Genomic DNA, 115,343 nt, shown 5'->3' on the forward strand with positions numbered 1-115,343 from the left:
ATTGCTGTGCTTTTGTTTAATCTTTTTGCACGTTTTATTGGGAAGAAAATCCACAAAAAAATTACCTCTGCTTAGTGAAGGAGTCAGTGAATGAAAGAATATAATTTGTCAGACCGTCATTTGATTAGTCTTAAAGATAAAAAATTAGCACTTTCGACGGATGACTTGCATGTTTGGTATGGAACAAATGAAGCTATCAAAGGAGTCTCTCTAGACTTTGAACAAAATAAAATCACTTCGCTTATCGGTCCGTCAGGCTGCGGGAAGTCAACTTATCTGCGTTCCTTGAATCGGATGAATGACGAAATCGCCGGAACAAAAATCACGGGAGCAGTCACCTATGAAGGCGTCGATATTAATTCTCCTCAAGTAGATGTTTACGAAATGCGTAAACATATCGGGATGGTTTTTCAGAGACCCAACCCGTTTAGCAAGTCGATTTATGAAAACATTACGTTTGCATTGAAACAGCATGGAGAAAAAGATAAAAATGTTTTGGATAAAACCGTCGAGGAAAGTTTGACGCAAGCAGCCCTGTGGAACGAAGTGAAAGATAACCTCCACAAGAGTGCCTTGGCATTGTCCGGCGGGCAGCAGCAGCGTTTATGTATTGCACGGGCGATTGCGATGAAGCCGGATATTCTGCTTTTAGATGAGCCGGCAAGTGCTCTTGATCCAATCTCTACCGGAAAGGTGGAAGAAACCCTTTTAAATTTAAAAGAGCATTACACCATCGTTATTGTGACACACAATATGCAGCAAGCGGCTCGTATCAGTGATTATACGGCGTTCTTCTATGTGGGGCATGTGATTGAATTTGACCAGACTAGTAGAATCTTTACACGTCCGAAAATCAAAGCAACAGAAGATTATGTTTCTGGACATTTTGGCTAAGGAGGGATTTAAGTAGTGATAGAATCAAGAGATTTACATTTGTTCTATGGGAAAAAAGAAGCTTTGAAAGGCATCAATCTATCTATCGGCAAAGGTGAAATTACAGCTTTGATCGGTCCTTCCGGCTGCGGAAAATCAACTTTTCTAAGGACGTTGAATCGAATGAATGATTTGATTCCCAATGTGACCATTACCGGTAATGTTCTTTATAACAACGAAAATATTTACAATCCTCAAACTGATATTGTAGAATTAAGAAAGAAGATCGGCATGGTGTTTCAACAGCCTAATCCTTTTCCATTCTCTGTTTATGAAAATGTGGTTTATGGTTTAAAATTGGAAGGGAAAAAATCTAAAGCAGAGCTTGATGAAATTGTCGAAACGAGTTTAAAAGATGCAGCAGTTTGGAATGACGTTAAGGATAAATTAGACAAAAGCGCTTTGGCGTTGTCCGGGGGGCAGCAGCAGCGGGTGTGTATCGCAAGGGTCCTTGCTGTAAAACCTGAAGTTATTTTGCTGGATGAGCCTACCAGTGCACTGGACCCAGTCTCAAGCGGGAAAATAGAAAATATGTTATTCGAGTTAAAAAATCAATATACGATGATTATCGTGACCCATAACATGCAGCAGGCATCACGTATTTCTGATAAAACAGCCTTCTTTTTGGATGGGCATCTAATCGAATTTGATAAAACCAAGAAAATATTTTTAAATCCTTCAAAAAAGAAAACCGAAGAATATATCTCAGGGAAATTTGGCTAGTAAGAATATTTTTAATTTCTTGTGGGCACTATCAAAGGTCTTGTCAGGAAATCAGTCTAAATTTAAAAGCATGAATATCATAAAAAAATTTAAGGAGAGGGTGCCACAATGCTAAGAACACAGTTTGAAGAAGATTTAGCCAAACTCCATCACCAGTTTTATGAAATGGGGAGAATGGTAAGCACAGCCGTTGACAAATCAGTCAAGTCTTTTATCAGACACGATAAAGAAATTGCCCAAGGTGTCATTGATGATGATGTGAAAATCAATGAAATGGAGTTGCAGTTGGAGAAAAAAAGTTTAGAAATGATTGCTTTACAGCAACCGGTGACTAAAGATTTACGTGTGATTATCACAGTGATGAAGGCAGTATCTGATTTGGAAAGAATAGGAGACCATGCAGTCGCAATTGCTAAATCGACCATCCGTGTCAAAGGTGAAACCAGAATACTTGAAGTGGAAGAAAAAATTTCAGAGATGTCGGATTCTGTTAAGGCACTTTTAGAAGAAGTTATGGCTGCTTATATCGAAAACGATGATGAGAGAGCTCGATTAATCGCTGAAAAAGATAAAGAAGTGAATGTTTATTTTTCTGAAATATATAGCATGACGATTGAAGAAATGAAAAAAAATCCTGAGACAATTGTTGGGGGAACCGACTATCTCCAAGTTGCAGGTTTTCTTGAGAGAATAGGGGATTATGTGACCAATATTTGTGAGTGGATCGTCTATCTGCAAACAGGAAAAATTTTAGAGTTAAATACGAACAGAAACGAATAAAATTGTTTGGAAAACACTTAGAGACTATTTTAATGGGACTCTAGGTGTTTTTTTGTTTTCATATGAATGTAATAAAAATGTAAAATACCTAATACACAAAGTGTGGTATAGTTGAATAAGTTAAATGAAAAGTAAAAAGAGGGATTTAATTCATGAAAAAATATATCGCTTTATTGTCAGTTATCTCTATGACTGCTGTGGCGCCTTTGACTGTATATGCTGATTCAATCGATTCAAAAATTAATGAAGTAGATACAACGATTAATAATTTGAAAGAACAAAAAAAATCTGCTGAAAGTGAATTGGCGGCACTAGACAGCCAAATCTCTAGCTTAGAAGTCGAAGTAGAGAAAACTTTACAAGAAAAAGTGACTTTGGAACAAGAAATCACTGAGTTATTGAACGATATAGACAGCTTGACTAAAACTATCGAGATGAGAACAGAGAAGCTTTCAGAACAAGCTCGTGTGACACAAGTAAATCAATCATCAAACTCTTTCCTTCAGGTAGTGCTGGAATCAGATAGTATTTCTGATGCAGTCACTAAATCATTCGCTTACGGAAAAATAATGAAAGCAAATGATGAAATTGCTACGTGCCAAAAAGAGGATAAAGAAGAGTTAAGTCAAAAGAAAGCTGAAGTTGAGGAAAAACTCGTTTTAGTAGAAGAAAAAACTGCTAATCTAAAAGTTCAGCAAGATGATTTAAATGCTAAAAGATATGATCAGGCAATTCTTAAAAAAGAAGTAGAAGCAAGCTTGACTAAAGAATCTTCTAAAAAAGATTCTTTACTAAAAGAAAAAGCTGAAATTGAGGAACGTCAGCGCAAGGCTGAAGAAGCTGCAAAAGAAAAAGCTAGAATCGAAGCAGAATATGCAGAAACTTTAGCAGCAGAACAAGTACAACTTGAAGCTCAAGCACAAATTCCGATTTCAAATGGAGGCTCAACTGTAATCAGTGGTGGAAGTACTGCTCCACAAGCAACATCAGGTGGATTTAGTTCGCCTTTAAGCAGCTTGCAAGTTACCAGCCCATATGGTTATCGTCAAGACCCGACTGGATTTTCAGGAAACAGCCATGACGGCATAGATTTTGCTGGAGTCACAGGTCAAAACGTTTTTGCAAGTTTGGACGGGACAGTTGTTGCCAGCGGCTTTGACGGCAGTGCTGGAAATTATATTATCATCCAACATGGCAACGGAAAATATACTTACTATCTGCATTTAAGCCGCATCAGTGCAGGCGCAGGCTCTCAAGTAGCAACTGGTCAAGTGATCGGTGCAGTTGGTAATACAGGGAATTCTACTGGACCTCACCTCCACTTTGGAATTGCAACTACTCCAAACTGGTCAGGATTTATGAATCCAGCTCCATTCCTAGGATTATAATTTCAATCAAAATAACAACTAAAGTTTCTTCGCAAATGATGTGGATGGCTAGAATTTAGTTGACTTAAATAGCAAATTTAGACAACTTCGGGCTCTGTGTCAAATAGGACTGATGAGTAAAAATTAGTTTGGAACTAAGTAGAAGTGAACACTCCTGCTTGGTTCCTTTTTCCGTTATTTTATTTGTATTAAACCATTCATCATAAAAATTCTGATTCTCATGTTACGAAATGATTTAAAGCCGTAGGACACTCGCTTTAGTGTTTTAATATGGGTATTCTTGGCTTCCAATTTGCCATTGGAATACGGGTAAATAAGAGCATTAGTGATGCCTACTTCATACTTTAATAGATTTTGTACTTTCTGTTTAAACTCTTTATCAAGATGTTCCGGCAAGTCTTCCAAGTGTTTGAAAAATAAGGCGACATCTTTGCTCCTAAAGGCGTTCAACAGGTTGTGAAAACAGTGATAGGTATCGTGAAGCCTTTGCGAGTAAGAGAGCAGTCGGTCAATCACCATTCCCTCCGTGAGGAGAGGATATTTAGGAGATCTAAAGCTTCGCCAACTACGATAATTGGTCCAATCAATGTTTTGATAATCCTTTAATAGTAATTTCCAGTTAGTTTTGATTTTTTGGGCTTCATAGAGGTGCCCTTGTTTCCTTAATCGCTTGACTTCCTTCACTCTGAAGTCATTAAACGCAGTATTGATATGTTTAACAATATGAAAACGATCAATGACGATTTTAGCTTGTTTGAAACAGGTTTTCGTTAGCTTAAAATAAGCCGCATTCATGTCTGTGACGAGAAAGTCTACTTGATTTAATGCTTCTTGAGGATAACGGTTAAAGTGCTTTTCTAACTTGTTGTGTTGTCGACTCGGTAAAATATCCACAAGTTTCCCAGAGTCACCATCGGCACAAATAAACGTCATCTTATCTTCCCGCGTCGCATGAGACCGGAATTCATCAACCATTAGGACAGTGGGTAAAGCAGCTTTTACTTGGCTGTTAGGCACGTAGGCTTCTAGACTTCGAAGAAGTCTGATCACTGTCGTGATAGACACATGACAGAGTTTGGCAATGAGGGTATACGAGATTTTCTCCTTTAAAAGATCTAAAATTTTAAACTTGATGTGCTCTGAAATAAAACAATTTTCTTTAACAAAGTAAGGACTAGCGGTGGTGTATGAGTGACAATTGCGACAAAAATACTTCTGCTTTTTTAACTTCATCACGGTGGGCATATGATGATAGTCCTCCAACCGAATCATAGAAGATTTAGTCCCATTTTTAACGACCCTATACTTCCCCTCATGGTCCATAGGACTTGAACCGCATACTTGGCAAACTTTAGGAGCGGGTAAATAATCAGCTTCAATAATCAGTGTTTGCCTGTCTTGATAGGCTTCTTTAGAAACAGCTAAAATAGTTAGATCAGGGTCTATAATTCTTAGTAATTTTTTGATATCATGTGTCATAGCATATAGTTCTCCTTACTGTTTAGGTTAAACGCTTTAATAGTAACAGAAGAACTATATGTTTTTTTATTTAATACAAAAAAATGGGATTGATGAATCAATTTTTGATTCATCAGTCCCATAAATTATAGAGCCCAACTTCGCTTAGACAAGTGGAGTTGTCTTTTTGCTTTTTTTGTTTAAAACTGACAAACATGCGATGCTTAAAGTGCCACAAACTACGATAACCATAAGCAGTTCGTTTAATGACCTTGATTTTATTGACAAGTCCTTCCAGAGGACCATTAGAAAAAGGATAATTGAAGGTATTTTCAATTCTGTCCACACGTTTTTTTGAGTGTTTTGACTGCGGTTTTCATATAGAGGGATCATTGTTTGTAGACTTTGTTTGAATCCGCTACCTAACAATCTGTTTAAATGCATAGAAAAAAGAGCGGGTCTCTATATTACTTAAAAGTTTAACTTTTTTGGGGCACTACATTTGGCTGAGGTTTTCTTATCAGAAACATTTAAAAATATTGCAAAAAGAAGTATAATATAAGAGATGTAAGAAAATTGAAAAGGACTGAGTGAATTGAATGACAAGTTAATCCGTTCGCTAAAAGAAAACTATCATATTTCTTTTAAGGACAGTCGGCTCCTAGAACAAGCATTTACTCATTCATCTTATGTAAATGAGCATCGTCATTTGAAGCAGAGAGATAATGAAAGATTAGAATTTTTGGGGGACGCCGCATTGGAACTGGTGGTGTCGGAATTTCTTTATATGTGGTATTCTGATCTTCCGGAGGGAAAGCTGACGAAGATTCGTGCGACGATCGTACGGGAAGACAGCTTGGCTAAATTTGCCAAAGAATGCGGATTTGACCAGTTCGTCTTGCTGGGCAAAGGGGAAGAGATTTCCAACGGCCGCAATCGTCCGTCCCTGCTGTGCGATTTGTTCGAAGCTTTCTTAGGGTCGTTATATCTGGATCAAGGATTGAAAGCGGTCAGCCGCTTTTTATCGATTATTATCTTGCCGAAAATAAAAGCAGGTGTTTTTTTACATGAGATGGATCATAAGACAACCCTTCAGGAAATACTCCAAAGAAATGGAGACGTGGATATCCATTATGAGCTGATCAAGGAAGAAGGCCCCGCCCATAACCGGGAATTTTTTGTCACCGTTTCTGTGGGGGAGCATGTGATTGGGGAAGGCAGCGGCAAGTCAAAGAAAATGGCTGAACAAAAGGCTGCCCATCAGGCGATTCTTGCGTTGGAAAAGAAATAGTTTGAGAAAGACGATGGTCTTATTAGTTGAAAGGAGTCTTTGGCTCAATGTATTTAAAGAGAATAGAATTAGCAGGATTCAAATCTTTTGCTGAGCGGACCATTATTGAATTCGATCAGGGATTGACTGCAGTGGTCGGTCCTAACGGCAGCGGCAAAAGCAATATAACAGACGGGATTCGCTGGGTGCTCGGTGAGCAGTCAGCGAAAAATTTGCGTGGCGGCAAGATGCCCGACGTGATTTTTTCAGGGACAGCCAAACGAAAACCATTAAACATTGCGGAAGTTACTTTGGTATTGAATAATGAGTCCCATTACTTGCCGCTGGATTTCAGTGAAGTGAGCGTGACCCGACGTCTAAACCGCAACGGGGAAAGTGATTATTTTATTAATAAACAAAGCTGCCGGCTGAAAGATATCGTGGATTTGTTTACTGACTCCGGTTTGGGGAAAGAGTCGTTTTCAATTATTTCTCAAGGCAAAGTCGAGGCAATTTTCAACAGCAAGCCGGAAGAACGCCGGGGGATTTTTGAAGAAGCTGCAGGTGTTTTAAAATATAAACAGCGGAAGCAACAAGCGGAAAACAAGTTATTTGAAACTGAAGATAATTTGAACCGGGTTCAGGACATCATCTACGAATTGGAAGCTCAACTGGAACCGTTAAAGGAACAAAGTGAAACAGCTCAAGAGTATACCGAGCTGAAGAAAAGTCTAACCACGGTAGATATCGGCGTTACGGTAAGAGAAATTGAAGAATTCAAAATAGTCTGGGAGCAGCAGACAGAAAATCTACAGACCGTGGCGAAAGAATTGTCCCAGCTTGAATCACGAAAAAGTTATTTGGACGAGACACTGGAACAGCTAAGAACACAACGGACAGTGGTTTTGCAGCAGTTGGATGAGGAACAGCAAAACCTGTTGACGATTACTGAACAGTATGAAAAAACTGAAGGACAGAAAAATGTTTTTATCGAGCGGAGCAAAAATGATGAAAAAATCACTCAAGATTATCAGGATAAGTTGACCCAGCTGGCAGTTAAAGAAGAGCAAGTCCTTGGGGAGCAGGAAAAGCTGACACAGACTTTGAGTGAAACAAAAGAAAAAAGGAAAGTTCTATCCGACACATTCAGCCATACTAAAGAGCTGGTGCAATATTATAGCAAATCCACAAAGGAACAGTTGGAAGAGTTGCGCAGCGAATATGTGGATATCATGCAGAAGCAAGCGAATGTGACTAATGATTTAAAACATCTGGACAAGCAATATCAGCTGGAGTCATCCCGTAATGCGCAAATGATGACGAAGCATGAAGAGATAAACAACAAAATCGCTCAGCTAGAAATAAAGCAGCAAGAAATCATTTCTGATAACCAAAAACATGAAGAGCTTTTGCAAACCCTTCTTAAAGAGTATGAAGAAATTCAGGCAAAGCATGGACAGGCGAAGCAACAGCTGACAGAGCAAGAAAAAAACATGTATAACGCTATGGGCATATTGCAGCAGGCTAAAGCACGGCAGAAAAGTTTGCAGGAGCTGCAGGAAAATTACACTGGATTTTATCAGGGTGTGCGGGCTGTTTTGAAAAATAAAGAAGCTATTTCAGGCATTGTTGGCGCAGTCGCCGAGCTTTTGACTGTACCGGCAGACTTAGTGACGGCAATCGATACGGTTCTGGGGGCAGGTGCACAGAATATCGTTGTCAAAGATGAAGCCAGCGGCCGGGCAGGGATTCAATTTTTAAAAGAAAAAAAACTTGGCAGAGCAACATTCTTGCCTTTGACAACAATCAAACCGCGAAGGATTAATGCCCAACAACTAGAAAAGCTGACACAGGAGACAGGATTCGTTGGTGTAGCCAGTGGATTAGTAGCTTGTGCGGATGAAGTCAGACCTGTGATTGAAAATATGTTGGGGACGACGGTGGTTGCCAAAGATTTATCATCAGCCAATCGCTTGGCAAAGTTGACAGGTTATCAATTCCGAGTGGTCTCTTTAGAGGGAGATGTGATGAATCCCGGCGGTTCCATGACTGGGGGAGCAACCAAAGGCGGTAAAAAAGGCAACCTTTTATCCTTGTCAGGTGAACTAGAGGAATTATCGAAACAAATCCAGCAGATGAGCCAAACACTGAATGAACGGGAACAACAAGTTCAAAAATTAAAAGCTCTAGAAAATGAGCTGGCTCAAACTCTTGAAAAAAAACGTGCCCAAGGGGAACAGGCACGATTAAAAGAACAAACATTGGCAAGTCGTCTGCAACAAGTCCAGCAGGAATTGAAACAGATGGCACGAGAAAAAACTGCCTTTCAATATGAAACGAAAGATTTATCCGATTTCCTGACGCGTTACGACACTGATAAAGAAAATCTGACAGTGGAAGCAGAAAACTATAAGGAAAAGCTGGCAGAATTAGATGCTGCTATGACAAAAACCACTAATGAAGCGGAAAATTTAGAAGCCAAACGCGAGGAGTCTTTAGAAAAACTCCGGGAAGAACAAGGACAGCTGGCAGCCATAGACGAGAAACTCCGTCATTTGGAACAACAGCTCCATCAGCAACAGCAGCAGCTGGCAGAAATTAATTCCGAGCGGGAGAAACTCCATGAACAGCTGCACTTGCTGACCGACGACAGCAGCTCTCGTGAAGTCAGTCAGGAGTCTTTGACAGCATTGATGGAAGAGTTGCAACAGAAAAAAACGGCGACGCAAATATTGCTGGAAAAATTAAAAATCAGGCGGGAAGAAGTTCAGGAGAATATTTCCCAGCTGGATGAGCAGCTGGCAGAAGCTAATAAAAATCAGCAAACTTTATTACAAAAAAAGACTCAGTTCGAGGTGAAATTGTCTAGAGCAGAAAACGGATTGGATAGCGGATTGCTGCACTTGCAAGAAGAATACAGCATCACCTTTGAAGGGGCGAAGAAAAATTACCCATTTGACGGAAACTTGGAAGAAGCACGAAAAGAAACCAAGAAAATCAAACGCAGAATCGAAGCACTTGGGCCGGTCAATCTTTCTGCCATCGAACAGTATGACTCTGTCTCTGAACGTTATGAGTTTTTAATTACCCAAAGAGATGATTTGTTGGTAGCAAAAGAGTCCTTATTCCAGACCATGGATGAGATGGATAAAACGGTCAAAGCACGTTTCAACGAAGTGTTTGTTGCCATCCGTGAGAAATTTCAAGAAACTTTTCCCCAAATGTTCGGGGGAGGACATGCCGATCTGGTGTTGACCGATCCTGATGATCTGCTTACAACAGGAATAGAAATTGTCGCCCAACCACCAGGAAAACGACTGCAAAGTCTCAGCCTCTTGTCAGGCGGGGAGCGGGCATTAACAGCGATTGCCTTGCTGTTTTCTATTATTCAGGTCAGACCGGTGCCTTTCTGTGTGCTTGATGAGGTAGAAGCGGCTTTAGATGAAGCCAATGTGGCACGTTTCGGGAAATATCTGAGCAGATTTGAAAAAGCCACTCAATTTATTGTGATTACCCACCGGAAAGGAACGATGGAAGCCGCGGACGTACTGTACGGTGTCACAATGCAGGAGTCGGGGATTTCGAAAATCGTATCGGTAAGATTGGAAGAAGCCAGCGAGTTGAAGGCACTAGAGGCATGATAAAACAGAAAAAGGGAGATCAATGATAAAATTAGTAGCGATTGATTTAGACGGGACGTTGTTGAATAGCCAAAAACGGATTTCAAACGAAAATAAACGGGTAATCCAAGAGGCAAAGGACTCTGGAATAAAGATAGTCTTATGTACCGGCAGGCCTTTGATGGGGGTGGCTCCTCTTTTAGAAGAGCTGAACCTGATGGATGCGGGGGATTATTCTGTCACATTGAACGGGGGATTGATCCAAAAAAATGATACAGGAGAAATATTGTCCGAAACGATAATGACCGTCAACGACGTCAGAAGGATTTATGACTTGACGTACAGCTTGCAGCTGTCCTTGAATGTAGTGACCGCTAAAAAAGTTTTTCATGTCAAACCTGACGTGCCGGCATTTCCCTCCTACTATCAAGAATTGAACAGCTTACTGGTATTCGAAGACAAGCACTTGGAAACATTTGATGACAGGATGAAAATTAATAAAATGGTTTGTGCTAGTGAAAATGTGCAGCACTTGACCACACAATTACAAAGGATTCCTGAGATCTACCATGAAGAATACAACATCATCCGTTCAGGACAGTTTTTATTCGAGTTTGTTCACAAAGAAGTTTCCAAAGCTGCCGGTTTAAAACATTTAGGCGAGATTTTAAATATTCAGACGAAAGAAATGATGGCCATCGGGGATGAGGAGAATGATCTGCCGATGATCAGGTTGGCAGGGACTGGCGTGGCGATGGAAAATGCGACAGATGAAGTGAAAAGTGCCGCTGTTGTCACCACAAAAAGCAATGATGAAGACGGTGTAGCCTACGCAATAGAAAAATGGGTGTTGAATAAAAGATAAGGGGGCGTTTTTGTGAGCTTTTTTGATAAATTAAAAAATGTCTTTAAGGGAGAAGAAAAGGTAGAAGTCACCGAGTCTCTCGAAAAAATGGACAAAGGTCTTGAGAAGACACGAAAAAGTTTTGGTCAGATGATGAACGAACTGATGGCAAATTTTCGTACAGTCGATGAAGACTTCTTTGAAGATTTAGAAGAAACATTAATCACTGCCGATGTTGGTTTTCAAACAGCGATGAAAATCACTGATGAGCTTCGTCAAGAAGTTAAATTGAGGAATGCTAAAAAACCAGAAGATGTCCAAAATGCTATCGTAGAGAAGTTAGTGTCGATTTATGAAGCAGAAGGTGCAGAGGAAGAAAATCAGGTACAGTTGAAAGAAGACGGATTGACAGTTATTCTGTTCGTTGGAGTGAATGGTGTCGGTAAGACAACAAGTATCGGAAAACTGGCGAATCAGTACCGAGAAGAAGGCAAGAAAGTTCTGCTGGCGGCGGCCGATACATTTCGTGCCGGTGCGATTGATCAACTTGTGGTTTGGGGAGACCGGGCAGGAGTAAAAGTGGTTCGGGGAAAAGCGGGCAGTGATCCGGCTTCCGTGGTGTTTGATGCATTGGACCGAGCCAAAGCTGAAAATGCTGATATTTTATTGGTAGATACCGCGGGACGTTTGCAAAATAAACAGCATTTGATGAAAGAATTGGAAAAAATTAGTCGAATCATCCAAAGGGAAGTACCGGACGGGCCCCATGAAGTGCTGCTGGTCGTAGATGCTACCACGGGACAGAATGCCATGGTCCAAGCCAAACAGTTTAAAGAGGCAACGGATGTGACAGGTATCGTTTTAACTAAACTTGACGGCACGGCAAAGGGCGGCATGGTTTTAGCTATCCGCAATGAACTGAACTTGCCGGTGAAATTAGTCGGTCTGGGAGAAGGCATCAATGATTTGCAGCCTTTTGATCCTAATGAATTTATTTACGGTCTCTTTAAAGAATTGATTGTTTCCAATGGGAACAGTGCGAATTAATGAATTTTTTTCTAGTTTTTGATTTTTAGCAGATAAATCAAATAATCCAAAGTGATTCCCAATGGTTTTAAACTATTGGGGATTACTTTTTTCAATAATTTTAGGAAGTCGATAAGCATCCAATCTTTTAACTATGGCAAAATCAGCTGAGATTTTTGTAATATTTTTCAGAAGCAATCATCTGGAGAAATATTTTTATCACAATGGTTCATTTTCTGAAAAAGGAAATTGACTAAGACTAATCCTATTTTAGGATTAATTCTTTTGATAATGCTATAATGAACAGGAATTAATTGAATGATGAGGTGGTAATGTGAAAAGCATGCAGACATATTTACGTCAGGAAAATATACGGCCTTTGTTTAAAAAGGCTCGTTTTGGATTAGAAAAAGAAAGTCAGCGGGTAAGTTTGACCGGAGAGCTGGCTAAAACCGATCATCCCGATATTTTAGGAAATCGAAGTGCTCACTCAACGATTCAGACAGATTTCAGCGAAACGCAAATTGAGCTGATCACCCCTGCAGTAGAAACTGCTCAAGAGGTTTTGGATTACTTGGGTGCAATCCATGAAGTGGCGCTGCGTTCTATGAATAAAGATGAGATGTTGTGGCCTTTAAGCATGCCGCCAGAGCTGCCGGAGCTGGAAGAGGATATCGTCATCGCAAAACTGGACCGCTTTGAAGATGTGCTGTATCGACGCTATTTGGCACGTTCCTATGGCAAAAGAAAACAAATGGTCAGCGGTATCCACTATAACTTTGAATTTTCACCTAAATTAGTTGAAGCTTTGTTTGCAATGCAGACCGAGTTTACCTGCCTTGAAAAATTCAAAACAGAAATTTATTTAAAAGTTTCCCGCAATTATTTGCGTTACCGCTGGTTGATTACTTACTTGTATGGTGCTTCTCCGGTGTCCGAGCCGAGATACTTTACCGAAGAGGACCGTCCCCACGAGCCTGTACGAAGTATCCGCAACGGTCCTTACGGTTACACGAATCATGAAGAAGTGTTCGTTTCGTACCGGTCCATTGAAAAATATATTCAGGATATCGAAGATTTGGTGGAAAGGGGCATTTTGTCCGAGGAAAAAGAATTTTATTCCCCTGTTCGTCTGCGGGGTGGAAAACAGGTGGCTGATTTGAAAAAGGTTGGGGTCCAGTATGTGGAGATCCGCAACATTGATTTGGATCCCTTCGCCCCTTACGGCATTGCGATGGAAGGTATTGAGTTTTTCCAAGTATTTCTGATGTATATGCTTTGGCTAGAAGATAACGGCGATGATTTCGACCAGCTGCTCAAGGATGGGGAACGTTTAAACAATCAAGTCTCCTTGGAACATCCGCTAAGTGAAACGGCCATGAAGGCAGAAGGTGTACAGATTCTTGAGGGAATGAAGAAAATGTTGAGAGCACTGGAAAGCCCGTCTTCTTGGTCCAGTTTGATTGACAGTGCGTTGCAGATGCTGGCACATCCTGAAGAAACACTGTCCGGTAAAATGCAAGTGCTGTTTGACAAGGGACTGAGCAACAAAGAATTGGCAGTGAGACAAGGACGGGAGTATTCACGTGATGCTTGGGAAAAACCGTATCAGTTAGCCGGTTTTCGTGATATGGAACTATCTACCCAGCTTTTGATGTTTGACGCGTTGCAGCGTGGCATTGAAGTGGAAGTGCTGGACCGCCATGACCAGTTTTTAAAATTATCTTTTGCAGACAAGGTAGAGTATGTAAAAAATGGAAACATGACTAGTAAAGATACGTATGTGGTGCCTTTAATCATGGAAAACAAAACGGTCACGAAAAAGATTTTGAGCCGGGCCGGTTTTCGTGTCCCTAAAGGAGAAGAGTTTTCTTCGGAGGAAGAAGCACTCGCTGCATACGGTCAGTTTGAGTCCCAAGGGATAGTCATCAAACCGAAATCTACCAATTACGGCATAGGTATTAGTATTTTTAAAGACGGTGCCAGTTTTGAGACGTATCAAGAAGCTTTGAAGATTGCTTTTAAAGAAGATTCCGAAGTACTGGTGGAAGAGTTTATTTCAGGAACGGAATACCGTTTCTTCGTCATTGACGGACAAGCAAAGGCAATCATGCTGCGGGTACCTGCCAATGTGAAAGGGGACGGCATTTCCACAATTCAAGAATTGGTGGCAGAAAAAAATAAAGATCCTTTGCGGGGCACGCATCATCGTTCACCCCTGGAAATTATTCAGTTGGGAGAAATTGAACGACTGATGCTGAAAGAGCAAGGATATGAAGTTGAAGATGTGCTGCCAAAGGATGAAGTCGTATATTTGCGTGAAAATTCCAATGTCAGCACAGGGGGCGACAGTATTGATGTCACAAATGATTTTCGACAGGAATACAAAGAAATTGCCGTAGCAGCTGTGGATGCCCTTGGAGCAAAAGTATCCGGCATCGACTTGATTATCCCTGACAAAGAGGTCAACCCTTATGAAATAAAAAATAGTTACGGAATCATCGAGGCCAATTTCAATCCTGCGATGCACATGCATGCTTTTCCTTACCAAGGAGAAGGGGTCAGATTGACACAAGATGTTTTGGACTTGTTATTTCCGGAGTCGAAAACAAGTCGTTGACCGTTTTTACAAGCTGAACGTTTAGATTTAGAGGTCTGTATAACAAAAAAGAGTAGTTGCAGGGAGAGCTGATAGCTGTCTCTCTGCGGACTACTCTTTTAATAATAAACAACACCCGTCGCCAGATGGCGTACGGGTGTTAACAGCTATTACTGATTGGCAGATTGGGTGACTTCCAACAGTTTATTTTTTAATTCTTCTTCCATTTCGGCTAGCTCAAGTTCTGCCATGCGGCGTTTTTCTTTTCCTTCAGCTTGAATACGCATGGTTTCTTGAATAGTTTCGATTAAATCGTTTTGAGTTTGCTGTAGTGTTTCAATATCCACCACGCCCCTCTCATTTTCTTCTGCTGTTTCGATAGCAGAGATTTTGAGCATCTCTGAATTTTTCTTCAGCAGTTCGTTGGTGGTTTCAGAAACTTGTCGCTGAGCAGTGACAGCATCTTTTTGGCGCAGCAAAGTCAGAGAAATTGCTACTTGGTTTTTCCATAAAGGAATGGCTGTGTTGATAGATGCCTGTATTTTTTCAGCCAGTGCCTGATTAGTATTTTGAATCAAACGAATTTGCGGTGCTTGCTGAATGGTAATTTGGCGTGCCAACGTTAGATCGTAGGTCCGTTTGTCCAAACGGTCTAAAAACTGATTTAAGTCATTGACGATTTGCACATCCATCTGATCGCCGGTAGCTTCAGCTTTTTCCATTGCCTCAGGAATTAATTTAGTTTCCAGTTCTTCTTTTTTTAATTCTCCGGCAGCAATATAAATATTCAAGGCATCAAAGTAATCTTTGTTTTTATGATAGAGTTGTTCCAACATCACGTTGTCGCTGAGCAGACCATTTTTTTCTCTGTCTAATTTAACAGCGATTTTGTCGATTTGTGCACCGATTTTTTGGTATTTAGCGGTGATTTCATAAATAGATTCTTTTACTTTGCCGAACATCTTTTTGAAAATATTGCGTTCCTGAGCTTTTAAATCTTCAGGACTGGCTTCGTTCAAGCGGTACATCAATTCATTGAGGGAATCCCCCACAGGTCCCAAGTCCTGATTTTGAACGTGAGCCAACATTGAATGGGAAAATTCGCCCAGCTTTTTTTGAGCAGCAGAGCCGTAACTCATAACTGCTTGAGAGTCATTGATATCGATTTGAGATGCTAGTTGTCTGGCTTGTTCTTGTCTTTCAGGTTCTAATTTATCGATCAGCTTTGGTGCAGTTTTGTTTGTGTCCAGTCCCTGAATGTCCTTACTCTGGACCATCTTCATGGCTGCATCGTTGGGATCAGCGAAAGGATTGCTTAGCAAATCATCTAAGGCATTGTCCACGGGCGGAACATTAGTTGTTGGAAAATCTTTTATTTCTTCTGTCATTGGTTACTCTACTCCTTTTGGTCTGTGTCTTGTACGTCTGGTTTGTTATTTTGCTCATTTCGAGAAATATTTTGCTCGGCAATGGTCAACTCCACATCCAAATCTTCAATATCGTCGGACACAAATTTTTCATAATCTGCTAACAGCAATTGTGATACCTTATCAATCATTTTAGCACTTTTATCAAGGGCTTCAAAGGAATTCTTGGTCTTCACATCATGTTGATTGATTTCGATATATTTTGCAGTCAATTCGACTAAATTTGGCAAGTGGTTGTACAAAAAGCCATCTGCCAAATGCAGTTTGTTCGGTTCTTTCACCAGTTCTTTGAACATGGCCTTAGCCACTTTGATTGTATCGTTGCGTAAACTGATTGCCTTGAGTTTCGGCACGCTGTTCATGTTGCGTTCAAGTTCAACAATTTGTTTTTTCGTAGTATTCATGGTTTCTCTAAAAAAATTGATTTCCTGATCGCTCATACCAAGGTCATGGTAGTGCTGATGTTTTTCAGAAGACAAATTCGGCAAATCATCCTGTGTGTCGCCTGTTTTCTTTCTTCCCGAAAGCAGCTTGATAACTACGAAGACAATACCGAAGAAGATGGCAAGGGAAATGATTGTGTCTATATAGTAGAAATTACCAAAAACCGTCATCACTCCGATGGCTGCAAGTACGAGAATAAATATTCTAAAAAAATTATTTTTCATTTTTATGTCGCTCCAATCTGTTTTCAATCTGTTTCACTGTCCTTATTTTATCATAAACTTGTTTTTAATTTCCATCCGTCGTAAGGTTGATTTTTTATTCGGACACATCTTTTTATTGCATGTTCCATCAACCTTTGGAATAATAGGGATATTAGGCAAAGCGTGAGGTGGATTAAATGATGGAAGAAAAAGACTTCGTTGAAACAACCGTTTCTCGGGAAAATGTCTTTAATGGGAAAATTATTTCAGTTGCTGTGGATCAGGTCGTACTGGCCGACGGTACACAGGCAGAAAGAGAGTTGGTGTTTCATCCCGGCGGTGTTGGGATTATTGCTCTTACTGAAGATCAAAAGTTAATATTAGTCAGACAATTCCGTAAACCTTTTGAAAGGACGATACTGGAAATTCCTGCAGGAAAAATTGAAAAGGATGAAAAAGATCCTCAAAAAACTGCTATTCGCGAATTGGAGGAGGAGACAGGGCTAGGGTGTTCATCAATGGAAGAAATTTATGAATTTTCTCTATCTCCCGGTTTTGCAGATGAAATCCTTCATTTGTATCGAGCCAGAGGATTATATCCTGTCGACCGTCCTGCCGATCAGGATGAAGATGAACGGATTGAGCTGCATTATGTGACTTTGGCTGAAGCTAAGGAATTAATCAAATCCAAAGCGATTTTTGACAGTAAAACGATCATGGCGATACAATACTGGGAGTTGGAACAATTAAGAAACAGGTAGGGAGTGGAGCAACAATGGGAAAGAAAGAGCCATTGTTAACGCGGTCCAAAATTCGGGAACTGAAAGAAAAAGAAGGTCAAGAACCAAAAGCAACCGCAAAAGTGTTGAAAAAAGAATTTGAAAAAAAACAGGAAGAAATTTCCGAAAAATTTGCAAAGGAAAAGAAAAAGCAAAAAGAAGTGAAGGGCTCTCGTGCAGCTACCACGACTAAAGTTCAACAACGAAGCAGTTTTTTAATCAAAGCGATTGCTGTTGTGATATTGTTACTGTTGATTTTATTCTTTTTCGTTTTCTTTGTCTAATGTCAGAGGTGGAAGATTAATGAAAATCGGAATCATCGGCGCAATGGCGGAAGAAGTCATTGTATTAAAAAAATGTTTGCTGGAAATGAAGACGTGGGAAGAAGCAGGCAGTCAATTTTATCGAGGGAAAATTGGAAAACATGATGTTATCGTTGTCCAGTCAGGAATCGGCAAAGTAATGGCAGGAATGGTGGCCACACTATTGATCAGTCACTATCATGTGGATGTTTTACTGAATACGGGATCAGCCGGGGGCATCGGAGAGGGGCTTTCCGTAGGTGATTTGGTAGTGTCGGATAAATTGGCTTATAATGATGTGGATGTCACAGCTTTCGGCTACGCTAAAGGACAGATGGCTGGAATGCCGTTGTACTATGAAGCTGATAAAAAAGTTGTTGAAAAGATTATGACCGCCGCTCAAAGTGCCGGAATGAAAGTCAAAACGGGATTGATCACGACGGCGGACAGTTTTATTGCTGATGAAGGGAAAATTGCTGAAATCAAAGCTATTTTTCCAGAAGCTTTGGCAACTGAGATGGAAGGGGCCGCAATTGCCCAAGTTGCCGCACAGTATCAAGTGCCTTTTGCTGTCATTAGAGCTATCAGCGATGTGGCTGATAAGGAAGCCTCAGTCAGTTTTGACGATTTTATTATTGAAGCAGGGAAAAAATCCGCTGAAGTGGTCATTCGTTTTGTTGAAGCCTATTAAATAGTAAAGGAGCACAGAGATGAAAGCTTTATTAATAATTGATTATACTTGGGATTTTGTTGCAACTGACGGGAGATTGACAACTGGGGAACCGGGACAAGAAATCGAGGATGAAATTGTCAGACTGGCAGAGAAGTTTGCCGATTCGGAAGACTATATCGTGTTTCCGATTGACGGGCACGATGAAGAAGATGAATTCCATCCTGAAAATAAATTATTTCCGCCCCATAATCTGATAGGAACTAATGGTCGTGAGCTTTATGGTAACTTAGCCACATTTTATGAGGAGCATAAAGACCGCCGAAATGTTTATTGGATCGATAAACGGCACTATTCAGCATTTAGCGGGACCGATTTGGATATCCGTCTACGTGAACGTGGGATAAAAGAGCTTCATATTACAGGTGTCTGTACGGATATTTGTGTTTTGCATACGGCGATTGATGCTTACAATTTGGGGTATGACATCGTTATTCATGAAAAGGCTGTGGCGAGTTTTAATCAAGCCGGTCATGAGTGGGCGTTGGAACACTTCAAAGGAACATTGGGAGCGGAAGTGGTGTAGGTTAAAAATATAACTTATTGAGTACTTTTGAAGATAGAACAATATTATTGATTTGAGGATTAGATTGGTGGGGATGTATTTGAGAGTAAGAATGAAAGACATTGCCAAATTGGCAAATGTTTCAGAAACAACCGTCTCGCTTGTATTAAATAATAAAGAGTGCCGGGTCTCTAAAGAAAAGAAAAAAGAAATACTGGAAATTGCGAAAGAGATAAACTATCAACCAAATTTTTTAGCCAGAGGATTAGCTAAAAAAGAAACGCGTATCATAGGAATGATAGTTCCAGATATTGAAAATATGTTTTTCTCTTCTTTGGCAAAAGAATTGGAGCGTCAGCTTTATCAAGATAATTATTTTTCAATTTTAGTGAACTCCAATGATATTCAGTCGGTCGAGCTAAGTTTAATTGACGAGTTAATCAATCTTGGCGTTGATGGGTTACTCATTGCGCTATCTAATGAATCCTACATTGATAAAAAAAAGATACAAGACAAGCTAGATAAACTGAAAGTTCCATTTGTGCTGCTTGACAGGAATAATCCTGATAGCGATCATCCTCAAGTTTATTTTGATAATTTCTCTGGGGGATATTTAGCGACTAAACATTTAATTGACAAAGGACATCGTGAAATTGGTTTTGTGAAGGGCCCCGAATATATAGAAACCATTAATAACCGGTACTTGGGATACATTTCAGCTTTGGAAGAAGCAGGAATTGAAATTAAAGAGAGTTATACAGTTACAGGAGATCTTAAATACCTAAGCGGCTATTCAGTATCAGACTATCTTCTAACTAATAAAGAAATCACTGGAATAGTTGTAGCTAATGATTTAATGCTGATGGGATTATTAAAGAGAGCAGCGGAATTAAATATAAAAATTCCAGAGGATCTATCGATTGTGGGTTATGACAGAACTAAAGCTGTAAAAATGTATCCTCTCGAAATTACAACAATTGAGCAAAACATTAAAGATCTTTCTATCAAGGCTTGGAAGATGTTAAACTTAATAATGAAGGATCAATCAACTCGGAATAATACTGTCACACTTCAACCAATTTTAGTTGAGGGAGAGTCAGTTAGGAATCTAAATGAGAAAATTTGATTTATGAGCACTTAAATATAATCAATTTAAGAAATTGATACGAACACCTTACATATAAGATTGTAGGGTGTTTTTGTATAAAAAAATATTGACAAGGTTTTCATAAGGTGATATTATTGATCTTACAAATGGTAATGCGCTTTACCAAAAAGGAGGAAATCATGAATGGTATGCTAAAAAGAATAAATATTATTAATTACTTAATTATTCCAGTAGGGGTATCTATTAATGTCGTAGGCTATCAATTATCACAAATTTTACGATTTCCGATACTTTTGGATTCTATTGGGACCATTTTATCAGGAGTCTTAGGCGGACCAATTGTAGGCGTTTTAACTGGTATAATGTCAACTGGTGTCAACAGTTTAATTAATCCTATTTCCCTGGCATATATTTTAACTTCTTTAATGATAGGTTTATGTGCTGGAATATTTGGGCACTTTAGAATGATGAACAACATTATAGGACTATTTTTTTCAGGAATTATCTTATCAATAATCACGACGTTATTTTCGGGAGTTGTCACATTTTATTTGTTTCAAGGAGCTACTGGTGGGACCAGTTCATTGGCTACAGTATCACTGTATGCATTAGGAAATAGCCTGTTTAAAAGTGTGTTTTCAGTACAACTTGTTCAGGAGTTTGTTGATAAATTTTCTTCAATTGTGATTGTTTATTTAGTGCTGAGAGTTTTGCCAAATAGATTTACAATCAAGTTTGAAAATGGGGAGGCTCTCTTGCATGTTAAGAAAAATAAGTGACTTGTACCCTGGATGTAAGATACTGTTTGTCATCTCTTTAATATTTTCGGGACTCATCATCAACCAGGTCAATCATTATGTAGTACTCATTGGAGTATTTATACTATTTTCAATAATTTTAAGAATTTTTTTGAATTATTTACAATCAGTTTTAAAAGTTTTATTACTGCTCTCGGTGATTATGTTTTTTATGGTTGTCCTAACAACCGCGGGGAACACTCTGTTATTTGAAATTGGTTTTTTCCGTATTTATGAAGAAGGTTTGGGTAAAGCTCTATTGATGGTTTTGCGAATCGCATTGGTTTTCAGCGGTGTTATTTTGATTACTAAGTTAGTCACAGTTGAGGATATGACAATGGTTTTAGAAAAAATTGGTATTCCTTCCCTAGGAGTATTTGTCATTCAATCAACGATTACCATGATTCCTCAGCTGAAGTCAAAAATGTCAGTCATAATGGATGCTCAAGCGAGCAGAGGAATGCAGTTTTCTGGAAATTTGTTTACGAGAATTAAAAAAATGATCCCATTGCTATTTCCACTGATTCTATCATCTTTTTATGATACTGAAGAAAAAACATTAGTTTTAATTTCTCGAGGAATTGAAATAACTGGGAGGAAGTATCGGCTTTATGATAAAAAACCTGCAAATGTGGACTTCGTAATTATGGCATTTTCTTCTTTGATAATGATTGTATCAATTTTTTGGAGGTTGAGATAATATGAAAATTTTTGAACTTAAAAATATTAGCTACTCTTATCCTCTTGATAATTTAAATGTCATTGATAACTTGAGCGTTAGCCTCGAGGAAAATGAATTTATATCAATCATTGGTAATAATGGTGCTGGAAAGAGCACGTTATGTAATATTTTGCGACAATTTATTCCACATTTTTATAAAGGCAGTTTTTCTGGTGAGATAAATTTGTTTGGTAAATCTTTGGCCTCATATAATAATTTGGAGTTAGTCGAGAGTTTAGGATATATGTCTCAAAATCCTTTTGTACAAATTAGTGGTGCTCGTAAGACAGTGTTTGAAGAAATTGCTTTTGGGTTGGAAAATCTTGGATGGTCCGTCCATGAAATAAAAGACAGGGTAGAGGAAATACTAGAAATTTTTGGGATAACATCGTTAAGAGCGCTGAACCCGTTAATTTTATCAGGCGGGCAGAAACAAAAAGTAGCACTTGCTGCACTTGTAGCGATGGACACGAGAGCATTAATACTTGATGAACCGACTTCTCAACTAGATCCTGGTGGGACACTGGAAATTTTCCAATTGTTAAATGATTTAAAGGAAAAAGGGAAGACCATAATCATAGCTGAACACAAGATGGAGTTAGTAGCAGAGTATTCCGACACTATTATTTTTTTGAACCAGGGGCAACTCGAGAAACAAGGTTCTCCAACGGAAGTTTTTAATTGGATTTTAAATCAAAATTTGAACATGAAGGTTCCGGAATTCATGAGATTAACAAAGTGTGTTTTAGAGAAAAATGCTTTTGTAGGAATGAAAGATAATGATATTCCAGCGACTGCAGAAGAGGCAAGAGAACTTTTAAAGAAAGCAGGAATAACTTATGACTCTATTAAAAGTTGTTGACCTTTCAGTGTCATTTGGAGAAGTTGACGTTTTGAAAAATATATCTTTCGAGATTAAAAAAGGTGAGAGGCTTGCTGTTATCGGTCAAAACGGCGCTGGAAAAACAACCTTATCAAAATCTATAAACGGTTTGGTAGCTATTTCTGATGGTCAGATTTTATTTAATGGAATGGAAATTCATAATATTAATGTAGCAGAACGAAGTCGATTCATAAGCTATGCTTTCCAAAATCCTGATGATCAATTATTTAGAGATAGTGTTTATAAAGAATTGTCATTTGGGTTGGAAATTAGCGGTATAAAGAATAATGATAAAGAACAAAGAATTGATAAAGCTTTATTGACAACGGGTCTAGAAGGGGTTAAAGATGAACATCCCTATAATTTACCTTATGCTACACGAAAGTTGATTTCTTTAGCTTCAACGCTCGTAATGGGTTCAGAAATAATAATTCTTGATGAACCAACAGCCGGGCAAGATATTTTAGGTTTACAAGCCATTGAAAATGTTCTATCAAAGTATGCAGACAAAACGTTTATTATTATAACCCATGATATGGAATTTGTGAATCGTTCATTGGATAGGATTATTGTTTTAGGAAACGGCCAGATTTTATTGGATGGAGATAGGGATTTAGTTTTTAGTAATGAAAAAATACTTCAGAGTACTAATTTGGAAAAACCTTTTATTTATACGCTTTAAGTATGAATAAAAGTAAAAATATTATGAGGTGATAGTGTGAAAAGGAGAAATGTTATATTGGATTGCGACCCTGGCCATGATGACGCTTTTGCGATGTATTTGTTACTAGCAGCTGACAATATCAATCTATTGGCTGTCACAACGGTTTCGGGGAATCAGTCACAATATAAAACATATTCTAATGCTAAAAAGCTACTGTATTTGGCTGGGAGGGAGGACATTCCCGTTGCAAAAGGATATGAAAAACCTATTTTAAGGAAGCTGACAACAGCTGGAAGTATTCATGGAGAAACAGGGATAGATGGGGCCGTTCTTCCCGATATTGAGATAGAAGAATCTCGTGGTAAAGCGCTTGACCTGATGGCAGAAACTTTAAGGAATTCAGATGATAAAGTGACAATCGTAGCTACCGGTCCTTTGACTAACATTGCTATTTTCTTATTGGCATATCCTGAACTACATGAAAAAATCGAACTGATTTCTTTTATGGGCGGGGCTTGTTTTGGAGGAAATTGGAGTTCTAATGCTGAGTTTAATATTTATGTGGATCCGGATGCTGCTAAAATTGTTATGAATTCAGGAGTTCCATTAGCCATGTTTGGTTTGGATGTGACGATGAAAGCGCAATTTTTTGAAGAGGATATTTTGGAGGTCAAGAAAATTGACACTGATGTTGGTCGAAATTTTGCAGGAATGCTTGATTTTTCCAAGAAAAAAATTCTAAAACCGTTTTTAGCTCCTGAAGATCACGTTGAGGGTCAGCATCTTCATGATGCGTGTGCTGCTGCATATTTAATAGCACCAGAAATGTTTTTAATGAAGCATCTTCACGTTGATGTCAATAATGTGGATGGCCTTTGTTATGCTGAAACGGTTGTCGATTATTTGGAGAAAAATGGTAAAGAAAAAAATTGCTTTGTCGCTTTTGATATCGATCGACAAGCTTTTGTAAAACTTATTATTGATTCACTAAAGTCTTTTAAATAGAGAGGGGATTTATTATTATGAAGAAAAAATTCAGTTTACCAAATCCGTATATTTTGTTATTGATTTTTCTGGGAATTGCGTGTTTGATGACGTTTATCATACCAGCAGGTACATTCGAAAGAGAAGTTGTTGAAGGAATAAATAATCCAGTTGTTATCCCAGGCACTTATCAACAAATCGACCGAACTCCATTGACTATTGGAATGTTGCTTGGTTCAATTTCTCAAGGGATGGGAGATTCATCAGCTATCATCTTTCTAGTTTTCTTATCAGCAGGTTCCTTTGTTGTCTTTAATAAAACTGGAGCGCTTGAAAACGGTATTGGATTAATGATTAGAAAGATTCATCAAGCCAAAATATCGTCAACTGTTGTGATTTGGGCGTTAACTTTTCTATTTTCAATCCTTGGGTTTGTTAGTGGTCCAGACGCTCTAATACCATTCACAATGATTGCCGTATCAATAGCACTTGGTTTGGGTTATGATTTGATTTTAGGGCTTGCACTAGTGCTGGCAGGTAGTGGTATAGGTTTTGCAATGTCACCAATTAATGCAGCGGTCGTTGGAACTCCTCAGTCTATTATCGGATTACCTATTTTCTCTGGCATGGGATTTCGTGTTGCAATGTGGTTTGTCAACACCTGTGTAATTGCAATTATGTTTACATTTTATGGCAATAAAATCAAGAAAAACCCAGAACTTAGTTCGGTGAAAGATGTTGATATAAAAGGATTATCTCTATCAAAAAGTTTGGATGAATATTCTTTAAATGGACGACAAATTGGTGTACTGCTAACATTTGTATTAATGTTTGTTATGACAGTGGTTGGATCATTGAAGTTCGGTTGGTATTTGAATGAAATTGGAGGAATCTTCCTTGTTGGAGGGGTGGTTGCTGGTTTGATTTATCGCTTACCAAGCAAGGAAATAATTAGCGGATTCGTTGAAGGAGGAGCATCTGTAGCTGGAACAGCACTACTCATCGGATTAGCACGTGCGATTCAAATAGTTCTTACAAATGGTAATGTTTTGGATACAATAATTAATACTTTTTCAGGTCCGCTGTCTAAATTATCGCCTATTTTTGCAGCAATATTTATCTCAATTATTGTTGGTATCATTCACGTATTTATTACATCAGGAAGTGGGCTTTCTGTTGCAATGATACCTATTATTGCCCCCCTTGGTTTAATGGCCGGATTAAGTGCCCAAACTACCGTGTTAGCCTTTCAAATTGGAGGTTCCGTTTTAAACATGATCATTCCAACTCTTGGATCGACGATGGCTATGACTGGTATGGCAAGGGTATCTTATAATAAATGGGTAAAAGTTGGCTGGAAGATGGCTCTCCCAGTTGTAATAGTCTCTTGGATATTTCTTATCATCGCAGTACTGATTGGGTATTAAAACGATATAGATGGAAGTGAAAAAAAGTGCGAAAAGTAATTGTATTAGGAAGCATAAATGCCGACTTAGTGATTTCAGTAGACCGGCTTCCAAGAGTTGGTGAAACGATTTTAGGAAATCAAATTGACTATATGGTGGGAGGAAAAGGAAGTAATCAAGCCGTAGCCTGTTCAAGGATAGGTCGACCAGTTACGTTTCTTGGAAAAGTTGGGGTAGATACTTTTGGAGAAAAATTGTTAGAGCATCTTGCCGACGAGAATGTAAATACTGATAAAATAGTTCGGGAAGAAAATCTATTTTCCGGAATTGCCAGTATATTTAAATATCAGGAAAATAATTCTATAGTTGTTATTTCTGGAGCGAATGAAGTTGTGGATAAAGAATACTTATATAAAAACTTGGATATTTTCAATAAAAATGATATTCTCCTTTGCCAATTAGAAATACCAATCGATACTGTAAAAGAAGCTCTGATTGAAGCAAAGAAAAGAGGGCTGACGACTATCTTAAATCCAGCACCTTATAATTCGAGAATAAGTGAATTATTGCCATTCACAGATATTGTAACACCCAATGAAACAGAAGCTGCGGGACTCTTTAATACATCTTTTGATCCTGCGGATGATTCCGCTATCGAAACTTTGATTACAGATTTTTGCAAGAAACATTCTACTGAAATAATTATAACAAGAGGCGAAAATGGTGTTTCTTTTTCTAATTCAGGAAAAGTTTATCATCAAAAGTCGTTGACTGTTTCAGTAGTTGATACAACAGGGGCAGGAGACACTTTCAATGGTATTTTGGCAGGTAGTTTGCTTGATAATGAATTTGATTTAAAACAAGCAGTTACTTATGCAACTATTGGAGCTGCTTTATCAGTTCAAAAGCTGGGGGCTCAAACCGCAATGCCTACTTGGGGAGAAGTTATGGATGCTGTAAAAATGAATGAGAGTTCAAATAAGACATTGTAGCATATATTGAATGTAAAAAAAGCATCATTTTTTGATGGACAGTAAAATTCCGACTTGGCCAATAAAAATCAAATTTTAAGTGTCAAAAAGTATTAAGTTGATGAAAAATAGTACCAGATAAATTTTCAAATGAAAGTTTATCTGGTACTACTTTAATTCAGGGTTTTAGAAACCTGATTTATCAATTTTCTATAATTGGGATAGAGTTCTTTAAAGGATTAAATAATATTTACACAGGATGCTTTGTCTTTAGTTAAAAAAATAAAAAAGAATAAACTCATAATAAGACAAGAAGTTGTCATTCAATGCTTTAGCGTTATATGAAACTCTCGTATCGGTGAAACTTTGTTTTGACACATATTAAAGAAAAAATACAAGTCAAAATATTAACAGCAACAAAACCGTAAAAAAATTGATGTGGATTTGAAGGACTGGGTCTCCACCTGCAATCAACTTCTTTTTTGCATTTTCCCCCATTTACCTATATGATAAAAAAGTAAAATGTAAGTAAAAGTGAGATGATACAATTGAAGTCAATCTATTTAGACCATGCAGCAACCACACCACTGGCTCCGGAAGTTATCAAAGAGATGTGCCGGGTCATGGAAACTACTTTTGGCAATCCCTCCAGCCTTCACCGGTTTGGACAAGCAGCTCAGGGAGTCTTGGAAAATTCTAGGGAAATCATTGCGGAAAGTATCGGTGCTGCATCTAATGAAATAATATTCACCGGCAGCGGAAGTGAAAGTGATAATCTAGCCATCTTAAAAATAGCCGAAAATTATGCTCATCTGGGCAAACACTTGATTACCAGTCAGGTGGAACATTCCGCAGTTTTGAAAACATTTAAATATCTGGAAGAAAAAGGCTTCGATGTTACTTATCTTCCTGTATCCCCCACAGGTGGACTAAATGCTGCTGATGTGGCTAGTGTATTGCGTGAAGAGACGATCCTAGTTTCAATCATGCATACAAATAATGAAACAGGGAACATATTTCCTATCCCTGATATCGGAGAATTATTGAAAGACCACCAAGCTTTTTTCCATACAGATGCCGTGCAGGCGTACGGTCTGCAAGAAATTGATGTGAATGATTGGCAAGTTGATTTGTTGTCGGCAGCGGCCCACAAAATAAACGGTCCAAAGGGCGTTGGTTTTTTATATGTACGAAAAGGAATAAAAGTATCACCTTTGATTCACGGAGGAGATCAGGAAAACAAAAAAAGGGCAGGAACGGAAAACATTCCGGGGATTGCAGGATTTTCGGAAGCAGTCTCTTTATTGACTGCCGAGAAAAAGCAGGACGACTTTGAAAATTATCAGCTTTACAGACACAGGATTCTTGATACTTTATCAAAAAGTCATATTGACTTTCAAATCAATGGTCAAACAGACAAACAATCTCCCCACATTCTTAATTTGTCATTTCCGGGAGTTTCCAGTGAGAAGCTACTAACCAATCTTGATTTGCGAGGATTTGCTGTTTCGGCCGGATCGGCTTGTACTGCGGGAACATTGGACCCCTCTCATGTCTTGGTTGCAATGTATGGTGAAAAGAGCCCAATTATTGACAGCTCAATCAGAATCAGCTTCGGTATGGGATTAGCCGAGACAGACGTTACAGATTTTGCAGGCACACTTGTGGAGACCGTTTCCCGTCTTAGAAAATAATTTGATTTTCCAATAAAATATTTGTATTGCATTATAGAGAAAGAAAAAGTTGGTGTGAATTTTAGACCAAAATATCAAACGGAACATTTTAAAATTTATGGAGCATGTAATGAAGGAATCAAGTTCATTATGTGCTTTTTTGAATGGCAGAATTATTTGGGAAGGAATTTTCAAGAGAGGCAATGGTTTTAAAATCACGTCTTTTTTAAAATGTTCGAATAATAAAAAAACAAAGCAGTAAAAAGCTGCCCAGCTGGGCAGCTTTTTTACTATTAGAGCAGATATTCTAAAGGATGGATCAATATCCTCATATGAAACAGAGTTATCAGCCAATATAATTGTACAGCGTGTACTTTGAAATATTAAAGAAATTAGCAACCTTATCGCCAGATTTAGTAATAAGAAAAGCGCCTTTGTCATTTAAAAACTGGATGCTTTTGATTTTGTCTTCTTTATTCATCAAAGCTACGGGTTTTCCCACCAAGCGTACAGATTCTTGAATCAATTCGTCTAAAAGATCATTGACATTTTTCGGAATCAAGCTTGGTTCGTGTTTATTTTCCTCGCTCTCGACTTTGATTAAGGCGTTGATAGCTGATTCTGCTGCAATCAAAGATGATACGTCATAATTGATTGAGAAAATAGCTTCCAGTTGACCGGTCTCATCTTTTACATAAACGGTACTGGATTTTAAAATCCGCCCGTCGTGAGTACGAGTCAAATAATTTATTTGGTCGATCAGCTCTTCCGGCTCTTTTTGCAACGCTTCTAAAACGATCTCGGAAGGGCCGTCTCCTAAATGACGGGAAGACACGTGCCCGTTTTCTATTGATATGATGGAATGATTCAAATCATTTGAATCAATTTTATGGATAACAATTTCACAATCTTTTCCAAATTGTCCAGCAATTGCTTTGCCTATTTGACTTAAAAAGTTTAACTTGCTGTCTTGCAACATACAAACCCCTCATTTAATTGATTATTTTTAAGAATTTATTAAAGGTTAGCACTGTAATGATAACATGTAGTTATATTATTTACAAGAACATAAAAATTTTTTTTAGCTATACTAGATTTTTTTTAGGTATGGTGTTATAATGTGAATGAACAAAACACAAAGTGCATGGATAAGCCTTTTTATGTGAACAGGATTACAATCTTGCTATGAATTAATATAATTCATTTTTACGTAAGTGACAAAAGTTATTTGAATCTTGAAAAAATATTTTAATTATAGGAGGTTGAAGGATGTTATTAATAGGTAACGGAAACGTTATTACGCGTCAAAAGGAAAAGGGTTTCATAAAGAATGGCTGTGTCGCTATTGATGGTCAATTAGTCAAAGAGGTCGGCACTACGGAAGAATTGAGGAAAGCTTATCCAGAGGCAGATTTTATTGATGCAAAAGGCGGCGTGATTATGCCGGGATTCATCAACATGCATAACCACATTTATAGTACTTTTGCCAGAGGCTTGAGCATTGCAGGTTTCCATCCTAAAAATTTCACTGAAATTTTAGAAGGTCAATGGTTCAAACTGGACAACGAGTTGAAAAACACGACAACTTATTTAAGTGGAAAAGTGGCTTATCTTGACAGTATCAGAAATGGTGTGACCACAATGTTTGATCACCATGCAAGTTATGGCGAAACAGTTGGAAGCCTTTTCGAACTTTCAAAAGCGGCAGATGAACTTGGTGTCAGAACGTGTTTGTGTTACGAAGTATCCGATCGAAACGGCGAAGAAAAGATGAAAGAAGCGGTTGCTGAAAATGTGGCATTCATCAAAGAATCAGGCAAACGTTCAGACGATATGCAAAAGGCAATGATGGGACTTCATGCTTCCTTTACATTATCAGATAAGACATTGAATTATGTGAGAGAAAACACACCGGCTGATATCGGCTACCATATCCATGTGGCGGAAGGGACAGCAGATGTTTATGATTCTCTGACCAAATACAACAAACCAGTTGTAAACCGCTTATTTGATTTGGGAATTCTTGGTAAAAAATCAATGACAGCACATTGTATCCACATCGGGCCTGGCGAGATGCAGATGCTTAAAGATACGGACACCATGGTCGTGACAAATCCTCAATCTAACATGGGTAATGCAGTGGGCTGTTCTCCAGCACTTCGTTTCCTTAATGAATTTGGTATTTTGAGCGGTTTAGGGACAGACGGATTCACTAATGATTTAACTGAGTCCTTTAAATTTGCTAATTTGATCCATAAACATCATCTAGCAGATCCTAATGCAGCTTGGGTAGAAGTACCTCAAATGCTTTTTGAAAACAATGCACAAATGGCAAACCGCTACTTTGATACGAAACTTGGTGTCTTGGAAGCTGGTGCAGCTGCGGATGTGATCGTTCTTGATTACCACGCACCAACACCAATGGATGAAACAAATTGTAACAGCCATATTCTGTTTGGCATGAACGGCCGTTGCGTGACTGATACAGTGATTGCCGGGGAAGTGAAAATGCGTAACCGTGAAGTGCTAGGAGTTGACGAAGAAAAGCTGTATGCTGATTCAGCACAAGAAGCACAAAAATTATGGCAGCGAATTAACGGATAAGAGGTGTAAAAATGAGTGATATTATGCGTCCCATTTCAATAGATGCTTTGTTGAATTGGGTAATGGAAGAGTTTAGAACTAACGGGACTATTTTTGGTATTCGTAAATTTTATCAGGCGGATGGGAAGAAAAATCTATCTTTATTCGGCGAAAAAATGGAAACACCGATTGGACCAGCAGCAGGGCCCCATACACAGCTGGCACAAAACATCATCGCATCCTATTTGACCGGTTCCAGATTTTTCGAGTTGAAAACAGTTCAGATTCTTGACGGTGAAGATTTACCAGTTTCAAAACCTTGTATCTCGGCTCGGGACGAGGGGTATAACGTTGAGTGGTCAACTGAATTGAGAGTACCGGAAGCTTTTGAAGAATATGTCAAAGGCTGGTTTACACTGAAACTTCTCAGTCATGAATTTGGGTTAGGTTCTCCTGATGGTTTTATCTTTAACATGAGTGTAGGCTACGATTTGGAAGGGATTTTGACACCTAAAATCCAAAATTATATTGATGGGATGAACGATGCTTCAACATCAAAAATTTGGGAAGAGTGTCAGAAAGCAGCTTTCAAACATTTGGATAAATTTACCCGAGTGGATGAAAAATATATCAAAAACATCAGCCCGAGAGTGTCCAGTTCAATCACACTTTCGACTTTACACGGCACACCGCCGGATGAAATTGAAAAAATTGCCACACATTTATTGAATGATAAACATCTTCATACTTTTATTAAATGTAATCCTACATTGCTGGGTTATGACTATGCTAGAAAAACAATGGACGAATTAGGATTCGACTACATGACTTTTGACGACAAACATTTCCTTGGAGATTTACAGTTCGAAGATGCTGTTCCAATGATACACGGATTACAAAATCTGGCCGATAGAAATCATTTAAACTTTGGCGTTAAAATCACCAATACTTTCCCAGTGGACATTACGCAGGGAGAACTACCAGGAGAAGAGATGTATATGTCTGGACGTTCCCTGTTCCCGCTGAGTATTGCAGTAGCCAAAAAACTGTCCGATGCGTTTAAAGGGAAACTGCAAATTTCTTATTCTGGCGGTGCAGATATCTTTAATGTGAAAGCGTTATTTGAAGCGGGGATTTGGCCGATTACCGTTGCCACTACTTTGCTTAAACCGGGCGGCTATCAAAGGATTAATCAAATCGCCAATGTTTTAACGGCGTTGGATTATCCTACATATGTGTCCCTTGATTTAGAAAAGCTGGATAAGCTAGTAGAAAAATCACACATGCAAGCCCGTTATCAGAAGTCGATCAAATTACCGGTTTCTTCAAAATTGCCGGAAAAAGTTCCATTGCTTGATTGTTATACTGCTCCTTGTCAAGGAACAGGGGGATGTCCAATCAATCAAGATATCCCAGCTTATTTGAGATATGTGAGCGAAGGAAAACATCTGGAAGCTTTGCAAGTAATCGTTGATAAAAATCCTTTGCCGTTTATCACAGGTACGATCTGTGCCCATCCGTGCCAGACAAAATGTACTAGAGAGTTTTATGAAGGCGCCATTGATATTCGCGGCGTGAAGCTGGAAGCAGCTGAACATGCCTACGATCAACTGATGGCAACACTGGAAAAGCCGGTTCCTCAACAAGATGCAGTTAAAACTGCTGTTGTGGGTGGAGGACCAGCTGGGATAGCAGCAGGATACTTGCTGGCAAGAGAAGGTATGCCGGTAACAGTGTTTGAAAAAGACACCACTTTAGGCGGAGTCTGCAGTCAAATCGTCCCTGAATTTAGAATTTCCATGGAAAGTGTCCAAAAAGATGTGGAGCTGGCAAAATTCATGGGTGCTGAATTCAAAACCGGACAAGCGGCACCAAGTATTGAAGAATTAAGAAATCAAGGTTATGAGAACGTTATTTTTGCTATCGGAGCTTGGAAGCATGGAAAACTCCGTCTGGAAAGAGGGGAAGCCTTAAACTCGCTTGAGTTCTTGAAAGCTAATCGCTTAAATCCAGAAGACAATCCTTACGGTGAGCGTATCGTTGTTGTGGGTGGCGGTAATACAGCCATGGACTGTGCCAGAGCAGCGAAAAGGATTCCGGGTGTCAAGAGTGTGTCGATCGTTTACCGGAGAGACAAACGTAACATGCCGGCAGATGAAGAAGAACTGTACTTAGCATTGGAAGACGATGTGAACTTCCTTGAATTGCTGGCACCTGTTTCATTGGAAAATGGTAAATTAACTTGCGAAATTATGAAGCTGGGTGAAAGAGATGCATCAGGCAGAAGAAAACCTGTAGCAACCGGCAAATTCACAGAAGTTTTAGCGGATACGGTGATTGCAGCCGTCGGCGAAAAAGTGGACAATGATTTCTTCAGTTCTGTTGGAATTGAAACTGATGAATGGGGTTCTGTGAAGAATGACCCGGCAACGTTGGAAACTAATTTGAAAAATGTTTATGTGATTGGTGATGCCAATCGCGGTCCGGCTACAATTGTAGAAGCTATTGCTGATGCCACCACTGTAGCAAATGATATTTGCGATGTGCACAATCATAATTATGAAAGAGCCAACTTAAATATCAATCGCGCAATTCCGCGGGAGAAACGCGGCTTGCTGGTATCTGAAACTAACTGTATGACACAAGCAGAACGTTGTCTGGAATGTTCGACTATTTGTGAATCTTGCGTAGATGTTTGTCCGAATAGAGCAAATGTTGTCATCAATGTTAATGGAAATCCTCAGATTTTGCATATCGACCGTATGTGTAACGAATGCGGCAACTGTGAAACATTCTGTCCGTATTCAAGTGCACCTTACAAAGACAAATTTACTTTATTCAACAGTGAAGCTGATTTCCATGACAGTACCAACCAAGGTTTCTATGTGATAGATGCAGATAAGCAAACATGTCTGGTTCGTCTTGGGACAGACATAATCACCATCAGTTTAGCAGAGTCAAATCTAGCCGTTCCAAATGGATTACTAGATATGATGGAAGCAGTCATTGATGATTATGCCTTTTGTCTAGCAGATTGACAGGGGGAAGTTTTATGAAAACAATTTTGACTGGCGGTACCGTGGTGTCCAGCCACGGACGCCGTCAATTGGATGTAGTTGTTGAAGGCGAAAAAATCAGTGCCTTGGGGCATGGTTTTGACGAAACAGAGGCACGAGTGGTTGATGTGACAGGTTGTTATTTGTTTCCTGGATTTATTGATGCCCATACCCATCTTGAGTTGAACAATGGGGCCACGGACACAACGGATAATTTTACGACCGGCAGCATTGCCGCGGTATGTAAAGGGACAACGACCGTCATTGATATGGCAACACCTGAAAGAGGACACACATTAAAAGAATGTTTAGCTGCTTGGAATGAGATGGCAGAGGGTAAAAGTTCCTGTGATTATAATTATCACATGTCTCTAATCGAATTTAATGAGTCACTGGCTGAGGAAATCCGGGAGATGGTTGAGCAGGGTGTAACTTCTTTTAAGATGTACATGGCCTACGATAACTTGCGGACCAGCGATAGAGATATTTATCGTGCAATGTTGGCGATTAAAGAAGCAGGCGGGATGCTGGGGGTTCATTGTGAGAATGGGGATATTATCAATGAACTGCAGGCAGAGTTTTTAAAAGAAGGGAAAACAGCCCCTTTGTATCATCCGAAATCCCGACCAAACATACTTGAGGCGGAAGCAGTCAATCGCTATCTGACGATTGCCAGACAAGCAGGACTTGCGGTAAACATTGTGCATCTGAGCACAAAAGAATCTTTGGAAGTTGCTAAACGTGCCAGACAAACCGGTCAGCAGTTGTTTATTGAAACCTGTCCGCAATATCTCTTGCTGGATGATCATCTCTATGATTTGCCGAATTTTGAAAGTGCAAAATACGTCTGCGCTCCTCCTTTAAGAAGTCAGGAAGATCAACAAGAGTTATGGCGCGGTGTAGTCAACGGAGATGTGGATACGATTTCAACAGATCATTGCGATTTTAATTTTCAAACCCAAAAATTCATGGGGAAAGACGACTTCACTAAAATTCCAGGCGGTTTGCCCGGTGTAGAAACACGGCCAGAGTTAATTTATACTGCCGGTGTCACCACAGGGAAAATCACATTGGAACGGTTTGTTGCGCTCTTATCTGAAAATATTGCCAAACAATTTCATCTGTATCCGCAAAAAGGTGCTCTGGAAGTCGGCAGCGATGCAGATATTGTTGTTTGGGATCCAGAGGCAACAGGTGTGATTCAAGCTGAAACGCAACTGCAAAACTGTGATTATTCTGCTTTTGAAGGGTTTGAAACGAAAGGCACTGCGAAAGCAGTGTACTTACGAGGAAAATTAGTAAGTGAAAATGGTGAATTACTCAAGGGACAACAGGGGAAATTTGTTTTCCGAAGTATCCCTGAGAAAAAATAGGAGGCTATACTATTGGAAAAAATTAAATGGGTAAAAAATGAAATGCCCAAAACAGATGACAAACATTTTTCGTTAATGGACGAAACAGCTATTCGAAATGCGACAGCTTTTCATAAAAGTTTTCCGCAATATTCAGAAACACCGCTGGCAGACTTAAAGCATATGGCAGAGTACTTAGGACTAAATGGTTTTTACGTCAAAGACGAATCTTACCGATTCGGTTTGAACGCCTTTAAGGTTTTAGGCGGATCATTTGCCATGGCAAACTATATTGCAGAAAAAATCGGAAAAGATATTTCTGAAGTGGATTACGAATTTTTGACTTCGCCAAAATTAAAAGAAGAGTTTGGGCAAGCCACATTCTTTACTGCCACTGACGGAAATCACGGTCGTGGTGTTGCATGGGCAGCAAATAAATTAGGCCAAAAATCTGTTGTTTTGATGCCTAAAGGAACTACACAAACCCGTTTTGACAATATTGCAAAAGAAGGCGCAAAAGTCTCCATTGAAGATGCAAACTACGACGAGTGCGTACGGATGGCAAATGCCATGGCGGAAGAAACAGAAAATGGTGTCATGGTACAAGATACAGCTTGGGAAGGCTATGAAAAAATCCCAACGTGGATCATGCAAGGATATGGCACGATGGCTTTGGAAGCATCAGATGAACTAAAAGCTAAAGGTGATGCACCAACACATATCTTTGTTCAAGCAGGTGTAGGATCATTGGCTGGTGCTGTGGTTGGCTATTTTGCTAATTTATACAAAGACAATCCGCCTAAAATGATTGTGATGGAAGCTTCAGCAGCTGATTGTCTATATGTTTCAGCTAAGGAGAAAGACGGTAAGATCCGTTTTGTAGACGGTGACTTGAGCACTATCATGGCTGGATTGGCTTGTGGAGAGCCAAACACTATTTCATTTGATATTTTACAAAATCATACGGATGCATTTGTTTCTTGCCCAGACTGGGTAGCAGCAAAAGGTATGCGTATGCTGGGAGCACCGCTAAAAGGTGATCCGCAAGTTGTTTCAGGTGAGTCTGGAGCTGTCGGCATGGGATTGGTAGCAACTTTGATGACAGATCCTGATTATGCTGATTTGAAAGAAACTTTAGAGCTTGATGGGAATTCCAAGGTTTTGATGTTCTCTACTGAAGGAGACACGGACCCTGTTAATTACAAAAAAATCTTATGGGAGGAATAGGAAAAAATGGATTTTAACGCAATTAAGGAAGCAGCAAAAGGATACGAGAAGGATATGACTAAGTTCATGCGCGACTTAGTAAAAATACCAGGGGAAAGTGCTGAAGAAGGCGCTAAAATGGCCCGCGCGAAAGAAGAAATGGAAAAGCTGGGCTTTGATAAAATCGAATTTGACCCACAAGGAAACTTGTTAGGTTACATGGGAACAGGTAAAAAATTAATCGCTTTTGACGGACATATTGACACTGTAGGTATCGGTGAAAAATCTAACTGGGAATTTGACCCTTATGAAGGTTATGAAACTGATTCTGAAATTGGCGGACGTGGTACTTCTGACCAAGGAGGCGGAATTGTTTCTGCAGTTTACGGTGCAAAAATCATGAAAGATTTGGATTTGCTTTCTGACAAATATACAGTATTGGTGACTGCTACAGTTCAAGAAGAAGACTGTGACGGACTATGCTGGCAATATATCATCAAAGAAGACAACATCCGTCCTGAGTTCGTAGTATCAACAGAACCAACAGACGGCGGTATCTACCGCGGACAACGGGGACGTATGGAAATCCGTGTTGACGTTAAAGGTGTTTCAAGCCACGGTTCAGCTCCTGAACGCGGAGACAATGCTATTTACAAAATGGCTGACATCTTAAACGATGTGCGTGCATTGAACAATAACGGTGACACTGAAAGTACATCTATTCGCGGACTAGTTAGAATGTTGGATGAAAAATATAATCCTGAATGGCAAGAAGCTCGCTTCTTGGGCCGTGGTACAATCACTGCTTCTCAAATCTATCACTCATCTCCAAGCCGTTGTGCTGTTGCTGACGGATGTACTGTATCTCTTGACCGTCGTATGACTGCCGGTGAAACTTGGGAAAGCTGTCTTGAAGAAATCCGCCAGTTGCCTGCTGTTAAGAAATATGGCGATGATGTGACAGTTTCCATGTATGATTACGATCGTCCATCTTACACAGGTTTGGTTTATCCAATCGAATGCTACTTCCCAACATGGGTGATTCCAGAAGATCATGAAGTATCAGAAGCGTTGATGGAAACTCATAAAGAATTGTGGGGAGATGAGCGTCAAGGTTCAAAAGAAACTATCGACATGCGTCGTCAACGTCCACTATTAGATAAATGGACATTCTCAACAAACGGTGTCACAATCATGGGACGTAACGGTATCCCATGTATCGGATTTGGACCTGGTGCTGAAGCAGAAGCACATGCACCTAACGAAAAAATCTGGAAAGACGACTTAGTTCGTTGTGCTGCTTTCTATGCTGCTCTTCCTTCTGTTTATACAAAGAAAGATTAATTTGTCATGCTGGATTACTCAGATAACTTCTATTTCCTGAGTCATTTCAGTTTGGGAAATAGAAGTCTGGGAATCTTTAATACTATTGAACTTTCAGTCAGATGATGTTGAAAGGATAAACTAACACCATTTAAGAAAAGGAGAAAAAATAATGACAGATTTCAAAAAATTAGTAGAAGAATTAAAAAAATTAGATACACAGGGAATGTTTGGCGAGGACTTCCTTCAAACATGGGAAAAAAGTGACGATGAGCTTGCTGCAACATTAGCAGTAGCTGACGCTTTAAGAAACTTGAGAGAAAGAAATATCTCCACAAAAGTTTTTGATTCAGGTTTAGCAGTTTCGATTTTCCGCGATAACTCTACTCGTACACGTTTTTCATTCTCAAGTGCTTGTAACATGCTTGGCTTGGCGATTCAGGACTTAGACGAATCTAAATCTCAAATCGCTCATGGTGAAACAGTGCGCGAAACAGCTACAATGATTTCATTCATGGCTGATGTTATTGGTATCCGTGACGATATGTATATCGGAAAAGGCGATGCTTACATGCGCGAAGTCATCGAAGCAGTCAAAGACAGTCATAAGGAAGGTATTTTGGAGCAACGTCCTAATCTAGTTGACCTTCAAGATGATATCGACCATCCAACTCAAGCATTGGCTGACTTGAATCATATTATCCACGAATTCGGCGGAGTAGAAAATCTTAAAGGCAAGAAGATTGTTATGTCATGGGCCTACTCTCCATCTTACGGCAAACCTTTGTCTGTCGCTCAAGGTATCATCGGCTTAATGACTCGTTACGGTATGGATGTTGTTTTAGCACACCCTGAAGGTTATGAAGTAATGCCGGAAGTAGAAGAAATCGCTAAAAAATATGCTGCTGAGTCAGGCGGAAAATATTCCAGAACTTACGATATGAAAGAAGCATTCACTGATGCTGATATTGTTTACTGTAAGAGCTGGGCACCATTCAAAGCAATGGAAGAAAGAACTGAACTGTATGGCAATGGCGACTTTGACGGCATTGACAAACTAGAACAAGAATTGTTGAAAGAAAATGCTAATCATAAAGATTGGGCATGTACCGAGGAAATGATGGAAGTAACGAAAGACGGTAAAGCACTTTACATGCACCCTCTACCAGCAGACATCACAGGTGTTTCTGCGGACGAAGGAGAAGTGGACGCAACTGTCTTTGACCGTTACAGAAAAGAACTTTATATGGAAGCAAGTTACAAACCATATGTTATTGCAGCAATGATCTTCCTGAGCAAATTCAAAGATCCGGCAAAAGTTCTTAAAGAACTAGAAGCTCGTGGTACTGAACGTCGTTTAACTGAAAAATAATTGGTAAATGAGCGAATAGTCCTTTATTATTGAAATGTAAAACTATTTTACGGAATAAATAATACAAAAGGGCTGTTCGCTCTTTCTTTATTAAAAGGAGGAATTTTATGACACGAGTTGTTGTGGCATTAGGCGGGAACGCTTTGGGAAATAATTTAAAAGAACAGATGACTGCAGTAAAAACAACTGCAGTATCTATCGCCGATATGATTGAGGCAGGTTACGAGGTAATTCTGACACATGGTAACGGACCACAATCCGGTATGATACAATTAGCGATGGGAGAATTAACTGCCAAGGACCCAGAAGCCTATCCCCACGTGCCTTTATCAGTATGTGTGGCAATGAGTCAGACATATATCGGTTACGATTTGCAAAACGCTTTGAGAGAAGAATTGTTGGACAGAGGAATAAACAAACCCGTTGCGACTATCGCAACACAAGTGGTGGTTGATAAAGATGATCCAGCCTTTTTAAATCCGACAAAACCGATCGGACGTTTTATGGAAAAAGAAGAGGCAGAAGTTTTTGCTAAAGAAAAAGGTGTTCAAATCATGGAGGATGCAGGACGTGGATATCGTCAAGTCGTTGCCTCTCCAAAACCAAAAGAAATCGTTGAAATGGAAACGATCAAAACTTTAGTAGAAAAAGGTCAATCTGTCATTGCTTGCGGCGGCGGTGGTATTCCTGTGGTCAAAGGAGAAGGTAACCACTTGAAGGGCGCAGCAGCAGTAATCGACAAAGATTATTGCAGTGCTTTATTGGCAGATTTGGTTGATGCCGATATGCTGGTTGTTTTAACAGCGGTAGAAAAAGTTGCCATTAATTATGGCAAGCCAGATCAAAAAGATTTAGGTGATGTGACTGTGGAAGAAATGCGTCAATACGCTACAGAAGGACACTTTGCACCTGGGTCGATGCTGCCGAAAGTCGAAGCAGGATTACAGTTTGCATCTTCAAAACCTGGACGTAAAACATTGATCACCTTGTTAGAAAAAGCAAAAGACGGTATTGCCGGTAATACTGGTACCGTCATTCATTACGAGTAAAGATAAATGGAGAAGAGGTAACATTTATGAAAAAACAAATCAATGCACAAGGAGCCCCAGCAGCTGTAGGACCGTACTCTCATGCGGTTTTAGCCGGAGACACTTTGTACATTTCAGGACAATTAGGGCTTGATCCAGCGACAGGGGTGTTGCAAGAAGGAGTAGAAGCACAAGCTAAACAAGGATTTGAAAATTTGGGGGTCATTTTAAAAGCAGCAGGATTAAGCTACAATGATGTTGTGAAAACCACAGTGTTTTTAGCTGACATGGGGGATTTTGGCAAAGTCAACGCCATTTACGGGGAATATTTTACCGGAAATCTGCCTGCTCGTTCTGCTGTTGCTGTGAAAGAATTGCCTAAAGGTGGTCTTTTCGAAATAGAGGCTATCGCAGTAAAATAAATCTATTTTAGAGGCTTATTTTTGGCTCTATTCAACTGGGGAAAGGGGCTTCACAATGAGTGAAAACAAAAAAAATAATTTATTCAGCTATGATGCAAAACCGTCGCTGAAAGAAGTAGCACCTTTAGGTTTACAACATGTTGTGGCTGCAGTGGTGGGGATAGTCACACCAGCGATTATTATCGGCGGGGCATGTCAACTGAATGAGCAGGAAATCACACTGCTCATTCAGACTTCCCTGCTGTTTGCGGGAATTGCCACTCTTTTACAAGTATTTCCGCTTTTTAGAAGGTTTGGTGCCGGATTGCCGGTGATGATGGGAGCAAGTTTTGCTTATGTACCTATCTTAAAAACGATTGGGGAAGGCTTCGGCATCGGTGCCATCTTTGGTTCCCAATTAGTGGGAAGTTTGTTAGTGTTGGTCATTGGTTTATTTATCAAAAAAATCCGGGTTCTTTTTCCGCCAATCGTCACAGGAACTGTAATTTTGAGTATTGGTTTTTCATTGTTTAGTGTGGCGGTAGGTTATATGGCTGGTGGTGTAGGCAGTCCTGACATCGGGAGTCCTAAAAACTGGCTAGTGGCAATGGTGACATTTGGTGTTGTTTTCTATTTCACCAATTTTTCTAATGGCCCATTGAAACTTTCATCAATACTGAACGGTATGGTTGTAGGTTATTTACTATCTTTGGCTTTGGGGATGGTTGATTTTACTTCAGTCAAAGAAGCTGGGCTGTTCCAAATCATTAAACCGCTTCCTTTTGAACTTAAATTTGAAATTATTCCAATTTTAACTTTAATGATTATGTTTATTGTGGATGCTGTACAGGCTATCGGCCAGTTTACTGCAACTACAACAGGTGCTATGGATCGACAACCGACGGACAAAGAATTGTCCGGCGGAATCATGGGGAGCGGATTGACCAACTTTATCGGCGGTTTGTTCGGCTCAGTACCAGTAGCAACGTTCGGACAGAATGTGGGACTCGTGATTTCAACCAAAGCTATTAATAAATATATTTTTGCCTTTGCTTCAACTGTTCTGCTGATTGCGGGATTTATTCCTAAAATTTCAGCTTTATTGACTACGATTCCTTATTCTGTTATCGGGGGAGCAACAGTGTCAGTTTTCGCAACGATTGCGATGACTGGAATAAAAACGATTTCTCAAGAGAAGTTGACACCGGAAAATACGTGTATCGTAGGACTTTCCTTGGCATTTGGCATCGGCATCAAACTGACTTCCAATAGTCTTGCAGGATTTCCAGATTGGGTGCAAACAATTTTCGGAAGTTCTGAAGTAGTGGTTGCAACTATTTTTGCGGTCTTATTGAATTTACTGCTTAATCATCTTAAACCAAAGTTAGCAAAGGAAGGTTAACATGTCCGAAATCCTATTTTTAACAGGCCCTTCAGGAGTGGGGAAATCAACATTAATCAAGAAAGAAATCAAGGATCATCAGAAGTCTGTGGGCGGTTTCTTTGTGGAAAGAGTATTCACGCAGCAGGGAGAACTTACTGCTTTTGAACTGTGCAGTGCCAACACGTTGGACTTGTCTTTTATTTCTCAAGAGTGCCACCAGTTTATTCAGTTTGGCGATGCTGGCGTCCAATGGAATCTTGAAATTTTTTCCTACTTTGGCCGAAGGTTACTGCGGCAAGCAGTTCAGCAGTCTCCAGACATTATTTTATTAGATGAGATTGGCGGCATTGAATTGATGTGTCATGATTTCGTGGGGGAATTGATGTCACTTTTTAAAAAGCCTGTTAAAATTATCGGGGTATTTAAATCGGAAGAAAATTATTTAAGACAGAAAAAAAATAGTCCAATGAAATTTAATGTGGACAAAGAACGGCAGCAAATTATTGCTGAAGTTGAAAAAAACAATGGTCAATTCCTCTATATGACCAAAGAAAATTATAGTACAATAGGGGAGAAAGTAAAAAAATTCATGTCGACATGAATTTTTTTACACTATCGTTATCTAAACAAAGTATAACGGAGGGGAATTATGGAAAAAGAGTTGACTTATACCTTGACGCTAAGGTTAGTCAAGGAAGGGATTTTTTTTGGACCAGGTGTTGTCAGGCTGTTGGAACTAGTTGAAAAAAAAGGTTCATTGAATGCTGCCGCCCGCGGAATGAACATGTCGTACAATAAAGCGTGGCGTATCATGCAAGAGGCCGAAAAGGAACTTGGTTTTCCCCTGATTCTTTCAAGTACTGGGGGAACAGACGGCGGAGGGTCGAAAGTCACTGACGAAGGCAAGCGTTTAAAAGAAAGCTATTTGGCATTTCAGAAAAAGGTTTACGAAGTTTCTGAAGAATACTTTAAAAAAGTATTCTTAAAAAGTTTAGGCGGTGACAACAAATGAAAAATATTCTTTCAGATATTCTAAAAAAGGCAGCTGAAAACAAAGACAGTGTTCTAGTAACCGTTGTCCATAACTCAGGTTCTGCCCCAAGAAGTGCGGGCAGCCACATGGTCGTGGACGAAAACGGCAGAAGCGCGGGAACCATTGGGGGCGGAATGGTAGAATTCAAGGCAATCGGTTTAGCTAAGGAACTTCTCAAAGAAAAACGCTCGTACTTGAAGGACTTTATTTTAGCACCAAATGAGGTAGAGGATTTGGGCATGGTGTGCGGCGGACAAGTCAAAGTCTTGTTTCATTATATAGACCATCAGCAAGAAAATATAATAAAAATTTTTCAGACAGCTTACGGTTCTTTTAAGAAACAGCAAACGTCCTGGTTAATCGTAAAATTAAAGGGAGATTTTGTAGATATCGGCTTTTACAGCGAGGCAACAGAATTTCTAGGAACAACAGTAGAAAAAAGTTATTTAAAAGCACCGTCTTATTTTTGGGAAGAAGGAGACAGTTTTTACTACGTGGAAAAAATCAGCGATAACAGCAAAGTTTACATTTTTGGCGGCGGTCATGTGGCTCAGGCTCTCGTGCCGGTACTTGCTGATTTGGATTTCTACACTGTCGTCTATGATGACCGCGAAGAATTTGTTTCAAAAGATATTTTTCCGCTGGCAGATGAGCGGATACTTGGGCCTTTGGATGATATTTTTTCCAAGGTGACATTGACTGAACATGATTATGGCGTAGTGATGACACGAGGTCATAAAGCTGATTTTGAATTGGAGCTGCAGCTTCTGGAAACGCCCGCTCACTACATCGGTGTTATTGGCAGCCGGCATAAAGTTGCTTTGCATAAAAAACAATTGAAAGAACAGGGAAAGACTGCGGAAGAAATTGGACGTTTGACCATGCCAATCGGGACGGCTATTAATGCAGAAACTCCTGAAGAAATAGCTATCAGTATTGCCGGTCAGCTGATTCAGCAGCGGGCATTGAGGAGAGACACCTGATGTTATCAACGAAAAAACGACATTTAATTTTATTTTCGCTGGGGATTTTTTTGGCTGTTGCAATCGTGGCTTCCGGTTATTTAGGGAAATATCCCATTCAATTTCATGAGTATATGGATACAATTTTATCCCGTGCTTTTCCTGCCCGTTTTGAAGGAATACCAGAAGTGGCAACCATACTTTTTAAAATCCGCTGGCCCAGAATCATTCTTGCTGTTTTGATTGGAGCCGGTTTGTCGATGTCTGGTGCCACCTACCAAGCTCTTTTTCAAAACCCCATGCTTTCTCAAGATATTTTAGGAGCTTCACAAGGAGCCGCATTCGGTGCGGCTTTGGGATTATTTTTCAATCAGTCTTATGAAGTGGTGGTTCTATTCTCCTTTCTTTTGGGATTGGGGGCAGTTCTTCTGGTACTCGGGCTGAATCGTTTGATTAAAAGCCAATCAAAATTAAACATGATTTTGATTGGGATGATGGTAGGGTCATTGTTCTCCTCGGCAGTTTCGTTTTTAAAATTGATTGGGGATCCGACCAATACATTGCCAGCCATTACTTACTGGCTGATGGGGAGTTTATCGTCAATTAAAATGCAGGACGTTTATTTCGCAGCACCTTTAATCCTGCTTGGCATGCTGCCGATTTATTTTCTCCGTTGGCAGTTGAATGTGATGTCTTTGGGCGAAGTAGAAGCGCTAAGTTTAGGTATCAATGTAAGAGTGGTACGCCTGATTTTAATCGCCAGTGCTACGTTGATTACTGCAACTGCCGTTTCAATCAGCGGACTGATAGGTTGGGTGGGATTGGTTATTCCTCATTTTTCGAGATTACTTTTAGGGGAAAATTATCGTTACACCATACCGGCAACTGCATTTTGCGGCGGAATTTTCTTGTTAGTTGTGGATGATTTTGCACGATTATTGACGACCAGCGAGATTCCGATCGGTATTTTGACAGCCTTTATCGGAGCGCCTGTATTTATTTTTCTCATAGCAAAAAACAGCAGACAATTGGGGAGAGACTAATGATAGAAGTTGAAAATTTAACCGTTTCATACGGGAAAAGAAAAATCCTGCATGACATCAGTTTTTCATTATCAGAGGGTCAATCGGTGTGTTTGTTGGGGAAAAACGGAGTGGGAAAAACCACGTTGTTCCGTTCATTGTTAAACACTTTGCATTATTCCGGCAAGATACTGATTGATGGGGAAGACAGTCAAAAACTTTCCCGCAATCAATTGGCCCAGCATTTGTCTTATATCCCGCAAAATAAAGGCAACACGGTAGATTATTCCGTTTTTGAGATGATTTTGATGGGCACTACCCCTCAGCTGAAAGCACATCAGCAGCCGGGGGAAAAGGAAAGGATTCAAGCTCAAAGGGCAATCGACTTGCTAAAAATAAATCATCTGAAAGAAGCGTTGTTTTCCGAACTTAGCGGAGGGGAACAGCAGTTGGTGATTATTGCCCGTTCGGTGGCTCAACAGGCAAAAATTATTTTGATGGATGAGCCTTGTGCTAATTTAGATTTTGGCAATCAAGTCCTCGTGTTGGAAATGATTCGTTACTTGTCAACTCAGGGATTTTTGATTTTCCAGTCGACCCATGATCCCAATCATGCACTGCAATATGCTGATAAGGTACTGATTATGGAAAAAGGAAGGCTGTCTGAGTCAGGTCATCCAGAAGAAATTCTTACAAGCCCTAGACTGACAGCTCTTTATCACACACCAATCGAGGTGGCAGAAGTGTCGATGGATGGAGAAAAGCGGTCCGTGTGTCTAGCCAAGAAAGGAACCAGTCATGTGGGAAATTTATGATGAATTAATCGAACAACTACCAAAAAATATTAAGATAAAAAAGATTTTTAGAGCAAAGCGCAGAATGTTTGTGGCAACCAGTTGCGGTATTGGTACGGCGATGTGTTTCACAGAGTCAATCAACGCTCCTGCTGGCTATATTGGGGAAAGTCTGCAAGATGTCGCGGAACTTATCAAGTCTTGGGATTTTGACAAAGCCAGTGTGGGGTTGGCGGCTATGAACAGCTATTTTAATCAGCCGGCAACGATTTTCTCGCAAAATTTTAAAATTCAGGGTCATCACGACGTATTTGCGGATTATCAAGAGCCTTCTCATCAAAAGATTGCGACTATCGGCTATTTTCATTACTTGGATCGTTATCCAAAGTTGAAAGAAGTTCTAAATATTTTTGAATTAAAAAATATCAAAGGAACTTATCCGGCAAGTGCAACTGAATTTTTATTGCCTGAGATGGATGTGGTCTTTATCACCGGCTCCACTCTCGTCAATAAAACCTTACCGCGATTGCTGGAGCTGAGTCATCAGGCGGAAACTGTCTTAGTCGGAGGTTCCGTTCCTTTGTCGCCAAGTTTATTTTCACACGGTGTCAATCAGCTTGCAGGCAAAGTTGTAACTAAATTTCCTGAAGATCCGGAAATTTGTCGAAGTCAAGGGGATTCATTCATATTAAAAAACAACTAAAGGGGTATTTTTATGAAAAAAATTGTTATATCATTCGTCGTCGCATTATCTTTGATAGGAATAACAGGGTGCGGCAATCAAGAAAAAAATGAATCAACAGGTGCCAGCAGCGAGCCGGCAGTAGCGAATGTTGAAGAATCAGAAAAAATCTTTGTGGATTCTGCTGGAAGAGAGGTAGAAGTTCCTGCTGACATTACGCGAATTGCGCCCTCCGGACCTTTAGCCCAAATGGTTTTATATACAGCAGCACCAGACTTGCTAGTGGGGACTGCCAACAGTTTTCCTGAAGGAGCCAAGGATTTGTTTCCCGAGAAGTATTTAGAGTTGCCGGAATTCGGTCAATTTTATGGGAAAAATGCTAGTTTGAATATGGAAGCTTTAAGTGCGGCTCATCCAGATGTGGTCATTGATATCGGAGAACAAAAGGATACGATGAAGGAAGATATGGACAAGCTTCAAGAACAGTTGGAAATTCCGACAATCTTTATTGAAGCTAATTTGGATAATATGAGTGATACTTATCAAATGTTAGGGGAATTGTTAAGTATAGAGAAGGAAACAGATAAACTTTCCGAGTATTGTGACCGAGTGTTGGCGCAAGCGGAGGAAGTGAGAGAAGCAATAGGAGATAATAAGAAAACAGTTTACTATGCAGGTGGGGAAGCAGGTTTGGATACTAATGCTGCAGGGTCATTCCATGCTCAAGTTTTGGACACTTCTGGTGTTCAAAATGCAGCAGTGGGAGTTGAAATCGCATCTAAAGGAGACGGTACTACCATTTCAATGGAGCAATTGCTACAATGGCAGCCGGAAATCATACTTGCCGTTTCTGCGGATGTTTACGATTTAATCATGAAAGATGACACTTGGAAAGATTTAGAAGCAGTCAAATCAGGTCAAGTTTATCAAGTTCCTACAACGCCCTATAATTTTTTAGGTTTCCCGCCAAGCGTCAACCGAATCATAGGCCTTCAGTGGTTAGGAAATTTAGCGTATCCTGAAGAATACGGACTGGATATCGAAAAAGAAGTGAAAGAATTTTATGATTTGTTTTATCATACGACATTGAGCGATGAACAACTCAAAGAAATTTTACAAAATGCTGGTTAAATTAGGGAACATTTAAAAACATATTAAGACAAGATGCTGACGACAATACAGCATCTTGTTTTTCGTATAAAAAATAGTAAAAATACAAAAAAAATTTGCCCAAATAAATATTTTTTATGCTATAATGGATGTGAAAACCTTAACAATTTTGGGGATAGGAGTGTAGCAAATGTATTCTTTTACTGTTAATGGTCAACCAGTAACTTGTGAGAAGGACAAAAAGCTGATGAGTTTCTTGCGTGATGATCTGCGTTTGACCGGAACAAAAGATGGGTGTGACCAAGGATCGTGTGGGGCATGTACTGTACTAATCAATGGAAAGGCTTCCAAATCGTGTTTGTTTACTTTATCAAAAGTACATGGAAAAGAAGTCACAACAATCGAAGGGATTACTGAGCGCCAAAAAGAAGTTTTTGCATATGCTTTTGCAAAAACTGGTGCGGTTCAATGCGGGTATTGTATTCCAGGTTTCTTGACTTCAGCAATCGCACTGCTGAATAAAAAACCGGAAGCAACAGAAGAAGAAATCAGAAAAGGAATTCGTGGAAATATTTGTCGTTGTACAGGTTATGTGAAAATTATCGAGGCCATTCAAATAGCAGCAAAAATGTTGCGCGAGGATGTTCCAGTTCCTCAAGAACCTGAAAACGCAAAACTCGGAGATGATTTTAAACGAATCGATGCGGTAGAAAAAACTTTAGGGACCGGTCAATATGTGGATGATGTGGTCGTACCGGGAATGGTTCATGCTTCAGCTATTCGAAGTGCGTATCCTCGTGCCCGTCTGGTGAACGTCGATGCAACAGAGGCTTTAGCTCATCCGGATTGCGAAGCTGTCTTCACTGCAGCCGATGTGCCCGGCAATAATAAAATCGGACATTTGGAATTTATTTCAGACTGGGATGTGATGATACCGGTAGGAGAAATCACCCGTTATGTTGGAGATGCTGTTGCGTTAGTCGTTTCAAAAAATAAAGAAACTCTGCAAGAAATAAAAGAGCTAGTAAAAATAGACTATGAGGAATTGACACCACTGCTTTCATGTGAAGAAGCTTTAGCAGAAGATGCACCTAAAATACACGAAAAAGGTAATGTCCTCAGTCATGAACATTTAAACACAGGAGACGTGGATGCTGTATTAGCAGCCTCTGCCCATGTGGTAACGCAACATTATTCAGTTCCGATCAATGAGCATGCGTTTATGGAACCTGAATGTGCTATTGGTATGCCTGACGGAGATGGGGTACTACTATACACAGGTAGTCAGGGAATCTACGATGAGCAGCGGGAAGTCGCCCGTATGCTTGGCTTGCCCAAAGAAAAAGTCAATGTGGAATCTAAACTTGTTGGCGGTGGTTTTGGCGGTAAAGAAGACATGAGTGTTCAGCATCATGCTGGCCTTGCAGCATACTTACTGCAAAAACCAGTGAAAGTCTTGCTTTCCAGAGAAGAAAGTTTGAAAGTTCACCCTAAACGTCATGGAATGGAGATGGATTTCACCACCGGCTGTGACGAGGAAGGAAACTTGACAGCGATGAAGGCCGTGATTTATTCTGATACTGGTGCTTATGCTTCATTAGGCGGTCCAGTACTGCAAAGGGCTTGTACTCACGCAGCAGGACCATACAAATACCAAGCAATTGACGTGGAAGGAACAGCCGTTTACACGAACAACCCTCCATGCGGTGCATTCCGCGGTTTCGGGGTTTCCCAAACTGCTTTTGCCACAGAAGGCAATTTGAATTTGCTGGCAGAAAAAGTCGGTTTGTCTCAATGGGAGATCCGCTATAAAAATGCTGTAGAAGCTGGGGATAATTTGCCGAACGGTCAGATTGTTTCCAGAAATGTGGCATTGAAAGAAAGTTTGCTTGCAGTAAAAGATGTTTATGAACAAGCTCCTTACGCAGGGGTCTCCTGTTTCTTCAAAAATAGCGGTATCGGTGTCGGTTTGGAAGATGTGGGCCGCAGTATGCTCTCAGTAGAAGATGGTAAAATTCATGTGCGTTCCAGTGCAGCAGAAATCGGTCAGGGAATCGGTACAGTATTGCTGCAAGTTGCATGTGAAACTTTGGATGTGGATCCTGCGATGATTATCGTTGAACGACCAAGTACTATTCGAACACCAAATGCAGGAACAACTACTGCTTCAAGGCAGTCATTATTCACAGGTGAAGCGACCAGACGTGCTGCACAGAAGTTAAGATATGAGCTGGACATGGGACGTTCTATGGAAGATTTAGAAGGTCAAGAGTTTTACGGCGAGTTTTCTGCTGTGACAGACGGACTAAACAGCGATAAAAAGAATCCGGTCAGTCATGCAGGCTATGGTTATGCTTCCCAGGTAGCTGTTTTACAAGAAGATGGGAAAGTAGAAAAATTTGTTGCAGCCTATGACGTTGGGCAAGTGGTCAACCCGAGAGCTGCTGAAGGACAAATCGAAGGCGGCGTAGCAATGGGAATGGGTTATGCGTTGACAGAAAAATTCCCGATGGAAGATGGATATGTTACTGCCAGATATGCAACGTTAGGTTTGCTGGATGCCACAAAGGTACCGCCGATCGAAACGATGTTTGTGCAGGCAAAAGGCATAAAAGATGGTTTGGCTTACGGTATCAAAGGGGTGGGCGAATTAGCCACTATCCCGACAGCACCGGCCATCGCAGGGGCATACTTTGCATATGACGGAAAATTCCGTCCGATATTGCCTATTGAGGACACTCCGTATCAAAAGAAAAAGAAAAAATAAAACATGAAAGTCGGTTCTAATCATAGGACCGACCTTTCTTTCATGTTTTTTAGGAGAGATGAGGATGTTTCAGGAAATTAGTGCAATTATCATGGCCAGCGGTCAATCTTTACGCATGGGAAAAAATAAATTATTTTTGAGTTATCAAGGTAAAACATTTTTGGATCGTGTGATAGAATTGACTTTAAGTGCAGGCTTTTTTGAATGTATACTTGTCATTACACCTGAAGACGCCGAAAAATGTCATTTCCCTAAAGAAGTAAAAGTTGTGCTCAATCATGAGAATCACTTAGGTCAAAGCAATTCAGTTCGTTTAGGGACGAGAGAAGCTATAGGAAACACGGGCTTTTTATATTTGACGGCAGATCAGCCTTTACTGACGGTTGAAATTCTCCAAAAAATCACTGATCATGCAGCTGTAAATAAAATTGTTTTTCCAACGGTCAACGGGGAACCGGAAAGTCCGGTTTTCTTTGGACGAAATTTTTATCAGGAATTGCTAGAAGTTTCCGGCAAAGGCGGGGGCCGTGCAGTTCGTGACAAACACCCTGAAGCTTGGGTGCCTGTTGCAGTCCATGAATCTTGCCTAAAGGATATTGATTCACCGGAGGATTATTTAGAACTGCTGGCAGGGCAGTAAAGATCAAAGTTTTATCTGCTGATTCCAAATTGTTGAAATTTATTTTTCTGGTCAGCTGCTGAAGTTTCAGAGATTTTTTAGCCATGTACTATGGAAATTAAAGGAGTAATCAAATGAATGATTTTTTATCAACTTGTACCTCAGGTGGTTGCGGGGCTAAAATCGGTGCCTCTGATTTAAGTGATCACTTGAAGAATTTGCCTAAATTTGAGAACAAGGATCTGATAATCGGTTTTGAAGAATCAGATGATGCAGCTGTCTATCGTTTGAATGAAAATGAAGCAATTATCCAGACCGTGGACTTTTTCTCTCCAATGGTGGATGATCCCTATATTTTCGGGAAAATTGCCGCTGCTAATGCATTGAGCGATGTTTATGCCATGGGAGGAACACCGGTGATTGCATTAAATATCGTTTGTTTCCCTGAACGGCTGCCCAAAGAAAGTTTGCGCAGCATGCTGCAAGGAGGCGCTGAAAAAATCCTTGAAGCAGGAGCTACTTTGGCAGGCGGACATTCGATTTATGATCATGAGCCCAAGTATGGTCTTTCCGTTACTGGGAGGATTCATCCTGAAAAGCTGGTTCAAAATAACACTCCAAAGATTGGAGACGCCCTGATTCTGACTAAACCTTTAGGTGTGGGGATTATCCTAGCAGCTCACAGAGCAGAGATGGTCAGTCCGGGGGAGTTTGATTCTGCTATTGAACAAATGATTCATTTAAACAAATATGCCGCAGATAAAATGGCGGGCTATTCTGTTCATGCCGCCACGGATGTGACTGGTTTTGGACTTCTTGGTCATGCGTTGGAAATGGCAGGGGAAAATCACAGTTTAGTGATTGACACTGAGATGTTGCCGGTCATCCCGAAAGCATTGGAACTGGCCAATGAATTTATCGTCACCGCCGGCGGTCAAAGAAATCGTCTCCATCTTGGCAGTCAAGTTTTATTAGAAGATATCCAGCCAGGGATGCAGGAAATTATGTTCGATCCTCAAACCTCGGGAGGTCTGCTGATTAGTGTGGCTGCTAAGGATGCGCCAAAACTGTTGAAGGAAATTCAGGAAACAGATAAAGAGGCAGCGATTATCGGCACAGTGGTCAAACGCGAACAGAATCCATTGATTTTATTATAAACACCTATTCCTTTCTTATATCAACTCATTTTAAGGTAGAACAGTAACAGGCAGAAAAATCTTGAGTGTTGAAGTAACAAGGAATGACGGTTAGTGAATTAAAAATAAGGACGTGTCAGAATGAAAAAAATTGAAATCGATATGCTGGGACAACCTTGTCCATTGCCGGTGGTTGCAGTAAAAAAAGCTCTGAAAGATTTTGTGGATGAAACTGGCGAAATCATCGTGTTGGTGGACAATCAAATCGCAGTAGACAATGTCAGCAAAATGGTGACACAAAAAGGTCACCGCGTTTCTGCATCGGAAGTAGAAAATCATTTTCAACTGGTGGTGGAAGTTGCGCAACAGGAGGAAAGCAGTGCTAACTTAGGAGTTGTCATCAGTATCGGTCATCAGTTTATGGGTGACGGAGATGACAAATTGGGCGCCATGTTGATGAAAAGCTATATTTATTCTTTAACAGAGTTGGACAATCCTCCAAAGAAAATTCTTTTCTATAATGGAGGTGCCCGTATCACTTGTGAGGGCTCTCAAGCGGTTGAAGATTTGAAACTCCTTGAATCTTCAGGGACAGAAATTCTCACTTGCGGTGCCTGTCTGGATTTTTATCAGCTGCTGGATAAGCTGGCTGTGGGTCAAGTGACAAATATGTTTAACATTGCAGAGGCAATGGAACAAGCCGATAAGGTCATTAATTTGTAGGAAGGTGTCACGTTTGAAGGACTATTTGTTTACATTTGACAGCACCCATGATGCCATCTCTGCTGAAAATCAGCTGACAGCAGTCATGCCTATCAAGATTATGGCACTGCCCAGCAGTATCGGCAGCGGCTGTGGTATATGTTTAAGGATAAATGAAATAAATGTAGAAGAAGCAAGAGACAGACTGAAAAATGCAGAAGTTCAAGTAAAAAACATTTATGACATTTGTCAAGACAATGGAAAGAGAACGTATAAATTATGGAATTAAAAGAATGTTTTGGCTTTGAAAAAAAAGAAATAGTGGCCATTATCGGCAGCGGCGGGAAAACGACAACTATGGAATATCTCGCCCGGTCTTTTCCCAACGAACGTGTCCTGATGGGGACAACAACGAAAATCAAGTTTCCTTCTGAGGAGAAATTTGATTACTATTGGGAAGAAAATTTTGCACATCAAGGGGTTAAAACGGGGGTCACACTTGTTGGACAAATCAATGAGACAACAGGGAAATTCGGAAGTCTTCCACAAGAAAAGTTGAGAAATTTGTTTGGAAAATTTGACAAAGTATTTTTAGAAGCTGACGGCTCAAAACGTCTTCTTTTGAAAGGCTGGAAAGACTTTGAACCAGTGGTGCCGAAAGAAACAACCATGACCATTGGTTTGATTCCAATCACTTCTTTAGGTTTGCCTATTGATGAAGAGCACATCCATCGATTGCCCGAATTCTTGAAATTGACCACTTGTAGAAAAGGGGAAGTGGTGACTGGTGAGACACTTGTTCAGACGATAACTCATCCTGATGGATTATTCGGCAAGTCAAAAGGCAAGAAAGTTCTTGGTATTTGCCAAGTTGATGACGATGAAACTTTCCTTTCGGCAGTAAAAGTTGCTGATTTACTGCCAAAAGAATTTCTCAAAGAATTGGACCGGGTCATCGCACTGAGCAGTCAACTGGAGGTAGGAAAAATCATATGGGAAAAATAACTGATACAAGAGTAGTCGTAAGAGGCGGGGGAGATTTGGCTACGGGTGTGGTTCAAAAATTATTTCGTTCCGGTTTTAAAGTGGTCGTTTTGGAAACAGCCCGTCCACTGATGATTCGCCGGACAGTATCTTTGGGCGTGGCAGTCTTTGAGAAGCAGGCAGAAGTTGAAGGGATGTCAGCAGTTTTGGCTGAGGCTGAAGAAATTGAAAGGGTTTGGTCTGAACAAAAAATCCCTGTGATCGTGGACCCATCAGGAGAAAGTTTATCAACCATCCAGCCTCATGTAGTAGTGGATTGTATTATTGCCAAAAAAAACTTAGGCATGTCAAAAAGTTTGGCTCCCATCACTATCGCTTTAGGCCCGGGTTTCCATGCTTCAAAAGATGTGGATGTTGTTGTGGAAACCATGCGTGGACATTCACTGGGAAGGCTGATTTTTTCAGGGCAAGCTAAAGCTAACACAGGTGTGCCGGGAGAGATTGCAGGGAAATCACATGAAAGGGTGATTCATGCTGCAATATCTGGCAAAGTAACCCATAAAAAACATATCGGCAATCAGGTAGCCAAAGGAGATTGTTTATTTTTAATTGACGATTTTAAGGTTCTCTCGCCGCTGTCGGGAACTTTGAGAGGATTGATTGCTGAGGGAGTTTTTGTCACTGAAGGATTGAAAGTTGCCGATGTGGACCCCCGGGAAAATGTGGATTGCTGGAGTATTTCTGACAAAGCAAGAGCCTTGGGTGGTGCAGTTTTAGAAGCTGTACTATATTTAGGGAATCAACATGGTATTTTTTAATTTTATTGGATTTTCTGAAAAAATGAAAGATCAAACAGAGAAATTTTTGTTTAATCTTCATTTTTTTTATGCCCTAAAAAATATTTTTTTCTTCCTAAAAAATATTGAGTTTTTTCTGTAATATGTTATAGTAAAGGTGTTAATTAAAAAGGTAATTATTACTTAATAGATTGTTCAGTTATTAACAATTGGAAACAATCAGCAGTCGTTGTAAGGGTTTTCAGTTATTTTACAATCGTTTGTCAATAATGTTTTATTGAAAATAAATTATTTCTAGAGAGGAAGAGGGACATGACATTAGTTAAAATCACTTATGCAAGTATGACAGGAAATACAGAGGGAATCTCAGAGATTCTTGAGGAAGCTTTCACTTCTTTGGGTGCAGAAGTTGAAAGAGAAGAAGTCGATGATATCGATGAGGATTTCTACGAAGATGCAGATGTGTGTGTATTAGCGACTTATACAGATGGCGACGGCGAATTGCCATTTAACTTTGAAGATTTCTTTGAAGAGTTGCCAGACCAAGATTTGGACGGCAAAGTATATGGCGTCGTAGGAAGCGGAGACAGCGAATTGTATCCGGATTATTTCTGTAGTGCGGCAGATGCCTTTGAAGAAGCATTTGAAAAAACAGGTGCTAAAAAAGGAGCGGACACTGTTAAAATCGAAAATGCTGCAGAAGACGAAGACATTGAAAATCTGAAAGCTTTTGCAAAATCAGTTATAGAAGCACTCTAATAAAACATTTTTTAGAAGTATTGTAATAAAATTGGGGAAAGGTGATACGTGTGTTTGAAATTACCAAAATGAGGCAATTGTCGGAAAGACAATTTGAAATGTGGGTGTCAGCTCCTAGAGTGGCAGGAAAGGCTAAAGCAGGTCAATTTGTGATTCTGCGGACAACTGAATTTGGTGAGCGTATACCTTTGACTATTGTTCAGACAGATCCGGAAAAAGGCCTAGTGAAAATTATTTTTCAAGTGATTGGAAAATCGACTGCTGAATTGGCAGCATTTAAAGCGGGAGATTCCCTTCATGACTTTGTCGGTCCTTTAGGAATGCCGGCTAATGTTAAGAAATACGGCACAGTTTTATTAGTCGGGGGCGGTGTAGGTATCGCAGCCCTCTATCCTATCATCAAGGAATTAAAAGAAGCAGGCAACCGTGTCCTGACAGTTCTAGGTGCCAAAACCAAGGAACTCGTCATATTGGAAGAAGAGTGCCGCAAGTATTCTGATGAGTTGATCATCATGACCGATGATGGTTCGCTAGGTGAAAAAGGTCTTGTGACAAATGCGATGGAAAAAGTGTTTGCACGTGAAAAGATCGATATGGCTTGGGCAATCGGCCCCAGTATTATGATGAAATTCGCAACGATGACCGCAGAGAAAAATGGCGTTCCTGTCTATGTTTCTTTAAATCCGATCATGATCGACGGTACAGGGATGTGCGGAGGTTGTCGAGTCACAGTTGGAGACGCCATTAAGTTTGCTTGTGTAGACGGACCTGAATTTTTAGGTTCAGAAGTTAATTGGGATGAGTTTTTGCTGAGATCAAAACAATATGGTCGGGAAGAAGCAGAGTCCTTTGAAGCTTATCAAAAGGAGTTGGCAGAACTTGGCTAAGAGAAGTTATACAAAAACCTATATGCCTGAACAGGCCCCGGAAACTCGTATGCATAACTTTGAAGAAGTTGCGCTAGGCTACGATCTAGAGTCGGGAAAATTGGAGGCAGCCCGCTGTCTTCAATGTAAAAATGCGCCATGTATTGATGCTTGTCCAGTGATGATAGATATCCCTGGATTCATTAAAGCGATTGAAGATGGGGACATGCCGGCGGCGTATGAAATCATTGCTCGGTATTCTAATTTGCCGGCTATTTGCGGTCGGGTTTGCCCGCAGGAAAAGCAATGTGAAATGGTTTGCCGGTTGGGAAGAAACAAACGTTTTGAGCCTGTTGCAATCGGCAAGTTAGAGCGATTAGTTGCTGACTGGGCATTGGAACAACCTATAGAAGAAAAAACGACTGTCTTTGATAAAGGGAAAGTCGCTGTCATCGGCTCAGGCCCTTCTGGGTTGACGGCTGCCGGGGACTTGGCCAAATTAGGTTATGAAGTAACAGTTTATGAGGCGCTACATTCTCCAGGCGGTGTTTTGACCTACGGCATTCCGGAATTCCGTTTGCCTAAGAAAGTAGTCAGAAAAGAAATTGCAATCATTGAAGCCCTTGGAGTCACTATCGAAACCAACGTGGTCGTTGGAAAAACGATCACAATGGATGAAATCCAGCAAAATTTTGATGCCTGCTATATTGCGGTAGGTGCAGGAGCTCCGAACTTCATGGGGATTCCTGGAACTGGACTGAATGGCGTGTATTCTTCCAGTGAGTATCTGACCCGCATCAATTTAATGCATGGCTACGAATTTCCCAAGTATGACACTCCTGTTCACCAGTCTAAAAATGTTGTGGTTATCGGTGGAGGAAACGTTGCGATGGACGCTGCACGTTCTGCAAGAAGGATGGGAGCTGACAAAGTAACTATCGTTTATCGCCGCTCAGAAGAAGAATTACCTGCTCGAGAGGAAGAATACCACCATTCCTTAGAAGAGGCCATTGACTACAGCTGGTTAAGCAACCCTATAGAATATCTAGGGGATAACAATGGACAATTAGTAGGAGTTAAATGTATCAAGATGGCTCTTGGCGAACCAGATGATTCTGGCCGCAGACGACCGGTGCCAGTTCCTGACAGCGAGTTTATCATTGAAGCAGATATGGTGATAGAAGCTATCGGTCAAGGAGCTAACAAAGTATTATTAGACACTTTTCCTGAGCTTGCCATCAACAAATGGGGATACATTGATGCAGATGAGGAAACGTGTGCGACCAGTGTTCCGGGAATCTTTGCCGGCGGTGACATAGTAACTGGAGCCGCAACAGTAATCTTGGCCATGGGAGCCGGAAAACTAGCTGCCAAAGAAATAGATACATATGTAACCAACAAAAAATAGTAAAGTTTTAGTTTGAGAAAAGGAAGCGAAAAAATGAAGAAAACAAAAACAATGGACGGAAACACAGCAGCCGCTTATATTTCCTATGCTTTTACTGAAGTAGCTGCCATCTATCCCATCACCCCCAGCTCCAATATGGCAGAGTCTGTGGATGAATGGTCAGTTCAAGGGAAAAAGAATATTTTTGGCGAAACTGTAAAAGTAGTAGAATTGCAATCAGAAGCTGGTGCCGCTGGAACGGTACATGGTTCCTTAAAAACAGGTGCTCTGACCACTACTTATACTGCGTCACAAGGATTGCTTTTAATGATTCCGAACATGTTCAAAATCGCTGGCGAGTTATTGCCAACTGTTTTCCATGTGTCCGCCCGTGCAGTAGCAACTAACGCTTTAAGTATTTTCGGCGATCACAGTGACGTGATGGCAACAAGACAAACCGGGTTCGCCATGCTTGCTGAGAGCAGTGTTCAAGAGGTTATGGACTTAGCTGCGGTGGCCCATTTAGCTAGTATTGAAGGGAAACTGCCTTTCACTAATTTCTTTGATGGTTTCAGAACCAGTCATGAGCTTCAAAAAATTGAAGTGATTGACTATGATGACTTGAAAGCATTAGTTGATTGGGAAGCATTGGAAGAATTCCGCAATCGTGGAATGAACCCTAACCATCCAGAAGTTTCTGGAACAGCTCAAAACCCTGACATTTATTTCCAATCAAGAGAAACAGTTAATAAGTATTATGATCTTTTACCGGCTATCGTACAAAAATATATGGGTAAAATCAATGAAATCCGCGGAACCGACTATGATTTGACAACTTATCATGGTGCGCCAGATGCCACTGAAGTAATTATTTCAATGGGTTCAGTTGCACCGACTATCCGTCAAACTGTTGACCATTTAAATGCTCAAGGTCGTAAAGTGGGTCATTTGAATATCCATCTTTACAGACCATTCCCGGCTGACAATATGCTGGAAAAATTACCTGAAACAGTAGAAAGAATTGCTGTTTTAGACAGAACAAAAGAACCTGGATCAGATGGGGAACCATTGCTCTTAGATGTGCAAAGTGCATTATACCGTCACGTGAATCATCCTGTAGTCATCGGCGGTCGTTATGGTATCGGTTCGAAGGATGTTACACCAGACCAAATCGTTAGTGTGTACGATCATCTTCAATTACCTGAAAAAGAAATGAAGCAACGTTTCACTATCGGTATCGTGGACGATGTGACTTACCTGTCCTTGCCTAAACAACCAATTCTTGATTTGACACCTGATTCTACTTTCCAAGCAACATTCTGGGGCTTTGGATCAGATGGTACAGTCGGTGCAAACAAACAGGCAATCAAAATTATCGGAGACAATACGGATAAATATGCACAAGCTTATTTCTCCTATGACTCTAAAAAATCCGGCGGTCTGACGGTTTCTCATATTCGTTTTGGTGATGAGCCAATCGATTCAACCTATCTGGTAGAAAGACCGAACTTTGTCGGCTGTCATAACTCTGCTTATATCCATAAATACGATATGATCGAGGGATTGAGAGATGGCGGCACATTCTTGCTAAATACAGTCTGGGATGAGGAAAAAGTCCTCAAGTTATTGCCAAATAACTTGAAACGCTATATTGCTGAGCATGATATTAACTTCTACATCATCAATGCCATGGATATTGCGCAAAAAGAAGGACTTGGACGCCGTATCAATACAGTGATGTCTGCAGCATTCTTTGAAGTGACAGATATTATGGAGCGGGAAGAATTTATGCCATTGCTGAAAGCTGAAATCGATAATGCTTATGGTAAGAAATCACGCGAAATTGTTGAGAGAAACTGGCGGGCGATTGATCAAACATTCGACGCACTTAAAAAAGTCGATGTTCCAGCTGAGTGGGCATCGGTTGAAGAAGAAGTTGAGAAACCAGCTGACAATGTTCCAAGCTTTGTAATGAACATATTAAAACCAATCGAAGCTCAAAAAGGTGATGACCTGACAATTGGTGATTTGATCGACAACGGTATGCTGGCAGGTACGATTCCAATGGGAACTTCCGCATACGAAAAACGCGGGGTTGCGCTTGAAGTGCCTAAGTGGATTCCTGAAAATTGTACCATGTGTAATGAGTGTGCGTTTATCTGTCCTCATGCAGTCATCCGTCCGTTCTTGGCTGATGAAGAAGAAATGCAAGAAGCTCCAGAAGGCTATATCACTCGTGATATGAAAGGTCGTGATGGTTTACAATATCGTATTCAAGTTTCTGTTGAAGACTGTACTGGTTGTGGTCTATGTGCGCAAATTTGTCCAGCGAAAGAAAAAGCATTAGTAATGACGCCTTACGAAGATATGCGCGAAGAAGCTGTCAATTGGGCGTTTGCCATGACCTTGAAACAAAAAGAAAATACCATGAAGAAAGAATCTGTCAGAGGTTCTCAATTCGAACAGCCGCTGCTTGAATTCTCAGGTGCATGTGCAGGTTGTGGAGAGACACCTTACGTCAGATTATTGACTCAATTGTTTGGTGATCGGATGATGATTGCTAATACAACAGGATGTTCTTCTATTTGGGGTGCATCTTCTCCAGTATCACCATACACAGTGAACCAGTTTGGACAAGGGCCTGCTTGGAGTAACTCCTTGTTTGAAGACAACGCTGAGTACGGTTATGGTATGCATATCGCTAACAACATGAAACGTTCCCGTGTATCAACTAAAGTTGAGAAAGCTCTTGAAGCCGGTGTGGGAAGTGATGAGACAAAAGCAGCATTGAAAGACTGGCTGGATAATTTCGATAAAGGTGAAGGAACACGCCAAAGAGCGAATAATTTGGTTGCGGCTCTTAAAGGCGAAACTGATTCAATGTTAGCTGATTTGCTAAAAGATCAAGATATGTTTGTGAAACCAAGTCAATGGATCATCGGTGGAGACGGATGGGCCTACGACATTGGCTTCAGTGGTATCGACCATGTTCTTGCAAGCGGAGAAGACATCAATATCTTTGTTATGGATAACGAAGTCTATGCTAATACTGGCGGACAGGTGTCCAAGGCAACACCGACATCTGCTATTGCCAAGTTTGCTGCTGGCGGAAAGAAAACATCTAAGAAAGATCTTGGAATGATTGCTGCAACATACGGTAATGTTTATGTGGCACAGATTTCAATTAATGCCAATCCAAATCAAACGATCAAGGCGTTTGCTGAAGCCGAAGCATACCCAGGACCATCATTGATTATTGGTTACACACCATGTATCAATCACGGTATCAGAGGCGGTATGACCAACAGTCTTCAAAATGCTATCGACGCTATGGAGTCTGGATACTGGCAATTGTATCGTTATGACCCTCGTTTGGCAGAAAAAGGAAAAGATCCAATGCGTATTGATTACAAGAAGGCTGACTTCAGTAAGATTCCTGACTTCTTGGCAACACAAACTCGCTTCTCTGCTTTGAGAAATGTTAAGAAAGACAAAGAGCTCGTAGAAGAGATGTTTGAACAAACGAAAGAAGATATGGAAAAACGCGCAGAAAATTATGCACGTTTGGCCAGCATGAGGAAAAAATAAGCATTGATTATAGGACCAGAGTCTTTAGGCTCTGGTCCTTTTTTGTCATTTATTTTTAGATGACAAATGACTTTCATGCACAGAAACAGGATTTTAATTGACTGGAAATTATTGGCTATCTTCTTCTGAGAGGAAAAAATTATCTGCCGATATTTTTAGAAAGAGTTATAATAGTTGAAGAAACTAAATAGTTTTGCTGAAAATGTTGACATTGACTCAGAGATTTTTCTCGGGGTCTTTTTTATATAAGAAAAGTTGTTAATCAATCAGCTGGCGGTGCTAAACCTAAAGTATTTTGGTATAATGAATGAGAAGTTTTTAATGCCTGAATTGTAAAATTAAGTTAGAAAAATAAAAATAGCCATTTGTGGTACACTCAAATTGTATTTCCGACCAAAGAAAACAAGGAGTGAGCCACAAATGACCTACAAACATCTTACCATAGACGAAATCACAATGATAGAATCTTATTTTCATCAAAAAGTTAAACCTGTCACCATTGCCAAACGCATGTGTCGAGCCATTCAAACGATTTACACGGTAGTCAACTTTTTTAAGCAAGGTTTTTCCGCCATAGATTATTGGCATCAATACAAAGAAAATAAGAAAAAATGCAGTAGAAAGAGGATCGAACTCTCTGATTCTGAGAGGCAATATATCAAAGAAAAAGTCGCTCAAGATTGGACTCCTGATATCATTATCGGCAGGCAAGAACGTATGATTCCGTGCAGCATGAGAACTCTTTATAGAAAATTCTCCAATGGAGAATTTGATGTTCAAACCCTTCCCATGAAAGGAAAAAGAAAACCTAATGGTCACCAAGAAACAAGAGGCAAACAAGCATTTAGACGAACACTTGATGACCGAACGAGATACTACCCTAATTTTAAAGAAGAATTTGGACATCTTGAAGGAGATACGATTGTAGGTATCCATCATAAAAGTGCTGTCATCACACTGGTGGAACGTGTGTCTAAAGTGATTATCACGTTGAAACCCAAGGGAAGAAAAGCGAATGATATTGAAGAAGCATTGAATCATTGGTTTGAACGCTTTCCAAAACATTTCTTCAAGTCTATTACCTTTGATTGTGGTAAAGAATTTTCTAATTGGAAAGCTGTCAGCAACCAACAGGATATTGATATCTTTTTTGCTGATCCCGGGACACCTTCACAACGAGCTTTAAATGAGCACTCAAATGGATTACTTAGACGTGACGGTTTACCTAAATCAACAGATTTTAGGGAGGTCAGTCAAGAATTTATTTCTTCTGTGAGTTGTCACAGGAATCATATCCCCAGAAAATCATTAAACTATCAAACACCTATTGAAGTCTTTTTGAGTTATGTACGAGAGGCAATTTATTCTAACTTAATTTGACAAATGAAAATGATAGAACAATATCGAATCTGATATTTTTTATCTAAATCATGGATTCTGCTTTGTTTCTAGTCTGTGTGTGTTATTTTTTAAAGGGGGGAAGAGTTGCAATGAACGCAATTGAAATACACAGCTTGACCAAAAAATTTGGAGAACAAATCGCAGTAGATAGCATAAATCTTGAAGTAAAAGAGGGAGAAATTTTTGGTTTTATCGGTCCAAATGGTGCTGGGAAATCTACCACAATCAAAGTCCTGTTAAATTTGATTTTTCCAACTCAAGGAAGGGCATTGATTTTTGGTCATGATTGCATTGAGAACTCTGTGGCAATAAAAAAATTTACCGGCTACGTTACCAGCGAAGTGAGATTGTACGATCATTTTACGGCTTTGGATATCTTCAATTATGTTTCTGAATTTCATAGTATAAAAAATTACAAAAAAGAAATCGAGCACTATGTTCAGCTGTTTGAAATAGATTTGAAAAAGAAATTTTCTGAACTTTCCTTTGGTAATAAAAAGAAGGTTGCTCTTGTTGCGGCGCTTTTACCCAATCCTAAATTATTGATTCTTGATGAACCGACTAATGGACTTGACCCGAAAATCCAAGCACGTTTTTTTGATGTGCTGAAACACAAACAGGGGGCAGGGATGACAACTTTTTTATCTAGCCATGACTTGCATGAGGTTCAAAATCATTGCGAAAGGGTCGCTTTTATCAAACAGGGTGTGATTGCAGCTGTTGAGAATCTTCAAGAAAAGAAAGCATTTATTAAAAAGATTACTTTGACTGGGGAAAAGCTTCCTTCTGCAGAAATACTGAAAATCGGGGGTAAAATCATCAGTCAGAGTCCTGAACGTATCGTTTTTACTTTTGACAGGGAGTTTAAAGCTTTATTCCAATTGCTGGAAAAAAATCCCGTACGAGATATTGATATCCGCGATGTTGACTTGGAAGAACGTTTCCTGTCCATGTACGAGTAGGGGGAAGGGATACTATGATAGTAAGTAAAATAGAATGGCGTTTAAACAAGAAATCCCTGTTTACTTGGACGGCGATTATGAGCCTACTGATGGTGCTGTTTATGGCCATGTTTCCCAGTATGCAGTCAGAGGGCATCAAAGAATTGCTTGACTCAAAATTGGATTCGCTGCCGCAGGATTTGCTGACGGCTTTCAATCTTGATTCCAAGTTAAGTCTGACTAATCCTATCGGCTACTTCTCCTATGTGATGCAATATTTGTTTATTGGGGCCTGTATCTATAGTGCAATGCTCGGCAGTGCTTGTTTGATCAAAGAAGAGTCGAATGGGACGATTGAATTTTTATTAAGCCAACCGGTTAGCAGAATAAAAATTGCCATACAAAAATTTCTGGCTAATCTTATGATTCTTTTTACCTTTTGGTTGGTATTAGCGGCTGTGTCACTAGGTGCAATCGTTTTGTTTGATACGACTGAAACGAAATTTTCAGAAATTATTAAAGATGTTGGTCTTGTTTTCAGTAAAGAATTTTTAGTCCTTGTTTTTTTCTTATCCTTAGGGCTATTGTTGTCTACTTTTATAAAAAACAGCAGTCAATCTGCAAGTGTGTCCTTGGGTCTTGTCCTACTATTTTATCTGATGGGGATTTTGGGAGACTTGCAGGAAAAGTTTTCTTTTTTAAAGGTGATTTCTCCGGTCAATCAGGGAATCCCAAATAATATTTTAAGCAAGAATGACTCGCTGTTTTTTTGGTTGATTTTACTGGTCAGTGCCTTTGTTTGTATCGGCACCGCACTGATTATTTATCAGAGAAAAGATTTAAAAGTTTAGAAAAGTTGTCGTTTTTATAGCAGTTGTTATTAAACTGTGACATGGAAGGAGGAAACATATGAGAAAAAAATTAGTAGTGATTTCCATCGATGCACTGGGAGCGGAGGATTTAGCGGGGGACTTGTCAAAATTACCTAATATCAAGCGCTTGATAACTTCCGGAACTCATGTCAAGGAAGTGACAGGGGTTTACCCCACAGTGACTTATCCTTCCCATACGACGATTGTTACAGGATGTTATCCTAAAACTCACGGTATTGTGAATAACGTTAAAATGCAGCCAGGCAAATTGTCACCGGATTGGTATTGGTATGCTAAGGATATTCGTGTACCAACACTTTTTGATGCGGCTCACGATGAGGGGTTAAAAACGGCGGCATTTTTATGGCCGGTTACCGCTAAAAGCAGCATTGATTATAATATTGCTGAAATATTTCCCAACCGGATTTGGACCAATCAAGTGCTGATTTCTTTACACGCCAGCTCACCTTTGTTTTTATTTCAGATGAATCGGAAGTATGGGTATTTGAGAAAGGGCATCAAGCAGCCGGAACTGGATGATTTCGTTACTGCTTGTGCTGTAGATACATTGAAAACTAAACGACCAGATGCCACATTCATTCATTTGGTAGATATGGATAGTCAGCGTCATGGCTATGGGGTCAAATCTTTACAGGCAAGGGAAGCTTTGCTGAGACAAGACAAACGGGTAGGACAAATTGTCCGGGCGGTTGAAGAGGCCGGAGATAGAGAGAAGACCGTTTTTGCAGTGTTGGGAGATCACTATCAAATTGATGTGGCTAAAATGATACGTTTAAATGTGCTGTTTACTGAAAAGGGCTGGCAAGTGCCGACTAAGCTGGGAACAACAAGACCTGGTTGGCAAGTATGGGCAAATAGCTGTGACGGGTCCACTTATATCTATATCAAAAAAGATGCGGCTGTTTCTTCAACTGAAGTCAGAGAGTTGATTGAAAAAGTTGAGGGAATCGAAATGGTTTACACTACCGATCAGGCTAAAGAGCTTGGTGCAGATTCCAACTGTACGTTCATGGTTGAGGCAAAAAGAGGGTATTATTTTGTGGATGAAGCAAAAGGGACGTTGGTGGCGGAAGTGCAAGAAAATGAGATGTGGCTGCCCGGACGTTATCGCGCGGTTCACGGTTTTTCACCTGAAAAATCAAATTACGCCACAACATTAGTCTTGAGCGGTCCCGGAATTAAGAAAAATCATCAAAAAGTAAAAGCAAGATTAATAGATGAAGCACCAACATTTGCTAGAATATTAGGATTAAATACATTTCCTCAGAAAATAGACGGGAAAGTTTTGCAGGATGTTTTTGAGGGGTAAGGAGATCATCATATGTTGAAAATTTTTGTGGACAAATTTACGAAGGAAGAAAAAAGTTGGATTCTCTATGACTGGGCGAATTCTGCTTATTCATTAGTTATTGTTACCGCATTGCTGCCGATTTATTTTAAATCAGTGGCTACCGGGGCTGGGATTTCTGAATCAGCTTCCACTGCCTTTTGGGGTTATGCTTCTTCTTTTGGCACCTTGCTGGTTTCGATATCTGCACCGCTTCTGGGAACGATTGCGGACTATAAAGGTTTTAAGAAAAAGTTTTTTAGTTTCTTTGCTTTGACGGGGATGTTAACAACATTGCTGCTAGCGTTTGTTCCAAATCACAGTTGGGTAGGTTTGCTTGTGATTTACATTATTTCCCATGTAGGTTTTTCCGGAGCCAATATTTTTTATGATGGCTTTTTGGTAGATGTGACCACTGATGAACGAAGCGATATGATTTCTTCTTATGGTTACGGTTTAGGGTATATCGGCAGTGCGCTATTATTTATGATTGTGGTCGTTCTCCAGCTCTTTGGCGGGAAATTTCTCGATACTGCTCTTTTAACTAAAATCAGTTTTGTTTTGACAGCACTTTGGTGGTTTGTTTTTTCCCTTTCATTCTTGAAGAATGTTCATCAGCGGTATGGGGTGCCCCATGACCCAAAACCTGTTCAAGCCAGCGTGAAACGATTGGCAGAGACGCTCAGACATATCCGACAATACAAAGTCGTTATGTTTTTCTTGATTGCTTATTTCTTTTACATTGATGGTGTGGATACGATTTTTACTATGGCTACATCCTTTGGGATTGATATGGGTATCAGCTCAGCCACTTTACTGGTAATTTTGCTGGTAGTGAATATTGTGGCTTTTCCGTTTACGATTTTATATGGTCATTTGGCAAGGCGATTTGGGACAAAACCGATGATTCTGACTGCTATCGGTGTGTATGTGCTAATCTGCGGTCTGGCAATGATTATGTCCAAACCAATTCATTTTTGGATTCTGGGTTTTTTGGTTGGTACGTCTCAAGGAGGAATTCAAGCTTTAAGCCGCTCCTATTTTTCCCGTATTATACCTAAAGATCGCTCCAATGAATTTTTTGGCTTTTATAATATTTTCGGTAAATTTTCAGCAGTGATGGGCCCGTTGCTGTTTGGATTAGTCACACAGGTTACTGGTCGGTCACAACTAGGTATTGCCAGTTTGATTGTATTATTTATAGTTGGCGGTCTGATGTTTTTGATGGTACCAGATGTGGAGAAAAATAATAGGGCAATTGAGTAACTTAAAAAATTCTTGCAGAATAAAAAAGTTAGGGACTAGACGGGAGTGTAAGCTCCCATTTAGTCCCTTTCTATTATTTTTTGAATATTTGCTTGCAAAAAAAAATTTGCTGTCGAAGATTATTCCATATAGATTCCTTGAAAAATCTCTCGGTTGCAGTTTTTCCTTGAATTCTTGTCCTAATCTTATGCTAGATAGGTGTTTTAAGCCCTAATTTTTAATTTCTTCAAATAAGTTGTCAACCGCAATTTCTACTAGTGTATCAAATGCCGCAAATTTATCAGATTGAACTTCAGTAGGCATACTTACAGTGTATAAGAGTGTGTTTAAGGCCGTATAAGCAACATTGACATCACCTTTAGCCTTTAAATTTATTTGAGACATAATCAAGTTAGAATACTCAATGCTACTTTCTTTCAATTCTTGAAGTTTCTTCTCGGAAAGTTTTTGATAAAATGACTGGAAATCAGGGTTTGAAAAGTCATATAAGAATTGGGACTTGTCATACTCTCTATAAATCCATTTCATAGTTTCAATTAATCCGCATTTATTCGGATTTTCATCAAGAATATTTTGAATCTGTTTCTCCAGCCGCGTTCGGATTCTGATTAATGTATCAACAAAGACGTCTTCCTTTGTCTCGTAAAGCAAATAAAATGCACCGGTTGATATTCCTGTCTGTGAAGTCAAGTAAGTTATCGAGGTCCTCATATAACCATTTTTTCTCCAACTATCTTCACAAATTTTACACATTTTGGTTCTTAATTTTCCTTTGTCTTTTTCAGAAAATGCATTAGACTTCATTGAATCACTCCTGTTCGACATAATAATATCATGCTTAGCCATTAAGATACAGGATTATTATATTTTCTAGGACGTAAATTAATGGGTAATGATAAAATCAGCTCCCGGTAGGAATCCCAAAAATAATTTAAGTCAAGAAGTAATGCCCTAACTGTGAAAATAATCATCTCATCTAACTCTTTATGCAAGCGATTCTCTTCTCTAAATTTTGATAAATCCAACTTTTTCTATCTTCGCATTTGTATGATTTTTTACTGAAAATTTATAGATACCAAAATCACTTAAGGGATCTTGAACAACTTTTTTAATGTCAAATTTAATTTTATAAAAATCCACCCCAAAATTTGAATGTTTGGGGTGGATTTGTTAAGTTATTATTTTTTTGCTGAATGTTTCTTTTTTAAAACTATACCTAAAGTTATACTTAGAGCTAAAAGTATGTAACCAGATAGTGTTAATAGATTTGTCCAAACCAATGTTTCTGAGTCAACACCTGTTTGTGGTAGTACCTTTTTCGCTGGAGGTTCTGGTTTAACTGGCGGCTCTGGTTTAACTTCTGGCACAGCAATTTTTTTCCATTGTGCGGTATAAACAGCATCTTGTGTCACTGTGTCAGCCACGGCAGGTTCCCAACCTAAGAATGTGTAGCCTTCCCGGGTAGGGGTGCCCTTGAATGCCGGAGTCTCACTATTTTCCACTACATCGTCAAAGACTTGGTCTTCAAAGATGACTTCATTGTCCACGCCGTCCGTATAAGTCACCGTGTATTTATTGACAGGGACCACGATTTCTTCCCATTGTGCGGTATAAACAGCATCTTGTGTCACTGTGTCAGCCACCGCCGGCTCCCAACCTAAGAATGTATAGCCTTCCCGGGTAGGGGTGCCCTTGAATGCCGGAGTCTCACTATTTTCCACCACATCGTCAAAGACTTGGTCTTCAAAGATGACTTCATTGTCCACGCCGTCCGTATAGGTCACGGTGTATTTATTGACAGGGACCACGATTTCTTCCCATTGTGCGGTATAAACAGCATCTTGTGTCACTGTGTCAGCCACGGCAGGTTCCCAACCTAAGAATGTGTAACCTTCCCGGGTAGGGGTGCCCTTGAATGCTGGTGTCTCACTATTTTCCACTACATCGTCAAAGACTTGGTCTTCAAAGATGACTTCATTGTCCACGCCGTCCGTATAGGTCACCGTGTACTTGTTGACAGGGACCACGACTTCTTCCCATTGTGCGGTATAAACAGCATTTTCTGTCACCGTGTCAGCGACTGCAGGTTCCCAACCTAAGAATGCGTAGCCTTCCCGGGTAGGGGTGCCCTTGAATGCCGGAGTCTCACTATTTTCCACCACATCGTCAAAGACTTGGTCTTCAAAGATGACTTCATTGTCCACGCCATCCGTATAAGTCACGGTGTACTTGTTGACAGGGATTACGATTTCTTCCCATTGTGCGGTGTAAACAGCATCTTGTGTCACCGTGTCAGCTACCGCCGGCTCCCAACCTAAGAATGTATAGCCTTCCCGGGTAGGGGTGCCCACGAATGCCGGAGTCTCACTATTTTCTACTACATCGTCAAAGACTTGGTCTTCAAAGATGACTTCATTGTCCACGCCGTCCGTATAAGTCACCGTGTACTTGTTGGTAGAATAAATAATATTAAATTCTCTATCATTAAAAGTATGGGTATAGTCTGAAGGGTCTGCACCAGAATCTCCGACTTCTTTGATTTCTTTAAAGGTGTAACCATCGAATGCCTTTTCATCAAGTTCAAATTTTTCTCCGTACTCCCCGTTTATCAGTAGATCTTCGGCTTCAGCAATGGGATTTCCTTCTTTATCTACAAGAGGATTACCCTCTTCATCAACATAATGTACTTTGACATTTGACTGATGAGTGAATGTTACGTTTAGATGGAAGCGAATATCATCAAATGTATAATTGATAGTTCCATCATAATAGGTAGTACCTGTTCCGAAAGTAAACATAGGCATAACATCTTCAGATAAGTCATCTTCAGGTACATCAACTTCATGATAGGTGATAAACTCATGTTTGAGTAATGATTCTAAATCTTCAATATCCGTGTCATTCCATGAGAAGCGATAGTTATCACTAGGTACAAATATATGTGCTGATTCATCTGAATTTTCAGAATCCAAATGGGACTTCTGATCGTATTTGTACATGTATTTTTCTTCTTCGTTTAACTTATTTCTGATATAAAGAAAAGAGTCAGGTTCAGAATCAGGATCAGAAAGGTCAGATTTATAACCTTCAACTTCAAAAGAATCGACGATGTGGATGAGATCAGTTTTTCCATATTCAAATATGCCAAGATGCGGGAATTTAATCCCCCAATCTTTTGTTTCAATCTCAATTTTTTTATAATCCGCAACGTCTATTTCTTTATCAATAACAATTGTATTGCTAGCAAAAAAAATAGAGCCTACCGGATATAAAAGAGAAATGAAATTATTAAAATCAACACCGTTACTGAAAGTGCTCTCTGAAAGGTAAAGAGTATTCATTTTCTTGATTGCGGTGAGGGGAGTGAAGTCATACTTAATCAGTTTCTCAGTTTGTTCAAGATTTAATCCAGTAATATATATAGCATCAACATCCATTTGCTCAATACCCTTAAAGTCTTTAACATCAAACAGGTACAGGTTTTCCGAGCTGAGTTCAATCGCTGAAACACTATCCAAATCATCTACCGTAAATTCATCTACAGAGTCAAATCCAAGCGTCTCAGCAAAAAGTTTTCTCAAGTTTTCATCAGGCATCACATCCACAATGGACTGGCCTTCATCATTCAATACTGTTGAACTGTTAGCTGAGATATTTCCCGGGCTAATTATCAGTAGAATAACAGTAAGAATCGTTGTAAAAATAAGCTTCTTAACTTTCATCATATTTTCCTCCTTGGTCAAATCACATGATTATCAAGTAATCTGAATGTCGTATAGATATATTCTAAAGGATTATGAATATTTGTCAACATATATTCATATAATGATATTAAAAGTTGATAGAAAATATAATTTCTAAAGAGAAGCTCATTTTTCAACGTTTTTATCTTTCTCATGAGGAACAAACCTTCAATTCCATATTAGTATCAGAGAGTTGGAATTTGTTGGAGATAAATTTTTTAAAAATTAAATTTGAATTTTGACGTAGGTCAAAGAAGATATAAAAAGAACTGGTTAAGATGTAGTTATAAAGGAGGTCATAACAATGACAAAGAAAATATTTCAAATGGAAACTATTGCTTGTCCAAGTTGTATTGTTAAAATCGAAGGTGCTTTAAAAAGTCTGAAAGGAATTAAAAATTATGACGTCTTGTTTAATAGTTCCAGAGTGAAAGTTGAATTTGATGACACATTGCTTTCATCTAAGGAAATCATTGATAAAATTGAAAAAGTCGGTTATAAAGTACTGACTGAGAAATGAGGCGAATACTATGAAGGAGCATATAAATAAATTAAAGAAATTCATTCCCATTGTTGACAGAGTACACGGACATAATCATCCAGAGTTTCATCAAGTAAAAAGCACTTTTGAAGAAATTGTATCGAAACTTGAACGGGGAGAAGATGTTTCCAATGAGTTCAAACGTTTGAACAGTATTACGGACGGCTATAAAATTCCAGATGATGTTTGTGAAAGTTATGCAGAAGTGTATGACACACTTAAATTACTGGCCGATAATTATTCTGATTAGAGTAAAGAGGGATAAAGTATGCAGAAAATGATATTCAAAAATAAGAATATTATTACAGTGATCAGTGCGACATTAATCGTTCTGAGCTTTACTGGACACTGGTTACTTGGAAATAACAGCTATTCTGAGATTATGTTAATAACTGCTTCGGTCATCGGTGTATTGCCGATAGCGCTCCAAGCCTATCAGGCATTAAGAGTTAAAGTAATCAGTATTGACGTTTTAGTGACCGTAGCTGTGATTGGGGCATTTGCGATAAGGAATTTTGAAGAATCTGCCATTGTGACTTTTCTATTTCTTTTCGGCAGTTATTTAGAAAAAAGAACTTTAACCAAAACGCGGAAAGCTATCAAGGAATTAACTGAAATGGCACCAGAAACCGCATTGAAATTAACTGAAGATGATGAATATAAGGAAGTAGGTATCGAGGAAGTAAAAGTTGGCGATATTATTCTCGTGAAAACTGGAGCAAAAGTTCCAGTGGACGGGATTGTGCTAAATGGTGAAGGAAGTATTAATGAAGCAAGTATCACGGGTGAGTCACTTCCGGTGAGCAAAATTGTGGATTCAAAAGTGTATGCGGGAACGATTCTGGATAACGGGACTATCGGAGTTATCGCTGATAGAGTTGGTGAGGACACCACATTTGGAAAGATTGTCGAACTTGTAGTAGAAGCTCAAGATTCAAAATCAGAAGCAGAAAGATTTATTGACCGGTTTTCTAAACATTATACGCCTTTGGTTTTGCTGGTTGCATTTCTTGTCTGGTTGTTCACGAGAAATGTTGAACTGGCTATCACCATTCTTGTGCTTGGGTGTCCGGGAGCGCTGGTGATTGGAGTACCGGTCTCCAATGTGGCAGGTATTGGCAATGGGGCAAAAAAAGGGATTTTGTTAAAAGGAAGTGAAGTCATCGGCGATTTCAGTAAAGTGGATACAATCATTTTCGATAAAACGGGAACTCTGACCGTAGGAAAACCAGTGGTATCGGAGACAATCTATTATGGTGCAAAAAATGCTTCAGATTTACTGTACCTTGCCAGTATCGAAAGAGAATCTGATCACCCGCTTGCTAATGCAATCCTAGAGTCAATCCCTTCAAAAGACTCTGTCAAAATTGATAAAACCGAAGTCATCAAAGGAAAAGGAATCGCAGCGGTGATTAATAATCATCAGGTTTTAGTAGGTAATTATGCTTTAATCAAAAAATATCATATTAAAGTTACAGATAAGATTGTCAATGATATAGAAAGGCTTGAACGTCAAGGAAACTCCATAGTAATAACAGTGATAGACAATGAGATTAAAATCATTATTGGTATTAAAGACCAGATTCGTGATAAAGTAAAAGAGGATATAGATTTACTTAAAAAATTAAAGGTCAGGCATTTAATCATGCTGTCTGGTGACAACCAAGGGACAGTTGATTTGGTGAGTAAAGAACTAGATTTAACTGAGTCACACGGAAATATGCTTCCAGAAGACAAAGCCGAATTTGTTAAAACCCGTATCGGAAACGGTGAGATAGTTGCATTTGTCGGTGACGGTGTCAACGACAGTCCCTCGTTGGCTCTGGCACAAGTCGGTATCGCCATGGGGGCAGGAACAGATGTTGCTATTGAAACATCAGATGTTGTGTTGATGAACTCCAATTTCAGCAAGCTGCCTCATGCATTAGCTTTGACAAAAGCCACCGCAAGAAATATGAAGCAAAATATTATCATTGCTTTAGCTGTTGTGTTTATACTAGTGTTAGGGGTAATGTTCAGCAGTATGGTAAGTATGTCGGTAGGGATGTTGGTTCATGAAGCGAGTATCCTTGTTGTGATTCTTAACGGCATGAGATTGTTAAGATTTAAGATGAAGTAAAAAGGGATTATAATATTAATCACCAGAGTTTTTGATCAATAGTTATGGGGTGAAAAGGAGGGAGCCAATGGCCGAATGTCAGCATGACACGTTCAATTGTGTTCAGACTGTTCCGATTTTTAAGCACTTAAATCAAGAGGAAATGAACAATATTTATCAAATTGCTCAAACGAAAACATATAAAAAAGGTGAATTTGTATATACTTCGGGAGATTTAGGCACAGCACTTTATGTTGTGTTTAGCGGAAAACTGAAAATATCCAGACTTAATATAAATGGAAAAGAGCAGGTTATCAGAATAGTTGAACACGGCGATTTTTTAGGGGAATTGACGCTATTTAGTTCATCTGAATTAAAAGAAAATGCAGAAGTAGTGGAAGATGCAGTTGTATGTGTCATTTCAGCAAATGATTTTCAAAGTATCATCAACAATTACCCTTCAATAACCTTAAAAATTCTAGATGTGATGAGCAGAAGATTGGAATCAGCAGAAAAAACCATAGAGTCAATTAATTTGAACAGTGTCATCCAAAGAGTTGCCGGGGTGCTGTTAGAACTCTTTGATAAAAAAAACACCATTGATCTGCCGATGAAAAAAGGCGACTTTGCTTCTCAAATAGGCACAAGTCAGGAAAGTTTAAGCCGTACATTATCATCTCTTCAAGTGCAGGGAATCATTACTTTAAAAGGGCAAAAAACAATCATACTAAATGACCGTGAAAAACTTGTTGAAGCTACGTTTGAAATTTAATGAATTGAAAATATAAAGCTGTCATTAAACGTCACACTGATCGCTTTAAATTGTAAAATGATAGTCAGAAGAGCCCATAACAACGAGAGTACTGACTCGAATGTATCGGCTCTTTTTTATTTTGTATTTTATAGCGAAATTTCTGTTTTCATATGATACAAATATGGTTAATTTTATTAAGGGGCATCGTTCGTCTAGCAGTTTCGATTAATGAAAAACTGAAAAAGGGATGCTGCTAAATAAAACCCCCTGATTTCAGAAATAATCCACTTTCTTTTTGTTCGTGCAGCTACGTTTCAGAAGTTAAAAAATTTGTAATAGTATTTTTTATTTCTTCAATGTTTCCTTGATAAACCTCTTGAGATGGGACACAAAGACCATTCTTCTTAATCTCGTCAGGAATAAATCTAGAATCAACATCATTGAATACAATCAAGTCAGCAACTGGAACCTCATGGCTTTGCGTATCATAACTGATAAACCGGAGCTCGATTTCTGGCAATAGTTCTGACCTGAGTTTCTCCTTAAACTTTTCTGGTCCTCTGCCGATCATATTGGCACCATAACCGATAGGGGGGCCGCCTTCGCCAACATTTATAGAAAATATCCAGACTACTTTTTTCATGATTTCCTCCTTTTTGTATATGATAATGCTTAATTTGATTATAGCATTTATTAAAAATAGCACAAAACAGTCTAACAACATTAAAAAGCAAAGATGCCTCTTAAAGAAATTTTTTGGAAAAATTATCCTGTATTATAGATGTTTTTTTTATTCCATAGAGCCACAACTGTCACCACTTTGCTTGATTGAGATAAAAATGGGTCCTATAATAAAGGTGAAAGAAGTTACGAAAATAGGAGGAAATGATATGACAACGGTTGCTGTTTTGGGTGGAGGAAATGGTGCACATGCTGCGGCAGCAGATTTGACTTTGCGCGGTTTTGATGTCCGTATGTACGAGGATGAAGCATTCATTGGAAAAATAAAAAAAGTAGCTGAGTCTAAGCAAATTAGTCTGTCAGGTGTTTGCGGCAATGAAACTGTTAACATCAAGATGGTCACAAGTGATTTGAAGAAAGCAGTGGCGGACGTCAAATACATTCTAGTAGTGGTGCCGGCATTTGCTCATAAAATTTACGCTGAAAAATTATCTGAAGTGGTACAGCCGGGACAAATCATTTTTCTCTTACCAGGTACTTTCGGAAGTTTGATTTTTTGGAAGGAATTAAAAAAAGCTGGAAAAGAAGGGGTAGTTTTAGCTGAAACCCATACATTGCCCTATGCTGCCCGTCTCGTGGGAGAGGGAGAGGTATTGGTAATGAGCCGTTTCAATCCCCTGAAGGTGGGAGTCATGCCGGCATCGAAAACCCAAGAAACCGTCGCTGAGTTATCTCAATTTTTTGATGGGTTGGAGCCTTCTGAAAGTGTGGTTGCTTGCGGATTGTCCAGCCTTAATCCCATTATCCATGTACCTGGCTGTATTTTAAATGCCGGAAGGATAGAATATGCCAAAGGAGACTTTTTCTTCTATACAGAAGGTTTCACGGATTGTGTGGTTCGGACAGTAGAAGCAGTTGATGAAGAACGGATCGCCCTTCTAAAAAATTTTGGTTATCAATGGGACGTAGTGGCCCACGGCATCGGCAGCGGCACCGAGACAGATGATGTCAAGCAGGCAGTGGCAGAAAATCCCAATTTTGCCAAAATAAAGGGACCGGCTGATGTGAAAGACCGTTATTATTCAGAAGACATTCCATTTGGGATTGCTTTATGGGCGAAACTGGCCAAGTATATGGGAGTGGAGACACCAGTGATGGACTCGCTAGTAAATCTTGGCAGTCTTATCCTTGAACAAGATTGCTGGACTGTGGGACATTCTCTGGAAGATTTAGGCATTCATGAGATGTCTATGGAACATTTGCAATCATATCTGGAAAATGGAGAATAAAATCAAAGATATTGTTCACTTTTTTTAAAATGTTTGAGTATGAAATAGCGGAGTAATCTAACTTCTCATACTATTCTCATTTGATTCTCCAAATGTTTTAATAATACTGTTGACAATTGTTTTTGAAAAGCATATACTGTAAATAGTCTTGAAAAACTTTGAAAGGAAGCGAGTAGTAATGAAACATCTAGTGCATTGTCAAACATCACAATTAAATCGTTATTACTTTAGCTATTTTAGATGAGTTTGTAGCCATGAGACATGATGGATACAAACTAGCAGAAGCGTTTGTATCTATGATGGCTAAAGATTATTTCGTCTGAAAGGCCCCATAGATAATTAATATCTACGGTGGTCATCGACTAATGATTCTAGAGCATTATGAAATGATTATATGACTTTACAAAGGCGTTTACCGTAGAAAGCATCTATAGGTAGACGTCTTTTTTCGTTGGGAAGGAGGAAAAAATGATAACAGGAGCAACACGATTAGCAGCGGTTTTGGCCAATCCGATCAAACACAGTTTGTCGCCTTTTATCCATAATACAGCATTCGAGCTGACAGAAACTGACGGTGTGTATCTGGCGTTTGAAATCGAGGAAGATGATTTATCGCAGAGCATCGACACTATCCGCAGATGGAATATGTTTGGGGTAAATCTATCCATGCCCTACAAACAAGCTGTGATTCCCTATATGGATGAACTATCAGAAGAAGTGGCTTTGATTGGTGCCATGAACACTGTTGTTAACCGTCATGGGAAACTTGTAGGGTACAACACAGACGGTGTGGGTTTTATCAATAGTTTAGCCGATTATCAGCTGACGGCAGCAGGTAAAAAAATTGTTGTTCTGGGAGCAGGCGGTGCAGCTATGGCAATTATTACACAGCTGGCGTTAGAACAGGCGGAAGAAATCATCGTTTTCAAACGATACAACCACCGTTCAGAAAAAGTTTCTGAACATCTTGAAAAAATCCAGAAAGCACTCGGCACCAATATCTCTCTGATTGCTTTGGAAAATCAAGAAGCCTTAAAAGAAACGTTGTCTTCATCAGATATTCTAGTGAATACAACCAATGTGGGGATGACTCCACGGGAAGAAGAATCATTGATTCCCGATACCAGCTGGCTCCACGCTGAGTTGTTTGTCGCTGATATTATTTATCAACCCCAACAAACATTGTTATTGAAACAAGCTGATATCGCAGGCTGCCGCTTTACTAACGGAATCGGGATGCTGATTCATCAGGCTGCCGAAGCTTTCTATTTGTGGACAGGGGAAAAAATGCCCGTAAAAATAATTGAAGAAAAAATTAAGGAAATGTTATAGGAGGAAGCGTAAATGATTATTATTATGAAAAATGATGCAACAAAGGAACAGTTGAAGGTAGTTATCGATAGAGTGGAAAGTGAAGGATTGAGTGTTCACTTAAGCGAGGGGAACAACCGGACGATTATCGGATTGGTAGGAGATACCAGCAAAATCAGAAATGTAGGATTCAACAGTTATGACGGTGTGGATCGTACATTGGCGGTATCTAGTGCCTACAAATTGACAAGTCGTGAATTCCATCCCGATGATACTGTCGTAGATGTGGACGGTTTGAAAATTGGGGATGGCAGTATGGTGATGATGGCTGGTCCATGTTCCATCGAGGGACTAGATCAAATCATGGAATGTGCACGTATTGCCAAAAAAGGCGGTGCCACTGTTTTGCGAGGCGGTGCATTCAAGCCTCGGACTTCCCCTTACGCATTTCAAGGTTTAGAGGAAGAGGGGCTTAAATATATTCGTCAGGCAGCCGACACTTACGATATGAAAGTTATCACGGAAGTAATGGATGAAGCGAATCTTGAGCTCGTTTGTAAATATGCAGATATATTGCAAATAGGTGCTCGTAATATGCAAAACTTCAAATTATTACAAGCCGTTGGAAAAACTGGCAAACCCGTCGCATTGAAACGTGGAATTTCCGGAACGATTGATGAGTGGTTGAATGCAGCAGAATATATTGCTAACGAAGGCAACTTCAATATTATCTTTGTAGAGCGCGGCATTCGGACCTATGAAACAGCAACGAGAAACACTTTTGATATTAGTGCGATTCCTGTTATTCAAAAACTAAGTCACTTCCCGATTATTGCTGATCCAAGTCATGGTGTAGGAGTTTGGGACTATGTGCCTTCAATGGCTCTTGCCAGTGTTGCGGCAGGTGCAGATGGCATGATTGTTGAAATCCATCCTAATCCGGCTAAAGCTTGGTCTGACGGACAACAGTCCCTAAGCGAAAAAACATACTTGAACATGATGGATCAGGTTCATATTTTAGAAGAAGCTATGAAGAAAATTAATGGAATCAAATTAATTTAGGAAAGAAGAGGAGACTTCCATGAAGTTGACAGTAAACTTGCCAAACCGTGAATACGATTTATGGATTGACCGTGGAAATTTAAAAAATGTAGGGACATGGTTGCGTGAGCTGTGGCAACCTCAGCAAGTTGCAATCATTTCGGATAAAACAGTTGCTTCTCTTTATGGCGATTTAGTGCAAAATAAATTGGCTGAAGCAGGCTTTGATGTCAGTCTGTTTGCGATAGAGCCGGGGGAAGCAAGTAAGAGTTTAGCGAATGCCGACTGGCTGTATGGCGAATTAGCAAAAAAGGGAATGACCCGTTCAGATGGTGTGGTGGTTCTAGGCGGCGGTGTAGTCGGTGATTTAGGTGCTTTTGTAGCCTCCACATATATGAGAGGAGTTCATTTCGTACAAATACCAACGACTTTGTTGGCTCAAGTTGACAGCAGCATCGGCGGAAAAACAGCTGTCAATACTGATCATGCTAAAAATTTAGTAGGTACCTTTGCCCAGCCTGACGGCGTACTCATTGATGTGGAAACATTAAACACGTTAGAGGAACGGCGGATCAGTGAAGGGACTGCAGAAATCGTGAAATCGGCGGCCATCGCAGATAAAAAACTTTGGGATAAATTGCGAAAGTTTAAAAACAACCGTGATCTTTTAGATGATGCTGTCTTTGTCATCTATGACTGTTGTGTGGTGAAAAAAAAGGTAGTGGAAGAAGACGAATTAGATCATGGCATCCGGCTTATCCTGAATTTTGGGCACACTATCGGACATGGCATCGAAAACACCTATGGTTACGGTGTTGTGACACACGGTGAAGCTGTGTCACTTGGTATGGTCAGAATCAGTCAAGCGGCGGAAAAAAAAGGCATGATGCCGGAAGGAACTGCCGAGCAATTGATAGACATGCTGGAGAAATTCGATCTGCCTGTTACATTGGCTGACTGGCAACCTGAAGCTGTCTTTCAAGCAATCACTCACGACAAAAAAGCTAGAGGCAGTCAAATCAGTTTGATTTTGCTTGAAAGTCTAGGAAAGGCAAAAATTGTCAGTCTTCCTTTAAGTGAGGCAAAAGATTTTTTAGTATCTGACACTAATTAAAGTGTTGATACAATCAAAAAGTTGTTTTATTCTAAAAAGTCAGACTGATTTTTGACAGGAAAAAGAACAGTTTTGAATGATGATATGACACTTGTTTTTTTGAAAAAAATATAGAATAGGGGAAAATATATGAGATTTTTTACAGCAGGTGAATCCCATGGGCCGGAATTGACAGCAATCATTGAGGGACTGCCGGCAGGATTGCCATTGACCGCAGAAGATATCAATCAAGAGTTGGAAAGAAGACAACAGGGATATGGACGAGGCGGCCGTATGCTGATTGAAAAAGATCAGGTGCGAATCACATCAGGCGTTCGTCACGGAGAAACTTTAGGCTCTCCCGTGACACTGGTGGTAGAAAATAAAGACTGGAAAAACTGGCAGTCTGTCATGTCGCCGGAACCAGTTTCTGAAAAAGAAAAATTAAAACGGCGGGTATCAAAACCCCGTCCCGGTCACGCAGATTTGGTAGGTGGTATCAAATATGGCTTTAATGATTTAAGAAATGTTCTGGAGCGTTCCTCTGCTAGAGAAACCACCATGCGTGTGGCCATCGGTGCAGTAGCTAAAAAATTATTACAGGAGCTGTCCATCGATGTTGCCGGTCATGTATTGGAAATCGGCGGCATCCGTGGAACATTGCCAAGTCAATTGACCGTGAAAGAAATTCATGAAAAGGCCGAAAAGTCAGAAGTCCGTTGTTTAGACCCGAAAGTGGAAGAAGAAATAAAACGGGTCATTGACGAAGCGAAGTTAAATGGCAACACTGTTGGGGGAATCGTAGAGGTTGTTGTTGGCGGTGTGCCGGCTGGTTTGGGAAGTTATACCCAGTGGGATAATAAACTGGATGGAAAAATCGCCCAAGCAGTGGCTAGTATCAATGCTTTCAAGGGAGTGGAATTTGGAGTAGGTTTTGAGGCTGCCAGATTGCCGGGTAGCGAAGTGATGGATGAAATTATTTGGAGTGAAGAGCGGGGCTATACTCGCACTCAAAATAATCTTGGCGGATTCGAAGGGGGCATGACCAACGGAATGCCGATTGTGGTCCGCGGTGTGATGAAACCTATCCCGACTTTATATAAGCCGTTGATGAGTGTTGATATTGATACGAAGAAAGAATATAAGGCCAGTATCGAACGTTCGGACAGCTGTGCCGTTCCTGCCGCCTGTGTAGTTGCCGAGAGTGTGGTGGCAACCGAGGTAGCAAAAGAGCTTCTCAAAAAATTCGATGGGGATTCATTCAAACGTCTCAAGTCTGATGTGGATGCTTACCGCAAATATGCTCGTACATTCTGATAGCAGATAGAAGGAAGGTATAGCCAGTCATGAAAAGAGAAAAAGTATTGATCGTCGGTATGGGTCTGATTGGAGGTTCCCTTGCATTAGCTATTCGTCAAGCACATCCCGAGGTAAAAATCATTGGTATGGATACTGATGAAGATCCTTTGACTCTAGCACTGCAAAGTAAAACAATTGATGAAAAGGCTGATGATTTTTCTGAAGCGGTTATTCAATCAGATGTGGTTTTTCTATGTACACCTGTCAGTGCCACCATCGAATTTTTAAATAAAATCAGCGCGTTGACTTTAAAGAAATCGCTGATCGTCACTGATGTGGGAAGCACTAAGTTGGAAATTTCCCGTCACGCGGAAAAAGTTTTGCCGGAAAATGCGGTTTACCTTGGAGGCCATCCTATGGCGGGGTCTCATAAATCCGGATTTATTGCAGCTGACGGGGATTTATTTGAAAATGCCTATTATATTTTTACCCGAAGCAAGTCATCTTCTGACAAGGAGTTGGCAGTATTAAAAGAATTACTGAAAGGCACGAGAGCAAAATTTGTGGAGATGGATGCGGATATCCATGATGAAATCACTGGAATGGTCAGTCATCTGCCTCACATCATCTCCTCTGCCCTGGTGCATCAGAATGAAACTTTTTCGAAAAAATTCCCCGAAAGTAATCAGTTGGCAGCCGGCGGATTTCGTGACATGACGCGAATCGCCGCTTCTGATCCAACTATGTGGACGGACATCATTTTGTCCAACCGAAAGATTTTACTGGAACATTTGGGAGAGTGGCAAGCGGGAGTAGCACAGGTGGTCCAATGGCTGAAAGAGTCAAACCAAGAGGCAATTTTTGACTTTTTTGCCAAAGGAAAAGAAATCCGCAATCATCTGCCCGCCTTCAAGGAAGGGGCCATTCCGGCTTTCCATGATTTGTTTGTGACGGTCCCCGATCATCCGGGGTCGATTGCTGATGTGACAAGTATTTTAGCTAAAGAAAGTATTTCATTGATCAATCTTAAAATAATCGAGAATCGTGAAGGAATCATGGGAACACTTCAGTTGACGTTGAAAAGCAAAAAAGATTTGGCATTGGCTAAGCAAATGCTGGAGAGTCATCGTCAATACGAGTGTTACACAATGTAAGGAGTTTAATATGAGATTAACAACAAATGTTAGGGGATTATCTGGTGAACTGATGGTGCCGGGAGATAAATCGATTTCCCACCGCAGTATTATGTTTGGAGCCATCGCTCAAGGCGAAACACGAATCAGACACTTTTTAAGGTCAGAAGATTGTCTGGGAACATTGAAAATGTTTCAAAAATTAGGTGTTGCTATTGAAGAAGACGGGGAAGAAATTGTTGTCCATGGAAGAGGGTTCGATTCTCTTCGTTCTGCTGGGGAGCCAATCGATATCGGCAATTCTGGAACGACAATCCGTCTGTGTACGGGACTTTTAGCTGGTACAGATTTCACCGCTGTTTTGACTGGTGACGAATCTATCTCCCGCCGGCCGATGAATCGTGTGATGCTTCCACTGCGAGAGATGGGAGCAGAAATTACTGGTCATGACGACAGTGAATTTCCACCTCTTACAATCGTCGGACAAAGGGATTTAAAAGGAATAACATACAAAATGCCGGTAGCCAGCGCCCAAGTCAAGTCGGCGATTTTACTTGCCGGTTTGCAGGCTGAAGGAACAACTGTGGTGATTGAAAAAGAAAAAACACGGGATCATACAGAAGACATGATCAAAGCTTTCGGCGGGAATATTTCTATCGAAGGCAAGACGATTACTCTGGAAGGCCCCCAGAAATTGAAAGGACAGGCAGTGACTGTGCCCGGAGATATTTCTTCGGCGGCTTTCTTTATGGTGGCAGGTTTGATTGTTCCTAATAGCAGGATTGTATTAAAAAATGTGGGATTAAGTGAGACTCGCACGGGAATCATTGATGTGATCAGGCAGATGAACGGGAAAATTACTATTATGGATGAAGATGTTGTCAATAAAAGCGGTACAGTTATTGTGGAAACCAGTGAGTTGACAGGGACAGAAATCGGCGGAGAGTTGATTCCTAGACTGATTGACGAACTGCCGGTTATCGCACTGCTGGCGACACAAGCCAAAGGAACTACCACGATTAAAGACGCAGAAGAATTAAAGGTGAAAGAGACTAACCGGATTGATGCTACTGCCAGTGAATTGCAAAAACTGGGTGCAAAAATTTCTGCTACCGAAGATGGCTTGATTATCGAGGGTGAACAGACTTTATCTGGCGGCAAGGTAACAAGTTTTGGGGATCATCGCATGGGGATGATGTTAGCTGTTGCAGCATTAATCGTTGGTGAAGGGAACGTTGATCTGGAAGAGGCTGAAGCAGTGGCAGTGTCCTATCCGCACTTTTTTTCAGACTTGGAAGATTTAATACAAAAGTAAGGTGAAGGAAATGAAAAGTATTGTGCTGATAGGTTTTATGGGCAGCGGCAAAACAACAGTGGGGCAAAGATTGGCTTCAGAATTGCATTTGCCTTTTATCGACGGCGATGATTTTTTTGTCTCCAAAGAAAAAATGAGTATCGCAGATTATTTTGAGCGTTACGGGGAAAAAATGTTCCGGCAAAAAGAAGCAGCATATTTGGCCGAACTTCTCCAGCAAGAAGCAGTGATTGCTACTGGCGGAGGAATCGTGATGAGCAATGAAAATCGGCAGCTCTTGACGAATCATCCTTGCGTCTGCTGGCTGACCAGTGATTTCGAAACAATCTATCAGAGAATAAGTTCGGATAAAGCAACTATCCGGCCGCTGGCAGAGGAAAAAACACGGGAAGAGCTTTATCAACTATATAGTATGCGTCAAGAGTTGTATCACGAAGCAGCAGACCTCGTAGTAGATACGCAAGTACTGACTATGTCAGAAATTATGGAAAAAATCATCAAAGCTAGAGGAAGGAGACTGAATGAATGAAGATCGGATATTTAGGACCAAAAGGGTCGTTTAGCTATGGCGCAGCCGCCGCCGATTTTAACCACAGAGATCTTCAGGCATTCAATACGATTTTTGATTGCTTAGAAGCGGTGGAAACAGGGGAGTTGTCAAAAGCGGTTGTTCCGATAGAAAATTCTTATGAAGGAACAGTCCATGACACCTTGGATTTTTTATACCATCAGGGAAGTTTATTTGTGGAAAAAGAGATGGTGATGCCTATCCATCATTGCTTAGCTGTCCATCCTGAGATGGTTGATCATTACACCGATTTGACGAGAATTTATTCTCACCCGCAAGCATTGTCTCAAACAAAACGTTATTTACATGACCATCATAAAGAAATACCTCAAATAGTCGTTGAATCCACGGCAAAATCGGCCCAGTTTGTAGCTTTAAATGGACAGAAGGAAGCTGTTGCGGCAATTTGTTCGGAGCAGGCAGCAGAACTTTTCGGTCTAAGTGTTGTTGCCAGAGAAATTGAAGACAGCGCCGATAATCAAACACGTTTTTGGGTCGTATCGAAGAAGAAAAATGCTACCAGCCAAAAAAATTTAAAAAAGATGAGCGTCTGTTTGACATTGACTTCCGACCATCCCGGAACGCTCCATCAATCATTGGCGGCATTCAGCTGGCGGAATATCAACTTATCCAAAATCGAATCAAGACCGTTGAAAACTCAGCTGGGATATTATTTTTTCTTACTGGATATTGTGATAGACTGTCCGATTTCTTTGATCGAGCTGGCGTTTGAAGAAATTCATTTGTTAGCGGGCAGGATTAAGGAGCTGGGAGCCTATCCGATAGAAATTATTAAGTGAGCTTAAAAAAATATTAAAGAGTTTGTGATAGACTGTTCTTTTCTGCTAGTATAAGCTATGCTAGAAGTAAATTTTCAACGATGAGGTGACAAAATGTCAAGAATGGAACGCTATCACGGAAGCCAGGAAAAGCAACCGGAAAAATATATCGAAACAAAGAAAATAAAAAAAAGTCCACCAAAACCTCCCAGACCTCCCAGACAGAGAAATGGCAGTGTCATTCAAACGATAGCAAAATTTTTATTGCTATTATTGATTTGTGCAGCTGCCTTTGTTTTATATGAATATCGCAAAGGTTACCGGGAAGCAAAAGACGATTCGTCAATCCATCAACAAGTGATTGGGGATTTTCAGGGAGAGAAAAGTCAAAATGGCGGACTGAATGTTTTAATTCTGGGAAGCGACTCCCGTGGTGAAGATATGGGCCGGGCGGACTCCATCATGGTTGCCCATTACAGCAAACGTTCAAAAACACCGCAGATTATTTCTTTTATGCGTGACAGTTTTGTGGAAATACCGGGTGTCGGCTGGAATAAAATCAATGCAGCTTACGCTTATGGCGGACCGGAACTTGTCAGACAAACCATTAAAAATAATTTTGGCTTGTCCATAGAGTATTATGCCGTAATCAGTTTTGAGTCGTTTCCGAAAATTATTGATACTCTCAGCCCTTCTGGTATTGAACTGGCCGTTGAAAAGGATTTGGAACTGGATGGTGTAAAACTGACAGCAGGTCCGCAAAAATTGAACGGTGCAGAGGCACTGATTTATGCACGTTTCAGAAAAGACGAAGAAGGGGACTTTGGCCGTGTCCGTCGTCAGCAGCAGGTAATGAATGAAGTCGTTTCACAAGGTTTGTCATTTAAAAATGTCTTTCACCTGCCAAAAACTGTGGGGAAAGTTCAAGGATACACATCGACAAATATTCCTGCCAGGATTTATCCCGGGATTTTGAAAGATTTTGCTTTGAACCGGACTCAACCCTTGGAAAAGCTGTCGATTCCAGTGGCAGATTCATGGTCTTTTGGCAACTATGCAGAAGCAGGAAGTGTGTTGGAAATCGACCTCTCAATGAATCAGCAGGCTATCGCGGGATTCTTAAAATAATTTTTTTCAAAGGTTTCAGAGACTCCCAAATTATGATATAGTTTACTGGAGAGACTTCTGAAGGGAGGTTAATTATGAAAACAGCAGTTGTCACCGATAGCACAGCGTTTATTTCTGATACTTTCAGACATCATCCGGATCTTTATATGATTTCTATCCCTGTGATTTTAGACGGGAAGATTTACAGTGAGGGTGTGGATGTGGAAGATGAAGCAGAATTTTATCATCTCCTTAAAAAGAGCAAAGAATTGCCTACGACTTCTCAGCCATCCATTGGTGAAGTGCTGGAATTGTATAAAACTTTAGCGGAAAAAGGTTATGAAAGAGTCATTTGTATCCATCTGTCTTCAGGGATTTCAGGCTTCGTGACTAATTTGATTTCTATGGCACCCGGGATAGAGGAAATCGAGGTAGTTCCTTTTGATTCTAAAATTACCAGTATGCCGATGGGACATATGGTTGGCACAGCGTTGACCATGTTGGATCAGCAAGCAGACATCGAAGACATTTTAACGAAACTGGAATTGATTCGGGAACATACCCGGGCGTATCTGATCGTTGATGATTTGAATCATTTAGTGCGTGGCGGACGTTTGAAGAATGGTGCCGCAGTCATCGGAAGTTTATTGAAAATCAAACCGATTTTGAAGTTTGATGACGGAGCTATCGTGCTTTCTGAAAAAATACGTTCTTCAAAAAAAGCTTTCACCCGTTTAGAGGATATGGTAGTCAAACATCATAAAAAAAGCAAAATGGAGTTCAAATATTTTATTATCCACGCTAATAACTCTGCCGTGGCAGAGTTGGAAAAATTAAAGCTGGAAGAAAAAATTCCGGGTATCAAGGTAGAAATCGGCATGCTGGGACCGGTAGTTGGGACGCATGTGGGAGAAAAAACCGTCGCTTTTGCCTGGAGCCCCCAATAAAAGCTATTATCATCAATTTTTGATTTGAGCAAGGAGGACCCTTATTTCCTCTTTGTTTTTTTGTTTTGGTCTGAAAAATAAAGAGTGAGAGTCCGTTTAAGTCAGAAAAATTTTCTGTTTTTTCTGCTCGTTATAGTAGATAAATATCACTGCTAATTTCTTTTGTTAAGAGGAAAATAAATTCCACTGAAAAATTTATTTAAAAATTGATTTATAAGAATAAAAATCTTAAAGGTGTATAATAAGAAGCATCATAAATAGGTAGAGGGGATAAAATGAAGGTTGATTGGAAGCAAAATTTGTATATCACTTGGATTGGATGTTTTTTTACTGGAGTTAGTTTTAGTTTAGTCATGCCTTTTATCCCGATTTATATCAATGATTTAGGTGTATTGCCAGGGCAATCAGATTTATTTGCCGGCTTGTCGATAAGTGTCACTGCGTTGGCTGCGGCAATTTTTTCTCCGATCTGGGGCAGTCTTGCCGACAGAAAAGGACGGAAAATGATGATGATTCGTGCGGCCGCCGGCATGACTTTTTCCATGGGGATGCTGGCTTTTGTCTCTAATGTTTACCAGCTGCTGGCTTTGCGTTTTCTGACGGGAGTATTGTCTGGCTATATTCCTAATGCCACAGCAATGATCGCTTCTCAAGTGCCGAGAGAAAAAAATGGCTGGGCCTTGGGAATGCTTTCCACTGGTTCTGTGGCCGGCAATCTAATCGGTCCATTTATTGGCGGTTGGCTGGCTGACACATTTGGTATCCGCAATGTGTTTAAAATCACCGGAACTATTTTACTGATTTGTACCGCATTAACAGTAGTCTACGTCAAAGAAGATTTCAAACCAGTGTTAAAAGAAAATATTTTATCAATGAAGAGCATTGTTCAGCAGATGGACCATTCTTCGGTTTTACTGGGATTGTTTGTGACGACCTTGATTTTACAAATAGGCGTGACAAGTATCAGCCCCATCTTGACGAAATTTATTCAGCAATTGGGCGGGGGAAACGGCAACTTGCTGATGGTCAGCGGCTTTATCGTTTCTGTTTCCGGTTTCTCGGCTTTTTTTGCATCGCCTTTTTTGGGAAAATTAGGCGACAGGTACGGCAATCAAAATATCTTGCTGATTGGTTTATTCTTTTTCATGCTTTGTATTTTGCCCATGTCCATTGTGAAAACGCCGTTTCAGTTAGGAGTCCTTCGTTTTCTGATGGGATTTTCCACCGGAGCGCTAATGCCGTCCATCAATGCAATTATCAGCCGCATCACGCCAAAAGAAGGAGTCAGCCGCGTGTTTGGATTTAATCAGATGTCACAGAACTTTGGACAAGTTTTAGGTCCGCTCTTAGGTTCTGCCATTGCGGCCCACGCAGGTTACCGCTGGGTATTTGTTGGGACTGCCGGATTTATTTTGGTCAATATTTTTATTTCATTGTACAATTTTAAAGGAACTCTATGGAAGAAAGTCTACTGATTTTTTTCATCACGGATTCTTATTGAATCTTGCTGTCAGCATTAAATATTTAACATCAACAAAAAAGCCGGGTGAATGAGATGGTTATATTACACATCTGATTCATCCGGCTTTTACTGATAGTCGTGGTTACAGTTGGTCTCGGCTGCTTAGACTTTTTCTTTCTTGTTAGGCGGGGCTACTTTTCCTATGATGAAAACCACTACTGCCAACACTAAAGAGCCGATAAAAGCAGTTAGCGGGCTGTAGCCGGTATGACTCAAAGCGGCTCCAAGATAAGCAACCATTTGTCCCATCAATAACGACCAGAACAAAACAACAAGATATTTCATGAACAGCACCTCTTTCTCATTAACATTCTAGCACAAGAAAATCAGATTTAAAAGTCAAGAACTATCGTGAAGATAATTTTTTCCATTCAAGTTAGGATTTGGAATTCTATTGAACATTCATGTTATACTGTTATTAGTAAAAAAGGATGTTGAAACATTTAACGAGAAAGGGGATGAATAAAGTGGCAGCGGCTACTCAACTACAATTGATCACAGCCTATTCTTTATTGAAGAGCACCAACCGCATACCCGAATTAGTTAGTCAGGCTAAGAAAACAGGGTATACGGCTCTAGGGATTGCTGATATTAACGTGATGCACGGCGTTGTGGAATTTTATAAAGAATGTCAGCGTCAAGGGGTTCACCCTTTGATTGGTTTAACAATCGAATACACTGTACCAGATATTGACCAAAAAGTTTTTAGCTTGGTTCTTCATGCTAAAAACGAAACAGGTTACCAAAATTTGTTAAAAATCTCCACTGCTAAAATGGAGCTTCCTGACAAAAATAATTTCACACTGGAAGACTTCTCTCCATGGTTATCTGATTTGGTTGTCATCATTCCCGGAGACTCCTCTGAAATAAATTATTATTTAGCCCGCTCTCAAAGCGAAACAGCTGTTCAGTGGCTTGACAACATAAAAGAAAAAACAGATAAAGGGTGTTTGTTCGGTGGGATAGCTACTCAGCTCACATCTGAGACACGGGAAGAGCTGGTGTTTTTTTATCAGTCAGCAGAAGTGCCTTTAACTATGTTAAATGATGTCCGATATCTTCACCCCAGTGATCATTTTTCTGTTGAGGTTTTGACTCATATCGAAGCAGGAACCAAGCTGGAGAATCTAGAGGACCAGAAGACCGGTTCTTTTTATTTGCCTGACGGGGACAGATATCGTGAATTTTGCCATCAGCTTGATTTAGCCGAAGCCTTTGATAACAGCAATCAGATTGCCGAGTTGTGTCAGTTTGAGATGAATTTTTCTCAAACCTTGCTGCCTCACTTTGACACGCCTGAGGGACTGACTGCGGCTGAATATTTGAGACAGCTGTGCTTTGATTATTTGCCGGAACGTGTAGAAAACGCAGATGAACAGTATCGCCAGCGTTTAGAAAAAGAATTGTCAGTAATCCATCAGATGGGATTTGATGATTACTTTTTGATTATTTGGGATGTGATGCGTTTTACTGCCGAGCAGAATATTGTGACCGGGGCCGGCCGCGGCTCTGCGGCAGGTTCTCTTGTCTCCTATGTTTTATCTATCACAGATGTAGACCCGATAAAATATAATTTACTGTTTGAACGTTTTTTAAACATTGAGCGCAATACTATGCCCGATATTGATTTAGATATCCCTGATAATCGGCGGGATGAAGTCTTGCATTATGTTTTTGAAAAATACGGACACCATCACATGGCACAAATCGCGACTTTCGGAACGATGGCGGCGAAGATGGTTCTTAGAGATGTCTGCCGGGTTTTCGGCCTTTCTCAAAGTGAAGCAAATTTGTGGTCTAATGCTGTCCCTAACGTGCTGAAAATAACTTTACCTGAAGCTTATGAACAGTCCACAAAATTACAGCATTTAGTCAGCCAGTCCGAACGCAATCAGCTGATTTTCGATTTGGCTTTAAAATTGGAAGGGTTGCCCAGACATGTGTCCACCCATGCGGCAGGTGTGGTCATCAGTGACCATTTGCTGACCGATGTGGTTCCGCTGCAGGAGGGGACGAATCATATTCCACTGACCCAGTTTGCCATGGGAGATGTGGAAGCTGTGGGATTGTTGAAGATGGATTTTTTGGGATTGAGAAATCTGTCTATTATTGATGATACCTTACGTAAAATCCGGCAACTGACCGGAAAAAAATTAAGTCATCGGGATATTCCAATGGATGACCCTGAAACTTTGGATTTATTTAAAAGAGGACAGACAATCGGTGTGTTTCAATTTGAGTCTAATGGTATCCGGAATGTTTTACGCCGGGTGACACCAGAGTCGATTGAAGACATTGCAGCAGTCAACGCATTATACCGGCCGGGACCGATGCAGAACATTGATTTATTTGTCAAACGTAAGAAAAAAGAAGTGCCTATTGATTATCCCCATGAAAATCTGAAAGATATTTTAGATGTTACTTATGGGATTATCGTTTATCAGGAACAAATCATGCAGGTGGCGGCGAAGATGGCCGGGTTTACTTTAGGACAGGCAGATATTTTGCAACGGGCTATCAGTAAAAAAGTAAAGTCGACTATTGACGAGCAAAAACAAAATTTTATTCAAGGGTCGATGGCTCAAGGATATAGTCAGAAAGTGGCAGAAGAAGTCTATCAATACATTGAACGTTTTGCCAATTACGGGTTTAATCGTTCCCATGCCATGGCCTATTCTTTTGTGGGTTATCAGATGGCTTACCTGAAAGTCCACTACCCTGCACCTTTTTTTGCTTCCTTGTTACATTCGGTCAGACACAATTTGAAAAAAATCAAAGAATATATCAGTGATGGTAAAAAATATGGGCTGACGATCAAAGGGCCGGATATCAATAGAAGCGGGTACAGCTTCACGTTAAAAAAGGATGAATTGTTGTTTGGATTCAGCTCGCTCAAGGGAATCCGCCGTGATTTTATCCGCAATCTGATTGATGAGCGGGAGCTGAATGGCCCGTATAAAAGTTTAGATAACTTTCTGATCCGCATCGATAACCGCTGGCTCAAGGAAGACACGATTGCCCCTTTGATTAAAATCGGAGCATTCGATCAGCTGGAACCTAATCGCCGGCAATTGATGACGGACCTTGACGGAAACATTAAAAATATTGTGTATAGCGGCGGGAGCATGGATTTACTTGAAATTTTAAGTTTAAAAAAAGATATGATCGCCGATTATACGATGGAAGAAAAATTAGCTTATGAAGAAGAACTTCTTGGCACTTATTTCTCCGGTCACCCTGTGGATCATTATGAAACATTGAAGATAGTCAAGGGTGTCAAACCAATCAACTCCGCTGAACTAGGGAAAAAAATCGTTGCTCTGGTGTATGTGAAAGAAGTCCGCCAAATTCGAACAAAAAGAGGCGAACAGATGGCTTTTCTCCGGGGAAGCGATGAAACCAGCGATATCTCTGTCACCGTATTTCCAGAATTGTTCCGCGAAGTTTTCAGAAAACTGGCTGAGAATCAAGTCTTTTTGGTCTCCGGAAAATTCGTGCAAAGCAATTACAATCAGGAGCTGCAGATTTTAGCAGAAGAACTTCGTCCGGCAAAAGAATTCGAAGAAGAGATTGGAAGAAGAATTTGTTATTTGAAAATTTCCAAGAACCATAAAGCAGATTTAAAGCTAAAGGAAATAAAAGAAAAAATCAAAAAATATCCCGGAATTACTCCTGTGATCGTATTCGTAGAAGAAAACTCCAAAAAAATTTTCTTGGGCAGGAATTTTTGGGTACAAGACAGCGGTGCGGTTCAGGAAAGTATTAGTCGGATACTTGGAGAAGAGAACGTGGTTTTTCAATAATTAAATGAAAAGAAACTGTTTTTCATTAATTTTCATTATTTTGTTGTTTTGTAAGACTTTTATCAAAAAAAATGGTAAAATGACTTAGGAAATAGAATTTTGGTAATTAATACATTAAGTTGTTGATTAAATAATTGAGGTGAATTAAAGTAATGAAACGTATTGGGATTTTAACCAGCGGAGGCGATGCTCCTGGAATGAACGCGGCCGTACGAGCTGTGACCCGAAAAGCAATTTTTGAAGGGATGGAAGTGTACGGTATTAATTATGGTTACGCTGGTTTGGTGGCCGGAGATATTAGACGGCTGGACATTTCAGATGTTGGCGACAAAATTCAGCGGGGCGGAACGTTCCTTTATTCTGCAAGATATCCGGAGTTTGCCACAGAGGAAGGGCAGCTTAAAGGGATCGAGCAGTTAAAAAAATTCGGTATCGAAGGCTTAGTGGTCATCGGCGGTGACGGTTCCTATCATGGTGCAATGGCTTTAACGAAGCATGGTTTCCCAGCCATCGGACTTCCGGGAACTATCGACAATGATATTCCGGGAACTGATTTTACGATAGGGTTTGATACAGCAACTAACACCGTTCTGGAAGCGGTAGATAGAATTCGCGACACTGCAACGTCTCATGTGCGTACATTTATCATTGAAGTGATGGGACGAAATGCCGGCGACATTGCATTATGGGCAGGTGTTGCAGGCGGAGCAGACGATATCATTATACCTGAACACAATTTCGATATGAAGGTAGTTGCAGGAAAAATTCAAGAAGGTCGTGACCGCGGCAAAAAACATTGTCTGATCATCTTGGCTGAAGGCGTTATGGGCGGGAATGAGTTTGCTGAAAAGCTTAGAGAATATGGCAACTATCATGCACGGGTCACCGTTTTGGGACACGTGGTGCGCGGAGGTTCTCCAACGGCACGTGACCGGGTTCTGGCAAGCAAATTTGGCTGGCAGGCTGTGGAACTGTTAAAAGAAGGAAAAGGCGGTCTGTGTATCGGCATACTGGATAATAAAATCGTTGCAGCTGATATCGTAGACACTTTAGAAAATAATAAACATAAACCAGATTTGAGTTTGTATCGTTTGAATAATGAAATTTCACTTTAGTTAGGATTTAGTCTGTTCAAGGATGAATAGTTTTCTCTTTTCGTCCCACTGGATGACTTTAATTAAACTTCTAGTCATGTCCGGTTTGATTATTTGAATGTAAAACTTACCGGCATGGCTTATGAATAAAATAATAGGAGCGCAGATAATGAAGAAAACAAAAATCGTATGTACAATCGGACCTGTCAGTGAATCAGTAGAAACTCTTGTAGAATTAATGAACGCAGGAATGAATGTTTGTCGTTTGAATTTTTCTCATGGAGACTTTGAAGAACACGGCAACAGAATCAAGAACATTCGCGAAGCATCAAAAATTTCCGGCCATCGCGTGGCCATCTTATTAGATACAAAAGGACCGGAAATACGTACACATGATATGGAAAATGGTGCGGTTGACTTGCACACAGGAGAAATCATTCGTATTTCTATGAAACAAGTTTTAGGAAACAGTGAGCGTTTTTCTGTCAGCTATCCTGATTTGATCAACGATGTTGAAATCGGCGGTCATATTTTGCTGGATGACGGTCTTGTTGATTTAGAAATCACTGAACTGGACCATGCCAACCAAGAAATTGTTACAAAAGTTTTGAATGAAGGCGTTCTGAAAAACAAAAAAGGTGTCAACGTTCCGGGAGCTGCAGTTAATTTACCGGGAATCACTGAAAAAGATGCGGCTGATATCCGTTTCGGTATTGAACAAGATGTGGACTTTATCGCAGCAAGTTTTGTCCGACGACCAAGCGATGTGTTGGAAATTACTGAAATTTTAGAACAAAACGATGCAACTCATATTCAAATCATCTCTAAGATTGAAAATCAGGAAGGTGTTGACAATATCGACAGTATCCTGAAAGTTTCAGCTGGATTGATGGTGGCTCGTGGCGACCTGGGTGTAGAAATCCCGACAGAAGATGTGCCTGTGGTTCAAAAAGAATTGATCAAAAAGTGTAACAGCTTAGGCAAACCTGTTATTACTGCCACACAAATGCTTGATTCCATGCAACAAAACCCGCGTCCGACACGTGCGGAAGCAAGTGACGTTGCCAATGCTATCTATGACGGTACCGATGCGATTATGTTGTCAGGAGAAACTGCCGCTGGCGACTATCCGATCGAGGCTGTTCAAACGATGTCTCGGATTGCCGTTCGTACGGAAGACGCTCTTGTGGACCAAGATGCCTTTGCTTTGAAACGTTACAGCAAAACAGATACGACAGAAGCTATCGGTCAGTCAGTAGGACACACTGCCCGTAATCTAAATATTAAAACAATTGTTGCTGCTACAGGTTCTGGCTACACAGCAAAAATGATTGCAAAATATCGTCCTAAATCTCATATCATTGCAATGACATTCAGCGAACAAAAAGCACGCAGTCTGGCACTATCATGGGGAGTTTTCCCGGCAGTCAGCGAAAAACCAGACTCAACCGATGCGATGTTTGCCCGCTCTGCACAATTAGCCAAAGAATTAGGCTTTGCTAAAGAGGGCGAACTAATACTGATTACTGCAGGTATTCCAGTGGGAGAAAGCGGAACAACTAACTTGATGAAGATTCAATTAATCGGTTCAAGACTACTGTCAGGTCAAGGGATTGGAAATAATTCAGTTGTCAGCCATGCAGTGGTGGCAAATTCAGCAGCGGAAGCAGTTGAAAAAATTACAGAAGGCAGTATTTTAGTCGTGAAAACAACAGACAAAGATTACATGCCTGCTATCGAATTGGCTAGCGCTTTGATTGTTGAAGAAGGCGGATTGACTTCCCATGCTGCAGTCGTAGGAATCGCTAAAGGAATCCCGGTAATCGTAGGAGCGAAAGAGGCTACTTCAGTAGTTGAACATGGCTCATTGATTACTCTTGATCCTAAAACCGGAATGGTTTACCGTGGTGAAACAACTGTTTCAGCTTAATTTGTCAGAAAGAATAGAAGCGCGAGGCTTCTATTCTTTTTTTCTTTTTGATGACGTGTTAAACTATGGTTTATGATATTGATGAGAAGGAATGTGATAGATTGAAGAATGATAAAAAATTTTCCTACAAACAACTGATAACAGCAGTCGTTGCAAGTGTGTTAGTAACAGTTGCGGGTACGTTTTGGCTGTTAAAAGAAACTCAAAGTCTATCAACAAGCGCTGATAAGGAAAATCAAGCAACTTTAGGGGGAAATCTTTCTTCTGTTGAAGAAGTTTTCAATTTGATTTTGACTAATTATTTGGGAGAAGTGGACGAAGAGGAGCTGGTTAAGGGAGCCATTGCCGGAATGACTGCAGCCATCGGCGACCCCTATTCAGGATTTTATACAGGACTTGATAAAGAAGAATTAGATGAGGTCATCAGCGGTTCTTTTGAAGGAATCGGGGCGACCATGTCGCTTAAAAATGAATTGCCTACGATTTCAGAGCCTCCCATTCCCGGAACACCTGCTGAAAAAGCAAGATTGCAGGAAAATGATGTGATTTTAAAAGTTGACGGTGTGGAGACCGCCGGCAAAGCTTTGACAGAAGTGGTTAAAAAAATCCGCGGTGAAAAAGGCACCGAAGTCACTTTGACGATTGAACGGAGCGGCGATGTTTTTGATGTGACTTTAGTTCGGGATACGGTTCCTGTTTTTTCCGTCAAGACGGAGATCTCTCCAGAAAATAAAACTGTTGGAATCGTAAATGTATCGACTTTCAGTCAAAATACCGCTGAAGAATTTAATCAGGGAATTGATGAATTGAGAAATTCGGGGGCAACTTCTTTTATTATTGATTTAAGGGGAAATCCCGGCGGTTCTTTAGATCAAGTGCTTATGATGGCCAGCCGTTTTCTAAAAGATGACCAAGTGATATTGCAAATTCAGGACAGTGAAGGAAAAACAGAGAAAATCACCGCAGGAGAAGAACTTGACGAAGGCGATAAAATTACGGAAAAAACTATTGTTTTGGTTGACCGGAACAGTGCCAGCGCCTCAGAAATTTTTGCCGCTGCTTTAAAAGAAAACAATCGGGCAGAAATCATCGGCGAGCAAACATTTGGTAAAGGAACGATGCAGGTAGTCAAGTCATTAACTGAGGACACAGAATTAAAGCTGACAACCAACAAGTGGCTGACACCAGAAGGAAACTGGCTTAATGAAAAGGGTTTGCCTCCGACGATTGAGGTGGCTTACCCTGATTATTACGAAGTCAGGGCAATTGACACAACCAATTCCTTTCAGCTAGGTGCCTCTGGTCAAAGTGTGGAATCAATCAATATTATGCTTGATGCCCTAGGCTACGCTTTTGAAGAAAACCACTCGCAATTTACGGATAAAACTGTTGAAGGTGTCAAAGCATTTCAAGAAGATGAAAAATTATCTGTGACAGGACTGGTGGACAAACACACAGCCAATCAGCTGAGTATAAGATTAGTAGAACATCTGAAAGCCAATGATGAACAAATGTCACGGGCTTTAGCCGAAATAGCTGAGTAAATGCTGTTTCTAAGGTGATATTTTTGGTAGAATGGTAGTAGAATGTGAAGGTAAAGGTGTGGATGCTGCTGTGAATGAAAAACATATTGAAACGTTGGCCTATTGGTTAAAAATAATGATAGTGGCTGGTATTTTTGTGTTTATCTTGCGCGGCTTTCTCTTTATTCCCATGAGTGTGGAAGGAAACTCTATGGAAAAAACACTTCACCCTGATGACTTTATCGTTTATGAAAAATTTTCACCGATCCGCCGTTTTGATATTATTATTTTTCAAACTACGGACGGTTTGACCTATGTGAAACGGGTCATCGGTCTGCCGGGGGATCATATCCAGTATAAGGATGATGAACTCTATATTAACGGGGAAAAAACAGAAGAAGACTATTTGGGTCAGGCAAAAATAAAACGGGACAGCAATCAATACACCACAAATTTTGATACAGAAGAATTACTAGGGAGAAAAGAAATCTCTGAGGACCACTTTTTCGTTTTGGGAGACAATCGCCGCATCAGTAAAGACAGCCGTTCTTTTGGCGAAGTTTCTTCAGATCAGATTTTAGGGAAAGTGCGCTTGGTTTATTTTCCTTTAAACCATTTCAAAATTTTCTAAGCCAGCAGCAAGAAAACATAAATGTTGTTATGCTTTCTATATTTATATGAATTATTGAAGAAGACTTTGGAAAGAGTCTTCTTTTTTCGTATCTTATCCGATAGGAGATGGACAAACCTGCTTATCATGCGCTATAAAAAAACATCGGATTAGTTATTTTATTTGCCTGAAATTAGTTATATCATCTTTGTGAAATTTCAGAGCTGATTTTTTAAATTTATTAAAAAACATTGTATAATACTACTAACAAAGAAGGAAAACATTCAAGTTCGAAATAAATTAGTTGGTGCAGCAGACGATTGAACAGGGAACATGAAAAATATTTTGAGCATATCCAGTGGACAGATTTTACCGAAACAAACAAAGGAGGAAAGGTATTTATGGAGAAAGTCAATTATTGTGTCAGAGAAGGGGAACCTTTTGCACTTGGCACTGTTATCGGTGAAAAATTACGAAACAATGAGCTGAAAAAAACTTCCTATCTGGGCAGACTGGAAAGGGACATCAACTCGGAAATTTTTGCGAGAACCATGGATTTATTCACAAAGTATTGCCCCCATGTGTTGGAAGAAATCGCCGGGTTCAGTGCTGCCCTCGAGACAGAGACGGAAAAAAATTTCTACCTGTTTTACAGTTTTATTTCTCCATCCTGCAGCCAAGTGGCAATTAAAAATTCAACTTATTATGGTGGCTCCTCAGCACTTGTCCGCAATTATGATTTTGATTTGGACACAGAAGATTTTGTGATAGTCAAGTACAAGACCAAGGATAAATATAGTTTTATCGGGACGAGCATGATGACTTTCGGGGTGGACAGCGGCGTGAATGAGCATGGACTGGCTGTCAGCATGTCTGCTTGCGGTCCGCCTGTGGGGATTTTTCAAAAAGCTAAAGCTGCGGGCTTACGATTTTGGACGGTGATTCGAATCCTGCTTGAAAATTGTAAAACAGTCAGTCAGGCACAAAGCTTATTAGACGAACTGCCGCTAGGGGATAATGTGAGCTATGTATGTATCGACCAGAATGACAATCTGTTATTATATCAAACGGTCAACGGTGTCAGAGATTATCAACTGGTTGAGAAATCTTCTGAAGATTTTTCCGTCTTTGTGACCAATCATCCTACTTTTCCCAAAACCATTGGGGAATTTCCCTATGCTGCACAAAATTCACTGATTAGATACGAAGTGCTAAAAAAATATTTGCAGAGCCCAGAGAAAAAAATGTTGAGAGATATCAAAAAAACATTTACAACTTCATTTCCAGCCGGGATGTACTGCAACTATTACGATGATTTCTTCGGCACTACAAAAACAGTGGTTTTATATCCAAAAGAGCGAAAACTTGAGATTTGCTGGTGCGGTCTTGAAAAAAATGGCTGGAAAACTTATCCTATGGACGGGACGGAAAATGAAGAAACCTATTATGTCACCTATGAAAAAGGCAGTATTCCTGAAAACATGTTTAAAATGATTCGATTAGATTAACGGGTTATCAACTCAAGAAATGTGACTTCAATAGCAGTCCATAGTTGTTGCTTATTTAAATCAACTTTGGGCTGTATATATTTATGACACTTTTTTGTCTTAAACTATCATCTTCGCAGACGTGTCCCCCTGTCTCAGAAAGCTGAAAATATGCTATACTGATTAAAGCAGAAATAAACAAGCGCCTTACAGAACAGACAAATATTTTTGGGCACCCATATTGCTTCTATCATTTTTAGGTGTACTTGGTTTTACGGGAGGAAGAATCATATATGACCATTCAATGGTTTCCTGGACACATGGCAAAGGCTCGCCGTGAAGTCACAGAAAAATTAAAATTTGTAGATATCGTTTTTGAGTTGATTGATGCTAGGTTGCCTATTTCCAGCAGAAATCCAATGCTGGATGAAATCATCCAACATAAGCCCCGTTTGATTTTATTAAACAAAGCTGATTTGGCTGACCCGGTTCAAACTAAAAAATGGCAGACTTTTTTTTCAAAGCAGGGTCACACTGCCTTGAGTTTGAATTCTCAAAAAGGAGAAGGGATAAAACAAATCGTCCCGGCATCTTTGGAAATATTGAAAGAAAAGCGGGAACGGCAAAAGGCGCGGGGAATGAAGGAACAGCCTATCCGTGCCATGATTATCGGCATTCCAAACGTAGGGAAATCCACTTTCATGAATCGGCTCGTCAAAAAAAATGTTGCCCAAACAGGCAACCGCCCTGGTGTGACGAAGGGACAGCAATGGCTGAAAGCCGGTAATCAGCTGGAATTGTTAGACACACCCGGCATCCTTTGGCCTAAATTTGAAGATGATCTGGTCGGTAAAAAGTTGGCATTAACAGGTGCCATTAAAGATGCTTTGCTTCATTTGGATGATATCGCCTTATATGCTATCGGTTTCTTCAATACTTATTATCCGCAGCAATATGCTAAAAGGTATCAACTTTCAGCAGAAGATTTGCAGTTGAGTGATGTGGAACAGTTGATGCTGATTACTAAAAAAAGAGGATTCCGTGAAGATTACGAGCGTGCCAGTGAGATGCTGGTGCAAGAAATCAGAAACGGCTTGGCGGGACCTTTTACTTTGGACCGGGCAGAAGAGTGGGAGACGGAAAATAATGGGACAGACGATTAAGGAAATTCGTGAGATACTTCAGCAGTCAGTTGTAACGGAACAAGAATTAAAAGAGTTGGCAGCTGATGGACGTAAAGGGGTGCAAAATCTCCTTGTTCAGTACTATCGCCGACAGGAAAAATTGGCGGAGGAAAAAGAACGTTACCAGCGTATGTGGCTTTATGAAAATGATTTGAGAGAAAAAGGCTACAAATTAATCGCGGGAATCGACGAAGTGGGCCGGGGACCTTTGGCTGGTCCTGTAGTGGCGGCAGCTGTGATTTTGCCGGAAAATATTGCATTAAACGGCTTAAATGATTCAAAGCAACTTTCTCAATCCAAACGTGAACATTTGTATTCGGAAATCAAAGAAGCGGCCACTGCCATCGGTATCGGAATTGTTTCGCCGGAAGAAATCGACCAGTATAATATTTATCAGGCGACGATTCTAGCAATGGAACAGGCACTTCAAAAACTCAATCCTTTGGCGGACTTTGTCTTGATTGATGCCATGACAATAAAAAATAGTTCACTGCCTCAACAAAGTATTATCAAAGGAGATGCAAAAAGTGTTTCTATTGCGGCGGCAAGTATTATAGCAAAAGTCACAAGAGACCGTCTGATGGCGGCGTATGACCAAACATTTCCCGGTTATGGCTTTGCTAAAAATGCCGGTTACGGTACGGCGGAACATTTGGCCGGATTAGCTGCCAATGGTGTCACACCCATCCATCGAAAGAGTTTTTCTCCGGTGAAAGAGATGCTCTAAGAAAGTAAGTACGTCTGAAAGAATCGAATATACGAGGCACTTCTTTAATGAAACCTCTCCTATCTCGCAAATATAGTGGTGAGAAAGGGGAGGTTTTATGATGGCAAATTTGACATTTCAAGCTTTTTTATTGAAACACTTGAGAGGAATAGGTAATATCGGTTTATTAAAAATTTTCCAAAGGTTATACGAGACAGACTTCTTTTCCTTGACTGCTGCTGATTTAATTCATATCGGGAAAGTACAAAACCAGCATCGTATTTCTTTTGCAAAAAGTCACGAACAAATACTTGGACATATGGATGAACTTTACGAGGTGTTTGGTCAAGGAGGATTCATCTCCATCGCAGACGATTCCTATCCTGAATTACTTTTAGAAACTTACAATCCGCCTTTGGGACTCTTTTTCAAGGGAAATATTTCTTTGCTTAAAACAGACTGCGTTGCTATAGTGGGAGCGAGGGATTTTTCCAACTATGGAGTAGAGGCCACACAAAAAATAGTTGCAGGTTTAGTGGATGACAAGTATACTATCGTAAGTGGTCTAGCCAAAGGAATCGATACCTTTGCCCATAAAAGTGCCATCCAGTCTTACGGAAAAACCATTGCTGTCATCGGCAGCGGTCTGGATGTGTTTTATCCTAAAGAAAACCGGGAACTGCAAAATTTTCTCGGGAAAAAACATTTGGTGCTGTCCGAGTTCCTCCATGGGACGCCGCCTAGGAGTTATCATTTTCCTATGCGCAACCGTATCATTGCCGGACTCAGTCAGGGCACATGTGTGATAGAGGCAAAGAAACGCAGCGGTTCACTGATCACTGCACAACTTGCTTTGGAAAACGGCAGAGAGGTTTTTGCCGTTCCCGGGAATATTTTTTCGAAAAATTCCACTGGATGTCATGAACTGATTCAGCAGGGGGCAAAGTGTGTCTGGGATGGGAAACATATAATAGAAGAGATAATTCATTTCAGAGAGAAATCAATGGAAGTTGACAAAACGAAAAGTTAAGCATAAGATAATTAACGATTCGATCAATGAATGATTTTACATAGAGAAGGTGGTAAATATACATGGCATACAAGTATCTGGTGATTGTTGAATCACCTGCAAAAGCCAAAACAATAGAAAAATATCTTGGACGGAATTACAAAGTCGTTGCAAGTGTGGGACATTTGCGGGATTTACCCAAAAGCAGAATGGCAATAGACTTTGACAATAATTACCAGCCTGAGTACATTTCTATTCGCGGGAAAGGCCCGATTATCAAAGACTTAAAAAAGCATGCAAAAAAAGCGCAAAAAGTTTATTTGGCAAGTGACCCGGACAGAGAAGGGGAAGCAATCGCTTGGCATCTGGCACATCTGCTGGATTTGGACTTGGAAGATAAAAATCGCGTGGTCTTTAACGAAATCACCAAAGATGCAGTGAAAGCGGCATTTAAAGAACCTAGAAAAATCAATTTGGATTTGGTGGATGCACAACAGGCACGACGGATTTTAGATAGGATTGTGGGTTATTCGATTAGTCCTCTCCTTTGGAAAAAGGTTAAAAAAGGTTTGAGTGCTGGACGGGTTCAATCAGTAACCCTAAAAATGATTATCGACCGTGAAAAGGAAATCAGAGACTTTAAACCGGAAGAATACTGGTCGATTACCGGGAATTTCCAAAAAGGACGAAAAAAATTCAAAGCAGCTTTTTATGGCTTGGATCATAAAAAGAAGAAATTAAAAACAGCTGATGATGTGAAAGAAGTCACAGACCGTTTAACTTCAAGAGATTATACTGTGGGCACTATCACTAAAAAAGAACGAAAACGCAATCCGGCGAAACCATTTACGACCAGTAGTTTGCAACAGGAAGCAGCACGGAAAATCAATTTTAGAACACGTAAAACAATGATGGTGGCGCAACAACTTTATGAAGGTATCTCTATCGGCAAAGAAGGTACGGTCGGATTGATTACTTACATGCGTACCGACTCTACAAGATTGTCTGATACTGTAAAAGAAGAAGCGGCAAAATACATCACTGAAACTTATGGGAAAGAATATTCGGCTGGAATGAAAAAAAATGCCAAGGCTGCATCAGGTGCACAGGACGCCCACGAAGCTATCCGGCCTTCAAGTGTCTATCGCACGCCTGAATCTTTAGCAAAGTATTTGGACAAGGATCAGATGAAATTATACAGTCTGATTTGGGCCCGTACTGTTGCCAGTCTGATGACTCCAGCAGTGATGGATACCATGCGGGTGACCTTGGAACAAAACGATGTGACTTTTGTAGCCAATGGTTCAAAAATCAAGTTTCATGGTTTTATGAAAGTATATATCGAAGGAAAAGACGATGGCAAAGAGGAAAAAGAAAATATTTTGCCTGACTTGACCGAAGGGGATATCGTTAAAGCAGCAGACATTGAGCCGAAACAGCACTTTACTCAACCGCCGGCAAGATATACCGAAGCAACGCTGATTAAAACATTGGAAGAGAATGGTGTCGGACGTCCATCTACTTACGCACCTACATTGGAAACCATTCAACGCCGTTATTATGTGAAATTAGCACAAAAAAGATTTGAACCCACAGAGTTAGGGGAAATCGTCAATGAGCTGACAGTGGAATTTTTCCCTCAAATCGTAGATATTCAGTTTACGGCAGAGATGGAAAAAGAATTGGACGGGATTGCCGAAGCCAAAGAAAAATGGGCAGAAGTCATCGATCGTTTTTACCAGCCGTTTGAAAAAGAGCTTGCCAAGGCTGAAGTGGAAATGGAAAAAGTCCAGATCAAGGATGAACCTGCAGGCTTTGATTGCGAATTGTGCGGCAGCCCAATGGTCATCAAGCTGGGACGTTACGGAAAATTTTATGCGTGCAGTAATTTTCCTGAATGTCGCAATACAAAAGCAATCGTTAAGGAAATCGGCATGAAATGTCCAACCTGTCACGAAGGGGAAGTTATCGAGAGAAAAACTAAAAAGAACCGGATTTTTTATGGCTGCAGCCGCTATCCGGAATGTGAATTTACGTCTTGGGATAAGCCGATTCCACGTAATTGTCCAAAATGCGACCACTATTTAGTGGAGAAAAAAGTTAAAGGCGGCAAACAGGTCCGCTGCAGCAATTGTGATTATCAAGAAGATGTGCAGAAATAATAACGTGTCACAGAAAAAATCAAACTGACGAAAAGAGGGAAGCAATGGCACAACAGGTTACAATCATTGGAGCTGGTTTAGCGGGAAGTGAAGCAGCATGGCAAGCAGCGCAAGCAGGTGTGCAAGTCAATTTGTTTGAAATGCGCAAAAACAAAAAGACACCTGCCCATGTCACAGAAAACTTTGCTGAATTAGTTTGCTCTAATTCCTTCAGAGGCAGAAGTATTACAAATGCTGTGGGATTATTGAAAGAAGAAATGCGTCAGTTTGATTCTTTGATCATGGAGGCTGCCGATGCAGCAGAAGTTCCGGCAGGAGGGGCGCTTGCAGTTGACAGAACCCTGTTTTCGGAATATGTCACAGAAAAATTGCGCAGACATCCTAAGATTAAAGTGTTTGATGAAGAAGTCAATCGTTTGCCGGAAGGGTTGTCTATCGTTGCCACCGGTCCGCTCACTTCTGATAAACTGGCGGAAGATATTGCAAAGTTCACCGAATCTGAAAGTCTGTATTTTTACGATGCAGCCGCACCGATTATTGAAAAGTCTTCAATCAACATGGAGAAAGTTTATCTTAAATCCAGATATGACAAAGGAGAAGCGGCTTATTTAAATTGTCCGATGACAAAGGAAGAGTTTGATGCTTTCCGGGAAGCTTTAGTCAATGCAGAAGTGGCACCTTTGAATAGTTTTGAAGACGTCAAAGTATTTGAGGGATGTATGCCGATCGAGGTGATGGCAGCTCGCGGGGAAAAAACCATGCTGTTCGGTCCCATGAAACCTGTTGGACTGGAAGACCCAAAGACGAATAAACGGCCTTATGCTGTGGTTCAACTGCGGCAGGACAATGCTGCCGGTTCTCTATTCAATATTGTGGGCTTCCAAACACATTTAAAATGGGGCGAGCAAAAACGGGTGATCCGGATGATTCCCGGATTGGAAGAAGCAGAAATCGTCCGCTACGGTGTCATGCATCGCAATACTTTCTTAAAGTCTCCGGAACTATTGTTGCCTACTTATCAAACTAAAAAGCGGTCAGACTTATTGTTTGCCGGGCAGATGACAGGGGTAGAAGGTTACGTGGAAAGTGCCGCCAGCGGTTTGCTGGCAGGGATAAATGCTGCCAAGTTAGCGCAAAACATCACTCCTGTAACATTCCCTCGAGAAACAGCTATCGGTGCACTGGCCCATTATATCACCCATGCAGAAGGTAAACATTTTCAACCGATGAATGTTAATTTTGGGATTATTCCGCCGCTGGATGAACGTATCCGTGACAAGAAAGAACGTTACACCAAGGTGGCAGAACGGGCGCTGGAAGTAATTGGAACATTAGAAATATGAAAAACAGGAAGTCTGCTGAGAAGCAAGACGTCCTGTTTTTTAACTATCCGTTTAAAAGTGATCGTGGGCATAAGGTTTTTCCAGCGGTATGAGAGTGTCCAAACTGCTGACACTGTTTTCATTCCCTTTTAGGATTCCGCGAAACAAAAGTTCTTCGCCTGAAAGGATACGGAAAAATAGTTGTGTGAAAGCTTCAATCGTTCCTGTCAGGTCGATGGTTTCGGCAGAAGATATTTTTGTCAGCTGACCAGCACCATTTGTGATTGTTAAACGCCATAATTGTTCGTTCCAAGGACAATATTCATCGGTTACATCTAAAATGAGAGAACATTTTTGAGGCTTGTCAATAAATGGCAACTGTTCTATAAACTCTTTTAAGAGCACGATCCGTATCATCAGGCTAGGGGTGATTTTTTTCTCCAACGAAAAAGGTTCTTCCAGAAACGTTGTCCACTGATTGTGAGGAGAAGATTTCACCACAAATGTATCATAGCTGCCAGTGTGATTTTTCATGTAAGTCAGCAACTTGCAGAAAGAAAAATATGTTTGGTAAGCTAATTCCCGTACGGAAAAGGTTGAATCAGGGCCACTTAACTCGTAGATCATGTACCCTTCAGGAATCCCTTCTTCATTGTAAGCCAAAACTATAAAGCGCTTAGGATAGTGGGCTCTGATATATTCCCACCACCAGTCGGAACGAATCAGGGCTCCATGTTCTTTTTCCAGTGTGTTTCGATAGACTTTTTTTAAATCTTGCAAGTCTTCCGGCGAGTTCCAGTCGACCAGCTTGAAAGAGCCATTTTTCTCAGAAGGTACTTTATTGATTTCATACTTGGACAATGTGACGAACTGGTCTTCAAAAGCAGTAGCATACCCAAAGTTGCGGTAAAAACGGTGGGAAAAGGGTGCCAAATATGAAATCAATGTTTGCGTTTGATAATAGTCTTCAAAGAGTTTTTGAAAGAGGAAATGGATTTTTCCTTCCCCTCGTTTTTCCGGGACCGATACAACGTCAGCGATTCCTCCCATCGACATAGAGACGCCAAAAATATTGGCTTGAAACGGATGACTGATCAATTGATTGGTTAATTTTCCATCTTCATAGACACCATAGTTATCTGTAAAACGGCATTTGTCATAAAAAACTTGCTGGTCTTCCGAAGAGCCGATGACACCAGATAAAAAAGCATAGGAATTTATTAAATAACTCTCTTCAAACTGCTTCTGTGTGGTTAATTTCCGAATCATGGAAGCGCCTCCCTTAAATTGATAGCTTTATTTTATCAGATAAGATGAAACTTAAAAACTAATTGGATAATTTTTTTAAAATGGACGTATAGATAAAAAGACAAAATAATATTGAAGAAATTGTGTCTAAATTTCCAAAAATTTGCTAAATTCTGACAATTTAATTGTATCTAAAAAATGATTATGATACATTAGGCTTACGGAAAATGAAAGGAGTTTCTCATGGATAATATCTGGGTAAAAAGTTTTTTAGAATACTTGATTGTTGAAAGAAATTATTCCGAGATGACAAAAATCGCTTATCAAGAAGATATTTCAGATTTTTTGACCTTTTTAGAAGCATCGGGAGACGGGGATTTTTTAGGAATCGATCATCAAGATGTTCGAATCTATCTTTCCTATTTGTACGATAAAAACTATAGCCGCAATACAATTGGGAGGAAAACTTCCAGCTTGAGATCTTTTTATCATTTTTTACTCCAACAGCAGCAAATCGAAGAAAATCCTTTTTCCTACGTACAGATGAAAAAAGGACAGCTGCGATTGCCCCGTTTCTTTTACGAAAAAGAAATGGATGCGCTATTTGAAGCTGCCAAAGGAGATTCACCGCTGGCTATCCGCAATGTTGCTTTACTGGAATTATTGTATGGCACAGGGATGAGAGTGAGCGAGTGTGCCAACTTAACCATGGAGTCTGTCGACTTTCAGATGGAGATTTTGCTGGTCCACGGTAAAGGGGATAAGGAACGCTATGTGCCCTTTGGCTCTTATGCAGCCGATGCTTTGAGAGACTATTTGGAAAACAGCCGCACACCACTGATGAACAAATATCAAAAAGAACATGGTTTTGTCTTTGTCAACCACCGCGGCGACCAAATTACACCCCGGGGGATTGAGTATGTGCTGAAAGAAATCATCAAAAAAAGTAGTCTGACTACGGATATTCATCCCCACATGCTGCGGCATACTTTTGCCACTCATTTACTGAATAACCGGGCAGATATGCGGACTGTGCAGGAGCTGCTGGGTCATGCCAGCCTGTCTTCTACACAAATTTATACTCACGTGACGAAGGAAAATTTGCAAAAAAGTTATCGAGCGTTTCACCCTCGAGCATAAAAGAAAGAAGGAATGACGGTTATGGGTTACACAACTTTTCACAGCACCACCATTTGCGCAGTAGAGAAAGACGGAAAATTTGCGATGGCAGGGGATGGACAGGTAACGATGGGAGAATCTGTCATCATGAAAGGAACAGCTAGAAAAGTCCGCAGAATTTATAATGATCAAGTAGTAGTCGGTTTTGCCGGCAGTGTGGCCGATGCGTTTAATTTGGAGAACAAGTTTGAAGGAAAATTGAACGAATTCAAAGGCAACTTGATGCGGGCGGCAGTTGAGCTGGCTATGGAATGGCGCAGTGATAAAATCATGCAGAAACTTGAAGCGATGCTAATCGTAATGAATGACAAAGAAATGCTGATTGTTTCAGGTACTGGCGAAGTGATTGCCCCTGATGACGGCATCTTGGCAATCGGTTCTGGCGGCAATTACGCCTTGGCAGCTGCCAGAGCGTTGAAACGTAACGGCCGTCAAGATTTGACTGCTGCAGAAATTGCCAAAGAAGCGTTGACAGTGGCTGGAGATATATGCGTTTTCACGAATCATAATATTGTTGTAGAAGAATTATAAAAGAGGTGTCCATAAAATGATGAATCAAATGAAAAAGACTCCAAGAGAAATCGTTAAAGATTTAGACCAATATATCATCGGACAGGAGCAAGCCAAAAAATCTGTTGCTGTTGCTTTGAGGAACCGCTATCGCCGTATGTTGTTGGATGAAGAGATGCAAAAAGAAGTTACGCCAAAAAATATGCTGATGATCGGGCCCACAGGTGTGGGTAAAACCGAAATCGCCCGCCGTTTAGCTCATATCGTGAAAGCGCCTTTTGTTAAAGTTGAGGCGACAAAATTCACAGAAGTAGGCTATGTGGGTCGAGATGTAGAGTCAATGGTCCGTGATTTAGTAGAAGCTAGCATCAGGATCGTAGAAGAACAGCAGTATAGCCGTGTCTACGTTCAGGCGAGAAAAATTGCTGATGAGCGTCTGGTGAAATTGTTAGTACCAGGAATCAAAAAAGAGCAAAAGAAAAGCCGTGGACAGATGGACATGATGATGCAAATGATGAATGCCCTGCAAAACCCTCAAACAGAAGAAGAACAGGAAGAAGTAACAGATACAGTTAAAGCTAATCGTCAGACAGTGAAGGAACAACTGGAAAAAGGTTTGTTGGAAAATCGCGAAGTGACAATCGAAATTGAAGAACCAAAAATTCAAATGCCTACCAACCAAGGTTTGGAACAAATGGGTATTGATTTAGGGGACACATTAAGTGCCTTGACACCAAAGAAAAAAATCAGACGAACAGCTACGGTGGCAGAAGCTAGAGAAATACTAATCCGGGAAGAATCAGAAAAAATCGTCAATAAAGCAGATATTCATAGTGAAGCCATCAAATTGGCGGAGAATAACGGTATCATCTTCATTGATGAGTTTGATAAAATCACTTCCAAATCAGAACACTCCGGCGAAGTCTCTCGCGAAGGGGTGCAGCGGGATATTTTACCCATTGTTGAAGGCTCCCAAATCCATACCAAATACGGAACAGTCAACACAGATTACATTTTATTCATCGCCTCTGGTGCGTTTCATCTGACTAAACCAAGTGACTTGATTCCGGAACTGCAAGGACGTTTTCCAATTCGTGTGGAGCTGGATGATTTGACTAAAGATGATTTTGTCAGGATTTTAACTGAGCCGGAAAATGCATTGATAAAACAATATATTGCTTTGCTGGCAACGGAAAATATAGACGTGACCTTCACGAAAGAAGCTGTTGAAAAAATTGCCGAGATCGCTTTTCAAGTCAACTCGGATACAGATAATATTGGGGCACGACGACTGCACACTATTTTGGAAAAATTACTGGAGGACTTGCTTTTTGAATCTGCGGAAATGCAGATGGGAGAAATCATGATTACGGAAAATTATGTCATGGAAAAACTGGGATCAATCGTGGAAGATCGGGATTTGACACGCTTCATATTGTAATTCTTTTAAAAGTGCTCTGATTTTTTTGACAGATTAGCGCTTGGAACGTGTGAAACAAAGAACATCAAAACAGAAGGAGTGCCACGCATGAAAGATTTGTTAGGGAAAACTCGAGAGATCAATCAATTGCTGCAGCAAAAAAATACGTTTAAACACGGTCGTAAATTGCCCTATGAGGAAATGGCACATGTGCTGGGAAATACGCTCAACAGCAATGCCTATATCATTGACAGCGAAGGCAGTGTGATTGGTTTTCATGTTCAGCATGACATCAACAATGCCAGAGTGAAAAAAATGTTTGAAGATTTAAAGTTTCCTCAAGAATATACTAACGACATCAAACTGATCAAGCAGACAGAAGTGAATCTGCCTATCTCTGATCGCCGGACAGCTTTTCCAGTTGAGCTGGGGGCAGAATATCCGACGGCACTGACGACCATCGTCCCTATTTTCGGTGCTGGCGAGCGACTGGGAACGATAGTTTTGGGCCGTATCCATAAAAATTTTACAGAAGAAGATTTGATTTTAGCAGAATACAGTGCAACGGTTGTTGGTATGCAGATTTTGTATCAAATCTCCAAGGATATCGAGGAAGATATCCGCAGTTCAACCGCGGTTCAGATGGCGATTGGAACATTATCTTACAGCGAACTAGTGGCGGTGAAGGCGATTTTTGATGAGTTAGAAGGGAATGAGGGCAGGCTGACGGCTTCCAACATTGCCGATAAAATCGGAATCACCCGCTCAGTAATCGTCAACGCATTAAGAAAATTAGAGTCCGCCGGGGTGATAGAATCTCGTTCACTTGGGATGAAAGGCACCTATATAAAAATTTTGAATAACCAATTAAAAGAAGCGTTAGCAAAAAAAACAGTGTAGAATTTGGAGGAGTAGTACAATGACATTGACTATTGGAAATGAATTGTTGGAAGCGACGTTCAAGACAGCAGGCGCGGAATTGACCAGCCTGAAAAGTCGTGAACCGTCTATCGAATTCTTGTGGCAAGGGGATGAGGAATTTTGGGGACGTCAGGCTCCGGTCTTGTTCCCGATTGTCGGCCGATTGAAAAAAGACCGTTATTTTGTTGACGGGAAAGAATTTTCTATGGGACAACACGGATTTGCACGCGACAAAGAATTTACCGTTCTCACTCACACAGATGAAATGATAGTTTTTTCGTTGAAAAGCGATGCTGAAACAAAAGAAATCTACCCTTATGATTTTGAATTACAAGTTCAATACAGTGTCGAAGATAATGGGTTGTTGACCCGGTACTTGGTGAAAAATACCGGTCAAGAAACAATGTGGTACTCTGTGGGCGGTCATCCTGCATTTAATGTGCCGATTAATGGAGAAGGGGAATTTGAAGATTACTTTCTGAGCTTTTCACCGTCAAAATCACGACTCTCATTGCCATTGTCCGGTCCTTACGTGGATAGCGAAAATATTACTTTAGGTCAAACTAATACGAGCATTGCATTCTCACGGGAATTATTTTCTAATGACGCGTTGATCTATGAAACACCGGAAAAAAATTCTTTTACGATACAGTCGGAGAAGAGCCGTCATAAAGTGATTGTTTCTTATGATGACATGCCTTTTGTGGGTATTTGGAGCCCGTATCCAAAAGAAGCTCCCTTTGTTTGTATCGAGCCTTGGCAGGGGATTGCAGATACTCTTGATGCCACTGGAGTCCTGCAAGAAAAAACGGGTGTTTTGTCCCTGAAACAGGAAGAAATCAAAGCCCATGAATTTTTGATCGAGGTAGAATAAGAGATTATAAAACCCCAACTGTTGGTAAACCATTCAACAGTTGGGGTCATTTTATTTTTTATTATCATTTTTGTTCAGTCCGAAGGGGACACGATTTTCTGTTCCGTCTTTTATTCGCTGGATGTTGTCTTTGTGGCGGTAAAAAATGAATGCGGTAATGCAAAGTGCCAGCACAGACAGCAGCCAATCGAACTCCGGCAAAATATCCGGTGCAATGAAAGGAAGAATAAAGGTGGACAAAGTAATCAGGACGGCACTAATCATGCTGCTTAAACTAACCGTGCTGGTGATGAACAGAAATACGGCAAAAATGGCAGCCGAATAAACAAAAAATAATGGCGAATACCCCAACAGCATCCCGGCACTGGTGGCGACAGCTTTTCCTCCTTTGAATTTAGCAAAAACTGGAAATGTGTGTCCTAAAATCGCTGCAAGTCCCACCCATAATTTGGGCAAGTCTGAATGTAAAAGCAAAGGCAAACAGGTTGCCAAGGTTCCCTTTAAAATATCCATTATTAGAACGGTGATTCCCGCTGTCTTTCCTAACACGCGGAAAGTATTGGTGGTACCGGAGTTGCCGCTGCCGAACTTACGGATATCCTTTTGAAAAAATAGGCGGCCAATCCATACACCCGAGGGAATGGAACCAAGCAGGTAACCTATTACTAATATAATGATCGTTTTTATCATGACGAGCCTCTTTCTAGAATTTCTGAATTTATTCTATCATGAATCCTGACGGCAAACAATTGGAGATAATAGAGTTTTGTTTGCTGGCAAGATAATTTGCGACTGGCTGAGTGCAGGCAGAATCGCTTTTTTATCATTTTTATGATACGATAAGTCTGCTAAAAAATGCTTCTTTGACTTGTGATTGACTCTTTTTGAGACACAGGGAGTATTTTTTTCTTTAAATGCTTTCTAATCAAATCAGCCCCAGCGCCATCTTTTGAGTATCAGTCCGAACTTGATTGATGCGGGCAATAGTAATTTAAGATAAGAGATGATAAAATGGAATCCATCCAGCAAATGATGGCTTTGGCAGCAGTTTTACTTGTGCTAATTGTTAGTTTCGTTTCATTTTTTAAGTAAAAGAACTATCTGATGAGATGGAAGTTTTAGCGGAAAAATGTAGTCAGCTGGAAGGCATTGTCATAAGGACTGATAAAAAAATAAAGAGTGGCCGGTTAGAAGTGAGTGTGTCGCTGGATAACTGCTAAATTACTTTTCAATTTTGTCTGGCAGTTTACGCTAAAACATTCTGAGCGGCAGCTAGAGATACGTGAGTTATTCGAAATGAGGGTGTTTATGAATACAAGTTGGAATCGTTCATCTACCATTTTTGTAGATACTAAAGCAATAAAAGACAACATAAAAATAGTACAGGAAGGTATGCAATCACAAAATCAGCTGTTTGCAGTGGTGAAAGCGGACGGTTATGGTCATGGTGCCATTGAAGTTGCCAGGGCTGCACTGGAAGGCGGAGCCCAAGGTATTTGCGTTGCAACTATTGATGAAGCACTGGATTTGCGGAAAGCAGAAATCTCTGACCCTATTCTGGTTATGGGTTTGATTGAAGAAGAAAGTGTCCTCTTGGCCCAAGAGCATAATCTTTCTGTTACAGTAGCAAATAATCTTTGGTTAAAAAATATTTTACAGGAAGATAGGTTGGACAAAGACTTGCCGCCTTTAAAAATCCATTTAAAAGTTGATACGGGCATGGGCAGAATCGGTTATCAAACAGTCGAAGAATTTCTGCAAGGATTAAACATCATATCTAACACGCCTTCTTTTTATTTGGAAGGTATTTTTACACATTTTGCTACAGCTGATGAGGCAGACACTACCTACTTTGAGAAGCAGCAGGAAAAAATGGAAAAATTTTTGGCTGCGGTAGATGAGAAGCCGCCTTATGTTCATTGTGCCAACAGTGCCACAGCAATCTGGCATCCAGATTGTCCATCCGATATCATCCGCTTGGGCCTGGCAATGTATGGCGTCGATCCTTCAGGGGGGACTTTGCCTCTTCCCTATCAATTGGTACCGGCCTTATCACTAAAAAGCAAACTGATTTTTGTGAAAAAAGTTTTTCCGGGAGACTCTATCAGTTACGGGGCCTCTTATAAAGCAAAAAAAGAAGAATGGATTGGAACATTGCCTATCGGCTACGCTGATGGCTGGCACCGCCAGCTTCAAGGCTTTCACGTACTGGTAGACGGTCAAAAATGTGAGATCGTCGGACGGGTCTGCATGGATCAATGTATGATTCGTTTGCCGAAAAAATATGAAGTGGGAACCGAGGTAGTCTTAGTGGGGAAATCAGGCACAGAGGAAATTTCAGTTGTGGATATCGCAAACTATATTGGTACGATTCCCTATGAAGTTCTTTGTCAATTCAGCGGAAGATTAAGACGGGAGTATCAATAATTTTTTAATCGTTTAGAGCAATAGGCTGGAATTTTGTCCGCAAGTTTTAAATTGTCTTCAATCAAGCATACTTGTTGAGTTTTCCTTGAAATGTCTAGTATAATAGGAGATGTAAATAAGACAGAGGGAAGTGATCGGCATGAGCAGTTTACATTTGATAATCAATCTAGGCACGACAGCTTTAGTTGGCGTTGCCGTCTGCCACCTATTCAATCAATTGTTAAAAAACAGGGTCCCAGTCAGAATAAGAAGACGAGAAGATAATAACAGAAAATAATAATGTGATAATAAAGTCAGGCGTTGGCCGTCTGGCTTTTTATTTGCCTTAAAAAACGATTTGCTTTAGAATGAGACTATGTTTTTTAGCAATAAAAGACATTTTTTATTAGATTGACAGATAAATCAAGGGAGGAACACAATGAAAAAAGTAGATAATATTTTAGAGTTAATAGGCAGCACCCCTTTGGTCAAATTAAATAAATTAACAGGAGCTGACGATGCGGCTGTTTATTTGAAGTTAGAATTTTTTAATCCCGGAGGCAGTGTCAAAGACCGGATCGCCCTTGGGATGATCGAACAAGCTGAAAAGGACGGCTTGCTTCATCCCGGAGATACCATCGTAGAACCTACAAGTGGAAATACCGGAATCGGTATCGCAATGGTGGCAGCGGCAAAAGGCTATAAAGCAGTAATCATTATGCCAGACACGATGAGCGTGGAACGTCAAAAATTGATGAAGGCTTACGGGGCAGAATTGATTTTGACTCCTGGTGCTGAAGGCATGAAAGCTTCTATCGCAAAAGCACAAGAGTTGGCGAAGCAAGATGGCTTCTTTTTACCATTACAATTTGATAATCCAGCTAATCCAGCCAAGCATGAAGAGACAACCGGAGAAGAAATCCTAGCTGCTTTTGAAGGCGAAAAGATCGACGCCTTTGTAGCCGGTGTTGGGACGGGCGGAACAATCACAGGTGTCCATCGTGTCTTACATAAACATGATGCTGATACTAAATTTTATGCCGTAGAACCTGCTGAGTCAGAAATATTACGGGGAGGCGCCCATGCCCCTCATAAAATCCAAGGGATAGGCGCAGGCTTTGTTCCTAAAACATTGGAGATTTCTGCTTATGATGAGGTGATTCCGGTAGCTAGTGAAGAGGCTATCGCGACAGCTCGTGCAGCAGCACAAGAAGAAGGTATTCTTGTGGGGATTTCCGGCGGAGCTGCAGTTAAAGCAGCGATAGATGTGGCCAAAAAACTTGGTGCAGGGCATAATGTGGTTGCTGTAGTTCCAGACAATGGGGAGCGCTACCTGTCTACAACTTTATATGATTTTGATTAGAAGAGTATGCCTTGATGAATAATCAGGGCGCTCTTTTTTTATTTTCATGTATAATAAGACAGTAGAAATTTTTAAGGAGTTGTCTTATGAAGATAGAGCAGGGAATTTTACACATGCTGGATTTTGAAACAGGTGCATTAACTATCTCTCAAAGGGAGTTAGACTTGAAAGAACAAATTATCCACCAATATGCAGATAAATTATTGAGCAAGTTTTTGGACGGTGATATCAAAATCGGGGAGTTGGACCGGACAAATGAATTTGTCAAACAGCTGATGGACAAGGAAATTTCTTTCCTTGATAAAAGCCATGGGATCGCCCAAGTGTTTTTCGACTGTTTGAAGCAGGCGGAGGACGTGCCTAACGGTGATTTGCTGATTGTGCAAGGTATA

The 115,343-nt window shown here is 40.3% G+C and carries 101 protein-coding genes (2 of these 101 running past the window's edge); 90 read left to right on the forward strand and 11 right to left on the reverse strand.

The features are described from left to right. The 5 genes from pstA to AC4PHI_RS05060 all read left to right on the forward strand — a co-directional run. Nucleotides 1-75: the end of a phosphate ABC transporter permease PstA gene (pstA, locus tag AC4PHI_RS05040; protein WP_492201220.1), read on the forward strand. Its footprint begins 810 nt before the window's first position; only the last 75 of its 885 coding nucleotides appear in the window; its start codon lies off the left edge, out of view; it ends in the stop codon at nucleotides 73-75. A gap of 15 nt (nucleotides 76-90) precedes the next feature. Continuing rightward, nucleotides 91-894 carry a phosphate ABC transporter ATP-binding protein PstB gene (gene pstB / locus AC4PHI_RS05045; protein WP_492201221.1) on the forward strand — a complete coding sequence of 268 codons (804 nt, stop codon included), beginning with the start codon at nucleotides 91-93 and terminating at the stop codon, nucleotides 892-894. A 15-nt stretch (nucleotides 895-909) separates the two neighbouring features. After that, nucleotides 910-1,656, forward strand: coding sequence for a phosphate ABC transporter ATP-binding protein PstB (pstB, locus tag AC4PHI_RS05050; protein ID WP_492201222.1), 747 nt, complete (start codon nucleotides 910-912; stop codon nucleotides 1,654-1,656). Between the two features lie 108 nt (nucleotides 1,657-1,764). Beyond that, a complete protein-coding gene (gene phoU / locus AC4PHI_RS05055; RefSeq protein ID WP_492201223.1) occupies nucleotides 1,765-2,436 on the forward strand; it encodes a phosphate signaling complex protein PhoU in 672 nt (223 codons plus the stop codon). Between the two features lie 152 nt (nucleotides 2,437-2,588). Then, nucleotides 2,589-3,824, forward strand: coding sequence for a murein hydrolase activator EnvC family protein (locus AC4PHI_RS05060; RefSeq protein ID WP_492201224.1), 1,236 nt, complete (start codon nucleotides 2,589-2,591; stop codon nucleotides 3,822-3,824). A gap of 174 nt (nucleotides 3,825-3,998) precedes the next feature. On the opposite strand, the gene AC4PHI_RS05065 is transcribed toward AC4PHI_RS05060, so the two are convergent. Both AC4PHI_RS05065 and AC4PHI_RS05070 read right to left on the reverse strand, forming a co-directional pair. Next, nucleotides 3,999-5,303 (reverse strand): ISL3 family transposase, encoded by a 1,305-nt coding sequence (locus AC4PHI_RS05065; RefSeq protein ID WP_492199141.1) that lies wholly within the window; start codon nucleotides 5,301-5,303, stop codon nucleotides 3,999-4,001. Nucleotides 5,304-5,415: 112 nt separating this feature from the next. Then, nucleotides 5,416-5,628 (reverse strand): transposase, encoded by a 213-nt coding sequence (locus tag AC4PHI_RS05070; protein ID WP_492201225.1) that lies wholly within the window; start codon nucleotides 5,626-5,628, stop codon nucleotides 5,416-5,418. Nucleotides 5,629-5,877: 249 nt separating this feature from the next. Between AC4PHI_RS05070 and rnc the strand changes: the two genes are divergently transcribed. From rnc to gshAB, 5 genes are all read left to right on the forward strand, one after another. Then, nucleotides 5,878-6,573: a ribonuclease III gene (gene rnc / locus AC4PHI_RS05075; protein WP_492201226.1), complete on the forward strand. Its 696-nt coding sequence runs from the start codon at nucleotides 5,878-5,880 to the stop codon at nucleotides 6,571-6,573. A 47-nt stretch (nucleotides 6,574-6,620) separates the two neighbouring features. After that, nucleotides 6,621-10,193: a chromosome segregation protein SMC gene (smc, locus tag AC4PHI_RS05080; protein WP_492201227.1), complete on the forward strand. Its 3,573-nt coding sequence runs from the start codon at nucleotides 6,621-6,623 to the stop codon at nucleotides 10,191-10,193. A 22-nt stretch (nucleotides 10,194-10,215) separates the two neighbouring features. Next, nucleotides 10,216-11,037: a Cof-type HAD-IIB family hydrolase gene (locus tag AC4PHI_RS05085; protein ID WP_492201228.1), complete on the forward strand. Its 822-nt coding sequence runs from the start codon at nucleotides 10,216-10,218 to the stop codon at nucleotides 11,035-11,037. A gap of 12 nt (nucleotides 11,038-11,049) precedes the next feature. Beyond that, nucleotides 11,050-12,063: a signal recognition particle-docking protein FtsY gene (gene ftsY, locus AC4PHI_RS05090; RefSeq protein ID WP_492201229.1), complete on the forward strand. Its 1,014-nt coding sequence runs from the start codon at nucleotides 11,050-11,052 to the stop codon at nucleotides 12,061-12,063. A 313-nt stretch (nucleotides 12,064-12,376) separates the two neighbouring features. Continuing rightward, nucleotides 12,377-14,662, forward strand: a complete 2,286-nt coding sequence (gshAB, locus tag AC4PHI_RS05095) for a bifunctional glutamate--cysteine ligase GshA/glutathione synthetase GshB (protein WP_492201230.1) — start codon at nucleotides 12,377-12,379, stop codon at nucleotides 14,660-14,662. A gap of 149 nt (nucleotides 14,663-14,811) precedes the next feature. Here gshAB and AC4PHI_RS05100 read toward each other — a convergent pair whose 3' ends face one another. Continuing rightward, nucleotides 14,812-16,029, reverse strand: a complete 1,218-nt coding sequence (locus tag AC4PHI_RS05100) for a toxic anion resistance protein (RefSeq protein WP_492201231.1) — start codon at nucleotides 16,027-16,029, stop codon at nucleotides 14,812-14,814. 8 nt (nucleotides 16,030-16,037) lie between these two features. After that, nucleotides 16,038-16,736: a 5-bromo-4-chloroindolyl phosphate hydrolysis family protein gene (locus tag AC4PHI_RS05105; protein ID WP_492201232.1), complete on the reverse strand. Its 699-nt coding sequence runs from the start codon at nucleotides 16,734-16,736 to the stop codon at nucleotides 16,038-16,040. 176 nt (nucleotides 16,737-16,912) lie between these two features. Between AC4PHI_RS05105 and AC4PHI_RS05110 the strand changes: the two genes are divergently transcribed. From AC4PHI_RS05110 to AC4PHI_RS05170, 13 genes are all read left to right on the forward strand, one after another. Next, nucleotides 16,913-17,476 carry an NUDIX hydrolase gene (locus tag AC4PHI_RS05110; RefSeq protein ID WP_492201233.1) on the forward strand — a complete coding sequence of 188 codons (564 nt, stop codon included), beginning with the start codon at nucleotides 16,913-16,915 and terminating at the stop codon, nucleotides 17,474-17,476. A gap of 14 nt (nucleotides 17,477-17,490) precedes the next feature. Continuing rightward, nucleotides 17,491-17,778, forward strand: coding sequence for a cell wall synthase accessory phosphoprotein MacP (gene macP / locus AC4PHI_RS05115; RefSeq protein WP_492201234.1), 288 nt, complete (start codon nucleotides 17,491-17,493; stop codon nucleotides 17,776-17,778). A 19-nt stretch (nucleotides 17,779-17,797) separates the two neighbouring features. Further along, nucleotides 17,798-18,487 (forward strand): 5'-methylthioadenosine/adenosylhomocysteine nucleosidase, encoded by a 690-nt coding sequence (locus tag AC4PHI_RS05120; protein ID WP_492201235.1) that lies wholly within the window; start codon nucleotides 17,798-17,800, stop codon nucleotides 18,485-18,487. A 19-nt stretch (nucleotides 18,488-18,506) separates the two neighbouring features. Continuing rightward, nucleotides 18,507-19,052, forward strand: a complete 546-nt coding sequence (locus tag AC4PHI_RS05125) for a cysteine hydrolase family protein (RefSeq protein WP_492201236.1) — start codon at nucleotides 18,507-18,509, stop codon at nucleotides 19,050-19,052. 91 nt (nucleotides 19,053-19,143) lie between these two features. After that, nucleotides 19,144-20,157, forward strand: a complete 1,014-nt coding sequence (locus AC4PHI_RS05130; protein ID WP_492201237.1) for a LacI family DNA-binding transcriptional regulator — start codon at nucleotides 19,144-19,146, stop codon at nucleotides 20,155-20,157. A 161-nt stretch (nucleotides 20,158-20,318) separates the two neighbouring features. After that, entirely contained in the window at nucleotides 20,319-20,918 is a 600-nt protein-coding gene (locus AC4PHI_RS05135) for an ECF transporter S component (RefSeq protein ID WP_492201238.1), read from the forward strand. After that, on the forward strand, nucleotides 20,899-21,636 hold the full coding sequence (locus tag AC4PHI_RS05140) for an energy-coupling factor transporter transmembrane component T (protein ID WP_492201239.1): 738 nt from the start codon (nucleotides 20,899-20,901) through the stop codon (nucleotides 21,634-21,636). Before AC4PHI_RS05135 ends, AC4PHI_RS05140 begins: the two co-directional genes overlap by 20 nt. A gap of 1 nt (nucleotide 21,637) precedes the next feature. Next, entirely contained in the window at nucleotides 21,638-22,519 is an 882-nt protein-coding gene (locus tag AC4PHI_RS05145) for an energy-coupling factor ABC transporter ATP-binding protein (protein ID WP_492201240.1), read from the forward strand. Then, the gene (locus tag AC4PHI_RS05150; RefSeq protein ID WP_492201241.1) at nucleotides 22,497-23,222 is read left to right on the forward strand and encodes an energy-coupling factor ABC transporter ATP-binding protein; all 726 of its coding nucleotides are present in this window, start codon (nucleotides 22,497-22,499) and stop codon (nucleotides 23,220-23,222) included. The genes AC4PHI_RS05145 and AC4PHI_RS05150 overlap by 23 nt, the downstream gene beginning before the upstream one ends. Nucleotides 23,223-23,258: 36 nt before the next feature. Next, entirely contained in the window at nucleotides 23,259-24,209 is a 951-nt protein-coding gene (locus AC4PHI_RS05155) for a nucleoside hydrolase (RefSeq protein ID WP_492201242.1), read from the forward strand. A 17-nt stretch (nucleotides 24,210-24,226) separates the two neighbouring features. Further along, nucleotides 24,227-25,615 carry a YfcC family protein gene (locus tag AC4PHI_RS05160; RefSeq protein ID WP_492201243.1) on the forward strand — a complete coding sequence of 463 codons (1,389 nt, stop codon included), beginning with the start codon at nucleotides 24,227-24,229 and terminating at the stop codon, nucleotides 25,613-25,615. A gap of 26 nt (nucleotides 25,616-25,641) precedes the next feature. Then, the gene (gene rbsK / locus AC4PHI_RS05165) at nucleotides 25,642-26,586 is read left to right on the forward strand and encodes a ribokinase (protein WP_492201244.1); all 945 of its coding nucleotides are present in this window, start codon (nucleotides 25,642-25,644) and stop codon (nucleotides 26,584-26,586) included. 518 nt (nucleotides 26,587-27,104) lie between these two features. After that, the gene (locus tag AC4PHI_RS05170) at nucleotides 27,105-28,259 is read left to right on the forward strand and encodes a cysteine desulfurase family protein (RefSeq protein WP_492201245.1); all 1,155 of its coding nucleotides are present in this window, start codon (nucleotides 27,105-27,107) and stop codon (nucleotides 28,257-28,259) included. A 325-nt stretch (nucleotides 28,260-28,584) separates the two neighbouring features. On the opposite strand, the gene AC4PHI_RS05175 is transcribed toward AC4PHI_RS05170, so the two are convergent. Beyond that, nucleotides 28,585-29,217 carry a helix-turn-helix transcriptional regulator gene (locus tag AC4PHI_RS05175; protein WP_492201246.1) on the reverse strand — a complete coding sequence of 211 codons (633 nt, stop codon included), beginning with the start codon at nucleotides 29,215-29,217 and terminating at the stop codon, nucleotides 28,585-28,587. A 290-nt stretch (nucleotides 29,218-29,507) separates the two neighbouring features. On the opposite strand from AC4PHI_RS05175, the gene ssnA reads away from it, so the two are divergent. From ssnA to AC4PHI_RS05335, 32 genes are all read left to right on the forward strand, one after another. After that, complete coding sequence (gene ssnA / locus AC4PHI_RS05180; RefSeq protein WP_492201247.1) at nucleotides 29,508-30,842, forward strand: putative aminohydrolase SsnA; 1,335 nt, start codon at nucleotides 29,508-29,510, stop codon at nucleotides 30,840-30,842. Nucleotides 30,843-30,853: 11 nt separating this feature from the next. Beyond that, the gene (gene ygfK / locus AC4PHI_RS05185; protein WP_492201248.1) at nucleotides 30,854-33,859 is read left to right on the forward strand and encodes a putative selenate reductase subunit YgfK; all 3,006 of its coding nucleotides are present in this window, start codon (nucleotides 30,854-30,856) and stop codon (nucleotides 33,857-33,859) included. Nucleotides 33,860-33,873: 14 nt separating this feature from the next. Further along, entirely contained in the window at nucleotides 33,874-35,250 is a 1,377-nt protein-coding gene (gene hydA / locus AC4PHI_RS05190) for a dihydropyrimidinase (protein WP_492201249.1), read from the forward strand. A gap of 12 nt (nucleotides 35,251-35,262) precedes the next feature. Next, complete coding sequence (gene dpaL, locus AC4PHI_RS05195; protein ID WP_492201250.1) at nucleotides 35,263-36,456, forward strand: diaminopropionate ammonia-lyase; 1,194 nt, start codon at nucleotides 35,263-35,265, stop codon at nucleotides 36,454-36,456. Between the two features lie 6 nt (nucleotides 36,457-36,462). Next, complete coding sequence (locus AC4PHI_RS05200; protein ID WP_492201251.1) at nucleotides 36,463-37,779, forward strand: YgeY family selenium metabolism-linked hydrolase; 1,317 nt, start codon at nucleotides 36,463-36,465, stop codon at nucleotides 37,777-37,779. A 205-nt stretch (nucleotides 37,780-37,984) separates the two neighbouring features. Then, nucleotides 37,985-39,130 carry a knotted carbamoyltransferase YgeW gene (gene ygeW, locus AC4PHI_RS05205; protein WP_492201537.1) on the forward strand — a complete coding sequence of 382 codons (1,146 nt, stop codon included), beginning with the start codon at nucleotides 37,985-37,987 and terminating at the stop codon, nucleotides 39,128-39,130. A gap of 107 nt (nucleotides 39,131-39,237) precedes the next feature. Then, the gene (gene arcC, locus AC4PHI_RS05210) at nucleotides 39,238-40,179 is read left to right on the forward strand and encodes a carbamate kinase (RefSeq protein WP_492201252.1); all 942 of its coding nucleotides are present in this window, start codon (nucleotides 39,238-39,240) and stop codon (nucleotides 40,177-40,179) included. 26 nt (nucleotides 40,180-40,205) lie between these two features. Then, on the forward strand, nucleotides 40,206-40,580 hold the full coding sequence (locus tag AC4PHI_RS05215) for a RidA family protein (RefSeq protein WP_492201253.1): 375 nt from the start codon (nucleotides 40,206-40,208) through the stop codon (nucleotides 40,578-40,580). A 55-nt stretch (nucleotides 40,581-40,635) separates the two neighbouring features. Further along, on the forward strand, nucleotides 40,636-41,961 hold the full coding sequence (locus tag AC4PHI_RS05220) for a uracil-xanthine permease family protein (protein WP_492201254.1): 1,326 nt from the start codon (nucleotides 40,636-40,638) through the stop codon (nucleotides 41,959-41,961). Nucleotide 41,962: 1 nt separating this feature from the next. After that, nucleotides 41,963-42,544 (forward strand): nucleoside-triphosphatase, encoded by a 582-nt coding sequence (locus tag AC4PHI_RS05225; RefSeq protein WP_492201255.1) that lies wholly within the window; start codon nucleotides 41,963-41,965, stop codon nucleotides 42,542-42,544. Nucleotides 42,545-42,592: 48 nt separating this feature from the next. Then, nucleotides 42,593-42,955, forward strand: coding sequence for a winged helix-turn-helix domain-containing protein (locus AC4PHI_RS05230; RefSeq protein ID WP_492201256.1), 363 nt, complete (start codon nucleotides 42,593-42,595; stop codon nucleotides 42,953-42,955). Then, nucleotides 42,952-43,959: a xanthine dehydrogenase accessory protein XdhC gene (gene xdhC / locus AC4PHI_RS05235; RefSeq protein ID WP_492201257.1), complete on the forward strand. Its 1,008-nt coding sequence runs from the start codon at nucleotides 42,952-42,954 to the stop codon at nucleotides 43,957-43,959. Before AC4PHI_RS05230 ends, xdhC begins: the two co-directional genes overlap by 4 nt. After that, nucleotides 43,959-44,981 carry a FecCD family ABC transporter permease gene (locus AC4PHI_RS05240; protein ID WP_492201258.1) on the forward strand — a complete coding sequence of 341 codons (1,023 nt, stop codon included), beginning with the start codon at nucleotides 43,959-43,961 and terminating at the stop codon, nucleotides 44,979-44,981. The genes xdhC and AC4PHI_RS05240 overlap by 1 nt, the downstream gene beginning before the upstream one ends. Continuing rightward, nucleotides 44,981-45,775, forward strand: a complete 795-nt coding sequence (locus tag AC4PHI_RS05245) for an ABC transporter ATP-binding protein (protein WP_492201259.1) — start codon at nucleotides 44,981-44,983, stop codon at nucleotides 45,773-45,775. Before AC4PHI_RS05240 ends, AC4PHI_RS05245 begins: the two co-directional genes overlap by 1 nt. Continuing rightward, entirely contained in the window at nucleotides 45,759-46,457 is a 699-nt protein-coding gene (locus AC4PHI_RS05250) for a Rossmann-like domain-containing protein (protein ID WP_492201260.1), read from the forward strand. The genes AC4PHI_RS05245 and AC4PHI_RS05250 overlap by 17 nt, the downstream gene beginning before the upstream one ends. Before the next feature lie 12 nt (nucleotides 46,458-46,469). Further along, on the forward strand, nucleotides 46,470-47,567 hold the full coding sequence (locus AC4PHI_RS05255) for an ABC transporter substrate-binding protein (RefSeq protein ID WP_492201261.1): 1,098 nt from the start codon (nucleotides 46,470-46,472) through the stop codon (nucleotides 47,565-47,567). A 169-nt stretch (nucleotides 47,568-47,736) separates the two neighbouring features. Then, nucleotides 47,737-50,313 (forward strand): selenium-dependent xanthine dehydrogenase, encoded by a 2,577-nt coding sequence (gene xdh / locus AC4PHI_RS05260; protein ID WP_492201262.1) that lies wholly within the window; start codon nucleotides 47,737-47,739, stop codon nucleotides 50,311-50,313. Between the two features lie 64 nt (nucleotides 50,314-50,377). Continuing rightward, the gene (locus tag AC4PHI_RS05265; protein WP_492201263.1) at nucleotides 50,378-50,953 is read left to right on the forward strand and encodes an NTP transferase domain-containing protein; all 576 of its coding nucleotides are present in this window, start codon (nucleotides 50,378-50,380) and stop codon (nucleotides 50,951-50,953) included. Between the two features lie 113 nt (nucleotides 50,954-51,066). Continuing rightward, nucleotides 51,067-52,089 (forward strand): selenide, water dikinase SelD, encoded by a 1,023-nt coding sequence (gene selD, locus AC4PHI_RS05270; protein WP_492201264.1) that lies wholly within the window; start codon nucleotides 51,067-51,069, stop codon nucleotides 52,087-52,089. A 120-nt stretch (nucleotides 52,090-52,209) separates the two neighbouring features. Beyond that, nucleotides 52,210-52,791: a sulfurtransferase-like selenium metabolism protein YedF gene (gene yedF / locus AC4PHI_RS05275; protein WP_492201265.1), complete on the forward strand. Its 582-nt coding sequence runs from the start codon at nucleotides 52,210-52,212 to the stop codon at nucleotides 52,789-52,791. A gap of 13 nt (nucleotides 52,792-52,804) precedes the next feature. Continuing rightward, nucleotides 52,805-53,059 carry a putative Se/S carrier protein gene (locus AC4PHI_RS05280; protein ID WP_492201266.1) on the forward strand — a complete coding sequence of 85 codons (255 nt, stop codon included), beginning with the start codon at nucleotides 52,805-52,807 and terminating at the stop codon, nucleotides 53,057-53,059. Beyond that, nucleotides 53,050-53,775, forward strand: a complete 726-nt coding sequence (yqeC, locus tag AC4PHI_RS05285; RefSeq protein ID WP_492201267.1) for a selenium cofactor biosynthesis protein YqeC — start codon at nucleotides 53,050-53,052, stop codon at nucleotides 53,773-53,775. Before AC4PHI_RS05280 ends, yqeC begins: the two co-directional genes overlap by 10 nt. Next, nucleotides 53,763-54,572, forward strand: a complete 810-nt coding sequence (yqeB, locus tag AC4PHI_RS05290) for a selenium-dependent molybdenum cofactor biosynthesis protein YqeB (RefSeq protein ID WP_492201268.1) — start codon at nucleotides 53,763-53,765, stop codon at nucleotides 54,570-54,572. The genes yqeC and yqeB overlap by 13 nt, the downstream gene beginning before the upstream one ends. Before the next feature lie 291 nt (nucleotides 54,573-54,863). Beyond that, nucleotides 54,864-55,310: a flavodoxin gene (locus tag AC4PHI_RS05295; RefSeq protein ID WP_492201269.1), complete on the forward strand. Its 447-nt coding sequence runs from the start codon at nucleotides 54,864-54,866 to the stop codon at nucleotides 55,308-55,310. Nucleotides 55,311-55,360: 50 nt separating this feature from the next. Then, nucleotides 55,361-56,197: a sulfide/dihydroorotate dehydrogenase-like FAD/NAD-binding protein gene (locus AC4PHI_RS05300; protein WP_492201270.1), complete on the forward strand. Its 837-nt coding sequence runs from the start codon at nucleotides 55,361-55,363 to the stop codon at nucleotides 56,195-56,197. Between the two features lie 22 nt (nucleotides 56,198-56,219). Further along, nucleotides 56,220-57,584 (forward strand): NADPH-dependent glutamate synthase, encoded by a 1,365-nt coding sequence (gene gltA / locus AC4PHI_RS05305; protein WP_492201538.1) that lies wholly within the window; start codon nucleotides 56,220-56,222, stop codon nucleotides 57,582-57,584. 33 nt (nucleotides 57,585-57,617) lie between these two features. Continuing rightward, on the forward strand, nucleotides 57,618-61,151 hold the full coding sequence (gene nifJ, locus AC4PHI_RS05310) for a pyruvate:ferredoxin (flavodoxin) oxidoreductase (protein ID WP_492201271.1): 3,534 nt from the start codon (nucleotides 57,618-57,620) through the stop codon (nucleotides 61,149-61,151). Between the two features lie 420 nt (nucleotides 61,152-61,571). After that, nucleotides 61,572-62,531, forward strand: a complete 960-nt coding sequence (locus AC4PHI_RS05315) for an IS30 family transposase (protein WP_492201272.1) — start codon at nucleotides 61,572-61,574, stop codon at nucleotides 62,529-62,531. Between the two features lie 110 nt (nucleotides 62,532-62,641). Beyond that, entirely contained in the window at nucleotides 62,642-63,514 is an 873-nt protein-coding gene (locus tag AC4PHI_RS05320; protein ID WP_492201273.1) for an ABC transporter ATP-binding protein, read from the forward strand. Nucleotides 63,515-63,528: 14 nt separating this feature from the next. Continuing rightward, nucleotides 63,529-64,344, forward strand: coding sequence for a DUF2705 family protein (locus AC4PHI_RS05325; RefSeq protein ID WP_492201274.1), 816 nt, complete (start codon nucleotides 63,529-63,531; stop codon nucleotides 64,342-64,344). Nucleotides 64,345-64,402: 58 nt separating this feature from the next. Further along, nucleotides 64,403-65,695, forward strand: coding sequence for an alkaline phosphatase family protein (locus AC4PHI_RS05330; protein ID WP_492201275.1), 1,293 nt, complete (start codon nucleotides 64,403-64,405; stop codon nucleotides 65,693-65,695). A gap of 12 nt (nucleotides 65,696-65,707) precedes the next feature. Continuing rightward, the gene (locus AC4PHI_RS05335) at nucleotides 65,708-66,979 is read left to right on the forward strand and encodes an MFS transporter (RefSeq protein ID WP_492201276.1); all 1,272 of its coding nucleotides are present in this window, start codon (nucleotides 65,708-65,710) and stop codon (nucleotides 66,977-66,979) included. Nucleotides 66,980-67,189: 210 nt separating this feature from the next. Here the strand turns inward: AC4PHI_RS05335 and AC4PHI_RS05340 are convergent, their stop codons facing one another. After that, nucleotides 67,190-67,783 (reverse strand): TetR/AcrR family transcriptional regulator, encoded by a 594-nt coding sequence (locus AC4PHI_RS05340; protein WP_492201277.1) that lies wholly within the window; start codon nucleotides 67,781-67,783, stop codon nucleotides 67,190-67,192. Between the two features lie 374 nt (nucleotides 67,784-68,157). Then, entirely contained in the window at nucleotides 68,158-70,701 is a 2,544-nt protein-coding gene (locus AC4PHI_RS05345) for a MucBP domain-containing protein (RefSeq protein WP_492201278.1), read from the reverse strand. Between the two features lie 325 nt (nucleotides 70,702-71,026). Here AC4PHI_RS05345 and AC4PHI_RS05350 point away from each other — a divergent pair, with 325 nt between their 5' ends. From AC4PHI_RS05350 to AC4PHI_RS05365, 4 genes are all read left to right on the forward strand, one after another. Continuing rightward, on the forward strand, nucleotides 71,027-71,242 hold the full coding sequence (locus tag AC4PHI_RS05350; RefSeq protein WP_492201279.1) for a heavy-metal-associated domain-containing protein: 216 nt from the start codon (nucleotides 71,027-71,029) through the stop codon (nucleotides 71,240-71,242). A 10-nt stretch (nucleotides 71,243-71,252) separates the two neighbouring features. Beyond that, nucleotides 71,253-71,513, forward strand: coding sequence for an iron-sulfur cluster repair di-iron protein, ric (locus tag AC4PHI_RS05355; RefSeq protein ID WP_492201280.1), 261 nt, complete (start codon nucleotides 71,253-71,255; stop codon nucleotides 71,511-71,513). A gap of 18 nt (nucleotides 71,514-71,531) precedes the next feature. Next, on the forward strand, nucleotides 71,532-73,382 hold the full coding sequence (locus AC4PHI_RS05360) for a heavy metal translocating P-type ATPase (RefSeq protein ID WP_492201281.1): 1,851 nt from the start codon (nucleotides 71,532-71,534) through the stop codon (nucleotides 73,380-73,382). 142 nt (nucleotides 73,383-73,524) lie between these two features. Next, complete coding sequence (locus AC4PHI_RS05365) at nucleotides 73,525-74,133, forward strand: Crp/Fnr family transcriptional regulator (protein WP_492201282.1); 609 nt, start codon at nucleotides 73,525-73,527, stop codon at nucleotides 74,131-74,133. A gap of 289 nt (nucleotides 74,134-74,422) precedes the next feature. On the opposite strand, the gene AC4PHI_RS05370 is transcribed toward AC4PHI_RS05365, so the two are convergent. Beyond that, nucleotides 74,423-74,758: a hypothetical protein gene (locus AC4PHI_RS05370; protein ID WP_492201283.1), complete on the reverse strand. Its 336-nt coding sequence runs from the start codon at nucleotides 74,756-74,758 to the stop codon at nucleotides 74,423-74,425. Between the two features lie 247 nt (nucleotides 74,759-75,005). On the opposite strand from AC4PHI_RS05370, the gene AC4PHI_RS05375 reads away from it, so the two are divergent. From AC4PHI_RS05375 to AC4PHI_RS05430, 12 genes are all read left to right on the forward strand, one after another. Continuing rightward, nucleotides 75,006-76,085, forward strand: a complete 1,080-nt coding sequence (locus tag AC4PHI_RS05375; RefSeq protein WP_492201284.1) for an NAD/NADP octopine/nopaline dehydrogenase family protein — start codon at nucleotides 75,006-75,008, stop codon at nucleotides 76,083-76,085. A gap of 468 nt (nucleotides 76,086-76,553) precedes the next feature. After that, nucleotides 76,554-77,417: a shikimate dehydrogenase gene (locus AC4PHI_RS05380; protein WP_492201285.1), complete on the forward strand. Its 864-nt coding sequence runs from the start codon at nucleotides 76,554-76,556 to the stop codon at nucleotides 77,415-77,417. A gap of 12 nt (nucleotides 77,418-77,429) precedes the next feature. Continuing rightward, nucleotides 77,430-78,458, forward strand: coding sequence for a 3-deoxy-7-phosphoheptulonate synthase (gene aroF / locus AC4PHI_RS05385; protein ID WP_492201286.1), 1,029 nt, complete (start codon nucleotides 77,430-77,432; stop codon nucleotides 78,456-78,458). Between the two features lie 19 nt (nucleotides 78,459-78,477). Further along, on the forward strand, nucleotides 78,478-79,551 hold the full coding sequence (gene aroB, locus AC4PHI_RS05390) for a 3-dehydroquinate synthase (protein WP_492201287.1): 1,074 nt from the start codon (nucleotides 78,478-78,480) through the stop codon (nucleotides 79,549-79,551). Nucleotides 79,552-79,680: 129 nt separating this feature from the next. Beyond that, on the forward strand, nucleotides 79,681-80,847 hold the full coding sequence (gene aroC, locus AC4PHI_RS05395; protein ID WP_492201288.1) for a chorismate synthase: 1,167 nt from the start codon (nucleotides 79,681-79,683) through the stop codon (nucleotides 80,845-80,847). Nucleotides 80,848-80,876: 29 nt separating this feature from the next. Further along, nucleotides 80,877-81,983, forward strand: a complete 1,107-nt coding sequence (locus AC4PHI_RS05400) for a prephenate dehydrogenase (RefSeq protein ID WP_492201289.1) — start codon at nucleotides 80,877-80,879, stop codon at nucleotides 81,981-81,983. 10 nt (nucleotides 81,984-81,993) lie between these two features. After that, nucleotides 81,994-83,277: a 3-phosphoshikimate 1-carboxyvinyltransferase gene (gene aroA, locus AC4PHI_RS05405; protein ID WP_492201290.1), complete on the forward strand. Its 1,284-nt coding sequence runs from the start codon at nucleotides 81,994-81,996 to the stop codon at nucleotides 83,275-83,277. 10 nt (nucleotides 83,278-83,287) lie between these two features. Beyond that, on the forward strand, nucleotides 83,288-83,806 hold the full coding sequence (locus AC4PHI_RS05410) for a shikimate kinase (protein ID WP_492201291.1): 519 nt from the start codon (nucleotides 83,288-83,290) through the stop codon (nucleotides 83,804-83,806). Then, nucleotides 83,803-84,645 carry a prephenate dehydratase gene (pheA, locus tag AC4PHI_RS05415; RefSeq protein WP_492201292.1) on the forward strand — a complete coding sequence of 281 codons (843 nt, stop codon included), beginning with the start codon at nucleotides 83,803-83,805 and terminating at the stop codon, nucleotides 84,643-84,645. Before AC4PHI_RS05410 ends, pheA begins: the two co-directional genes overlap by 4 nt. A gap of 93 nt (nucleotides 84,646-84,738) precedes the next feature. After that, nucleotides 84,739-85,752 carry an LCP family protein gene (locus AC4PHI_RS05420; RefSeq protein ID WP_492201293.1) on the forward strand — a complete coding sequence of 338 codons (1,014 nt, stop codon included), beginning with the start codon at nucleotides 84,739-84,741 and terminating at the stop codon, nucleotides 85,750-85,752. Nucleotides 85,753-85,826: 74 nt separating this feature from the next. Continuing rightward, nucleotides 85,827-86,678: a DegV family protein gene (locus tag AC4PHI_RS05425; RefSeq protein ID WP_492201294.1), complete on the forward strand. Its 852-nt coding sequence runs from the start codon at nucleotides 85,827-85,829 to the stop codon at nucleotides 86,676-86,678. Between the two features lie 275 nt (nucleotides 86,679-86,953). Then, a complete protein-coding gene (locus AC4PHI_RS05430) occupies nucleotides 86,954-88,153 on the forward strand; it encodes a multidrug efflux MFS transporter (protein WP_492201295.1) in 1,200 nt (399 codons plus the stop codon). A 149-nt stretch (nucleotides 88,154-88,302) separates the two neighbouring features. On the opposite strand, the gene AC4PHI_RS05435 is transcribed toward AC4PHI_RS05430, so the two are convergent. After that, on the reverse strand, nucleotides 88,303-88,485 hold the full coding sequence (locus tag AC4PHI_RS05435; RefSeq protein WP_492201296.1) for a YjzD family protein: 183 nt from the start codon (nucleotides 88,483-88,485) through the stop codon (nucleotides 88,303-88,305). A gap of 173 nt (nucleotides 88,486-88,658) precedes the next feature. On the opposite strand from AC4PHI_RS05435, the gene dnaE reads away from it, so the two are divergent. From dnaE to trmFO, 11 genes are all read left to right on the forward strand, one after another. Further along, a complete protein-coding gene (dnaE, locus tag AC4PHI_RS05440) occupies nucleotides 88,659-92,003 on the forward strand; it encodes a DNA polymerase III subunit alpha (RefSeq protein WP_492201297.1) in 3,345 nt (1,114 codons plus the stop codon). Nucleotides 92,004-92,155: 152 nt separating this feature from the next. Then, nucleotides 92,156-93,118 (forward strand): 6-phosphofructokinase, encoded by a 963-nt coding sequence (pfkA, locus tag AC4PHI_RS05445; RefSeq protein ID WP_492201298.1) that lies wholly within the window; start codon nucleotides 92,156-92,158, stop codon nucleotides 93,116-93,118. Between the two features lie 148 nt (nucleotides 93,119-93,266). Continuing rightward, the gene (gene pyk / locus AC4PHI_RS05450) at nucleotides 93,267-95,027 is read left to right on the forward strand and encodes a pyruvate kinase (protein WP_492201299.1); all 1,761 of its coding nucleotides are present in this window, start codon (nucleotides 93,267-93,269) and stop codon (nucleotides 95,025-95,027) included. Nucleotides 95,028-95,128: 101 nt separating this feature from the next. Then, nucleotides 95,129-96,571, forward strand: a complete 1,443-nt coding sequence (locus tag AC4PHI_RS05455) for a S41 family peptidase (RefSeq protein WP_492201300.1) — start codon at nucleotides 95,129-95,131, stop codon at nucleotides 96,569-96,571. A gap of 70 nt (nucleotides 96,572-96,641) precedes the next feature. Next, nucleotides 96,642-97,181 carry a signal peptidase I gene (gene lepB, locus AC4PHI_RS05460; protein ID WP_492201539.1) on the forward strand — a complete coding sequence of 180 codons (540 nt, stop codon included), beginning with the start codon at nucleotides 96,642-96,644 and terminating at the stop codon, nucleotides 97,179-97,181. Nucleotides 97,182-97,561: 380 nt separating this feature from the next. Next, nucleotides 97,562-98,668 (forward strand): C45 family autoproteolytic acyltransferase/hydrolase, encoded by a 1,107-nt coding sequence (locus AC4PHI_RS05465; RefSeq protein ID WP_492201301.1) that lies wholly within the window; start codon nucleotides 97,562-97,564, stop codon nucleotides 98,666-98,668. Between the two features lie 272 nt (nucleotides 98,669-98,940). Next, complete coding sequence (ylqF, locus tag AC4PHI_RS05470; protein WP_492201302.1) at nucleotides 98,941-99,810, forward strand: ribosome biogenesis GTPase YlqF; 870 nt, start codon at nucleotides 98,941-98,943, stop codon at nucleotides 99,808-99,810. Next, entirely contained in the window at nucleotides 99,794-100,558 is a 765-nt protein-coding gene (rnhB, locus tag AC4PHI_RS05475; protein ID WP_492201303.1) for a ribonuclease HII, read from the forward strand. Before ylqF ends, rnhB begins: the two co-directional genes overlap by 17 nt. A 100-nt stretch (nucleotides 100,559-100,658) precedes the next feature. Then, entirely contained in the window at nucleotides 100,659-101,567 is a 909-nt protein-coding gene (dprA, locus tag AC4PHI_RS05480) for a DNA-processing protein DprA (protein ID WP_492201304.1), read from the forward strand. Nucleotides 101,568-101,629: 62 nt separating this feature from the next. Continuing rightward, nucleotides 101,630-103,708, forward strand: coding sequence for a type I DNA topoisomerase (topA, locus tag AC4PHI_RS05485; protein WP_492201305.1), 2,079 nt, complete (start codon nucleotides 101,630-101,632; stop codon nucleotides 103,706-103,708). Nucleotides 103,709-103,752: 44 nt separating this feature from the next. Then, nucleotides 103,753-105,051, forward strand: a complete 1,299-nt coding sequence (trmFO, locus tag AC4PHI_RS05490; RefSeq protein WP_492201306.1) for a methylenetetrahydrofolate--tRNA-(uracil(54)-C(5))-methyltransferase (FADH(2)-oxidizing) TrmFO — start codon at nucleotides 103,753-103,755, stop codon at nucleotides 105,049-105,051. 51 nt (nucleotides 105,052-105,102) lie between these two features. Here the strand turns inward: trmFO and AC4PHI_RS05495 are convergent, their stop codons facing one another. Continuing rightward, on the reverse strand, nucleotides 105,103-106,299 hold the full coding sequence (locus AC4PHI_RS05495; RefSeq protein WP_492201307.1) for a GNAT family N-acetyltransferase: 1,197 nt from the start codon (nucleotides 106,297-106,299) through the stop codon (nucleotides 105,103-105,105). 222 nt (nucleotides 106,300-106,521) lie between these two features. On the opposite strand from AC4PHI_RS05495, the gene xerC reads away from it, so the two are divergent. From xerC to AC4PHI_RS05520, 5 genes are all read left to right on the forward strand, one after another. After that, nucleotides 106,522-107,418: a tyrosine recombinase XerC gene (gene xerC / locus AC4PHI_RS05500; RefSeq protein WP_492201308.1), complete on the forward strand. Its 897-nt coding sequence runs from the start codon at nucleotides 106,522-106,524 to the stop codon at nucleotides 107,416-107,418. A gap of 21 nt (nucleotides 107,419-107,439) precedes the next feature. Then, a complete protein-coding gene (gene hslV / locus AC4PHI_RS05505) occupies nucleotides 107,440-107,988 on the forward strand; it encodes an ATP-dependent protease subunit HslV (protein ID WP_492201309.1) in 549 nt (182 codons plus the stop codon). Between the two features lie 19 nt (nucleotides 107,989-108,007). Next, nucleotides 108,008-109,408, forward strand: a complete 1,401-nt coding sequence (hslU, locus tag AC4PHI_RS05510) for an ATP-dependent protease ATPase subunit HslU (protein WP_492201540.1) — start codon at nucleotides 108,008-108,010, stop codon at nucleotides 109,406-109,408. 87 nt (nucleotides 109,409-109,495) lie between these two features. Further along, a complete protein-coding gene (gene codY, locus AC4PHI_RS05515; RefSeq protein WP_492201310.1) occupies nucleotides 109,496-110,287 on the forward strand; it encodes a GTP-sensing pleiotropic transcriptional regulator CodY in 792 nt (263 codons plus the stop codon). 19 nt (nucleotides 110,288-110,306) lie between these two features. Beyond that, nucleotides 110,307-111,182: an aldose 1-epimerase family protein gene (locus AC4PHI_RS05520; protein ID WP_492201311.1), complete on the forward strand. Its 876-nt coding sequence runs from the start codon at nucleotides 110,307-110,309 to the stop codon at nucleotides 111,180-111,182. A gap of 51 nt (nucleotides 111,183-111,233) precedes the next feature. On the opposite strand, the gene plsY is transcribed toward AC4PHI_RS05520, so the two are convergent. Continuing rightward, nucleotides 111,234-111,869 (reverse strand): glycerol-3-phosphate 1-O-acyltransferase PlsY, encoded by a 636-nt coding sequence (plsY, locus tag AC4PHI_RS05525; protein WP_492201541.1) that lies wholly within the window; start codon nucleotides 111,867-111,869, stop codon nucleotides 111,234-111,236. 621 nt (nucleotides 111,870-112,490) lie between these two features. On the opposite strand from plsY, the gene alr reads away from it, so the two are divergent. The 3 genes from alr to AC4PHI_RS05540 all read left to right on the forward strand — a co-directional run. Further along, entirely contained in the window at nucleotides 112,491-113,609 is a 1,119-nt protein-coding gene (alr, locus tag AC4PHI_RS05530) for an alanine racemase (RefSeq protein ID WP_492201312.1), read from the forward strand. A gap of 418 nt (nucleotides 113,610-114,027) precedes the next feature. Continuing rightward, nucleotides 114,028-114,951, forward strand: a complete 924-nt coding sequence (gene cysK, locus AC4PHI_RS05535) for a cysteine synthase A (RefSeq protein WP_492201313.1) — start codon at nucleotides 114,028-114,030, stop codon at nucleotides 114,949-114,951. A gap of 86 nt (nucleotides 114,952-115,037) precedes the next feature. Beyond that, nucleotides 115,038-115,343, forward strand: partial view of a nucleoid-associated protein gene (locus AC4PHI_RS05540; RefSeq protein ID WP_492201314.1) — the 5' portion only. 687 nt of this gene lie beyond the right edge of the window; 306 of the gene's 993 nt are visible here — the first part of the coding sequence; the start codon lies at nucleotides 115,038-115,040; the stop codon falls past the right edge of the window.

The organism is Vagococcus sp. QWL-13, assembly GCF_058683555.1.

Excerpts from the sequence above, each read along its gene's own strand:
- pstB (WP_492201221.1), top strand. The coding sequence starts at position 91 with ATGAAAGAATATAATTTGTCAGACCGTCATTTGATTAGTCTTAAAGAT.
- phoU (WP_492201223.1), top strand. The coding sequence starts at position 1,765 with ATGCTAAGAACACAGTTTGAAGAAGATTTAGCCAAACTCCATCACCAG.
- AC4PHI_RS05060 (WP_492201224.1), top strand. The coding sequence starts at position 2,589 with ATGAAAAAATATATCGCTTTATTGTCAGTTATCTCTATGACTGCTGTG.
- AC4PHI_RS05065 (WP_492199141.1), bottom strand. The coding sequence starts at position 5,303 with ATGACACATGATATCAAAAAATTACTAAGAATTATAGACCCTGATCTA.
- smc (WP_492201227.1), top strand. The coding sequence starts at position 6,621 with ATGTATTTAAAGAGAATAGAATTAGCAGGATTCAAATCTTTTGCTGAG.
- AC4PHI_RS05085 (WP_492201228.1), top strand. The coding sequence starts at position 10,216 with ATGATAAAATTAGTAGCGATTGATTTAGACGGGACGTTGTTGAATAGC.
- AC4PHI_RS05100 (WP_492201231.1), bottom strand. The coding sequence starts at position 16,029 with ATGACAGAAGAAATAAAAGATTTTCCAACAACTAATGTTCCGCCCGTG.
- AC4PHI_RS05105 (WP_492201232.1), bottom strand. The coding sequence starts at position 16,736 with ATGAAAAATAATTTTTTTAGAATATTTATTCTCGTACTTGCAGCCATC.
- AC4PHI_RS05110 (WP_492201233.1), top strand. The coding sequence starts at position 16,913 with ATGATGGAAGAAAAAGACTTCGTTGAAACAACCGTTTCTCGGGAAAAT.
- macP (WP_492201234.1), top strand. The coding sequence starts at position 17,491 with ATGGGAAAGAAAGAGCCATTGTTAACGCGGTCCAAAATTCGGGAACTG.
- AC4PHI_RS05120 (WP_492201235.1), top strand. The coding sequence starts at position 17,798 with ATGAAAATCGGAATCATCGGCGCAATGGCGGAAGAAGTCATTGTATTA.
- AC4PHI_RS05125 (WP_492201236.1), top strand. The coding sequence starts at position 18,507 with ATGAAAGCTTTATTAATAATTGATTATACTTGGGATTTTGTTGCAACT.
- AC4PHI_RS05130 (WP_492201237.1), top strand. The coding sequence starts at position 19,144 with ATGAAAGACATTGCCAAATTGGCAAATGTTTCAGAAACAACCGTCTCG.
- AC4PHI_RS05135 (WP_492201238.1), top strand. The coding sequence starts at position 20,319 with ATGAATGGTATGCTAAAAAGAATAAATATTATTAATTACTTAATTATT.
- AC4PHI_RS05140 (WP_492201239.1), top strand. The coding sequence starts at position 20,899 with ATGTTAAGAAAAATAAGTGACTTGTACCCTGGATGTAAGATACTGTTT.
- AC4PHI_RS05145 (WP_492201240.1), top strand. The coding sequence starts at position 21,638 with ATGAAAATTTTTGAACTTAAAAATATTAGCTACTCTTATCCTCTTGAT.
- AC4PHI_RS05150 (WP_492201241.1), top strand. The coding sequence starts at position 22,497 with ATGACTCTATTAAAAGTTGTTGACCTTTCAGTGTCATTTGGAGAAGTT.
- AC4PHI_RS05160 (WP_492201243.1), top strand. The coding sequence starts at position 24,227 with ATGAAGAAAAAATTCAGTTTACCAAATCCGTATATTTTGTTATTGATT.
- AC4PHI_RS05170 (WP_492201245.1), top strand. The coding sequence starts at position 27,105 with ATGATACAATTGAAGTCAATCTATTTAGACCATGCAGCAACCACACCA.
- AC4PHI_RS05175 (WP_492201246.1), bottom strand. The coding sequence starts at position 29,217 with ATGTTGCAAGACAGCAAGTTAAACTTTTTAAGTCAAATAGGCAAAGCA.
- ssnA (WP_492201247.1), top strand. The coding sequence starts at position 29,508 with ATGTTATTAATAGGTAACGGAAACGTTATTACGCGTCAAAAGGAAAAG.
- ygfK (WP_492201248.1), top strand. The coding sequence starts at position 30,854 with ATGAGTGATATTATGCGTCCCATTTCAATAGATGCTTTGTTGAATTGG.
- hydA (WP_492201249.1), top strand. The coding sequence starts at position 33,874 with ATGAAAACAATTTTGACTGGCGGTACCGTGGTGTCCAGCCACGGACGC.
- AC4PHI_RS05200 (WP_492201251.1), top strand. The coding sequence starts at position 36,463 with ATGGATTTTAACGCAATTAAGGAAGCAGCAAAAGGATACGAGAAGGAT.
- ygeW (WP_492201537.1), top strand. The coding sequence starts at position 37,985 with ATGTTTGGCGAGGACTTCCTTCAAACATGGGAAAAAAGTGACGATGAG.
- arcC (WP_492201252.1), top strand. The coding sequence starts at position 39,238 with ATGACACGAGTTGTTGTGGCATTAGGCGGGAACGCTTTGGGAAATAAT.
- AC4PHI_RS05215 (WP_492201253.1), top strand. The coding sequence starts at position 40,206 with ATGAAAAAACAAATCAATGCACAAGGAGCCCCAGCAGCTGTAGGACCG.
- AC4PHI_RS05220 (WP_492201254.1), top strand. The coding sequence starts at position 40,636 with ATGAGTGAAAACAAAAAAAATAATTTATTCAGCTATGATGCAAAACCG.
- AC4PHI_RS05225 (WP_492201255.1), top strand. The coding sequence starts at position 41,963 with ATGTCCGAAATCCTATTTTTAACAGGCCCTTCAGGAGTGGGGAAATCA.
- AC4PHI_RS05230 (WP_492201256.1), top strand. The coding sequence starts at position 42,593 with ATGGAAAAAGAGTTGACTTATACCTTGACGCTAAGGTTAGTCAAGGAA.
- xdhC (WP_492201257.1), top strand. The coding sequence starts at position 42,952 with ATGAAAAATATTCTTTCAGATATTCTAAAAAAGGCAGCTGAAAACAAA.
- AC4PHI_RS05240 (WP_492201258.1), top strand. The coding sequence starts at position 43,959 with ATGTTATCAACGAAAAAACGACATTTAATTTTATTTTCGCTGGGGATT.
- AC4PHI_RS05245 (WP_492201259.1), top strand. The coding sequence starts at position 44,981 with ATGATAGAAGTTGAAAATTTAACCGTTTCATACGGGAAAAGAAAAATC.
- AC4PHI_RS05250 (WP_492201260.1), top strand. The coding sequence starts at position 45,759 with ATGTGGGAAATTTATGATGAATTAATCGAACAACTACCAAAAAATATT.
- AC4PHI_RS05255 (WP_492201261.1), top strand. The coding sequence starts at position 46,470 with ATGAAAAAAATTGTTATATCATTCGTCGTCGCATTATCTTTGATAGGA.
- xdh (WP_492201262.1), top strand. The coding sequence starts at position 47,737 with ATGTATTCTTTTACTGTTAATGGTCAACCAGTAACTTGTGAGAAGGAC.
- AC4PHI_RS05265 (WP_492201263.1), top strand. The coding sequence starts at position 50,378 with ATGTTTCAGGAAATTAGTGCAATTATCATGGCCAGCGGTCAATCTTTA.
- selD (WP_492201264.1), top strand. The coding sequence starts at position 51,067 with ATGAATGATTTTTTATCAACTTGTACCTCAGGTGGTTGCGGGGCTAAA.
- yedF (WP_492201265.1), top strand. The coding sequence starts at position 52,210 with ATGAAAAAAATTGAAATCGATATGCTGGGACAACCTTGTCCATTGCCG.
- yqeC (WP_492201267.1), top strand. The coding sequence starts at position 53,050 with ATGGAATTAAAAGAATGTTTTGGCTTTGAAAAAAAAGAAATAGTGGCC.
- yqeB (WP_492201268.1), top strand. The coding sequence starts at position 53,763 with ATGGGAAAAATAACTGATACAAGAGTAGTCGTAAGAGGCGGGGGAGAT.
- AC4PHI_RS05295 (WP_492201269.1), top strand. The coding sequence starts at position 54,864 with ATGACATTAGTTAAAATCACTTATGCAAGTATGACAGGAAATACAGAG.
- gltA (WP_492201538.1), top strand. The coding sequence starts at position 56,220 with ATGCCTGAACAGGCCCCGGAAACTCGTATGCATAACTTTGAAGAAGTT.
- nifJ (WP_492201271.1), top strand. The coding sequence starts at position 57,618 with ATGAAGAAAACAAAAACAATGGACGGAAACACAGCAGCCGCTTATATT.
- AC4PHI_RS05315 (WP_492201272.1), top strand. The coding sequence starts at position 61,572 with ATGACCTACAAACATCTTACCATAGACGAAATCACAATGATAGAATCT.
- AC4PHI_RS05320 (WP_492201273.1), top strand. The coding sequence starts at position 62,642 with ATGAACGCAATTGAAATACACAGCTTGACCAAAAAATTTGGAGAACAA.
- AC4PHI_RS05325 (WP_492201274.1), top strand. The coding sequence starts at position 63,529 with ATGATAGTAAGTAAAATAGAATGGCGTTTAAACAAGAAATCCCTGTTT.
- AC4PHI_RS05330 (WP_492201275.1), top strand. The coding sequence starts at position 64,403 with ATGAGAAAAAAATTAGTAGTGATTTCCATCGATGCACTGGGAGCGGAG.
- AC4PHI_RS05335 (WP_492201276.1), top strand. The coding sequence starts at position 65,708 with ATGTTGAAAATTTTTGTGGACAAATTTACGAAGGAAGAAAAAAGTTGG.
- AC4PHI_RS05340 (WP_492201277.1), bottom strand. The coding sequence starts at position 67,783 with ATGAAGTCTAATGCATTTTCTGAAAAAGACAAAGGAAAATTAAGAACC.
- AC4PHI_RS05345 (WP_492201278.1), bottom strand. The coding sequence starts at position 70,701 with ATGAAAGTTAAGAAGCTTATTTTTACAACGATTCTTACTGTTATTCTA.
- AC4PHI_RS05350 (WP_492201279.1), top strand. The coding sequence starts at position 71,027 with ATGACAAAGAAAATATTTCAAATGGAAACTATTGCTTGTCCAAGTTGT.
- AC4PHI_RS05355 (WP_492201280.1), top strand. The coding sequence starts at position 71,253 with ATGAAGGAGCATATAAATAAATTAAAGAAATTCATTCCCATTGTTGAC.
- AC4PHI_RS05360 (WP_492201281.1), top strand. The coding sequence starts at position 71,532 with ATGCAGAAAATGATATTCAAAAATAAGAATATTATTACAGTGATCAGT.
- AC4PHI_RS05365 (WP_492201282.1), top strand. The coding sequence starts at position 73,525 with ATGAACAATATTTATCAAATTGCTCAAACGAAAACATATAAAAAAGGT.
- AC4PHI_RS05370 (WP_492201283.1), bottom strand. The coding sequence starts at position 74,758 with ATGAAAAAAGTAGTCTGGATATTTTCTATAAATGTTGGCGAAGGCGGC.
- AC4PHI_RS05375 (WP_492201284.1), top strand. The coding sequence starts at position 75,006 with ATGACAACGGTTGCTGTTTTGGGTGGAGGAAATGGTGCACATGCTGCG.
- AC4PHI_RS05380 (WP_492201285.1), top strand. The coding sequence starts at position 76,554 with ATGATAACAGGAGCAACACGATTAGCAGCGGTTTTGGCCAATCCGATC.
- aroF (WP_492201286.1), top strand. The coding sequence starts at position 77,430 with ATGATTATTATTATGAAAAATGATGCAACAAAGGAACAGTTGAAGGTA.
- aroB (WP_492201287.1), top strand. The coding sequence starts at position 78,478 with ATGAAGTTGACAGTAAACTTGCCAAACCGTGAATACGATTTATGGATT.
- aroC (WP_492201288.1), top strand. The coding sequence starts at position 79,681 with ATGAGATTTTTTACAGCAGGTGAATCCCATGGGCCGGAATTGACAGCA.
- AC4PHI_RS05400 (WP_492201289.1), top strand. The coding sequence starts at position 80,877 with ATGAAAAGAGAAAAAGTATTGATCGTCGGTATGGGTCTGATTGGAGGT.
- aroA (WP_492201290.1), top strand. The coding sequence starts at position 81,994 with ATGAGATTAACAACAAATGTTAGGGGATTATCTGGTGAACTGATGGTG.
- AC4PHI_RS05410 (WP_492201291.1), top strand. The coding sequence starts at position 83,288 with ATGAAAAGTATTGTGCTGATAGGTTTTATGGGCAGCGGCAAAACAACA.
- pheA (WP_492201292.1), top strand. The coding sequence starts at position 83,803 with ATGAAGATCGGATATTTAGGACCAAAAGGGTCGTTTAGCTATGGCGCA.
- AC4PHI_RS05420 (WP_492201293.1), top strand. The coding sequence starts at position 84,739 with ATGTCAAGAATGGAACGCTATCACGGAAGCCAGGAAAAGCAACCGGAA.
- AC4PHI_RS05425 (WP_492201294.1), top strand. The coding sequence starts at position 85,827 with ATGAAAACAGCAGTTGTCACCGATAGCACAGCGTTTATTTCTGATACT.
- AC4PHI_RS05430 (WP_492201295.1), top strand. The coding sequence starts at position 86,954 with ATGAAGGTTGATTGGAAGCAAAATTTGTATATCACTTGGATTGGATGT.
- AC4PHI_RS05435 (WP_492201296.1), bottom strand. The coding sequence starts at position 88,485 with ATGAAATATCTTGTTGTTTTGTTCTGGTCGTTATTGATGGGACAAATG.
- dnaE (WP_492201297.1), top strand. The coding sequence starts at position 88,659 with ATGAATAAAGTGGCAGCGGCTACTCAACTACAATTGATCACAGCCTAT.
- pfkA (WP_492201298.1), top strand. The coding sequence starts at position 92,156 with ATGAAACGTATTGGGATTTTAACCAGCGGAGGCGATGCTCCTGGAATG.
- pyk (WP_492201299.1), top strand. The coding sequence starts at position 93,267 with ATGAAGAAAACAAAAATCGTATGTACAATCGGACCTGTCAGTGAATCA.
- AC4PHI_RS05465 (WP_492201301.1), top strand. The coding sequence starts at position 97,562 with ATGGAGAAAGTCAATTATTGTGTCAGAGAAGGGGAACCTTTTGCACTT.
- ylqF (WP_492201302.1), top strand. The coding sequence starts at position 98,941 with ATGACCATTCAATGGTTTCCTGGACACATGGCAAAGGCTCGCCGTGAA.
- rnhB (WP_492201303.1), top strand. The coding sequence starts at position 99,794 with ATGGGACAGACGATTAAGGAAATTCGTGAGATACTTCAGCAGTCAGTT.
- dprA (WP_492201304.1), top strand. The coding sequence starts at position 100,659 with ATGGCAAATTTGACATTTCAAGCTTTTTTATTGAAACACTTGAGAGGA.
- topA (WP_492201305.1), top strand. The coding sequence starts at position 101,630 with ATGGCATACAAGTATCTGGTGATTGTTGAATCACCTGCAAAAGCCAAA.
- trmFO (WP_492201306.1), top strand. The coding sequence starts at position 103,753 with ATGGCACAACAGGTTACAATCATTGGAGCTGGTTTAGCGGGAAGTGAA.
- AC4PHI_RS05495 (WP_492201307.1), bottom strand. The coding sequence starts at position 106,299 with ATGATTCGGAAATTAACCACACAGAAGCAGTTTGAAGAGAGTTATTTA.
- xerC (WP_492201308.1), top strand. The coding sequence starts at position 106,522 with ATGGATAATATCTGGGTAAAAAGTTTTTTAGAATACTTGATTGTTGAA.
- hslV (WP_492201309.1), top strand. The coding sequence starts at position 107,440 with ATGGGTTACACAACTTTTCACAGCACCACCATTTGCGCAGTAGAGAAA.
- hslU (WP_492201540.1), top strand. The coding sequence starts at position 108,008 with ATGAATCAAATGAAAAAGACTCCAAGAGAAATCGTTAAAGATTTAGAC.
- codY (WP_492201310.1), top strand. The coding sequence starts at position 109,496 with ATGAAAGATTTGTTAGGGAAAACTCGAGAGATCAATCAATTGCTGCAG.
- AC4PHI_RS05520 (WP_492201311.1), top strand. The coding sequence starts at position 110,307 with ATGACATTGACTATTGGAAATGAATTGTTGGAAGCGACGTTCAAGACA.
- alr (WP_492201312.1), top strand. The coding sequence starts at position 112,491 with ATGAATACAAGTTGGAATCGTTCATCTACCATTTTTGTAGATACTAAA.
- cysK (WP_492201313.1), top strand. The coding sequence starts at position 114,028 with ATGAAAAAAGTAGATAATATTTTAGAGTTAATAGGCAGCACCCCTTTG.